The sequence below is a fragment of the Paenibacillus sp. UASWS1643 genome (genome assembly GCF_008693195.1).
GTDB classification, from domain to species: Bacteria; Bacillota; Bacilli; order Paenibacillales; family Paenibacillaceae; genus Paenibacillus; species Paenibacillus amylolyticus_B.
Genome location: NZ_VXKZ01000100.1, coordinates 57,672 through 168,778, shown reverse-complemented (window position 1 = coordinate 168,778; position 111,107 = coordinate 57,672). Strand labels below are relative to the sequence as shown.

Below are 111,107 nucleotides of genomic sequence, written 5' to 3'. Positions count from 1 at the left end.
CTTGTTTCAAACTTTCGCGTTCATTCTGCAAGCAGAATGTTTACTCACTCGTTGTTCAGTTTTCAAAGATCAAACTTGTTTTGTTACCGAGCGTTGTTCTCCTCAGCAACTTTTATATCATAACACTTCCGATCCAACTTAGCAAGCTCTTTTTTTAAGTTTCTTTCGAAGCTTATTTGTTTTGCCTGCAGCACTTTGTTTCTCGTGTTTTTTTGGCCGGAAATAGAATATATCATATACACAACACAATTACCACTTGTAAAATATCCCATAGGTAAACTAATTATATATTTGATTCAATATCTTCATAATCTCTTTTTCCAATGGCAATATCCTCTTACTATAACCTAAATACACTCACTGGTCTAATCTATCTCAATATAGGTTTTGAACAGACTCATTCAGCATCATTACATTCGTTATATAAAATATGAAACACAATAGCTGTATTCTATAACACTGCTATCTGTTATGTGGGTATCGAATCTAATAATTGAACTCCATAGGCTGTGGGCTAGATAGATTGTGTTTTCACTTTTTATACAATTACTCTCTTACTCTCTGAACCTGCCCATCACTATTGTGTCGTGATACTGTCCATCCGTGTGTCGCCGATCCTTTTTCAAAATACCTTCGATCTCGAAGCCACTCTTTTGGTATAACTCGATTGCCTTTTCATTGGATGCCAGCACGTTCAACGTTATCTTCTCTACACCAGTCTGGTCTGCCCATTCTATCGACTTCTCCAGCAAGTTCTTGCCAATCCCATGTCCCCAGAATTCTCGGGCCACACACACGCCGAACTCAATCTTATGGCAAAAGCGCTTCAACTCTGTACCTTCACATCGGGAGTATCCCACAATCGCGCCCGCCACTACAGCAACAAGGAATAGATTCCGTGACTTCTCAGTGTCCAAATGGATGATCCGCCTGAACCCGGCTTCGTCGATATACGCCTCGCCCTCTTCACGATCCATGTTCTCGGTTTCCCCATCGATTTGTACACGAAGTGAAGACAAGGCTTCAGCATCCTTTTCCTCTGCCGATCTAATGGAATAAGATAAGTCTTTAATGTAATATTCCTGCTGATCTATCATCATAAGAACCGTACCTCCTCTTCCGCTTTGTATAATTACTGTACCAGTATCGCTCTACCCCACCTCAGACGGACTCTTGCCCGTAAGCATTTTGAACACTTGGCTGAAATACGTCGCATTACGGAACCCCGTCATCTCGCTCACCTCATATACCATGTAATGTCCCGACTGCAACAGTTCCAACGCTCTCTGAATCCGGTACCCGTTCAAATAACTCACGAAATTCTCACCGGTCACCCTTTTGAAAAGTTGACTCAGATACTTCGGATGTACGAACAGCCCCTTGGCTATCGCTTCAAAACTAATCTCTTCGGCGTAATGAAGCTCTACATACTGTCTCACCTGCTCTATCAGTTTATTGCTTTTCTTCTCACCCATCTCTTTGCGTATCTGTTCCAGCCAGTCGCAGATAATACGATCCATCCAGCTTACCAGATCATGCAAAGCATATTTCGATTGAATTTCACGCAGAAAATCACTCATCGCCAGCGGCGGCGTTAACATAGGATGAAGTCGGTTCCAGCTATGCATCAACGTGTCGAACAGACTGACGGCCACAACCTGTACATCCTGTATCCCAACACATTTACCCTCTTTCAGCAAAAGGCAAATATGGTGCCATACCTCTTCCGCCAGGTCAGGTCGGATATCCGCCCAAGCCTCATTCCATTGACGAAGCAATAATGAATAATCGGTCACACTTGGTTCTGTTTCCTTCGATGTTTCATAGTGGTAGATACGACTTCCACCCTGAAACTCTGCTGTTTCAACCGCTTCCCTGCTCTCGAGATAAGAATCTATCGCCTCACATGGGTGACTTTTGGATCTTCCGATTCCAGCACTCACTTCAATTTTCAGATACGTAAAGATCTGATCGATCATCCGCTCTATGAGTGGCAGGCATTCCTCCAGATGATCTTTATCTCCTAATAGAAGCAACACAAATACCTGATCCGAATAATCAACAATCTCTACCTGACCATTCATGCGCGCTGCTTGCTCCTTCAGCGTCTCCTGAATAATATCAGCCGCCCCATATCGGAGAAGCTGCCAATCCCGTTCTTTCATTCGTGTCAAAAATACGGGGCGATTCAGTTGCAGACTAATGGCGCGTGTCTGTGAGGACATATGAATGCCTATATAGTCAATGCGTTCTTTGGGCAGCTCGTCTGCCCGATATCGCGTAGTCAGCAGTTCGTGAAGAAATTGTTTGCGCAAATACGGAAGTACCCGTCCGACCTCCTGCTTGTACGTCTGCTCCAGCCGCTCATGCCGCTCTCGCACATCTTGTTCCAGTAACACCTCCCGCAGCACAGACTCAATCTCCTCAACCTCTGCCGGCTTCAGCAAAAAGTGATTCACCCCCCAGCGCATGGCTGCCCGGGCGTTCTCAAATTCGTCATATCCACTAAGAATGATGATCGGCAAGTGGGGATGATCACGTCGCAACGTCTGTGTGATCTCAAGCCCGGTCATCCCCGGTAGGTAGACGTCAGTCATAACCACATCTGGAAGCATGCGGTGAAACAGTTCCAGCGCATCCAAGCCATTGGAAGCAGTGCCTGCAATGCTGAGGCCCAAAGAAGGCCAATCAATATGATCTGTTAATGCCTTTACAATATGAGGATCGTCATCAACAAGCATAATGGTCTTCATCATTTTTCACCGTCCAGCCATAGATTTAATTGCTCGTCGGTCTCAATACGCGGCAGCGTAATGGTCACTTCCACGCCACCTGACTCTCTATCGCTCAGTTGAACGCCATACCTCTTCCCACAATAAAGCTGAATGCGCTGATGTACATTCCGGACACCGATGCCACACGTCTCTTCGAGTTTCCACCCCTCCGGCAAACCCCGCCCATTATCCGTGATACGAATGACGATATCCTCATGCGGGTCAACCTCTTCGTGCATATGCACCTGAATTCGAAGTGTACCTTCTTCAGGGTGCCCGTGCATAACGGCATTTTCGATAAAGGGCTGCAAAATGATCTTGGGAATGTAACAACCGCGAATATGCGGATCGATCTGTTCCTGATATTGAATGGAGAACGGTAGCCGCTCTGACTGGATGTTAACGTAGCAACGGGCATGTTCCAACTCATCACGAACCCGTATAAACAATCTCCCTCCACTCAGTCCGATCCGTAACAGCTTACTGAGCTGCACAATCATACGACTGATATCCTTGGCTTCATAATCAAGTGCGCGCCAGTGGATCATGTCGAGGGTATTGTATAGAAAATGGGGTTTGATCTGGGCCTCAAGCAAGCCCGTCTGGGCTTCACGCTTGGCCCGGCTCTCATCCTTCACCTGTTCCATCAGCGTCGTGAGCTGTGAAGCCATGTGATTGAAGCCATAAGCCAAGTGGGCATATTCCTCCGTAAACGAAAGTTGGACCCGGGTATCGAAGTCCCCTTTCTCCAGTTGTCTCATTCGCTTGATCAATTGTCTCAGTGGGCGGATGATCTGCCTTACGAACAGGTACGCAAGCACAGCGGAGCATAATAGTCCCAGTATGGCGATGCCGAGAATCTGCCAGCCCGCATGCCTGACCGGAGATAACAGTGTGTACACCGGAATAGTCTGTACGAGGCGCCACTGAAGCATGGCTGGCCTGGAGTACAGCACCAATTGAGCACCTCCGGGTTGGCCGGAAACTACTTCGTATCCGTCTGCACCAGGTTGGACATGTTCCTGAATCCATGCACTATCTATAATAGAAGAAGATGCATTTACAGCTCCACCCGTTTCTTGAATGGCACTCGCTTCATTCCTTCTATCCGCTCGTTCATTTTCCCCTGCTGGATCAGCTTTCCCCATCTCCATTACGACATTACCAGCCGTATCTACCAACAGGACTTTTCCATCAAGCACCATGGGCACATCGGCAAACCTGCGTACAATGTCCGCTCTACTCAGTCGAATGAGCACATAGGCAACCGTTCCGCCATGACTATCGAAAATTCGTTGGGCATATCCCACGAGGGATTGGCCCGATTCGTTCTCACGCAGCGGAACCCATGCCGCATCAGCCTTTTCCAGCGTAGCAAACCAAGAGTCGTGTGCGATGGTGTCCACCGGAAATATGCGATCAGCCATAGTGACTGTCACTTCATTAAAGACATCCGTATACAGTTCAATGGAAGTGATGCCTTCACTCACGACCATGGTATGATCAAGGATTCGAGAGACTTCTCTCCGCTGGTGAATCTGTGCAAGCCTGCCCGTATCGGCCTTTTCGAGCAGATTGGACAGTTCCCGATTGCTTGCCAAACCATAGGCGGTTCCTGTTACCCCTGTGATGAAGTCAAATCCCCGACGTGTACTTTCGTTCAGAAGAGCCAGACGTGCTTTGCTAATCTCGGCAAATGTGACCGCAGAGAAAGACTGATATGCCAGCCAGACAACAACCGAGACAAGCAACAGGTTAAACGCAATAAAGCAAGTCACCATCAACGTGGAGAGCTTGCTTTGTTGCAGCTTTTGATTAATGAATGAAGACCATCTTCCTTTCCTCATGGAAAAATCAACTCGTTTCGTCTTGAATTACCCTTTGAGCCCAGAGGTCGCGATTCCTTCCACGAAGTACTTTTGACACACGATAAATACGATAAAACATGGCACCAGCGATAACACCGACATGGCAAACATCGGCCCCCAATCAGATTGAGAGCTGGAATCAAGGAACAAACGCAGACCCAGCGGCACGGTGTATTTGCTCACGTCACTCAAGTAGATCAACTGACTGAAGAAGTCATCCCATGTCCACAAAAACGTAAAGATCATCGTAGTGACCAGTGCTGGAAAAGCAAGTGGAATGATGATTTTGGTGTATATTTTCACAGGGCCACATCCATCAATGGTAGCCGCCTCATCCAGCTCTTTGGGCAATCCCCGGAAGAACTGCACCATGAGAAAAATGAAGAAGGCGTCGGTCGCGAGCCATTTTGGCACCACAAGCGGCAGATACGTATTCACCCACTCCAGGTGGTTGAAAAGGATATACTGCGGGATCAGCGTCACATGATGGGGCAGCATGATCGTCATGAGCATCAGGCCAAAGCAGATGGCTTTGAAACGAAAATTCAGTCGGGCGAAGGCATACGCCGCCATAGAACAGGAGATGACATTGCCCAGCACGGCGCCAAGCGACAGGACGATGGAGTTGGTCAAGAACCGGGAGAACGGGTTGCCCTGAATACCGGACCAGCCATTCATGTAATTTTGCCAATTCCATTCCTGCGGCCAAAACCAGGTCTCTGTAAAGATCATATGTCCCGGTTTGAACGAGCTGCCCAGCATCCAGAGGATCGGGTAGAGCATGACAAAGGCGATGCCTGAGATCAACACATGTTTGCTGACGACCCATGCTGTAGAGTTCCGTTGTCCAATCATGATTTCCCACCATCCTCATAGTGCACCCACAGCTTGCTGCTGCGGAATACGAGCAATGTAAATACGCCAATCAGGATGACCAGCACCCAGGCCATCGCAGAAGCATAGCCCATCTGAAAGAATGAAAATCCTTTTTTATACAGATACAGAGAGTACATTAAGGTTGAGTTCACTGGCCCTCCGCTACCATTACTGATTACGAAAGCCTGTGTGAACGATTGAAAGGACGTAATCAGCTGCATGACGAGATTGAAGAAGATAACGGGTGACAGAATCGGCAACGTTATATAGAAGAATCTCCGCAGAGGGCCTGCACCATCTACCGCTGAGGCTTCATCATATTCGGGTGGAATCTGTTTCAAACCTGCCAGGAAAATAATCATGGATGATCCAAACTGCCATACGGATAACAGCACGATGGAGTACAGGGCATACTTCGGATTAGCGACCCAATCGGGCGCCTTAATGCCCACCATGGCAAGCACACTATTGAGCAGCCCGTCCCCACCCAGCATTTTACGCCACAACATTGCAATCGCAACGCTACCTCCAAGCAATGTCGGAATGTAATACACCGTCCGGTAAATACCGAGCCCTCGAATCCCCTTATTTAGCAACATGGCTACCATCAGCGCAAAAATCAACTTGACCGGTACGGATACAGCGACATACGTGAAGGTGACTTTGAGCGACTGGGTGAACAGTTTATCCGATGTAAACATCGTCGTGTAGTTATCCAGACCGACCCAGGAAGGGGCGGCCAGGATACTATAATCGGTAAACGAAATGTACAAGGATACCAACATGGGACCAAGGGTTAGAAATAACAATCCGACAAGCCATGGGGCGAGGAACAAAAGCGCAGCTCCATTATGCGCATATCTCCGTTTGACCCGCCGGGTAGCTACACGCTCGATTCGGGCTTGACTGACCTGTGATGTGTTCATCTTCGCAACCTCCCCGCAGTATTAGAAGTCTGAGACAGTTCCAATCGTTATTGACTAGATCCAAGTGTAGCCTTGGCTCCTTCAATAAACTGGGCAATGACATCTGGCGTATCGCCTTGACCGAAGGCGATCTGCTCGCTTGCGCTCTTGAAACTTGTGTCCACTTCAGCAAATCCTTGCGGGTATGGTGGATCGATCTCACTCGAATGCTTCGATACGGTATCGATAAATTGGAAAATGACTTGCTCTGCTTCCGGCAGCGTTGGCTGCATCTGCTCACGAATGCTTGAGTTAACCGGCACACCACGTTCAGAACCAAGAATAGCGGTTGCTTCTGGATCATTGACCATGAAATCAATGAACATGGCAACTTCCTTCGGATGTTTGGTTTTGCCATAACCAGAGAGGAACTGGCCTGGTTTCAGATATTCACCGATTTGCTTTTCACCTACACCATGCGGAAGCACTTGTATGCCAAGCTTATGATCCTGGTTTTTGTTCACCTGCTGGAATGTCAGCAATTGATTGGACCATGCAAAGTCCATGGCAGCTGTGCCCAGTGAGATCGGGCGGGTCTCCAGTGCATTGGTTGTGGATGCCGTGATCTCCGCTGTGGTCACTCCACCATTCTCGCGCAGTGCGCCCCACATATCGAACCACTGCTGAAGCTCCTCGCTGGTAGCGGTCATTGTGCCACCGTCGAACAAACCTTTTCCGGATTGTCGGATAAATACTTCAAACATGTTGGTTGTACCGGAAATGTCTGCAGATCCATAGAACCCATCACCTTTGGCTGCGGCAATCTTGGTCGCAATATCCCCAAAATCCTTCCATGTCCAGCTCTCTTGTGGTTCTTCGATTCCTAATTCCTGAAATACGGTGGCATCGTAGATGACTCCTGGTGCGTTTACCCCGAGGGTAATCGCATATAATTTATCGTCAATGGATCCGGCTGTAATCATGCTCTGATCATGGTCCTCTGTCCGCAGCTCTTTGCTCTCTGCAAATGGGGTCAGGTCAAGCAAGGCCCCACGCCGGGCAAAGTCAGTCAGAAATGCGTAATCCATCTGGATAATATCTGGTGCATTTGAACCGGCTACCTGTGTAGTCAACTTGTCAAAATAACCGTCCCAACCGGAATATTCAGGTTTAATGGTGATTCCCGGATGTTTCTCTTCAAACAATTGGATGACTTTAGTCGTCAGATCATGTCTGGTCTGTGATCCCCACCAGGTCATGCGCAGTTCAATCTTGCCTGATGAATCTCCTTCACTTCCACTTGCTTCTCCAGAAGAAGATGGTGTATCGGATGCCCCTCCAGAACAGGCTGTAGCGAACAATAACAGGGACAGGCAGAACAGGGTTACCCACTTTTTTGTAATCATCATAAATGAATTTCCTCCCCTTCTTGCATTTATGGAATCGCTTACAAAACTTATTGTATCGGTCTATTACTGCACATGACATAAACAAAAGTAAGCTTTCCTGTCAAAAAAGTAAGGAGTTACAGGAATCAAAAACCACCAGGAATGATATTCCCGGCGGTTCCGTTCCCGTATCGGTATGATTACGGGTATACATGCATGATACATTGAGAAGAAGTTACTGGGCTGATATGGAACAAAAGTATGAACATCTAATCACGGCATTTCTTTCTACGAGCCATTGGAATGTCCGAGCTCGATGTTCAGCTATAAAAATGTGTTTCCTGCAAATCTGTCAGGAATGTGAGACTGCAGGTGAAGACACCCTGTGCTCAGCCAGATGTTTCTTCATTTTTGCCACTTCGGTTCCTGCCAGCATCATAATGCCTATTCCGTGATTGTCATTGGTGACGGTACGCAAGTCCTGATCATAATACTCTGCTGTAAATGCATATCGTGAGCCGCTGCACACGCCATGGACATTCCCTTGACGATCAATGGCTTTGCAGATGAGTCCCTTCCAAGCCCGTTCGGCAGCTGTGACGTAAACTTCAGGGTCTTTGAACCAGCCAAAACGTACACCTCTCGCAAAACCATAGGCAAACATCGCCGTGCAGGAGGCTTCTTCGTACGTCTGCGGAACATTCAACACCTGATGCCACAACCCGCTTTCCCCTTGAAGCGCTGCGTACCCTTCACACAGCTCATTAAAGAAATCTATTAAGGCTGGGCGCTCGGGATGCTCTGCCGGCAAAGCTTCCAGTACCTCCGTCAGGGAAAACAGTGTCCAGCCGTTCCCCCGTCCCCATGGAATCTGCGTTGCCTGTCCGTATTTGAAATCATACACATGGGACATGATCTTGAACTCAGGCATAAACAGATACTTCCGATAGAGTGAAAATTGTCTGGCGGCTTCATCCAATGCGGTTAAGTTGCCTGTCACCCGGGCATAACGAACGAGAAACGGCGTGCTCATATAGAGGTCATCTGCCCACATGGTATTCTCGGCATACTCCCCTACACATGTGCGATAAAATGCACCATCCTCCTGCCGTTCCAGGCGGGAAAGCATGAAATCTGCAATCCGTTCAGCAATCGGAAGAAACGTTGGTTCATGACATTCTGAATACGCTTCCAGCATGGCCGATCCAAAAGAACCGCAGTTATCCAGCATTTTCAGCATGACCAATTGTTGATTAACTGCCGGGAAACCATACTGCTCCCGATCCCATAAGGAGTACTCATACATCTGGGTACATGCCTGCACATGCTCAGCCGCATAACGTGTAATGTCCGGTCTCTGCAAATAACGCCCCGTCCGTAATAGACCATATACAGTGACACCCAATGGATAATCCCAGCGGCCATAATTGGTCACACTGCCCACGGTCCATTTGTTGCTTAACATGGCATTTTCATAATAGGGTCTGATCCAAGCATCCGGTCGGTCTAAGCGCCAATATGTCTGTTCTAGACCCGTTTGGTACACTCGGTCCGTTCGAGTCAGATCCTGCAAATCCGGTTCAACCTCCGACTCAAAAGGGCCGACATATAACCAAGACTCTCCGGAAGCACCGTGTACACGCTGAGGAAGTTCCAGTGAAAGTGGCTTACCCGAAGCGGTTGCGTTTAAATTAAAATGCCATGGTCCCGCCGTATCGTCATATTCACTTCGGACAAGCAGGTCAATCCGTCCAAAAGAAGCTGGTATATCCACCTCGAACGGCCCCGCTTCCTTCACTTGCGCCACAGGCTTGCCGCCAATCCAAATACTCAGAGAACCGGAGGATTGGCCTGACAATCGCACCGCATTCCCGGTTGAATCGTTATTGTTCAGATGGGTCCAAGCATAAGCATGTTTTCCAGGAAGATTTCCGAATATTCGTTCGAGGGCTGGCTTGGTTTTATCTGCATCAGACCAGCCTGTCTCAGGCAACCAGTTTAAGCTGTAGTCAGCTTCTTTACCAAGCAGGTCTGGTTGCTTACTCGCGGCCGGGTTCGGTTGAGAGAATATCCACCCCGCTTGCCCCTGTCTCTCCTGGAATGGCGCAAATACGTTCAAAATGCGCACTTTACCTTCATCTGATCCAAACTGGCAGCCAAAGCCGGCAGGAGTGTTTTTCATTTCGAGCCAAATGGTGTTCCAACCAGGCTTGATATCGATGCTGAGCTTCACCGTTGCGTCTGGACTAATCTCATCCATTACGGTAGAGCGATAGGCCAACTGCTCATTGAAATAGAAACGAACAGGCCCATAACAGCGGACCAGTACATCCAGGTTTCGGTCCTCGTCCCCCCAAACCAGTGCAGCTGCGTAGGATATATGGTCTTTAGGTGCATCAGGAAAGCGTTTACCTAAATTCAGATCATAAAGCCCTTTTTCATTTTGCAAAATACCAGACTTCTGGAATACCCGATATACAAAATCAGCCTGCGCATTGGCTCCAATATACCTCTCGGCTAGCACCTTCAGTACCTGATCCTGATCTTCTCCAAATCGGTAATACATGCTCTGTGGTTCACTGAAATAGGTCGTCATCGATGGCACACATCCTTCTCCCGTTGAAATAAAGTCTTATATCATAGCATTCATACCATCCACACTGGAGCACCAAACTAATAAGTAATAATAAAGTATAGCGCTTAACCTAGGTGGGTAATCCCCTTACCGGGAAATAGGTATGTCCCTTGGTTATCTTCTGAATAGCCGAATAATAATCCCAGTATAACTGACATGTTCTGTGGTGGCTACAGATTTTTGATTACGCTTACAATTATATTGGATTTAGTCACCTTTTCTCTCTAGGTTAACTTAAATTTAAACAATGGTTTAAAAACGGGAAAACGTTACCGATATAAATACTAGATTAAAAAATTCCACTTTTTGTATCGGGAAGGAAAGATGCACATTGAATACTCTTGAATCTCTGGTAAATGCTATGCCTTTTGTTAGCCAAATGTTCCGTGACGACATATCCATATCCATTAATGATCATGAGAAAGTATTGTATTTTTCCGAAGCAAAAAGTCTGGAGATTGGCGTGAAGGTTGGAGATGAGCTGCATGACGATTATAAAAACTTCAAAATGCTCACCAACAAGGAGACGCGTACTGTGGCACGTATGCCTGGTGATCTGCAAGGCAGACCTTTCGACTCCATCCTTATTCCCATTAAGGAAAACGATCAGGTCGTGGGTATATTGGGTGTGAACTACGCACTGGATAGTCACATGACACTGGAAACGCTGATCCGTGAAAATGAAACAACCATTAATGCGCTCGTCGGTGGCATTCAGCAGATTGCGGCACATTCCGAAGAACTCTCTGCGACCTCGGAAGAGATTCTGCGCAACTCCAAAAAAGCTTCAGAGAACTCGGTCAGTGTAAGTAAAGTAACAAACGTCATTCGTGAAGTATCGGAACAAACCAATCTGCTTGGACTAAACGCCATGATAGAGGCAGCCCGTGTGGGTGATCAGGGAGCCGGCTTTGGTGTGGTTGCCAGTGAAGTACGAAAGCTGTCAGATCATACGAAACAAGCAGCAGCTGATATCGAAACATCCCTCGGTAGTGTACAAGATTCCATGAAACATATGGAGCAGGAGATCGGTCAGATTACAACCGCCACAGTGGATCAGGCCAAGCTTGTTACCGAGTTCATGGAAAGTATCGAACAGCTTAGCGAGACAAGCGCGAATCTGAAAAAGTTCGTACATCAGATGCTGGCGCTCGAATAACAGTCCAGTTCCACAGCAGAAATAAAGAATGATATGAAATGTACATAGAAAAATGATTTAGAATGTGAAAAGCCTCCGGCCACTTCCCTTTGCAGGAAGTCAGCGGAGGCCTTATTTCGTGTTTGCGGTGATATCACCTTTATGGTTTATGGTTAAATGGCTGTTATATCTCTACAGCTACGCCAAAATGGTCGGACACGACCGGTCCATTTTTACCGTTCAAGACCACGGTAGAAGACTTGGCTTGGATTGGACGATTGGAGAAAATATAGTCGATCCGCAGATCGCGTTTGTTATCTGCCCAGCCGGCAATGGCCTTCACCACGGTTGCTCCTTCATCCTTTTGCAATGCTGTAGTGTACAGGTCATTCCAGCCTTTGCTCATCATATAATCATAGCCTTCTCCACGCACTTCCGCGACATTGTTGAAATCACCCATTATATATAACGGCTGCTCCATGTAGGGGGCAAGCTTGCTCTCCGTCAACTCCCACTGTCCCTTGAAAGGTTCCTGCGCATCATCCCACCAGTTATAGTGTCCGTTCACAAACCAGGTTGCTTCACCTTGGATGACCGTCTCGATCCCAACAATCTTGCGTGTACGGTAATTGTTATAATCCCTCATGTGAGACACGTATTCTCCAAAAGCCTGCTTCATCGGCGTCCGGCTAAGGATCGCCAGTCCTTCGTCATATTTTTGGAACCCGACATGCGCAGGAATCCACGTCCAGTAATATTGCTCTGTCAGCTGCTGAAGCAGGACGTAGGCATAGTTGTCTTTTTTAATCACAGCGTCGGATTCAGTAGCATAATACATCTTCAATTCTTCTTCAGAAAGCGCCGCTTCCTGCATGGATTGGTTGACCTCCTGCATGGAGATCACATCAAATTGATGTGTATTAATAAAATCAGCCAGTTGACTGATCTTGTTCAGTTGATCCTCTTCCGCCCAGGCGTGTGTGTTTAACGTAAGTATTTTCATATGCTCTCTCCTGTTGTGTGTAATATGGCCGTTTCCCCGGCCTGCATCGTTCCTGATAGGAATACATACCATAAGCATACACAATATGTTGCATTCTTGCATGTCGGCCGCCAGCAGAACCGACGTGTTCATCCTGATTCCAGTTGGTCTAAAATAACTTCAAATTCTTCATAACCCATGCACGGATTGGCTCATAACTGATATGATGGATACAACAAATTGACAACATCACGTCATAGACGTGGTGATTACTGAACCTATGTTTACCCCAGGAGATGGAATGATGAACATACCAAATAACATGAGGATGGATGATGCGCAGTGGCAACAGTTGATCAGGCAGGTTGCGGAGTATTTTAATAACCTGACGATCATGCGCGGATTCCAATATTATAAACAGAAACGTGTCGGACCATTAACCTATTCAGAACAACAAGGGATTTCGGCCGTTGTACAAGGATCGGAAGATTACGAAGTAACATTGAGCATGCAGTCCCTAACTACAAGTCATTGTACCTGCCCGGTGAGTTCCGTATGCAAACATATGACTGCTGTATTGATGAGTTATGCCGAGCAACTGGAGCGACCTGTGCATGCGATTGTTAATGCACACTCCAGTACTGCGCTCAAACAAACGACTAAACCTGTAGGGGCCTTGTCCGCAGGACGATCCAGCTATACAGATGCCGATGAACAGCAGGATACGGACATTCCGGACAACCAATACAGCCAGATCAAGGAACGTGCAACAGAGCTTGCTGATCTCGAAATCTCGGAATGGCATGAGCTATTCCACTCCTGTCTGAGACGGCTGGGTACAGGCACACCAAGCACATCCTACGTGCAGGAAGCAACGGACGAGTTATATGCCATTAAACCAAGGCTGACCGCTGCGATGGACCAGCTTTTTGAACTGCATGTGCAGCTGCACCTCATCCGATTCTGCGTACCGCTTGCTCGTAACTCCATTACGCATACCCCCGTGTACTTGAGCTACCCTGCCCAGCTCGCGGTGGATGCAATTCTGAAAGACATTGAACGGATCTTTAACCATCCACTAGACCTGTCAGGTCTAAAGGGAAACAAGCTTGAACAACTTTGGAACAGACTGTCTGAAACCTCAGCTTATTTACGTAAACAGATGATGCCTGAGACAGCCAGCATGATGTTCTTCACTCCGATCTATCGACAACTGTGGTTGAACTGGATCGTACCTGAGCTGCAAGGGTCGCGGGACATGTTAGTGTCGGAACAGGCCATATTAAATGATATAGAGCGCGGTATAATCGCCGCTTCTGCACCTACCCAGTCAGGCGAAAGTGTCTTGGGTGGCGCTCAAAGTAATGGAAGTAGTAGTGAGAGATCGAGCAAAGCCGTAACACTGCCCCTGCCGCTGGTACTCGCGCAGAGCTGGATGTACTTCCATGTAGGGCAAGATGATCAGGCATGGCAGCGACTCATCCATGGAAGCTCGGCCTACGGTTTCCCGCCAGAACATTTGTTGCATTTTCTCCATGTACTCGCAGATTCGGCTGAATGGAAAAGGCTTGGGGATTGGTTGGTACAACTTGGCCCCCTTCTGGCGAATCGGCGTAATACACCTTTGAATGATTACATGCATCTATGGGATACGGCCATTCAACATCTGTTCGATGCAGAGAACCGTATGTGGGACACGCTTGTCAGCATGCTTCCCCACTCCCGCCCCGCCTACGAGGATGCCATGCATTCGCGTGGACAGTGGCGCAGATGGATTGATTTTCAGCTGAGTACGGGAACGGAACCTCTCGAATTCCGCGTAGCGATGCTGCAACCAATCGAAAAAGATGCACCTGAACTGCTGCTCCCCTTCTATCATCAGGCGGTGGAGCGTTATATCGGACATAAGAACAGGGACGGATACAAGGCCGCGGTAAAGCTGCTGAAACGCCTGTCCAAAATCTATAAAAAGTTGAAGCAAGAAGCGCACTGGGAGCAGTTCATCACCACACTCGCCGTGCGTAACAGTCGGCTGCGTGCCCTGCAGGAAGAGCTTCGGAAAGGTAAACTGATCTCATGAGCTTAATTCATCCATACACTGAAACGATTGAGGTTCACGTCGCTTTAACCGGATACGGCGATGCTTTGTTTTACGGAGCACTCAACACACACCACTTTGTATCGGGACAGTCGCTTAAGCAGCGATTGTTCGCTTGGCATGCGCCTTCCTTCTACGGTACCGAATTGGAAGTTCGGCAGATTGAAGAGATTGAGCTGGTTGTTCTGCCCGCAGAAGAAGTCATTCCCTTCTTTGCCGAGATGCACACGCTGCTTCATATTGAATGGAAGTGGGACGAGCAAGCGGAACATCTGATTCGACTGGCTCCGGCATTCGCAGCATCTGTCGAGAAACGCAAATACGTACCCAGCTTTGAAGCCTATCGAGAAGGACAACTTCAGTGGACCTGGGACCCGGACAGCTTGAAAAAGCAGGATCGGGCATCGCTTACCAAAGCGATTCAACAGACGGACGAGAGCTACGCCGAAGGGCTTGGAGCAACATACTCTGCCTTCGTATTCCAACGATGGTACAGTTCCGAGGAAGCTGCGACCGATCTGCGGCGTGAATTCCCGCAGTTGTTCCCAGAGCGCGGTACTCTACCCAAGACAGCCGGAATGGACGCTCAGTCCTGGCTCGTATCCATTGGCTGGAAAGCGGATGCCGCACCATTCAGACCCATGCTGCAATTGCAGGAGCCGGACGAGGATGAGCCATCTTGGCGGCTGCGATTGGTGTTGCAGAACAAGCTGGATGCCGCCGTATTGGTGCCCGTCATGCTGGATTCACGCGGCAGACTTGAAGGCGAGTGGCCAGAAGTATGGACACCATTCATTCTGGATCGCTCCGCCGGATGGCTGGATCAGCTTCGCGCACATCTTCCACGTCTTGGAAGCTCCATTAGCGGCAGACGGGATGTGCTGAGTGACCCTTTGGGAGATCAGGAAGCCTGGCAGTTCCTGACGCAGGATAGCGGCAGGTTACTCGCAGCGGGCTGGCAAGTTCTGCTGCCTGGTTGGTGGGAAGCAGCCCGTAAGAAGAAACCAAAGCTGCGTGCTAAGGTGCAGCCGGAGGAAGGCAGTGAGCGGGGACAGTCGTTCTTTGGACTGGACTCGATTATTCATTTTGACTGGCGAATTGCGATTGGTGACACGGATCTCAGCGAAGATGAATTCGCTGATCTTGTGGCCCGTAATGAACGATTGGTTCGCTTCCGTGGAGAATGGGTTCCTCTCGACCCTGACCTGCTGGAACAGATACGACGTGCCATGGGCGGTGTAGATCGGGAACAGGGCCTCTCATTTCAGGATATTCTGCACCTGCATCTGTTGCATAATGAGCAACGAGAATATCGCAACCAGAAATGGAAGGAAGGACAACAAACCGAGGAAGAGCAGCAACCACAGGATGATCAGAACATTCGGCTGGAAGTAGAACTTAACGAACACCTCAACCGGGTCATCGCACAATTGGGAGGCGGACAAGGTGGCGCGCCTTCCCTGCCCATTCCGACAGGGCTTCATGCCGAGCTGCGATCCTATCAGAAGGAAGGTTTTGCATGGCTTGGTTTCCTGCGCAGATTCGGCCTTGGGGCATGTCTTGCCGATGATATGGGTCTCGGGAAAACCATTCAGTTCATCACGTATCTGTTACACATCAAGGATCATGAACCACGTAAGCCGGGACAAGCCCCGGTACTTCTGATCTGCCCAACTTCCGTACTGGGCAACTGGCAAAAGGAAATTAGCCGCTTTGCACCCTCCATTAATGTCAGTCTGCATTATGGCGCACGCCGATTAAGTGGAGAAGAATTCCGGGAGCAGACCGAGCAGGTGGATATTATTATCACGTCCTTTGCTACGGCTACACTGGATCAGGAGATGTTACAAACCTATACCTGGGCATGCATCTGTCTCGATGAGGCACAGAATATCAAAAACGCCCAGACCAAACAGTCGCTGGCTGTCCGCAGTTTCCCGGCGAAACACCGCATTGCCATGACAGGTACGCCGATCGAGAATCGGTTGTCCGAGCTGTGGTCGATCTATGACTTTATCAATCCAGGATATCTGGGCAACGCCCGGGCATTCCAGACTCGTTTCATCAGTGCCATAGAGAAAGACAAGGATGAGCAACGGATGCAGGATCTGCAGCAATTGGTGAAACCATTCATGCTGCGACGCAAGAAAAAAGATCCCAATATCCAGCTTGATCTGCCGGACAAAAACGAGATGAAAACCTATATTCACCTTACGGGCGAACAAAGTGCATTGTATGACCAGTCCGTACAGGCCCTGATGGATAAAATGAAAGAGTTGGAAGGCATCAAGCGCAAAGGAGCAATTCTATCGGCGTTAACCCAGCTTAAACAGTTGTGTGATCACCCTCTGCTGCTAACGAAAGAAGCTTTGCCGGAGGAACTTCCCGAAGACGGTGCACTGACATCTGCTTATGACGTGTACAGCCCGCAGGATATGGCGATGCTGATCAGCCGCTCCGCAAAGCTGGAACGACTGATGGAGCTTGTCCGGGAATTAAGGGACGAGGGCGAGCGATGCCTGATTTTCACCCAATATATCGGTATGGGACAGATGCTGCAACAGGTACTGCGTCAGGAGTTGCAGGAGCCTGTGCTATACCTGCACGGGGGCACATCCAAGACAGCAAGGGATCGTATGATTGAGGAATTCCAATCCCGTACATTGCCTGAGGATAAGCAACCATCCGTCTTTATTCTGTCCATCAAGGCTGGCGGTGTGGGATTGAATCTGACCGCAGCCAATCATGTCTTCCATTTTGACCGCTGGTGGAACCCTGCTGTTGAGAATCAAGCTACCGACCGTGCTTATCGGATGGGTCAGACCAAGGATGTTCAGGTGCATAAGTTCATCTCTCTTGGCACATTGGAGGAGCGGATCGACGAGATGTTGGAGAGCAAACAGCAGCTCAGCGATAACATCATCACAAGCTCCGAGAACTGGATTACGGAATTGTCGACGGATGAGTTGAAGGATCTGTTCACTCGGCGTCGTGACTGGTCGGGCTAACTTGGATTGAAGAGAAATACAAAAGAGCGAAGTTTCGGAATTAAAATTCCGGCTTCGCTCTTTTTGTATTGTTGCAGTTAATCATCCGTTCTTAACGCATGTTACCGATGATGGATGATCTTGAATCCTGCATTTTTTTGATAAAGTTCGTCATGACATCAAATGCTTCATTGCGCTTGTTGGACATGGACTGCAGACGAAGCATGTCCATCTGCCGGGAATTGCTCGCAGCATCAATTTGGCCTTTCAGCTTCTGAACAGCTTCTTCATCTCCGTTTTGCTGGGCTACCTGCAATTGAGAGTTCAATTCCGCGATTTGCTGATTGCGGTTCTGTACCTCTTGAATTTGCGTTTGCAGTTGAGCATCCAACAATTTGGTGCGTTCGCTCTGAACCATCATCAAAGCCGTTTCGATATCCATACTGCTGATGTCGATAGGTGTTACGCCAGAGAAGTTAGAGATGGGGCTTGCTGAGGCTGAAGAGACGATGGAGACTGCAGCAACAGCAGCAACTGCTGTTGAAGCGAAAAATTTACCTGAACGTTTCATTTGTGTTCCTCCGAGTCCCTATGTAATATGTACCAGTTTTTTGTTGGCATCTTCCGCCATTCTAAATCAAAAGAACTAGTTGTTCAATCAAATTAACATCAAATTTGAAATAATTTAGATATCCCTTACACACGCCTAGCTCCGCTTACAAATTGAGTAAATTAAACAGCGCATTATAAGTAAACGTGCATTCTTAAAGGGCATATTAACTAATACTAGATTGTTCTTTACTCCTACGCTTGAAAGTAACAATGGAGATCGCGAATACGTTCATGATTTTACTTTAGAACATGGTTATGTTATCTTTAATAATATGTTTTACACAATTTAATTTTGTAAAATTTAATATAAATGAATGTTATACACTTTACGGGAGGTTTTTATATGAAAAAGATACTGGTTGTTCTAACAAATGTAGATAAATACGCAACGAAGGACGAACCTACCGGCTTGTGGCTGAGCGAAGCAACTCACTTTATTGAAGAGTTTGACCATAATGACAATGTTCAGATCGATCTGGTTAGCCCTAAAGGCGGTAACGTACCTCTCGATCCAAAAAGTCTGGGTGACTCTCTGGATGAGAGCACCAAAGCCTATTTCGAGAACGAAACGTTCATGAACCAGTTGAAAAATACGTTAAAACCCAGCGAAGTGAATGCAAGTGACTACGATGCAATCTACTTCACAGGCGGTCACGGTACGATGTGGGATTTCCCGGACAATGCCGAACTTCAAGAGCTTTCTCGTGAAATCTATGAAAAAGGCGGCGTTGTATCCGGCGTGTGCCACGGGGTTACAGCTCTGTTGAACGTGAAGCTGTCCAACGGCCTGCTTTTAATCAACGACAAAACCGTTTCCGGCTTCACGAATGAAGAAGAAACATTGGCTCAACAAACCGAGTATGTTCCTTTCCTGTTGGAAGATGCGTTGAGAGAACGCGCTGCACAATACGATAAAGCGGCTGCCTTCAGCTCCTATGTCACAACAGATGGCCGTGTGGTCACAGGACAGAATCCGCAATCCAGCAAAGCTGTAGCTGAAAGTGTTAAACAATTGCTTGGTCTGTAAAATATAGATGTACAAAGCAAAACAGCACGTGATCCGTCATAATCTGACAGAACACGTGCTGTTTTTTCTAGTGATTTGTTGATGCAGAAGCTTCCGTCTCTGTTCCTCCAGCCAGACGCTTCACGATATAAGGCACGGTCACCGACGTCAGGATCACGGCAAACGCAATCTGAGCGATAGCTGTGTCCACATAAGGCGCATACGCTGGATTGAACCCGGCAGCCATCGATGGTACCACCATGGACAATCCAGCAACCGAACATGTCGCAGCCGCTGCGTAACCGGGCCGTCTTAATATCGTGCGATCGATTCCAATGAGCGGCAGCATGCAGATCAGTAAAAATAACACCGTGACCAATAAACCGGATAAACTAGACTGAAATGCAATACGCAGATCAATGTTGGACCCGAAACTGGTACCTAGAAAAGGAAGCAGAATCAGTGTTCCCGGAGCGAACATCTTCTGTATGTTACTATCCAGATTACCAAGAAGTATGCCGATGAAAAAAGGTACTAGCGTAGCAAGTACACTGAGATAATCAATACCAACCCCGCTAGCCGAATTCAATATCATAACCGGAATAACCGGTACGGCGATCAGATTCAGAATGCCAAACGCAGCACGATCCACATCATCTCCATATGTGTTCATCAGGGCCAGATATAATCCCGGATTACAACTGGTCAAAACGGCAATGAAGGCTACCGCAGAAACTCCCCCGACCCCACTTATGCCAAAAAAATGTACAAACGCCCATCCCAACAGGCAGCTGATGAGGATACGTGAAATACAGAGCACCCCTGCTCTCTTCAAAGTCACCAGAAGCTGTGACAAGTTAAGCTGTGTTCCTGATATCAGTAAAATCATACCGATCAGCACCATGGTACCTTTCGATGTGAACAGCGCTGTTGTTGGATCTCCGATCTGAAAAAAAGATGGAAACATCGTGTTGATAACCGCGGCGGCCAGCATAGGAACGATCAGCAAGCCGCCTGGGATTTTTTTGATACGACCCAGAATGTTCATGGTTCGTTACAGTTCTGCTCCGTTGGTGCGGATCACATTCTGATACCAGAAGAACGAATCCTTCCGATATCTTTTCAGCGTACCATTGCCATAGTCATCCTGATCCACGTAGATAAACCCGTACCGTTTGCTCATCTCGGAAGTCCCTGAACTAATCATGTCGATTGGCCCCCACATCGTGTATCCCAACACCTCGACCCCATCAGCAATGGCGAGTCCCATCTGTTCGATATGTTTGCTCAGGAAATCAATCCGGTAGGGATCGTTGATCGTTCCGTCCTCATTCAGCTTGTCGTAGAAGCCTGAGCTGTTCTCCAGAATGAAGACAGGTTTTTGATACCGATCATAGACGAGATTAAGCGTATAACGCAGGCCAATCGGATCAATCTGCCAACCCCACTCGTTAGCGGGCAGATGCGGGTTTTTATATACACTGTGTACATTGCCTGCCGTTAGTTCGAGCTGCTCCGTATCACTACTGGAAATCATCGAGTTGTAATATGACATTCCAACGAAATCAGCCGTATGTGCGCGAATGCTATCCAGATCTCCATCCTCGATGTTCAACTGGATCTCCTTGTTTTTGAAATACGTTTTACTATAGTAAGGGTACTCACCTTTATTAAGCACATCGAGATAAAATTGATTCTTCATCTGATCATCCTGTTGCATCTGAAGTGCGTCCTCTGGCTTGCATGTGTATGGATACGTTGTAAAATAAGCGACCATACTTCCGATCTGGTTATTCGGATCAATCTCATGGGCCATCTTGGTTGCTCTGGACGCAGCTACAAATTGGTGATGCAACCCCTGGAACAGCATTTCCTCATAATTCGGAGCATCATAATCAATGATTCCCAGCGTTTTGGCCGATGCTTTCACGCTCATGTTGATCTCGTTGAACGTCACCCAATATTTCACTTTGCCCTTGTAGCGATTAAACAACACATCACAATAGTTCACATACAGATCAATTAGCTTGCGGTTATACCATCCTCCGAACTTGTCCATCAGCACAATTGGCGTGTCAAAGTGACTGATGGTGATCAGGGGCTCCATACCCTGTTTAAGACATTCATCAATAACTTGATCATAGAACTCTAGTGCCTTTTCATTCGGAGCAGCATCGTCGCCACCTGGAAATACTCTGGCCCATGAAATGGAATAACGGAAGACTTTGAATCCCATCTCGGCAAACAAGGCGATATCCTCACGGAAGTTATGATAAAAATCGATCCCCCGGCGCTTCGGATATTTCACGGTATCCGGGTCATTCCTCGCCTCTTCAATCATCTCCCAATTAACCCTGATCTGCTTGGTCACCTTGCGGTCGTTCTTCTCGTTAAACTTCATCACTTCTGGAATGGTCAGGCTCTTGCCATCCACATTATAAGCACCTTCAGCCTGACAGGCAGAAAGCGCCCCGCCCCATAGAAAATCTTTTGGAAAATTGGAATGAGTCATTTTAGTTTCCTCCTGTTATTACGTGTTATTTAAATGGTCTTATTTAAGGTTTCAGGGGATTAGCTTGATCAAAGGTTCACTCTCCCGGATCGGGCCGCTGGTCGCTGTAGTCAGCACATCTCCGTACTGTTGCATGTTGGTAACCACAATGGATGTAATGGTGTTGTAGCCCGCTGACGTAATGCCTTCTGGATCAAAATCCACTAATAAATCGCCGGCCTTGATGGTCTGTCCCTGTTCGATATGGGCGTTAAAATATTTCCCTTTCAGACTGACGGTATCCACCCCGATATGAATCAAGATCTCGACACCATTCGCAGCTTTCAATCCGATAGCATGTTTGGTGCGATAAAGGGCCTCGACTACTCCGTCAAATGGAGCATATACCTTGCCATCTGTCGGAACAATTGCAATACCTTTACCCATTAACTCTTGGGCAAATGCCTGATCTTCCACCTCAGAGATCGGTTTGATCTCCCCTGTCATTGGGCTAACGATAAGCATGCCAGAAGAAGCGGATGGCTGTGATGATACGGACGCTGGAGTTGCCTCTGTGGCAACGGCTGTCTGATTAATATTTACCTTATCCGTAGCTTGCTGCTTCGATTTATTTCCATCTGTATCTTCCTTGATGCCAGCCAACAGCGTGAACACAAAGCCGAGTACAACGGCGGCAATACAACCAATAACGACATACATGTAACGATCAGAGGTATACGTGCCAATGGCCAATACACCTGGCAGTGAAATGGCATTCGCTGTGGTATGCACCAAGCTGTAGAATCCACCGACTAATCCGCCTGCCAGGCAACCTGCGAAAAAGGGACGTTTGTATTTTAGCGTTACACCATAAATCGCCGGCTCGGTAATCCCGAACAAAGCGGTGAATCCACTTGAAGCAGCCGCTGATTTCATCGTTTTACTCTTCGTCAGTACAAACACACCGAAGGCTGCTCCAGCCTGAGCCAAATTCGCTGCCAGTGCCGTTGGTAACAGCACGGTTGCACCCAGTGTAGCCACTTGTTGAACCTGAATAGGCATGATGGCATAGTGCATACCGAACATGACCATAATCGGTTTGAAAAATCCAAGAATCGCACCAGCAAGAACACCTGCGGTTGAGAACAATGAATTAATGCCATTGGTCAACCAGTCACCGATATATGAACCTACTGGACCAAGCACGATTAGTTCCACTGGAATCATAATGAACAAAACAATCATTGGGGTAAGCAGGACCTGTAGAAACTTGGGAATCACTCGATTGACGATTGGATACACATAACTCATGATCCATACCGCCAGAATGATAGGAATGACGGAAGAGGAATATTTCATCAACAGGATCGGCATGCCGAGAAAATCAATACTGTTTACACCCGTCTCAGCAATCTGAGCCGCAGCGTTCAAAATGGTTGGATGCATTAATCCCGCAGCAAGAGCTACCGCCAAGTAGGGATTGGTTTTGAAACGGTTTGCTGCACTGACAGCCAGGAAAAACGGCATGAAGTAGAAAATACAGTCCCCGATCATGTTTATGATCGTCAGGAAACCGGAGCCTTCCAGGTAACCCATGGCAGTTATAACGGTAGCCAAACACTTGATCATCCCGCAACCAACAAGTGCTGGCAGAACAGGCGTGAATATACCTGCGATGGTTTCAAGCACTACATTGACAGGGTTGCGTCTCTTTTTCGGTCCATTGTCTGTAGACTCTGTAAGCTCGCCAATATGGTCAGAAGTTAGATTCTTCACTTCACTGTATACCGCGTCTACTTTGGCACCGATAACAACCTGAACCTGTCCACCGGAATTTTGTGCCTTGAGCACGCCTTCAAGCCGATCCAACGCTTTGAGATCTGCTTTGTTATCATCCTTCAATACGAATCTCAAACGGGTTGCACAGTGTGTCAGACCCGATATATTTTGCTCGCCGCCAACGAGATCAAGTACGTTTTTAGCCAAGTCTTTGTTGTTCATGACCCTTCTCCTCTACATGAATAAAATGGATATATAAAAAATGACCAAGCCGGGGAATCGTCATTCCCTACGCTTGGTCATGCCTGATCGAATCAGTAACAGTCCAATATGGATTATTCGGTTAGTTCCTTCACTGGTTCATTCCGTTGGTTCATTTGAGATCAATCGTTGAATATGCAAGATCAAATATAATTTTTCATCATCCGAACAGGTCCAGCCATAATTATTTTTCAGGAAATCAGCAATCTTCTCCACACAAGCGAGTTCTTTCGGAAACTTCTCCTTCACCATCAGGAAAAGCGATCCATTCTCATCTTTGAGCGACTTACCGCTCATCTGCCTCAGAATGAAATACCGGATATGTGTGGCAAAGCGCATGAAATGAATGGAATCCTCCTGGAAATCAATTTTGAGCGCATATTTGATCACGGATAGGATCTCGCCCGTAACTGTGGTTACCTTGGTGGTATCCGTCATCTCACCAGAGCCCACCTGTGCATTAACAAAATGCAGAGCAATCAGTGTTGTTTCGGCTGTTGGCAGAGCGATATCCGTTTTTTCCTGAATCAGCTTCAGCGCAGCCTCCCCCACCCGGGTCTCGTCCGGATAGAGTGTCCGCAGCACTTCCCATTCCAGCGGATTTTTGATACGGATGCCTTCTCTGGTTCGGGTTAATGCAAAACTGATATGGTCAGACAGGGTGAGAAGCAGATTCGGGTTAAATGTTTTATTCAGGATCTGACTGCCCAGCTTGATGACTTCCTCGGCGAGATAAATATCCTCAATCGGAATGCTGTTCAGCAGGTCATACATACGGATGTTCTTTGGTGCTACAAATATTTTCTCCACCAAGTCCGTCTCCGTCAGCTCATAGGGCGTTTTTAGAAATCCCACACCCTTGCCTACGACAAAAACCTCTTCGTTATGTTCATTAATAGCGATGGCTACGTTATTGTTTACTTTCTTGATAACCTTCAATGTTCTCACCCCCCAACAAAAATAAAAAAAGACCGAAAGCGATTACAGTAAAGCAATCGAATTCGGTCATGCCTGGTTTCCCCAGTAACAGTCCGTGTTATGAATATAAGTTTATTATAGTGCTGTTTTAGAAAAAGTCAATCATCCAATCTTAGGGAAAAATCAGCCTCTCTTATCATTGAAGGGAACGCAGAGACCTGATACGTCATATATAACAACGCCCTTTTTTAAAACTACAAAAAGAAAATGTGACCATATGCCCTACTCGCCAGTCTAATTCATATAAAAACCAGCCAAGTGCTGGCTTAATCCCTCCAATACGAAAGGAGCTGTTATCCATGGGTTCAACCGATCTCGTTAACCAGGCCATCCAAGGAGATCGTGAAGCCTTTATCCGGCTTATTCGAGACATTGAAAACTCTTTGTACAATACGGCAAAATCCATGCTGCGAAAAGAGGAGGACGTGGCCGATGCCATTCAGGAGACAATCCTGAACGCATACAAATCGGTGCATACACTCCGGGAACCCCGGTATTTCAAAACCTGGCTGTTTCGCATCCTCATCAATGAATGTAACACGATGCTGTCCCGCCGCTCTCTATCCACTGCTTATGCGGAGGTACCTTCAGAAAAGCGGGAACATTCCAGTCCCTATGATGAGGTCGATATGCGAGAAGCGGTAGACCGTCTGGAGGAATCGAAACGAATTGTAGTCGTTTTGCATTATTTTGAAGACCTGTCTCTCCGTCAAGTCGCCGATGCCCTCAATATTTCCGAAAGTGCAGTGAAAATGAGACTTACCCGGGCAAGGCAGGAGTTATATCAGAAATTCAAAAATTTTCGGGAGGTAAACTTACATGTCAAACCCGTTTAATATCGATCAGGAATTAAAGAACCAAGCGAAGGAGCGTCCTCTGATGTCTGAACTTGTGCGTAACCGGATTGATGCCACACTGGATTCTCTGCCGGCGTCCCCAAACACATTGAAAACCGAACAAACTTTGCGCTCCAGTCGCCGGAACAAGCGATGGCACAAGGCTGCAGCTGCGACGATCGCAGCCGGAGTATTGGGCGTGACCGTATTTGCATCCGGCTTTGTATCACCGGCCATGGCCGCCTCCTTGCGCAACATCCCACTTGTAGGAAGCCTCTTCAGCTCGATAGAAGCCGATATGGGTCTGCGAACGGCGGGCAATGACGGCTTGACTACCCCTGTTAACAGCAAGGTCGCTTACCAGGATGTGAAGCTGGAAGTCCTTGAAACAGTTTATGATGGTACCCGTGCTGCATTTCTGGTTCATTTCACTGCGCCTAATCTGAATCAAGGCGAATATGACAATGGCAAGGACATCGTGAAACTGAGCAGCGGAATTGAGAATGTCTTTTTCAAAGTCGATGGGTCCCTTTCGAATAGCGGACTGTTCTATAGTTCGGTAGGAGAAACGCAGCCAAATACACTGCTCTTTGAGCAGGTCATTTCCTCCGATCAGGGAACGGCACATTGGCCGGATCAGTTTGATGCTCAAGTTCAATTGACGTTGCAGGGCATCGATCATGAGTTCGAGCTGACGGTTCCATTTGCCAAATCAACAGAAAACATTCATCAGGTTCTGCCTAACACAGCCATGACCAACGATGTGTATACAGCCGCTGTTGCGGAAGCTGTGGTTACCCCTGTCACTACTCGTCTAACTACTGTTATCAGTTTGAACGATAAGAGTACTCTTACGGCAAAAGAGCAGGAACAGCTGAGTCACATCGGATTTGCCGTCTATGATGATCAAGGGCGGCAACTGACCTCACTTAGCGGCGAGGGCATCTATGAGGGAAACCAAATAACATCCGAGCGCATGTATGCTACGACTTCCAAAGATGTGAAATACCTGATAGTGAAACCTTTCAAGATCAAGGATGATTTTACGGAAGAGGTTAAAGATACTCAATTCATCAAGGGAATGGAAATGAAGATTCAGCTTCAATAGCCGGATCTCATTTCCTTATGAAGGAGCCATTCCATGTCCATCCAATATTCAATCTCATCTCCCATCGTACTTGGCCCATTATTCGTTCTGGTCCTGCTCGCCCTGATGATCCACGCCAGGGTGAGTAAAACCAGGTATACGGTCAGACAGTATGTGTCGATGCTCGCATTTGCCATATATATGTTGGGCGTTATGCATTTTGTATTCTTCCCTATCGACGTGAACATCGGAATCTATGCCAATCAAACTCCATGGTATCAAAGCATTCAATGGATTCCGCTCCTGACCGCGGATGCACCAAGCTTTCTCCTAAACATTGTGCTGTTTATGCCACTGGGGTTCATGCTTCCTTTCATCAAGCCTTGGATTCATTCGTTGCAAACAGCAGCATTAGCGGGATTGGCTTTAAGTATCCTTATTGAAATAACACAGTTGCTGCTCCGAGTAACCTTGGGCAACGGTCGCAGTACCGATCTGAACGATATAATAGCCAATACAACGGGAAGTGTACTTGGTTTTGTCATCCTGAATCTGTTTACAAAAAGTTCCATCGGACAGCGCCTCATGACGCTGTGGGAGTCACCACAGGGAGTATCACCCAAAGATATACAGTAAAATGAATATGAGCATGCATAACGCCCCTTGAAGGCAAAACATGGTCCATACACCAAGATGAAAAAAGTCGCCTGCTATGGTACAATGAAAGAATTGTGTATTCAGAGACAGACATGTGGATAAAGGCCATGAACGAAGGATTTCTGATGCGCTTTTATCCATTCATCATGCTGCCATTTTAGGGAGGCTTATGGAACAACCATGCTCATTATTGGTATCGCCGGAGGAACCGGCTCCGGTAAAACGACGGTAGCTCGCTCCGTCATAGACCGTCTGGGATCAGCTAAAGTTACGTTTATATCCCAAGACAATTATTACAAAGACCAGTCGCAGCTCACACCTGAGCAACGCCGACTCACCAATTACGATCACCCGTTTGCATTCGATAATGATCTGTTGATTGAGCATCTCACCCTGTTGAAAAAAGGCCAAGCGGCGTATGCTCCCGTATATGACTTCACCATAGATAACCGTGCTGCCAATGAGACGGTTGAACTGGCACCGAACCATATTGTCATTGTAGAAGGATTGCATGTGCTGATTAATGAACATCTTCGCAGTCTGATGGACATCAAAGTATTTGTTGATACTGATTCCGATGTTCGGATTCTACGAAGAGTCCTGCGGGATATTGAAGAGCGCGGACGCACGATCCAATCCGTGTACAAACAATACCTCGAAACGGTAAAACCAATGCACGATGCTTTTATCGAGCCATCCAAAAAGTATGCTGATATCATTATTCCAGAAGGCGGACATAATGAAGTAGGTATTCAGATGTTATCCATCCTCACCGAGAAATACCTCACCGGGGAAAATTGGAACGGCGCTTAATTTGCTGCAATGCAACACAACAGAAATCCAGGTTACGATACAGCGTAATCTGGATTTTTTGTTGATTTTTCATTTATAATAGTCCCCAATAGTTGAAAGGAGATCTACCCCTATGGCTACTTTTGAAGAGTTCATGCAGCATGACATCCGGGTTGGTACCGTGGTGGAGGCCGAACCCTTCCCCAAGGCTCGCATACCCGCTATTAAAATGACGATCGACTTCGGACCACTTGGTCTTAAGCGCTCCAGTGCTCAGATTACTCAGCGATACACGCCTGACATGATCATCGGCAAACAGGTTGTTGCTGTAGTTAATTTTCCACCTCGGCGTATTGCCGGTTTTGTCTCTGAAGTACTTGTGCTTGGCGGCGTGCCTGGTGAAGGCGATGTTGTCTTGCTCTCACCGGATAGCCCATTGCCTAATGGAACACCGATAGCCTGACTTTATTTTGAGTAAAAAGAATATGGGCTTTTCAAATGTATGGAAATCGAGTATTCTTGATTTATTGATTATTGATGGAACTACATATGTTGGAGACCTTAAAGTATAAGGCTATGAATCTGCGGATTCGTGGCCTTTTTTTGTGTTTTTTGATGAGATATAGGTCTGGAGCATTAGTAAAAGTTGTGTGGAGAGGAGAAAACATATTGATAAATCATACCAACAGCCTAGTTTTACATGGTAGAATATTGATTATTATTACAAATTTAGTATCTAGTAGCCTGAAAAGTACATATCAAGGAGAGAAATTCACAATTGAGAGGAGCAAAATTCATGAGAAAAATGATGGTTTCCGGCGTAACGGCATTGGCTTTATTAACAGGGGGTATCGTAGGTTTTGGAGGCGTTGGGAGTTCTGTAGAAGCCGCACAAGCTACAACTAAATTCAAGGACGTTCCTTCTACACACTGGGCATCTTCAGCAATTAATTCGGCCGTGGAACAAGGTTATTTCAAGGGGTATGCCGACGGGACATTTAAACCAAGCTCACCGGTCACCAAAGCTGAAATGGCAAGTATTCTGGGACGTTTATCCGACCAGCCTAATGCATCAACACAAGAACAAAACAATTTCACGGACATACCTGAGTGGGCAAAAAGTGGTGTCTCTATTGCTATAGCAAAAGGTTTTATCAGCCCTTCTAATTATAAGGGGAAATTGGATGCACAAGGCGCTCTTCAACGAGGGGAGATGGCTACTTGGCTGACACAAGGGCTAACCGTGGTTGATCCTGAGTACAAACAAGCACTCTCTGATGTGACCAACACCGTTGTGCCTGCAAAGGAATATTTCACAGGTAAACTCGCAAGCGCTCAAAAAAATGCAGTCGCTGTTGCCCTGGGAACGGGACTGATGAGTGTGGCAAACGATAAAACATTTGGTGTTGATCGTACGACAACACGAGCTGAAGTAGCTGTATTGATCGCACGTTATGCAGCAGTTGCCAAGACAAAACCTGCCGATTTTCAGGGGCTGAATGAGCTGCGAGCGGTGGGTTTGACGGGGACAAATTTGAGTATTATTGCGCCTAAGTATCAAAAGACTCCAAAAAATAAATTCTTTGATTCATATGATTACAGTAAAGTCACTGATCAATTCTCTCAAGTCAGAAATAAAGAATTAGTTACAGTTACTAGTTATGCAGATGTCAAATTAAAAAATTGGATTATCATAAATCCGTATGTTACAGGATTAAAACGTAGTATCTATTATCCAGTTTTTGTTGATGAGAAAGACACCTTACTGCGTGGATCGTATTATTCTTTTGCTGAATTTGATTTAAATATTAAAAATTCCATGACTCAACTTCAGGCTGGTAGCCTTTTACAATCTCCAAGTATCAATGCTTTAAAATCACCAAATTCTGAATCTTTCTCTAAATACTCAGTACCGCATATTAATGATTCCCTTGGTAGTAAAGGGTTGTTTCAGGTTAAGAATCCTACTTACTGGTCGATGGGATTGTTACACTTTGATAAAGAATTAACCACTCAAGTGAAACTTATTACCAAAGAGGGAATCGACTTCAATATCACATCAAATTAATTTCAAAAGGGTGATCCACATTGCGTTTCGATTCCGTACTTAAAAAATCATTCATTGCTTTACTCATAATAAGTATATTATCACCTATCCCTTCTATTCTTGCTGGAGGTGGCCCGGGGGTAAAACCCCCTTTGGAGGCTCCACATTTTGAGCCTTCCACCCCAGCAAAATCTCAAAAGAAAGTTAGTCCTGTCGAGGGTAAAGGTACAAGTAATATCGGCATTTACATATATCAACTAGATAATATGAAGTGGCAAGTAGACGGAGAATGTAATGGACAAGAATTATCAAATAATTCTACTACAAATAAACCCAATTCATCCTTGGTGTGTATCAATCTTCCGCTAGACAAACCAGTCTACAAGCCAACTGTATATACAGATAAGCTTGGTGAACCACATCATAGCTCTGAATTCAATTCTGCTTCACTAAAACCAATGTATATGGACAATAAAGATTACTATACTTCGGGTGAACCTATTTTGGTGAGCGTAGATAGTTTCACAGGTGATGCAGTAAAATTTACGATGCAAATCGGAGGTGCGATTGAACCAACAGCTCACAGACCTTACAATCCACCTAAATACTCTGCTGACTACGTATTTAATACCGATTTATATTGGCGGGCCGTTGCCGAAATAACCAAAGAGATTAACCTAACCTCTGGCGGGCAACTTAGCTTGAACCAGTCCAAACAATTGAATGCAACGGTCAAAACGAAAAATGGTGATGGGAACTTTGGAGCGGAGACCAACGTAAACACTGGCAGCGGGGGTACAACGACATGGGAATCATCCAATCCTGGTGTCGCTACCGTGAGTAACTCCGGAGTGGTCCAAGCCGTCAGCAGAGGAACCACAACCATCAAAGTACTGTGGGAAAAGGATGATTTTGAGCTAACTACCACAACAAACATTGGCGTTGAAGAAAATCCGGGTCCTGGTGGTGAGGACGGTAACGGAGGCGGTGGAGGTTGCACACCAACGATTGGACCACCTTCTGCTGGAACCATCATGAGCATGAGTGATCTCGATCCAAATGCCAACGGTGTTATTAAGTCAGATAACAGAGATAATGAGACATTCAATGTGTTAAAAGGAATCCCTACTTCCGAGTCACTCTACACAAATGCCTTTGCTGACAATTACCTATTTAAACAAGCTTGGGCGAAAATGAGCGGTAAAATTACATACAACTGTAATGTCACAATCTCGTACGACAGAGAGTGGACAGTACCTGGACCGGAGGTATGTGATGATGATGGTTGTACATCAGGGACACCTGTACCTGCGAACGACACGGTACCCAAACTATACAACTTCCAAATCACAAGAGACTACTCCTACTGGAAAATTAATAACCTGGAAGTATATAAGATCGCTAAAGCAACCATGAACAATTACGCTTTGTCCGGAGAGACCGTTACGATGAATCCATCAGGATACACACCACCAACACTGGAGTCTAAAAATGATGAATCCGTAGAAAGCCATGTACGACCAGGGCAAACCACTTCTATCTCATATACTCCACCCAAATTAACAGGTGGTTTGAACCAACCTCCCAGTGTGCCTGATGATACATCACGGTTAAAAGAGATGGCTGAATCCAACACACCTCAAAGTAAAGTGAATAATGATTTAGTGAAATTCAACAACACAACCATTATGAATGATGTAGAAGCAACCAAAGATGGCCCAACACCATCCAACATCCCTAATCCAACAACGATCGGTCGCGATGTGTTGCACAAACCGGGTAATATGATCAGCAATTCCCTGCTGAATAAAGCAAATACCACAAGCTCTGGTGAGATCTATTATGATCTGCTACCAGGTAACGTGAACGGAGGTGCCAATAAAATATTACCGATTAACGGCATCAACACCGTCACCGTACATACCCCTGTCATTAACTACGCCTGGGTATCGGATGATCAGCCGCATAATCAGAAAACCGTACCGGACCCAACCAGCGCTGCACTCATTCTGGAACGTCCGTTCATTGTGCGAATTCCCACATCTGGGCAGCACTTGGACGCAGCAAGTTATCCTGGATATGGGAATCGGGACTACGCCAAATATTTTCGAATCAAACAGGTACAATTCCCGTTTGATGTCTACAACGCAGACCGGAGTCAGTTTATCCCTGCCAAGACATGGGTCGATATTTCGGTCAATCAACTGGATACCACATTCTACCTCCCTGTATGGGTAGACGAGGGAAAATACCATATTACATTCCGCAATATTGCAGAGAATGCACCTGCAAACTTTACCGAGCAACAGGATGCCAATACCAATCTGGCGCATCATGTTGCAGCAGACACCGTACCGGTAGATGTCATCGGAAGGTTATATGATTTTCACGTCACGGATATCTCTGATTACAACTGGGAAAATGTATTTCGCAAGCGATTGGGTAGTCCCGAACCAACGGGCTATAGCTACTGGACCGGGATGAATAGCATTGATGGTGATCCGCGAGGTAACCTAGCTCCATTTGTATTGCCCATTCGACCGGGAAGCCACCCGGTACAGGGATTTGCTAACGCAACTGTGAAGACAGGGTACCATTTCAAGTTCGATCTGAAGACCAAGGGCAATATGTTTGGCAATCAGGATGGTATTCGAATTACACCCACTTTTCTTTTGTGAGTAAAGACGGGTCCTCGCGGCAAGAAGTGGATCTGTACTACCATCGAGGCCAGGAACGCCTAATCCGTATCGGATCGGCTCAGGATCTGGAGAAACGCTCTGTTGTCCTTAACTCACGTCTTCGAAATGTACCCGGTACAGAGTTAGGCGATACAGCGCGTTATCAGTATACTTATGAACTGACAGCGGAAGAACGCAGCCAGCGTACGTTGGCAGAACATATGGTTCGCCTAGTCGATCAGACATCTCATCAAAAAACATGGGTAGGTCGCTATGACTGGATGATCCTGTCCGCTCCGATTCGGACACTCATTGGACCCAAAACGGATATTCCTTCCGGGGTCAACGTGGACCGGGCCAATGCAGCAATCCAGCGTTGGTACGGGGAGTACAGCTTGCCGGCCGATGTATATGCCGTACCAAAAGGTACGGATCTTGAACCCCTCGCCCGACAAAATCAGCTGGATGAGAAATCGAATGTTTTTCTGAAAAATGGTTATATCGTGGTCAACTTCAACATGGAGAGCCTGCGAAAAGGAAATACAGAAGTACCCCATTTGCAATACATTCATGCACCGCTGATGAATCAATGGCAGATGGACGGTTTCAACAAAACGCCAACAGACAGTCACGGCAGAACCTGGCCTCTGAAGGATGGGGATATTGTCTTTTACCATGCTGATCAGTCCAGCCGGAACGACTTCCAATCCCAAGTACCACACTAGTTTGAATCTCTCATGTCAGTACGACTTGCTAAGCAGATGTAGCCAACCACATATGGGCAGAAGAGTCTATATGCGGAGTACCTCTCCAAAATAAGACTGACTGTCCTTATAGTGATAATCACCTAATGAAGCAATCAATAATTATATGATAAAATAGCCATGAAGTGTCAGACTAAGTACTATACAGCCTACGCAAAACTATGGTGTGCTTAATAACATAGGTGTACTGAACCAAATACGATAAAGCTTTCACAAGTTATTCCAGTGTCACATCCCAGCTACACACAACATGCCTGTTATACAACAAAAGGGTTATCCTGAAAGTCATCTATGGACTTCTGGGGTAACCCTTCTTGCATCATTCTCTTTTTATAACCTTACTTAGACTATAAAGAAAACCCGCACATTAGTATTATCCTGACAGACTTTCTTCAGGAGAAAGGTAGGTTAGCAGGAACGTGATGCCGAACAATACGACTACGAGTTGTAATAATCGTTTAACGATATATCTGCTCAAGTGCTCTAACGTCCTTCCCCACAACTTTATGTATGTGCCATGATGTTCTTCGTCCACAGCTCCGCTGAAAACTTATAAATTCTATCAAAAAAGGCGTCCCTCTCCGTGTTACTGGATGAGGACGCCTTAAATAAGCAGATTTTCAGAAAAAATCATGCTCTCTAAACACCTTCCTATCTCCCGTAGGGTACTACTGTGTTTGTTAAACGGCAGGTCTCCTGGCTCCAGACTCATCGTCACTTGCAGCTCCTTCCCGGCTTAAACCAGTGGATTATCACTACCTGACTCCTCTGTTACAGTGGCGGGACCGCGCCGGTATTACACCGGATTTCCCTATTAAGCTTCCACCCTGACGGGCAAAGCACCAAGTTCCACATATTCAATTACATACCTCTAACTGCCAATTCTCGAACCCTTTGGAGATACACCCGTCACTCGCTTGAACATCTTGGAAAACAGTAATGGGTCCGTATAACCAACAGAATGGGCCACTTCACTGACCGACAGCCCTGGATTCTGAAGAAGTTCGGCAGCCCTATTCATGCGGTACTCCAGAAAAAAGGACTGTAGCGACATGCCATATCGCTCTTTGAACAATCCTGATAGATACGTGCGATCCAGCCCCACAGCTTGGGCAATATCCAGAATGGAAGTTCGCTGACTGTACCTGTTCTCCATAAACTGCACCGCCTGCCGGATGTACGTTTCTTTGTTCGAAAGGAGCTGCCCTATCTCTTCCTCCACAGGTGAAGAAGAGATTAATTCTGCCATCAAGCGGTACAAGAGACTCTGATTCATCACATCGCCTCCCGGACGCGTAGAAGCCTGGACCAACTCCGTATACAATTGTTCCATCGTATTTGTATCCTGGGCATCATACACCGGTCGCTCCGGGCTCAATTGGGCACGTTGCATGAATGCTTTGGCTTGTACGCCTTTAAAACCAAACCACGAATACGTCCAGGGCTCCTGCGGATCTGCCTCATAATGAATAAGCGTGTCCGGGAAAATGATAAAACCCTGTCCCTCGCTAAGCTTGTACTCCTGATCCCCCATGTACACGGTGCCCCGTCCTTCATGGATGTAGTGCACAATGTAAGAATCACGTACACCCGGTCCCCAATAATGCGCAGGGTCACATGCCTCCCACCCAAAAAACAACAACATCAGCTCCATCTGTGTCCAGCCTGCGGGAACCACATTCATCTCTATTTTTCTCATTTTATGCCCTCCCTCCTTGTTTCCTTCCCAGGTTCACCATCTGTATGTCTAATTAAATTATAACAGCTAAAGCACAACATTATTAGTTGAAAACGGAAACAAAAATGGGATTATGCCATGTTTGAGAGGGGTTGAGCCATAGTTATATATGCCGAATCGGCCTATAGTTGGGGTACAACATTTTTCAGGGAGGCTGAACTTAAGATGAACAAAATTACGTTTCTCGGTGCGGGAAGCACCGTCTTTGTCAAAAATGTATTGGGTGATGTCATGATGACCGAAGCACTGCAGGATTTTGAGTTGGCATTGTTTGATATCGATGCTGAACGTCTGAGCGATTCAGAGCGTTTGCTGACCAGTCTGGCCCGTTCACTCGGAAGCCGTTGCGTTGTGAACGTATATCATGACCGCAAAGAAGCGCTGCGCGGGGCCAAATATGTCATCAACGCTATCCAGGTCGGTGGATATGATCCATGTACCATTACAGACTTCGAGATTCCGAAGAAATACGGATTGCGTCAAACAATTGCAGATACACTCGGCATCGGCGGAATTTTCCGTAATCTGCGTACGATTCCTGTTATGCTGGATTTCGCCCGAGATATGCAGGAAGTATGTCCGGATGCGTGGTTCCTGAACTACACCAACCCGATGGCTGTGCTTACCAACGTCATGAATGTACATGGTGGGATCAAAACCGTAGGATTGTGTCATAGTGTACAGGTATGTGTACCGCATCTGTTTGATGCACTGGGGATCGATCAGACAGGTGTCGTGGCGAAGATTGCAGGGATCAACCACATGGCGTGGCTGCTCGAAGTAACAAAAGACGGGCAGGATCTGTACCCCGAGATTAAACGTCTGGCGAAGGAAAAACAGAAGGAACAGCATGACGACATGGTTCGTTTTGAGCTGATGCAGCGTTTTGGCTATTATGTAACGGAATCCTCCGAGCACAATGCCGAGTACCATCCTTACTTCATCAAACGGAATTACCCGGAGCTGATTGAACGCTTCAATATTCCACTGGATGAGTATCCACGCCGCTGTGTGAACCAGATTGAAGGCTGGAAAGAAATGCGTACCAAGCTGTTTGCCAGCGAAAATATTGAACATACCCGCAGCCGTGAATACGCATCGCATATTATTGAAGCGATGGAGACGAATACCCCTTACAAGATTGGCGGCAACGTCATGAACAACGGACTGATTACAAACCTGCCGCGTGAGGCATGTGTCGAGGTACCTTGTCTGGTCGATGGATCAGGGATCAGCCCTACGTACATTGGGGATCTGCCTCCACAACTCGCGGCATTGAACCGGACAAACATCAACACGCAACTGCTGACAATTGAAGCGGCAATCACTGGCAAAAAAGAACATATCTATCATGCCGCCATGCTTGATCCACACACGGCTGCCGAGCTGTCTATCGATGACATCGTAGCGATGTGTGATGAGTTGATTGAGGCTCACGGCGACTGGTTGCCAAAATACACGTCATAATACAAAAGCACCGTTTCCTTTGCTGTTAAAGGGGACGGTGCTTTGTTCGTTCCATAGTGCTCACCCGCTGAATGGTGAATCACATCATGGTTAAGGAATGTCTTGCTCCCTTAAACTTCATTCGGCAGGGAGCAAAAAGCGATAACCAATGCCAGGCTCCGTCTGAATATATCGCGGATTCGTTGGATCTTCATTTAATTTTTTACGCAGATGTCCCACATATACCCGAAGATAATGGCTGTCGGACTCATGATGATGCCCTCCCCATACTTGCTGCAAAAGCTGACGCTGGGTGATGATCTTCCCCGCATTCGAGGCGAGCACCTTCAGCATCTCATATTCCGTTGGGGTTAATTTGACCAAAGTCCCCTCCAGTTCCACCTGCCTTTGGGCCAGATCAATCGTGAGTGATCCGAAGCGTAGTATTGGCTCATCCGTCGTTTTGGCTACATGACGAAGCGCCACTCGAATACGGGCGACCAACTCACCCATTCCGAATGGTTTGGTCACATAATCATCTGCACCACCATCCAACGCGGCAATTTTGTCTCCCTCCTGATCCTTCGCTGTCAGCACAATAATTGGCACCTGTGACCATTCACGAATCCGGCGAAGCACCTCCATGCCAGACATGCCTGGCAAACCAAGATCAAGGATGATCAGATCCGGATGTACAATACTGGCCTGAATAACGCCCTCTTCGCCATCCCCACACTCGAGGAGTTCGAATTGGTGTGCCTGAAGGGTGACCTTGAGCAATTTGCGAATCTGCGGCTCATCATCGATCACCAGTATGCGAGCCCCTAGTGTTGCGTTCATGTTATCCTTCAACCTCTCCTTGTTCTGAATAGGGAAACCGCGGTCCGTGAGCCTCCATGGGGATATCTATGCGCATTCTCGTTCCCCCGCCCGAATTCGGCTCTGCTAATATGGTACCTCCGTGGACCTCCACAATTCCTTTGCAGATTGCCAGACCAAGCCCCGTTCCTGTGACATGCTGAGTAGACTCCGAGCGATAGAACTTATCAAATATACGTATTCTTTCTGCCTCCGGTATACCGATGCCTTGATCAGCTACCCAGATCGTCAATTGACTTGAACTCTTATCACTCGCCACAGTGATAACAATCTGGCTCTCATCAGGCGAATATTTGATGGCGTTGCTGACGATATTGACCAGTACCTGCTCCAGCAATACTTCATCTCCGTAGATGAAGGCCGGATCATCAGGCAGTTCAACTTGAATGTTACGATGCGGACTGAATTCCCGAACCTGTGTCAATACAACGCTGATCATGTCCCCCACGTCACACCATTTCCGGTTCAGTTGCAACATGCCGCTCTCCAGCCGAACCATACCCAGCAGATTCGTGACGAGACGATTCATGCGCAAGGCTCCATCCCGAATGTTGCCAGTTAATTCTCTCCGATCCTCGGATGTAAAAAGAGTATCATTCTCCAACAATCCCGTAGCCGAGCCGATAATGGCAGTTAGGGGCGTACGCAATTCATGAGAGACAGAGTCCAGCAGCGCTGTGCGTATGCGCTCCGATTCGGCAGTGATCTGCGCCAATCGGGCCTCTTCAGCCAGCTTCACTCGGGCAATGGCACCTGCGGCCAGTCCTCCGCATGCTTCTAGCAAACGAAGCTGTTCTTGCTGCTCATGAACCTCATCAGCGTCCATGCTCACAGCAAGCACGCCATGAATCTGCTCCTCTGTGCGTAGCGGCACGTAAAGTCCGGGAGATTCCCGCAGAGTAGATGATCCTTTACCAGCGAGCTGTCCGTGATGATATACCCATTTGGCAATGGCAATCTCCGACTCTCCATCTCCCCAGCCACCCTTTTCCCCTTCTGATTCGGGTGCAGAAGAGCTTGTAACCAGCAGATCCCCCTGCCCATCCGGAAGATACACTGCCGCGGGCTTACCCAGGGTAAGCGATACTTGGGTTGCAATGTTAAACAGCAACGTATTCAGATCCGTAATAGCTGTCATCTGACGACTCAATGCGTACAGGGAGTTAGTTGTGGCCTCACGTGCTTTTACCATCTCCAGTTGTTGTCTCAATCGACCGGCAAGACTCGCCGTCAGAATCGCCACCGCAAGATATACAACAAAGGAGATGAGATATCTCAAGTCTTCAACCGTAAAGCTCAAATATGGCGGTACAAAAAAGAAGTCAAACATAATGACGCTAAAACTCGCGGCATATACAGCTGGCCCCATTCCCCAATACACAGCACTCACAAGTACGGGAAACAGGTATATAAGCGCTACATTCACCAGATCACCACTCATGCCGATGGCATGAAGCAGCAAAGTTAGCAGCGTCACCGCGAGGGTCACCCATACATATGCAGGAACCCGTTTCCCATGGGATGCCTGCGTTTCTTTTTTATTCGTTCAGACAATATCCATTCACATCCCGCTCAGTTCATAATCGTAATCTGCAACGATTAATACATCCAGATGCCGCGACAACCGTACAAGTCGGTTGACCACCGAACCTGAGCCGCGGTAGCCATTCAGCCACCACACCCGTCTTGCCTGCCCGACAACCAACTGGGTTGCTCTCGCCTCCGATGCCTTTATTGCCAAAATCTCAGGTACATTGCGCAGTCTTGGACTGTGATGAATATGAAATTGACCACCAAGCCGAATCGTCAGCTGCTCCAACGCTTCCAGATGGCACTTCACTTCGTCACTCATGGACTCGCCGATGTGGATATGATGTACATGCCAGATGGCTTTTAGACGATAAGCCATGCGGAATCCGCGCCGGATCAGCCGCTCGGCATGACGATCACTGCTTACACATACAAAGACCGCTTCCTGTCTGCGCCAAGGTCCTCGAAGTGTAATTTTAGCCTGCTGTGTTTCAAGCCGTTCATCGACATCGTCCGCCAGTTCGCGCAGGGCAAGTTCTCGCAAGGCAATCAAATTACCGATTTTGAAGAAATTCACAAGGGCTTGCTCGACCTTGGCAGTTGCATAGATTTTACCCTCCCTCATGCGCTGCCGCAAGGCCTGGGGTGCCACATCAATCAGCTGCACCTCATCCGCCATCTGAATGATCCGATCGGGTACGGTCTCGCGGACACGAACACCTGTAATATGTTCAACGGCATCATTTAGACTTTCGAGATGCTGTACGTTCATTGTGGTAATCACCGAGATGCCTGCATTCAGCAGGAGCAGGACATCTTCATAACGCTTTTGCCGGACACTCCCGGGTACATTCGTATGTGCCAGTTCATCCACAAGCACCACTTCTGGGCAAAGATGCAGAATGGCCTCTGTGTCCATCTCTTCCAGACGAGTTTCCTGATAAACGCGCTTCGCGCGAGGGATCACAGACAGGTTGCCCATCTGCTCCACGGTTTCTGCCCGTCCATGTGTCTCCAGCAAGCCGATCTGCACATCGATGCCCTTGCGGAGCAAATCATTGCCTTCCCGAAGCATCATGTAGGTTTTACCTACACCGGGCGCGGCTCCGATATATATTTTGAATGTGCCGCGCTGAATCTGGCCAATCTGTTCCTTCATTTCCTGCTCGCTTAGTCTGCGGTATGTCAGCGACTCCACATCGTTAACTTTAGCCGGAACCACACGTTCACCCTCCCGGGCCGCTCGATCAGCAACCAGAAACAGATCAACACCATGTAATCTGCGCAGCAGTGAGTTAACAACGGACCCCTGCCACAGTTCCTGCCAGCGCGTACGCCGGGAGTGTCCCATCACAATCCGGGTAATCTGGTGCTCCATTGCGTAACGCGCCAGCGTAGACGGGATATTGCGACGGTGTAATATAGATAACTCCTCCATATGGCCGCCAAACTTCTCCACCAGCTTGATCATATTGCGCCGAAATACGATTGCCTCCTTTGTTAATGACTGCTTCCTATTCCGGAAAACCACGGCGCACAAATCACCATTCAGCCGTTTGGCAATCTGTTGCCCACGCCGGATATAGATGGAGCCGTTCCAATGATATTGCGTGGACACCAGAATCCGCTCCATGATGCCTGTTGTGACGGTAATTCCCATCTCCTCCCGATGCTCACGCAAGGATTCATTCACCCCTTCTGCCACCAACCTCAGGGCCAGTTCGCGCAGAATACCCAGATTACCTTGACGAAATACAGCTTCTCCCTCATGCCCCTTCAGATGACCTTCTGCCAGACGGCTCAGTATCGTTTCCGGCGTGACGTCAATCAGCTTGACTTCATCCGCAAGTTCCAGTGTATCCGCGGGTACCGTATGTTCTGCTGCGATCCCTGTAAGTTGTCGTGCCAGCTCGGTATAGCCTTCCAGCTCATACACATTCACCGTTGTCATGACACTGATGTTGTTTCGGAGCAAAAACTGAATGTCCTCCAGTCGGGTAGCATAGCGAGCGCCTTCTCTGTTGCGATGTGCCAAACCATCCACCAGCACAACTTCCGGATTACGCGCCATTAGTGCATCCAAGTTCAGATCCTTCATCTCTACATCATCACTCTGGCGCACCCAGTGAATGCTTGGAATCCTTTCGAGTGCGCCAAGTTGCTCCACCGTTTCCGGTCTGCGCATCGTGGACACGGCACAGATGACCACATCAATGCCCTGCTGGCGTAACGTGTTCCCTTCCCGCAGCATGTGATACGTTTTGCCCGATCCACTGACTGGGCCGATGTAGATTTTGAGCGTACCCTGCTGCAGCTTCGTAATCATCTTCAGCATCTCTTCCGGTGACTTGCGCTTGAAGCTGTCTTCCATCCGTCCTCTCCCCCTTTCCTTTAAAAATAGGATGAAAAAAATGGAGAAAGCCCCTCCCTATATATCGTGAGCAGGCTAATATGTTCGTTAGTTCATTTCTGCTGTCAGCGCCAGATTCAGAGCCGTTACATTCACAAGCGGTTCTCCGAATATACCCATCTGACGACCTTCCGTATGCTCATCTACAAGTTGCACAAGTTGCTGTTCACTAAGCCCCGTAGCTTCGCTAATACGTGGGATCTGTGCCTCAGCGGCTTCGGGAGAGAGATCCGGATCAAGTCCAGAGCCTGAACCCGTCACGAGATCAGCAGGGATCCGCTTCAATCCCGGGTTTTCCTGCTGGAGCTGAGCAATCTTTTCTTTTATCTCGCTGATATACTCCTCCGAAGCTACGGCGCGATTCGAACCGGCTGAAGCCGTTGGGTCATAACCAGCATTTGATGCCCGGGGCTGGAACAGCCCTGGCGATTGAATTTCCTGCGCCAGCAGTGACGAGCCGATGATTTTCTCATCTTGCGTAATCAGACTGCCGTTCGCCTGCCCAGGGAAGAGAAGTTGGGCTACGCCAGTTGTTACAAGCGGGTAGATTAGACCGCAGATCAACATGAGCACGACGGATAGCCGTACGGCGGGTAAGAACATGTTCATACAGATCACTTCCTGAATTCTTATTAGGATAAAAGGAGAATTTCGCTAAACATTGCGGTGTATCATGCTTTAGTTCAAAGTTTCGAGATCACATCGTTTTCTCAAAGAATCCCCGACAGAACCATATCAATGAGCTTAATGCCGATAAAAGGTACAATCACACCACCTACGCCATAGATGAACACATTGCGACCAAGCAGCCTCTCGGCTGACATCGCCCGATACTTGACACCTTTCATCGCAATGGGAATAAGCAGCGGAATAATAATCGCGTTGAAGATCAGCGCCGACAGGATTGCAGACTGCGGTGAAGCCAGATTCATAATATTCAGTGCCTGAAGCTGCGGCATGGCGAGAATGAACATGGCTGGGATGATGGCAAAATATTTCGCAATATCATTGGATATCGAAAAGGTTGTGAGCGCACCGCGTGTAATCAGCAGCTGCTTGCCAATGGAGACGACCGACAATAGCTTGGTCGGGTCGGAATCCAAGTCAATCATATTCGCCGCTTCTTTGGCCGCCATGGTGCCCGAATTCATCGCCAGGCCCACATCGGCCTGCGCAAGAGCAGGAGCATCGTTGGTACCGTCGCCCGTCATGGCGACGAGTTTGCCCTCCTGCTGCTCTTTTTTGATCGCCGCAATCTTGTCCTCGGGCTTCGCTTCGGCAATAAAATCATCCACGCCCGCTTCCAGCGCTATGGTCGCTGCGGTTAACGGATTGTCGCCTGTACACATAATGGTCTTGATCCCCATGGCGCGCATCTCGGCGAACTTCTCTTTCAGCCCTGGCTTCACAGTGTCTTTCAGATAGATCACACCGTAGATGCGTTCATCGATAGCTACAGCAAGCGGCGTACCCCCAGCCTTTGCAATTCGATTTGCGATCTCATCCAGATCCCCCGGTATACGGCCTCCTTCGGAAGTGATATATCTTTTGATCGCATCTACCGCACCTTTGCGGATCTTCATTCCGCTACTCAGATTGAGACCGGACATCCGGGTCTCTGCCGTGAATTCCACATTTTCCGTATGTGCATACTCCGTCTCAGGCCAGCTCTGGCCTTGTTTGCCTGCCAGTTCTACAACAGAACGCCCTTCCGGGGTCTCGTCTCGCACAGAAGCCTGTAAAGCAGCTTGCGTCATCTCTGACGAAGTAATGCCCAGAACAGGAATAAACTCAGATGCCAAGCGGTTTCCGTATGTGATCGTTCCTGTTTTGTCCAGAATCAACGTGTCGATATCCCCGGCTGCTTCCACCGCTTTACCTGACATGGCGAGCACATTGAACTGCGTAACACGGTCCATCCCGGCAATACCAATGGCGGACAATAGCCCACCAATTGTTGTTGGGATCAGGCAGACGAGCAGTGCAATCAGGGTCGCCAGATCCAGTCGAATACCCAGGTAATTCGCCATCGGAACCATTGTGAGTATGACGATCAGGAAGATCAGCGTTAATACGGCGAGCAGGGTTGTCAGCGCAATTTCATTGGGTGTTTTCTGGCGCTGTGCACCCTCAACCAGAGAGATCATCCGGTCAAGGAATGACTCACCCGGATCGGTCTGAACACGCATGACGATGTAATCGGACACGACACGTGTGCCTCCGGTAACCGACGAAAAATCGCCTCCCGCTTCCTTGATGACCGGGGCAGATTCTCCCGTAATGGCCGATTCATCAATAGAGGCCAAGCCCTCCATAATCTCACCGTCCGTCGGGATCAGTTCACCGACTTCCACACGTACCATATCGCCTTTTTTCAACTGGGTCGAAGACACTTGTCTAACCGTTCCATCCTTCTGCACAAGATTGGCCATAGTGTCCGACTTCGTCTTGCGTAACGTATCCGCCTGCGCCTTACCTCTTCCTTCTGCAAGTGCCTCCGCGAAGTTAGCGAACAGCAGCGTGAACAGCAAAATGAAAAATACGGCGATATTGTACCCGCGCCCAGCCTCGGATGCGGTGAAGAGATCGGGATTAATGCATAATAAGAGCGTAATGAATGTACCCACCTCGACAATAAACATGACCGGATTTTTGATCATGACCACCGGATTTAGCTTTTTGAACGCATCGAGTGAAGCCTGAAGTATCATATCCTTGCTTAACGACCGTTTCGATCCGGGATCACGTTGAATATTACCGCGGTTGTTATCCGGCTCATTGCCCTTCGTTCTAAACATTTCTGTATCCATGTGTTGCATCGTCTGCTCCTTCTTTCGTTCGACTGCATTCATCGTGCACTGCCACCTCCATACGTTACGTCGATACACCAATTTCTCTGTAGAGCCCCTGTCGTATCCCTCATAGAATCATTGCCAAGTGTTCTGCGATCGGTCCAAGGGCAAGTGAAGGGAAGAATGTGAGTGCGCCGACAACAACAATCATCATGACCAGAATGCCAGCAAAGAGAGGTGTATGTGTCCGCAATGTACCTGTAGTTACAGGTACAACCCGTTTCGTAGCAAGTGAACCCGCGATAGCGAGCATGGCGATCATGGAAACGTACCTTCCGAGCAGCATAACGATACCAATCGCGATGTTGTAAAAGTCTGTATTGGCATTCAGTCCGGCAAAGGCCGATCCATTATTGGCTGCACCCGAGGCAAAAGCATAGAGAACTTCGGTCAGGCCATGCATACCCCCGTTCGAGATGGACGCAACAGCTTCAGGCCGCATAAGTGCGAGTGCCGTTGGCGCAAGAATAATCAAAGGATGAATGAGCAAGGCGATGGATGCGAGCTTCACTTCTCTGCCCTCGATTTTTTTGCCCAGAAACTCAGGTGTGCGTCCTACCATCAATCCACAGATAAACACAGCCAGAATCACATACAACAGTCCGTTGATCAGCCCTACCCCTTTGCCGCCAAACACATTGTTGAGCATCATCTGAGCCAGTGATACCATGCCTCCAAGTGGAGTGAGCGACTCGTGCATATTGTTGACCGAACCTGTTGTGGCCGCCGTCGTGACTGCTGTGAATAAAGCCGATTCGGGTATGCCGAACCTGACCTCTTTCCCCTCCATATTGCCCTGCAGACCTGCTGCATCCAACGCGGGTACACCGCGATATTCGGAGACAAATACGGTGGTCAACATCACAAGGAAAAGAAAACTCATCGCTGCGAACAATGCCCAACCCTGCTTCCGGTTATTGACCATCAAGCCGAAGGCGTATACCAGTGCAGTAGGCAACAGCATCATGCAAACGATATGCACCAGATTGCTCAGGGCCGTCGGATTCTCGAATGGATGTGCAGCATTGGTTCCAAACCAGCCACCACCGTTGGTGCCAATGTGTTTGATCGACTCCAGTGAGGCGACCAATCCACGTGTAATGGTCTGCTGCGCGCCTTCGAGCGTCGTTGCGTTCACCGCTCCCGCGAGCGTCTGAGGCACACCCTGGAACACCAGAAACAAGGCCACGATGAAGCTCAGCGGTAAAAAAATCCTCGTAATCGACCGTACAAGGTCGACGTAAAAGTTCCCCAGTTCATCCCGGCGGCCTACCAGCCCACGAATGAACGCAATGGCTACCGCGAAACCCGTCGCTGCCGACGTAAACATCGGGAACGTCACCGCCAGCATCTGTGACAGGTACGACAGGGCGTTCTCGCCCGTATACGACTGCCAGTTCGTGTTGGTCATGAACGAAACGGCCGTATTAAATGCTTGCGCCGCTGGCATATTGCCGATCCCATCCGGATTGAGGGGTAAATATTTTTGCAGTCGCAGCACCAGAAACATCAATATCAACATTACAAAGTTGGAGAGGAGAACGGCCATGAGGTACTTTTTCCACCCCATGGACTCGTTCTCCCGTACCCCCATCACTCGATAGAGCAGTCGCTCCGGCCCGCCAAAAACCCGATCCAGCCCCGTTCGCTGTCCGTCGAACACGTTCACTACATATTTTCCCACCGGTTTCACCAGCAGCAGGATGATCAGCAGCGTCACTGCTACTTGCACTACACCGATACCCATATCCGCATTTCCTCCCTATTCAACGTTCCCTTGTTCCGCATTACGCACATCGTCAGCATCAGAATTCCTCTGGCTTCACCAGCACATAACCGAGATAGATCACCAGTGCGAGTACAATCATGCCGATGACAATCATTCCGCTCCCCCTCTCTACCCTCAAGCCTTTTCGCAAAATTTCACAAATCCCCAAAACACCGCAAACAGCAGCACAACCAATCCTATCATCGTGGCATCATTCACCATGCGCCCTTCCTCCCTCTCTCTACCGTTCTCTGCACCTGCTACATGTAAAATCGTAATACGAAACGCTGTAAAAAAGGGGTAAAGAAATGCCTCCACAGGTGTAAAAAAAGCGTAAAAAAGACCCGCTCTCCTCAGCAATAGGCTGAAAAGAACGGGTTTATAAGGTTTACCATTTATCCAAATGGATTCTGTACCCACTGCAATAATCTCTTTTTTGTAATTTTGCCATGTGAGGTATGTTTGACGACTTGTCCCTGATCGAGCAGAAGTACCTGGGGTGACTCATGGTGAACCTCTGTCTCTTCCGCAATATGGCGGGACAACGAGCGATTTTCAATCACTTTGACGATGCGGTAGTCCATAGGTTGTTTGGGATCTGATGCATTGGTGCCTACAAACGCCATAAACTCTCTGTACGCTCTCGCACTGGTCGGACAAGTTGTGCTGTGTTTCAGGATAAGCACCGGATGATCCTGCGAGCGATGCAGCGCGTCTTCCCAGTCATCTGGTTTATGCAATTCACGGACATGTTCGCTGAGCATATGTTCCGAGTCTGACCCTGCACGTTTGCTAGCCACCGAACCAATCACAATGCCAAGTGCCAAGCCAAAAGCAATCCCGAGTCCAAGCTGCTGTGTAGCCGTACCAATGCTGACTCCCATGGCAACACCTATAGCAAGCCATACGGCTTGATGATTCACCTTTTTATCCATACAGATCTTCCCTTCACGAAATATGTATATCATGGCTATATCTTCTCACCTTACATTCTGATCAAATTATAGCATAGGCCTCTGTGGGCAGGCTTTGATAATCTTCATCTCCGAGTATAGATTTCAGCGTTTCGATTTATGCAAAATGCTCATTTGTGATACACTGGTTGTAATTTGGAAACGATGAACATGAAGAATGGATTGGAAGGGCGGAAATTCCATATGACATACGCGTTTATGATTGAACCACAGGATTTTATTGCGCTGGATAACGAAGATGAGCTGATTGAGAAATGTCAGGAGTGGGGCCTGCTTTCTGGTAAAGCGACCAAACTCAAAACGTTCTATTATAAAGGAAACGGATTAAACATGCCGTGCACCATCATTGGATATGTCGATCACATGGCAGCCGTTATTCAACTGGATAATGGACAAAAACATTGCATTCACCCGTCGTATCTGAAGGAAATGCAAGCGTCCAGTTACAGCGCCAGAAGCATAAGTAATGCCGGGTCAGATCGAAGCACAGAATCGACAACTTCGGATACAGTCGCACCAGTCTCTGCTGATGTTACGTCAACTCCAGATGCCCTGGTTAATCCGGATGAAATTCCGGCGGATCTGGATGATTCGGACGACACGGACACAGATGAATTCTCCTCGGGGCTGAAGGGTGATCCGGATGGACTAGTAGAAGAGTATGTTGGACCTCAGTCCGGGGCAGCCAGTGAAGCCAAACCTAAAGCCAAAACAGCGAGCAAAGCTAAGAGCGTTAAGATTGATCTGCCCGAAGGTAAAGTGAAGATGAGTGCCGTTGTCAAAGAATTCACCACCGTACCGAATCACTTCTCTGACAATGACGATGAAGTCATCATCTATGAAGCAGTTACCATCACGGAGCCAGATGTCATCGACGTTGGGGAAGCCTGGTCGAGCCACAGTGCTACTGTTAAGAAACAAGAACTGGAAGTGGGAGACGTTATCACGTTTGAAGCCAAAATCATCAAGAAGAAGCTGACACGTAACCCGGTTCCTTATAAAATCAACAACCCTTCCAAAATTCAGAAGGAAGGGTAATCCCACGCCGTATAGGGAAAAACAAAAAACCTCCAGAACTGCTCAAAGCAGATCGCGGAGGTTTTGCCGTTTGTAGGCTATATTAGCGAAGAGTACGCTCTTAAGCTTGTCCCGGTTTAGCACTGATCTGAAAATGTACGCCGAATTTGTCGACAACCGTGCCGTAGGCTGGACTCCAGAACGTCTCTTGTATCGCCATTTCCACTACGCCGCCATCTTCCAGTTGGCTGAAAATAGCTTTGGCTTCATCCACAGTATCCGTGTTCACAGTAATACTAACATGATTACCTATGGTGTACGGCATGCCTGGAAATGTGTCGGACAACATTAATACCGAGCTGCCAATCTGCAAAGAAGCATGCATAATACGGTCTTTCGCTTCTGGCGGGATGGGATGATTCGGGTCAGATGGACCGTCACCAAATGTTTGAAGCGCGAGCACTTCCGCTCCAAATGCCTTTTGATAAAAATCTACCGCTTCACGTCCATTACCGTCTGTTATCAGATACACATTCAAGCTGATCGACATGCGTTCTTCATCTCCTTGGGCTCATGTAATTATACGATTCACGCCACTTGCGACATGAGTATATATGAACAGGTTGTCCTTTGACAAGCATATATTTCTGCACTCATCTCTGCGGACTTTTACACGATTAGGGTTACCATCATATTCTTAATCCATCCCTCTCTCCACTAGTTCTTTCGCTTGCGTATATAGTAGAGAATACTGATCAGAACACCCGGAACCAGTGCTGCAAAACTGGCATAGATCAGACACCATTTCAACAAGGTAAATATCGGAGTGAGTTCAGCAAGCACAGGCGTACGTTCAGGATAACGATACATGATCAGAGACGCACCTATATTTTCAAGCATATCCATAACCCAACCTAAGACTGGAATAAGATTCGCCCAGCGCCAGCGACTCTTCACCGGAAGCACGCGATAGAGTACTGATAACAGAACGACCAGTAACAACAGATAGGCCAACGGCCATATGAGGTCAAATGTGAACCGTGCATAGATATAGGCGCTCCGCCCTGCTTCTCCATACTGCTCAGCCATCTGATAAAGATCATCCGCAGTGTACAAAAAAGAGGAATCCGGGGACTGACCACCACCTGTGGCCTCCTCCGACTTTGCCGCCTGCCAGGGCAGAATGAATGTAATAAAACAAGCAAATACAACAACCGAAGCTGCAACCCATTTCCAATTCACCCGCTGATAGAACCAATTTGACACTTTATTCAGCACGTTCCGTCTCCTTTCCGATAAAAAAAAGACCACTCTCCCGAATCCTATCGGTAAAATGGTTGTGTTCAATCCTATGAAGTTATCGAGCTTGAACGATGTTATCTATTTCACTTTTCAATAAGAGGTATCGGTGAACACTTCTCATGATCGGGACCTTCGTTAGTTTGTTCTTGTCCACGTACAGTTTCATCTGGTCTTTGGTCAAACCAAGCAAACTTCCAGCTTCCGATACCGTCAACACTACCTCGGGGTTCGTAGCATTAAACGTCCTCTTTACTTTCTGATTCCAGTCCTCGAATACCTGCATAGATCAGTGACATCTCCTATCCATAGCCAGTTATTATCAGGCTGAATATATCCAGTATACCACACTTGTGCTGCTCGTAACTTAATCCTTGCGCAGAACCATATTCTGATAGGCATATTTCCTGCTTGACCCTGACGCTAACTCGAGGGTTTATACTGGCTTCAGGAGGGGATTAGCATGAGTATGTCACCTGAACATGTAACCAAGAAACGACGCAGCAGTGGAATAGCCATTATCGGATTGAGTTGGTTGACGATGACATTGGGTCTGTTTTTTGCTACACTCGCAGGGGAGTTTGTCAGCACTATTGGTGCTGCTGATTGGATGGTTCATCTCACCCAAGCTGTTGTCATTATTAGTATCGTCTTGCCCTTACTATTCGTCATTCGAAGACACTTCCATATGAAGTCCGTTCTTCTTCCTCTGACAGGAAAAAGCATAATTCACTTGCTCTCTGGCGCATTTTTTGCCACTTCTCTGGCCTTCATTGGGTTAGCGATAGCTAGTATGAACAACTGGATTACGATTACGGAGTGGCACTTTTCAGCCGAGTTCTTGCTTGCTGTCGTACTTAATAGTTGTATTGCTTTCTTGTATGAAGCTTTGCCAGAGGAACTATCTATGCGAGGCATGGTCTATGATGGATTACGCTTCAGACTGCGACTTCCTGTGTTTTTCGCTTATGTAACTCAAATCATACTCTTTCTGCTGGTTCCGATGAGTGTCAGCCTATTGCAAGAGCTCGTCGGTATGGATGCCGGAAACCGGATAACCCTGGATTATATGATCCTGCTCTTGACCTATGGTATTACATTACAGCTCCTGCGCAGTTTGACCAGATCTTTATGGGCCTCCATCGGATTTCATATCGCTTACCTGGAAGTAGCCCGATTCGTTGTTGTGCCAGGTGATAGACCGGCATTGTTAAGTTATACTGCGCAAGATAATGGGTTGGCCGAAATATTTATTTTGTATATGATGATAATCTTCGTCGGTGGAATCATTCTGGCGGTGCTCAATGCATGGCGCTGGTGGAGAATACATAAATCATGAGGGAGGGCTCTGCCTGTTGTATACCGTTGGACAACTATCCAAACATACTGGAGTATCCATCCGAACACTGCATTATTATGAGAAGCTGGGTTTACTGCGACCGGCCCGTAACGAGATCAATCAGTATCGTTTATATGGTGAAAAGGATATTTTACGGCTTCAGCAGATTACCATTCTGAAGAAAATGCATTTTAAATTGAATGAGATTGGAGAATTCCTCGATCAGGATGCTGCTCGCTCCGAACCAGAGAGTACCCTCACTTTATGGAATAATACGTTGGAACAACAACTGGCCGTCGTAAAGGAACAGCAGGAGAGATTAAGCAAGGTCGAGCATCTTCTTTTTTCAACCCTATATGCCATCAGAGCCTCCGGTACAATCAGTCTGGATGAGATGTTGGGTTTCATCCGTGAACTGGATCAGCCTCCGAGCAGGTTCCGTCAAGATGTTTTTACACCTGAAGAAATGGAATCGTTACCTCTGAATAATCAGAACAATTCACTATCCATGGAATGGGCCGATATTCTTAAAGATATTCATACATGCAAGATGGAACCTCCGGATTCCGAAGCCTCACGATTACTGGCCATCCGAATCTCTGATTATGCTGAAAGGACTTTTCAAGGGAATGCAGAATTGGCAGAAAAATATTGGGATTATATTACCCCAGAGGATGATCAGTCAGCTCGTGTATATGGTATGACAATGGAAACCATGCGTTACATCGAAATGATCCTGGATCGATGGGCAGTCCAGAATCCTGATGATCAACAATAAGAGCCACTTCGAAAAGTGGCCCTTGATCCATTCCCTCTTTATGCTTCGTTACGCCTCTTCCCAGAAGCGTCGCAGGTTGTCCATGGCGATTTTGGATGCGGATTTGCATTCCTCCATACCTTCGAACTCCACCGTAATGTTGCCATCATAGCCGGAGTCTTTGATCAACTTAACAATTTTACGAATCGGAATGTCCCCTTGTCCAACGATCGCTCCTCGCAGGAAGTTACCGTAGGCTGTGGTGAACCACTCACCCTCACCAGGATGCTCATCATAAGGACGGAAGTAGAAATCTTTGAAGTGGACCAGAGAAGCGTACGGCAGATTTTTCATGACACCGATGATCGGATTCTCATCCACGCACATGAAGTTGCCAATATCGAGTGTTGTTTTGAAGTTCGGACGATCTACAGCATGCAGAACACGCTGCACCCGATCACTCGCCTGCACACTGAAGCCGTGATTCTCAATAGTTGTGGTGATGCCAAACTGTGCGGCATAGTCCGCAATGATCTGGCTTCCCCGTACCATCAGAGGCAGATGTTCCTCGAACCAGGCGATGGTCATCTTCTCCTTTGGCAGGGTAAACGCCGTGACGTCGTGACGCATATGTTTTACACCCATCCGGTGTACGACATCCACATGCCTTTTGACCCGGGTCATCTCTTCTGCAAACGCCTCTTCCGTCTCCTGCACGAAATTGGCTGGCATCGAATAGTTGGACAGTTCAATACCCGCAGACGCTGCCCGTTCCCGAATCGCATCCGCCAGATCGTGATTATCCTCCACGGTATAACCGTAAGGAACCATCTCCATATGCTCGCCGCCGTTCGCCGCAATCCAGTCGATCACATCCAGCACCGTCATCTCACCCGAATTCAAATCGTTCAACAAACTATACGTACTCAGGCCCACTTTCATCTGCTCAGCTCCCTATCGATATTGTTGAATGAATCGAACCGCCTTGCGAATATCCTCCTCCGGCTGATGACCAACCTCGCGTTCAATCGTCAGATAACCGGTGTAACCAATCTCCTGAAGCGCTGCAAAGTATCCGTCAAAATCAACACCACCTTCGCCCAGTGGCACCTCACGAAAGAACGTTCCGGACGAGACCATCTCGGCAATTTTTTCGTGATCCATAGGCGCATAACCGACCGCTCCGTATACGTCTCGTGGGTCGACTTCCTTCAACCGCACACCATCCTTCACATGGGTATGTACGATGTAATCCTTAAGCAGACGAACGCCCTGCGCCGGATCATCTCCAGTCACCATCACCATATTTGCCGGGTCAAAATTCACCGATACCCCGTTGGTCGACAGTGTATCCAGGAATCCTTTCAAGTCAGCAGCCGTTTCCGGCCCTGTCTCAATGGCAAAGTATGCGCCAACACTTTTGGCGTATTGGCCCAGTTCCTCACAAGAAGCATGCAGCGTGGCATAAACCTCCGATGAAGGGTCATGCGGAACAATTCCGATATGTGTTGTGACGATGTTGGTACCCAGATCGAGGGCAAGATCCACGATCCGCTTCGATTTCTCCACTTTCCACGGATTATCTTCCTTGACCTGAAAACCATGTCCGCCAAGGTCACCAACCAGTGCTGAAATTTCGAGACCGAGCGAATCGATGTAACTCTTCAGCTCCTTGCGCGCCGCAGGTGACAAATTTTCAGGGTCCATCTCTCCCTTGACGGCGTATATCTGCACACCTTCTGCACCTACATCCTTCGCCTTGTTTAACCCTTCCCGCACACCTACGCCAAAGCTATCCACGATGACACCGATCTTATTCGTTAATTTCATGTCATACCTCCTGAAGATTACGTATTTGGATTCACTGGAACAAGTTTCACTGACTTAATTTCATACGGTTTGAATGTCAGTTCGAATGTGCCGTTCGGACAAGCCAACGGATGGATCTCATCCTCCAGCAGATTAATGACAGACGCCTTAATTTCTCTTTTAACCCATTCGACCTGTACCGTTTCTCTACCTCCTGATGACTCGTAGAAACGCAGAACCGTTCCCGAGCCATCTTCCGCGGGTTTGATTGCATCCAGAATGACATGCTCACTGTGAAACTGAACCCAAGCGTGTTCAGCTGGCAAGTGACCCGAAGATGGACTCACTGCAACAACCTCCACCGGATGATTAAGCTCCATCCCGCGGCGAACGACAGCAGCTTGTCGCCAATCTCCCTGATGTGGCAGGAACGAATATGTGAATTCATGGTCGCCCTGATCGGCATGTTCATCTGGCCATTTGGGTGCACGAAGCAGGGACAGGCGGATCGTCCGATCCTTGATGTCGTATCCGTATTTGCAATCATTCAGCAAACTCACACCACTGTTACCCTCTGAGATATTCGCCCAGCGATGACCGCAGACCTCGAACTGCGCGTGCTCCCAACTGGTGTTGTTATGGGTTGGACGCTCCAACGCTCCAAACGGGATTTCATAGGCTGCTTTGGCTGCCACCAGATCCACCGGAAATGCCACCTTGAGTAGCTTATGGCTCTCATTCCAGTTCACTTTCGTATGGAAATCAACACGCCGCTGGTGGTGATGCAAAATGATATCCTGGCTGATCTCCGATTGATTCAGCTTCCACACATAACGCAACACATCTCGCGTAGCTCCGCGCTGTACAACCTCTCTGGAGATCAACTGCACCGCACCTGCCCGCTGGGATTCAAACCGTGGATCGATATCCCAGGCATCCCAGTACGTCGGTTTGTCATGGAAAAACTGCCACTCATTCGCCCGATCACCAGGCTTCAGCCAGTCGCGTCCTACCGTTTTGTCATACCATCGGGTGATCTCTCCCAAGTCATTGAACTCAAGCGTGTAAAATTCAGTTTCCCATGTGGAAGGGAAGGGTTCTTCTTCCCTTACTGGAAGGATAACATCCGGTGCCTCGCGCAGCCATATGGTTGTATACCCAAAAGCAGGAATCGATGGAACATGCACAAGCAACGTATACTTGTCTCCCTTTTGTTCGAGATCACTGGCTAGACGGTTTCCTTGACGATCGAATGCAGCCATGCCGGCGAGGTGTTCATCGCCTGTAATGGTGATATTTTCTCCACGTTCCCAACCGAGGCTGTTAAATATAATGTAGGGAAGACCATCAACTTCATCGGTTGCAATGTTCTCCGCAAGGGTATCCAGCGTTTCCCGCAGTGCGGATGTACCTAATGCAAATACCTTCGTGTACTCCTCAGTGGACGTTACGTAAACTTCAGGAATCGACGTTCCCGGAATAATGTCATGGAATTGGTTGAGCATGATCAGCTTCCAGCCTTCATCCAGATCATTCTTCGTGTGTGCGGCGCAAGCTCCGGAAAATTGCCCCCAGATCTCCGCTTCCCGGTTCAATACCTCTGCCTTACGGTTGCTGCGTTTGTTCCTTGCATGGGTCGTATAGGTTCCGCGATGCAGCTCCAGGTACAAGTCCCCGTGCCACTTTGGCAACGTCGGGTTATTTAACGATATATCTTCAAAAAAAGCCCCTGCCGTGCTGAATTTGCTGATTGGCTGCCCGACCATCAAGTGGGATCGCTCTGCAAACTCCACCATCTCATTCGTCACACCGCCGCCACCATCGCCATGTCCGTAGAGCAACATCTGCTCAGGGTGCACATCCTTTTGTTTAAATGATTGCCAATGTTCATCCACATCTTTGGGCCGCGTATGCTCATTCACCCCATGATTCAGATAGGCCAGCACTGAAGTACCGTCAATGCCTACCCAGTCGAAGAGGTCATAAGGAAACGCGTTGGTGTCATTCCAATTCAGCTTGGTGGTCATAAAATAAGGAATATTCGCAAGCTTCAGCATCTGCGGCAAGGAAGCACAGTAGCCAAAAGTATCGGGCAGCCACTCAATGTTGGAGCGTCTGCCAAACTCCGCCTGGTAGAAGTTCTGTCCATACAGAATCTGCCGGACCAACGACTCGCCACTCGGAATGTTCAGATCCGGCTCCACCCACATGCCTCCGACCAACTCCCAGCGGCCTTCAGCAATGCGTGCTTTAACTCGCTCATACAACTCCGGGTAATGCTCTTTCACGAAGGCATACAGCTGCGGCTGGCTCTGGGAATACACAAAGTCCGGATACGTATCCATCAAGGTACACATGGTCGAGAACGTGCGACTGGACTTGCGAACCGTCTCTCGCACAGGCCACAGCCAGGCAATATCAATGTGGGATTGTCCAACCAGATGCATGAAGCCACTTCGATATTCCTCCGGGTCTTCCTGCTGCACTGACTGTACCAGTCCGTGTTCAAAATTCTGTATCCATGCTGCATCAGTCCAGCGGTCCGGATTATTGTACATCTCATCCATCACCTGGTGAATGGCCTGAATAAGCGCCATCCGTTTGGGCTCCTTCTCGTTATATGCCCGGAGCGACTCGGCGAGTACCGTCACGCTATACATCAGGCTCTGCAATGGCTGATTGATATGAACCAATGCTGTACGAATGCCCTGAATAGGCGGCTGAATAACAGCTTGTCGATTGAGTGGATCATGTGGCTCCGGGATCGGATCGTAGAGTTCAATCTCCAACTGCGGCGTATTCCCTACTCGACTTCTCGGAAGAGATACGAATCCGTGATTCCGATCCAGTCCGTGATAAGGCAAGCCATTCACCTTCAGCAGCCCTTCTCCTCCGGCCTCAAAAATCAACCCACTGGCTTGATCCTGCCAACTGTCCGGAATCTCTACACATTTACTCAGAAAATACGTTGTTCCGTGTACGCTGTTCAGCGGATTCAAGCTTTGCATTGCCTTGTCTGCCTGCTCGTACTCGTATTCCCCTGGCCGAATGTATCTGGCCCTCTGCATCTCCCAAGCTGGAAGTTCGATCTTATCAAGCCATTGCCGCTGTTTCAGATCCTCGATGAATCGCTGAATTCGAATCATACCTCCACCCCCACCTTCTGAATGTGCAGACTGCAAGCTGTCCAGTCAGCCGAATTACGGCCAACCATGAGCCTGAATTCACCCGGTTCTACGACAGACTGGAGACGAGAGTCGATCAGTGCGAGGTGTTCTTTTTGCACAGAGAATGTAACGGTCTGGGTCTGTCCTGGCTCCAGATGAATTTTGCGGAACCCTTTCAGTGACATTTCAGCCCGCGTAACCGAAGCCGACACATCCGTGATGTACAACTGCACAACCTCGCTTCCCGATACCGCTCCGGTATTCGTGACTTCAACCATCACCTGTGCTTCATCGTCCGGGCCGATGATTTCTGGTATTACTCTTACATTCTCGTATTTGAATTCGGTGTAGCTCAGTCCATAGCCGAACGGATACTGCGGCGCAAGGTCCATCTCCAGATACCGCTTGCCACGCGTGCGTTTGGCATGATAGTAGACCGGAAGTTGCCCAACATGCTTGGGAATGGAGACGGTAAGGCGGCCAGATGGATTCACATCGCCAAACAGAATATCTGCAATTGCGTTACCACCTTCCTGCCCGGGGTACCACGCTTCCACAATGGCATGAACATTCTCATCAATCCAAGGTTCAGCAATGGGGCGGCCGTTAATATACACCACGATAACGGGTTTCCCGAGCTTATGTATCTCCTGCACCAGCTCCAATTGAACACCCATGAGATTCAGGGAAGCCCGGTCAATGCCTTCGCCGCACTCCATATCATTCCATGGGTCATCGGTTACCACAGACGCTCCTGTCCGCAAGTCGATCGTGCCTTCACCAAAATCGCGGGCGCTGGAACCACCCATCACCATCACGATGACATCCGCCTGTTCCGCACAGGCGAGCGCTTGCGCAAAACCTTCTCTGGAATCGCCTTTAATCCGGCAGCCAGGTGCGTACAGCACCTGACCCGAATCCGCGCCAAGCTTGCGCGTAATGCCATCCAGTACGGTGACGATCTGTTCTCTTGGCTGTGGCGAGGTATAGTCCCCAAGTTGGTTATAGATATGGTTCGCATTCGGACCAATGACAGCTAACTTCGTACCTGTTTTGGCAAGCGGAAGAGTATTTCCCTCATTTTTCAGTAAAACAATCCCCTCTTGTGCAACTTCCCTCGCCAGCTGAGTATGGTCTTCACATCCGATGATCTGCTCTGCAAAGTCAGGATCTACGAAAGGCTGTTCAAATAACCCGAGTCTGAATTTCATCTCCAACACCCGCCACACAGCCAAGTCCAGATCCTTCTCTTCGATCAATCCCTGCTCAAGCGCCTGAGCGAGATGTTTGCGATACATGTACCCGGACATCTCCATGTCTACTCCTGCCTGAAGGGACTGTGCCACGGCCTGCTCCCCGTTCTCAGCGGTGTTATGTCCATGGACGAGCATCTGAATGGCACCAAAATCAGTAATGACAAATCCGTCAAACCCCCACTGCTCGCGCAGAAGGTCATTCAGCAGATACGTACTGGACGTGCAAGGCACGCCATCAATCTCGTTATACGCGGTCATCACGGAACAAGCCCCGGCTTCCACTGCCTTTTTGAACGGCAACAGATCTATTTCATGCAATTCACGTAATCCCATATGTACAGGTGCTGCATTACGCCCACCCTCCGAGCTGCCATAAGCCGCAAAATGCTTGAGTGTCGCCACAATCGTCTGGTTGGAATCTAGTCGGTCACCCTGTAATCCCTTCATGGCTTCTACAGCAAATTCACCGATCAGGTATGGATCTTCGGCAAAACATTCCTCCGTCCGTCCCCATCTCGGGTCACGCACCACATCAAGCACCGGGGAATACGTTGCTGCTCCTCCCTGGCTCCGGGTCTCCACAGCGATGGCTTCACACATCTTGCGGTATAATTCCATGTTCCATGTACTGCCTACTGTTAACGGTACGGGAAACACAGTTGCCCCGATCGCCATATGCCCGTGGGAACATTCTTCTCCGAACAAAATGGGAATGCCCAGCCGGGAATGCTCCATGGCATACTGTTGAATGACATTTGTGGCAACGGCTCCCTGCCGTGGAGTAAGCCCCGTCTCAAATGTCACTTCAGTCCATGGATCGGCCCGAAGCACACCATACAGAGAACCGACACCGCCCTGTTCCATGTCCGCTTTGAACTCTTCCGTCACCTGTACTGTACCATCAGCTGCTTTATCATACGTCTTCCATCCCATCGGCTGTATGAGTTGTCCAATCTTCTCTGCCGTTGTCATCCGTCCGATCAGATTCTGAACCCGCTCCTGAATGGGAAGCGAAGCATCTTTATAGTCCATATGCACATTCTCCTTATGCTTTCGGAATTAGTTAGGCTCGTGTACTTACATCACATAGCTTTGCGGTAGTCACTTGGTGCCACACCCACCACGTTCTTGAAGGCCCGGTTGAAGGAATTATAATTCGTGTAACCCACTTCCTCACTGATCTCCTGAATAGCCTTATCGGTCTCCTGCATGAGTAGCTTGGCTTTTTCGATGCGATGACTAATGAGCAGATCCACAAACTTCTCCCCAATCTCATCCTTGAAAAGCTTGCTCAGATACTTCGGATTAATATCGAATAGATCACTAAGGTAGTTCAGTGACAGATCAGGATTGTTGTAATGCTCTTCGATGTATTTGCGAATCTCCAAAATATTCGATCTGTGTTTTCGGGAACAATGCAGCGTCTGCATCTGCAGCGCCAGTTCTCTGAACCCTTCCCAGCACAGTTCACGCAGGTCATCTAACGTCTCCCAGCCCTCAAGCCTTGGGAGAAGCGGGGTGAATATAGCGGCCCACGAATCCTGATACTCCCGTGGAAGTTCGGCGAATTCCCGATTGTAATGTTGAAATAACAATTGGATTGTATTCATAATCTCCTGACGGGACAGAACGGACTCACTGATTTGTTCAAAGAGTCTTTCAAAATGCTTTTCCCAGACATCGTCCGATAAACGCATCGCCTGTACCAGCAGTGAGATGGTTTTCAGGAACTCATACACATCATTGGTCGAATTCGGCACATCGCTACACGGAATGATGCGATTTATGCCCAGTACAGCCTTGTACTCCAGCGCGTGTACAGCTTCTTTCAATGAAGCTCTCACCCCCCGAATATCGACAGCAACCCGACCAACACCAATGGTGACGGTGAAGTTCAGATACTGATCGATTCTGTCCAGATAACCAGCGAGTAATCGATGCTCAGTCTCCTCGGCCTGTTCCATTTCCGGAATCCAGAGGATGGCGTACAGACGCTGATCGGAGATCCATTCAGCCCATACTTCCGTTCCTTCATGACGTGCACTCTCCTGCAGAATACTGGATAACACAAATTTCAGGAGGGATTGGTCCTGATGATGATACTCCGTCACAAATGCATCATACTGATCCATCTCGACCACCATGACGGCCCAACGATGCTCCAGCTCAGGCAGTTTGAACTTCTTCATCTCTGCTGTCAGATCCGTGCTCGTAAAGTCTCGTGTGCCTTCCAGCAACTCCTGAAAGAACATCCTTTTCTGCAAAATCAGATTCTCTTCATGCTCCTCCTGATATTGTCTCGTCTGATCAATCATGTGTTCCAGCGTGGTATGGATGAATCGGAATTCATTCTCTTTGCCATAGTTCAGTCCGGATTGCTTCTGTGAAGAGACGGTCTGAATTAACGTGACAATCTGCTGAATCGGCTTGTAATTTCTACGAGTCACGTAGATCACCCACACTACCCCGATCAACACAACCACTACAGCAAAGGCAAACCAGATATTATAAAATTGCAGAGTCCATTTGACGATTTTTCCATTATTGAGACCTGTCTGCACTTTCCAACCGCTATAACTCGACGTAAATTCGGAGAAGACTTCTCCCGACGTGGTTTTAGTAGAAGCTGCAACCCCTCCTGGCATGCTGCTATCCCACAGATTGTCGCCCGAACGGTTGAAGATGTTCACAAACGTAAATTCCGGATCATACATCTGCATAATGGATTTTCTCAGGGTACTCAGGTCCACGTTTGTCACCACAAGTCCTTTGCCGTTTCCTACACTTCGCACAATCGTAATCACCTGCTCAGTCGCTTGCGAAGGAAAAGCTCGGAACGCTCGTGATCCTGCCCACTTCTGTTCATCCCTTGACCGGCTATCTGCAATAAAGTCTGCATCCGGGAACTCTTCAATCGGAACAGCCTTCCCGTTACTGAAGACCGTGCCATCCCCGTATCGAACGAGATAAATAGAATCAATCAGCGGATACTCTATTTTCAATTCATCAACCACCTGGACGGCCTGAATGCCGGCATACACATCATCGCTGCCAGATACCGAGAAATAATTCTTCAAGTTAGGGTTGGTCAAAATCTCACGCAATACCTTGAAGTCGATGGAACGCAGGGAGTTGTCCAGATATTGCGTGACCTGAGAGGCCAGAAATTCATTGGCCTTGAGCGCTTCTCTACGGTTCTGTTCATTGAATACTTGAAAGAAAATAAAGAATAGAATGGTCGTCACAATAAAAAAAACAGGCAGATACGATAACAGCAAACGTCTAAACCAATTGTTGTTCATCTCCGAGATCCCCCCACCATTACTGTTCATGCTGAATGACGACAAACATCTGTGCTGATCGCTAATTTTCCATAAATATTCAGTACATTATATCGGATGACGTGGGGTTGTCATAGGAGAAGACCATCCCGGTCACGGGTGACAGACGGGACAGCCTCTATATTCAATCCTTCAATTATTGATTCTTCTCAATGGCACGCTGGTAGATCTCAAGGTAATTACTCAGTCCGAGACCATCGAAGCCTTTGACATACGAATCCCATTCCTTATCAATGCTCTTGCTGCCAATAATGAACTGTGCCATATTCGTCTGCACATAATCCTTGATGGCCGTAGTCAGTTGTGCAGCTGATTCCGTATCCTCTGGACGAATAAATACGTTCGCAGGGTATACTTCTTTGGGTGCATAAGGTTCATACACATTGGTTGCTTGAGCCAAACGTGTACCATAACCCTCTGCTTCTAAAGGGTTCTGTCCTTCGGCAAACAGATTACGGAATGTGTTGGACAAGTCATGCGCTCCGATCTGTGACCAGCTCTCGTTCACAACAACGTTCGGATCACGCTCAGGCAGGTTGTAGTAGCTGTATTTGGCAGGCTCGCCATTGATGTTTTTCTCATCGGCATCTGCCTTCTTCCAGCCCTTGCCTTCAGTTGGTCCATACTCTGCGTACAGTGCCCCTTCTTCACTGAACATGTAGTCTACGATTTTGATGGCGGCAATCTGCTGTGCTTCTGTCGCTTTGTTCGTGATGGCAAACTCAAACTCACCTACGCTCTGTGTGGCGCCTGTTGTTTGCACTCCATCTGGTCCTTTCAATGGAGGCACGATCTCCCAGTGCTGGTGACGGGTGATGTCTTTGTCATAGGTATTCACGAGATAACTGACCAGCGCCGTTGTAATGGAACCTACGACTTCATCGCCTTCCTTGTTACCCAGCTGTCCAATCGCCTGATCATTTTGCGTGAAGGAAGCCGGATCAATCAGGCCATCTGCATAGAGCTTGTTCATGTACTCCAGCCCTTTCTTCCAGCCTTCCTGATTGGCGGCAAAACTCACCTTGCCATCGTTCACGATCAGGTATTTGTCGTTGTCATTGTATATAAAACTATTCATCAGATAGGCATCAATGTTGCCATTCCATACATACTTGTTTGGTGCGCCCGTAAGTGGAATCTCGTCCGCTTTCCCGTTACCGTTTGGATCTTGTGTCTTAAACGCCTTCAGAACGGTATACAGTTCATCGGTTGTCGTTGGCATTGTCAGACCCAGATTATCGAGCCACTCTGTGTTGATCCAGTATTTCTGTGCATACGTGCAGTGGTAACATTCATTGAAGATCGGCAAAGCATAGATGTTGCCATCCGGTGCCGTGATGGCTTCTTTGAAGTATGGCTTCTCTTCCATAATCTTGGTCAGGTTCGGACCATACTCCTTAATCAGATCTTGTAGCGGAAGGAACACGCCCTGTTTTCCATAGGTTTGAAGGTCTGAGGTGGTGAACTTGCCGTGAAGAAACACTTCGGGATAATCACCACTAGCCAGCAGCAATTGTCTGCGATCCTGCAAGGCGTCCGTTGGGGCCAGATCCCATTTTAGGGTAACGTCAAACTTGTCTTCGATAAATTGGGTGAATTCATTCTCTTCCATGGACGCTTTGCCTTGCGGAGCAAAGAGGGTCATAGTTACAGGACCGCCGCTCTCCCCGCTACCGTCGCTACTTCCACCCGACTCCTCGGATGAACTGCATGCGGACAACAAAGCCATCGAAGCAAAGACCAGAAACAACATCGAAATCCAAGATTTTCTCAATCTGACTCCTCCTTTTTGTTCATAACGGCAAATTATTGACTTGTACTGCACGTGTATAAAATCGATCCCGGAAGCCGGCGTGTTCCTTCCACCTCCTTTCAAGAGGCAACCGGGCTTAACTCACAAGGATTAACCTTTCAGGGAACCAACCATGACCCCTTTAACAAAATGCTTCTGTACAAATGGATACATGATCAGAATTGGAATACTCGCCACAACGATCAGTGCATATTTCAACACCTGCTCGAACCCTTGGTCCCGCATCTGTTGGCTGGTATTGGCGAGCATCGCCGGATCAGCCGCATTCAGGATGAGCAGATTGCGAAGCACGTATTGCAGAGGGAACAATTTCTCGGAACGCAGGTAGATCAGTGCATCAAAGTACGCATTCCAGTGACCTACGGCATACATGAGTGTCATGACTGCCAGAATGGGCTTTGATAAGGGAAGAACTACGCTGATCAGATACCGGATATCCCGGCAACCGTCCATTTCAGCGGCCTCCCCGAGTTCTTCCGGGATGGAAGATTGGAAGAAAGTCCTTGCCACGATGACCTGGAATACTGCGAGCGCCCCGGGCAGCCACATCGCCCAGCGTGTATCCAGCAGGTGCAAATCCTTCATCAAGAGGTAGGTGGGGATCAGACCACCATCAAAGAACATCGTGATCATCATAAAAATAATGATGGCCCCTCGTCCATAGAACGATTTTCGTGACAAGGGATACGCCAGCATGACGGTCAGCACCACGTTAATGAACGTGCCCACCACGGTATAGATGATCGTGTTATAGAAACCGAGCATAAGCTGTTGGCTTTTGAAAATGGAGATGTACGCCTTAATGTTAAAGTCTACCGGGAACAGCCACACCTGGCCGGACGTCACGGCTCGTGAAGAGCTGAACGAAGAACTGATGATATACAAGAGCGGGTAAAACACCGTTAGCAGTATGGCAAACAGAAAGATGTAGTTAAGTGCCATGAAAATGCGGTCACCAAGCGGGTCCGTGATCCGGTTACGATTAATCAGGTTGAACATGGATAAGCTCCTCCTTTACCACAAACTGTTCTGGGATACTTTGCGCGATATGCCGTTGACGATAACCAGCAGGATCAGGTTGATAATGGAGTTGAAGAACCCTACTGCCGAGGAGAAGCTGAAATTCGCTCCGATCAGACCCACCTTGTACACATACGTGGAGATGACCTCCGAAGCGCTTGTATTGAGCGGATTCTGCATCAGGTATATTTTCTCGAAGCCCACGCCCATAATGCTGCCCAGACTCAAAATCAACATAATAACAGTGACTGGAACGAGCGATGGGAGGTCGATGTGCCATATTTTCCGAAGCCTTGATGCGCCATCCATCTTTGCTGCTTCATAGAGAGATGGATCAACGCCAGCAAGAGCTGCGATATATATAATTGATGAATATCCCATGCCCTGCCACACACCTGACCAGACATAGATCGATTTGAAGTATTCCGGGATGCCCATGAAGTTGGTCATCGGGAAGCCGAGCAGTGTGAACAGCTTGTCTACCACACCGACATGCGGGGAGAGCATCAGAATGATAATGGATACCATGACAACGGTGGAGATAAAATGCGGAGCGTAGGTAACCATCTGTACGGTCTTCTTGAAGTAACCCGTTCGAATCTCATTCAGCGCTAGCGCCAGCAGGATGGGAATAGGGAAACCCGCAATTAAGGAATAGAAGCTGATGCCTATCGTGTTTTTGATTAACAACCAGAAGTTTGGAGATTGGAAGAAGGCTTCAAAATGTTTGAATCCAACCCACGGGCTTCCCCAGATTCCTTTGACCACACTGAAGTCCTTGAAGGCAATCTGGACACCCACCATAGGGATGTACTTGAAGATCAACAGATACAACACCGGGGGCAGCACGAGCAGGTAGAGCTCCCAGTGTTTCTTGAGGCTTTTGATGAATGGATGCTGCCGCTTGGGCTCCACATGTTTCCTCTGCTGGAGTTCCATCTTGGCGGGTATGCTTTCCGTAGCTCGACTCATTTGCGTCACTCCTTCTACACCTCAAGTGTAATAATACATTACATTTACATCCCTTAAACATCCTTTTTTCTGTTCTTGTTTCCTTGTTAAACATAAATGATGTAAACATTCATACCAGGTAGCGCTTTCTTGATTTGATAGTACATCGCCCGGTAAACTTTTATCAATTTGCAATTTTCTCCGACTTCTCTTTATTCCACAAACCCTTGTGTGACAAGCAATTGCGAGCCTTTTCTATTGGGAATCGTGTCCCTTATGTATGAATAAAAAAATCCCGGAGGTGGTTATATCTCCCCCGGATTTGACATGGCATTCTATGCGCTTGTAACCAGCCTGAACGTATGTGTGATCGGCGCTTCATTGGTTGTAGCGGATTGTGGCAGTTCCACGAGAAGTCCGTCTTCCGTCTGCTGATACGAAAGTACGTCATCGCTACCGACGAGTTCGATCCGCTCTACCTTTTCCAGATAAGGAATGATTAATTGTGGTTGTACGGTCTCATTCTCGTTTCGGTACAAACGGAAGGCATATACGGTGTTGATCTCTTCTTTCTGTGTGAAAGCCCAATCTTTCGTAAAATATGGCCCGCAGATCCGGGTTCCATAGACACCTTCTCCATGAGTACCTAACCATTCACCGAGGCCCTTGATGCCTCGAATTGCCCCTTTTGGCAGACGCCCATCGGGTTGTGGTCCTACATTCAGCGCCAGGTTACCGCCCTTGGACACGACTTCAAGCAGAATATGTGCCAGCTGTCTTCCCGTTTTATATTGATCATCGAATCCGAAGGCAAAGGAGTTCCCCACGGTAATACAGCTCTCCCATGGAATATTCATCGGATGTTCCGGTATGGTCTGCTCAGGGGTAACGATATTCTCATACGGCCCACCAACGGTGCGATCTGCAGACAGAAGCCAAGGTTGTGTGGTCTGACGCGCCCGTTCCACGACTTCTCCAAGCCTGATATCCTGACCGTGACGACCTTCGCGCACCCAGCCGGCATCCAGCCATAGACATTCGATCCGCCCGTAATTCGTCAGCAGCTCCATGATCTGCTCATGTGTGAACTCCACGAATTTCTCCCACAGCCACGGATACTTATGGGGATCGTACGAAGGGCCACGCCACATATGACGTCCACGCTCCATGCCCGGTGCCCAGTAATAAGGGGTATGCCAGTCCGCTTTGGAGAAATACGCTGAGATACCCAGTCCTTTGGCCCGGAAAGCGTCAAATAATACTCGACAGATGTCCGCATACTTATGGGTATGAAAAGGCGTGTCCTTGCCCGTGATCCGGTAATCCGTCGTTTTGGTATCCCACATGCAGAAACCGTCATGGTGCTTGGTGGTGAACAGGAAGTATTTGAACCCGTTATCTGCCGCCATCTGTGCCCATTCCTCAGGCTGGAAACGAATCGGATTGAAGGTTTTGTTGAGGTCGAAATATTCCCGTTTGAAGTCTTCCATGTCATCCGTCCAGTCGATATCATCACGCGACCAATCGCCATCCTCGTCGCTCAGCGCCCAGGACTCCACGAGGCCAAGCTGAGAGTACGGCCCCCAGTGCATCATCAGCCCCAGCTTCTGGTCCTTGAACCACTCCAGCCGCTCAATCAGCAGTGGGTCCTCCGGTTTGATCCACTCTTCCTCTTTGCTAAAATTGTGCACCCCGGCTTCAACAATCTGCTCTTCCTGCTCCAGTACGGTTTCTTTGGTTTCGCTCATCCTGTTTCATCTCCTTTGGATTAGATAAAAGATAAACCATGCATGTTACGTCTGGTCACTCCGATTGCAGTACCATCTTTCGATCGCTGTTATCCCCGGATTTCTTTTATTTCACTTTATAATTGTTGGAAATCCGGTGATAAAGGCGAGCACTTTGCTTCTTCAGATTGGTTCTGCACTCTCCGTTTTGGCGTAAACGCTTAGTTTAACTATTAAGGGGCGTAGTAACTTTGTTATCTCGATTGTGGTGGCATCTTCAATCACTATGAACCCCTTATTCCCCTCATTTCTATAGGGAAATCCAAGGACAGAGAGTGCGCGCTTCGCTGCTTCGGATTGGTTTTTTTTATTCTCCGTTTTGGCTTAAATGGTAAGTTTAAAAGTTCAACACATAAAGGGCGTAGTTGCTTCATCGATCCGATTGTGGTGCCTTCCCAATTACTATGCCCCCCAGATTCTCCTCTTGCCTCTAAGGGAATGTAAACTGGCTGATCTTGGCGAATGAAGTGCTCATAACTTTTAATGCCATGGGAGCAGTAAAGTAACAACGTAGCGTAACAACGCCATACCATTCTATCTTTACAGTGTGATTTCGCGGCCTTGGCGTGCCGATTCGTAGATGGCGCAGAGCATTTTCATCACTTCGACGCCGTCCTCGACGGGGCTAAGTGTTTCTTTGCGGCCCTGTGTGCTGTCGATAAAATGGTTGATTTCATTGCGAAATGAGCCCATAAAGTCGAAAGATTTGAAATCTACCTGTGGAGTCATGTTCAAAATGGTGTTGAATTTCTCACCAATAATTGAAATTTCCGGCTCCAGCTCGGCACCGCCTTTGTCGCCATATAGTTTGACCGAAGTCTCATCTGCTTTGGCATGGAGCGTGAAGCTGACATCCACGAGCAGGCTCGCACCATTCTCGAAACGAATCAGGGCATTTGCCATATCCTCAACAGTGTTCTGTTCCGCGTCGTAGTCTGCCGCTTTGTAGAACGACAGATTGTTAATGTTCGAGCGGTTCCCCAATCGGTTGGACACGTTAGCGGAGACGGATTTCACCTTCGGTCTGCCCATCAGATACCAGCAAATATCGATTACATGCACCCCGATATCGATTAGTGGGCCGCCGCCGGAGCGGTTGATATCCGAGAACCAGCCACCTGGATTGCCCAGACGACGCAGACTGGAGGCTTTGGCATAGTAGATCTCGCCCAGTTCACCCTCATCGATGAACTTCTTCAGAATCTGTGCATTGTCGCTATAGCGGCGAACAAAACCAACTTGCAGCAGCTTTCCGCTGCGGTGAACTGCCTTCTCTACTTCGAGCGCATCCTCCACCGTCTGGCAGAGTGGTTTTTCACATAACACGTTTTTGCCCGCGTCCAGAGCAGCAATGCTAATCTCGGCATGGGAATCGTTCCATGTACAGATGCTGACGGAATGGATCTCGGGCATTGCCAGTAGTTCTTTATACTCGGTAAACACATGAGGTGCATTATATTGCTTCGCGACTTCTGCGGCACGTTCTGCATTCAGGTCGCAGATCGCGTATATTTCAACGTCCGGGTTACTGGCGTAGGCTTGCAAATGGCAATCGGATATGGATCCGGCACCGATGACGGCGACTTTTAATTTGGACATAGTACTGATTCCTCCATAAATAAAATAATTAAAGTTCTGCAGAGTAGACGTTCCGGTTGCGAATCGTTCTTCCGATCGCTCTTATCCCCAGATTTCTTCACTTACCTTTTTGCAAAGGGGAAATCCGGGGATAAAGGCGCACGCTTCGCTTCTTCAGAATCGATTTCGCCCCCTCCACTACTTTTTCTGACTGAATTAACTTTCTGTTTGAGCCATACATAACAAGTCCTATTTCATTTAAAACAAGTACTCAGCCCTATGCCTCTTCCCATAGGCGGCGGACGTTATCCATGGCAATGCGTGAGGCCGTTTTGCATTCTTCCATGCCTTCAAATTCAACCGAGATATATCCGTCATATCCGGATTGTTTCAACACACGGAAAACTTCAGGCATGTTGATATCGCCATGGCCCACAATGGCGCCGCGCAGGTAATTGCCATGCGAGGTTTGGAACCAGCCTTCACCGGGGTTCCGGTAGGAAGGTCTCCAGTAGAAGTCTTTGGCGTGCACGATCGACGCGTATGGAATGTTATTTTTCACGGCACTCACCGGATCTTCATCCACGCAGAGGAAATTGCCAACATCCAGTGTGGTTTTGAAGTTGCTCCGCGCCGTTTCGTGTAACAAACGCTGAATTCGCTCACTCGACTGCACATAGTACCCATGGTTCTCCACGCTTGTTGTGATTCCAAAACCCGCTGCATAATCGGCTATCCGCTGACAGGCTTTCACCAGTACCGGTAGGTCGATCTCGAACTGTGCTACAGTTCCCTCTGGTGCAGGGCGGAAAGCCACGTCATGACGCATCAGCTTTACACCCAACGCAGCAGCCACATCCACATGTCGCATCACATTCTGTATCTCTTGCTCCAACGCTTCGGCGTCCTCCTGCACAACAAAGTTAGCGCCGATGGCATAATTGGAAATGTCGATCCCTACCTCTTTTGCCACAGCTTTGATCTCATCAATTAATTCCGGATTATTGATCAGACTGAATCCCATTGGAACAATCTCCACATGTTCCCCGCCCTGATCAGCAATCCAGCGAATGGCATCAGGCACGGTTAATTCTTTGCGATCCAGTGCTTGTTGCAGACTGTAGGTGCTGAGTCCAACTTTCATTTTCCCTCATCCTCTCCTGTAGTCGATGTCCATACCCAACGTATACCTTTTTCCGGCGGACACGACAATTCTCAATAATCGTTTGGCTCCCCTATTTTCCTTTTTCTAACCCAAATCCGGTGTATCCACAAACGTTACGGCCAGTTCAGACGTCTGATGAAGCTCGAGTACGATGATTTCATTCTCACCTTCACGAAGGAGCGGGACTGGTACATACAGTGTTTTTTGCGGTCCTTTATTCCAGTAGCGACCCAGATTGAATCCGTTTACAAATATAACCCCTTTGGTCCAGTTATCCAGTCGCAGAAAAGTATCTCTTACATCCGTGATATGAAACTTTCCTTGATAAAATGCCGGTCCCTGGACTTCGTTAATTGCTTCGCTAATCACATCGCTGAAATGCAAGCCAGACAGATCAGTTAAAGGCAGACAATGAATCGTCCAATCATATAGAAATTGAAAGCCATGTCGCACCCCCTCCGTAATCCCCTTCGGATCTCTCAGGTATGGACCATAGTTGATTCGCCCCATATTTTCGACAAAGATTAATAGTTCTGCGCCCTCTGGCGGTACTTCAAAGGATACCGATAATTCCGTATTCCCCCGTTCGAGCACACCTTGAAATTGCCCATCAACAAACACAAGCGCACGGTCATGCACCTCCTGAACCACCAGTTCCTGTCGCTCCCTGGGCCCGGATATTCGGGTTTGATAACAAATAAATCCATAATCCTGACCCAGCTTCTCCATCGGTTCCGGATTCGTACGTTGCACCGGGGCCGATATCTGGTCCAATTGTGTAAGTAATGACGCCTGCTGATTCAACTCCACTCGCCCATAGGCGATGGTTCCCTTTGATTCTGGCAGCACAAGCTCACCCATATCTTTGTTGTCATACCGAGCAATAAGATCACGTACGGCATGAAATTTTGCTGTCGGCTCCCCGGATTCACTGAGCAGTGAATCATAGTCGTAACTTGTAATCGTTGGTTCGTATTGATCCTTCTGCTGACAGTTCGCCCCGTTGTAAAATCCGAAGTTTGTTCCGCCGTGGAACATATAAAAGTTAACCGAAGCACCTGCCCGGAGCATCTCCTCAAACACACCAGCCACATCTGCAGCTTCTCGGGTGTGATGCGACTCGCCCCAGTGGTCAAACCAGCCGTTCCAGTACTCCATGCACATTAAAGGTCCGTCCGTCTGATATTCACGCAGCTTGGCGAACGCTTCTTCCGTTCCTGATCCAAAATTAACTGTAGCCAGATGCCCCGGGATTGATCCCGCTTGCAGCATATGGTCCGTCGGTCCGTCCGAGGTAAATAACAACACATCCATACCGCGTGCTACCATGCCATCACGTAAATATTGCAGGTAACTCGCGTCGTTCCCGAAGCTGCCGTACTCATTTTCAATTTGCATTGCAATGATCGGCCCGCCATGGGTGCTCAGAAGAGGTTTCAATTTGGGCAAAAGCACATCATAATAACGATCCACATGCTTCAGAAATTTTGCATTATTACACCGCAGACGAATTTCATCATCGGCAAGCAGCCAGGCGGGTAATCCGCCAAACTCCCACTCGGCACATATATAAGGACTTGGACGAACAATCACATGCAGACCCACATCTCCCGCAATGCGAATAAATCGTTCCAGATCAGCCAAACCTTCAAAACAATACTGCCCCGGTTGCGGCTCATGAACATTCCATGGCACATACGTTTCCACTGTGTTGAAGCCGCAGGCTTTCAACTTGAGTAGCCGATCCTCCCAATATTCGGGGACCACTCTGAAATAATGGATGGCACCCGACAGAATCCGAATGGGCTCGCCATCATACATGAATTGTGAACCTTTATACGTTAGCAACGCCATTTTACAACCCTCCCCACTCGCTCAGATATATGCCTAACCCGGACAACGTAGGATACCATCTGGATTCATGAATGCTTAATCGCATCTTTCTCGATGTGACCTGTGGGAAACAACAAATTCGCTTATGCCCCACCACCGTCCCCTTGTAAAACTCTTCCCAACCACCATCTGCCCTCTGCGACTCCAGTGTAAAACGCTCAATCCGTTGGCCTGTCTGGATATGTTCCATCAGCACCACCCGGTCAAACGATCGTTCCTCCTGCAAATCCAGCTCGATCCAAGCCTGCTCCGTTCCTTCGTGAGGACACCAATACGTTTCCCGGCGTTCCGTCAGCACTTCCGATACGGCATGTTGTTCATCCATCGTCTCCGATGCTTTTACTAGCGCCTGCAAGGCGAAATTTTCCTGAAAAATAGTGCGCAGTGAATCTCCCAATTCCTGTAGTCGCTCCACATCCCGTTCATGAATGAGACCACGCGTATCCGGTGGCAGATTGAGCAAAAAGGTGGCGTTGCCCCCCACTGCGCCGTAATAAACGGCGAGCAGTTCTTCCAGTGTTTTGACCTGGTCATCTTCACTGGCATGATAGAACCATCCTGGGCGAATTGAGGTATTCACCTCGGCAGGGTACCAGATCAGTTGGTCACCTTGGGAACGAATGGCCTCTCGGCTTCCCAAATCACTGTCCTGTGTATTGACTCTTGTTACAAACTCACCATCATCCACCTGCTGCGATTGCTCCTGAATCTTCTCATTATCCTGCATATGCGCTGGCACAACGCTCCATTCCGATTCCCGTGTGTGTCCCGCTTCATTGCCACACCAACGTACATCCGGGCCGCATACCGAGATGACAGCTTCGGGCTGAAGTTCACGAATAAGCGCATAATAGGCGTCCCAGTCATAGACCTGCCTTTTGCCATTTGGACCCTCACCACATGCACCATCAAACCATACACAGAAGATGTCGCCATAATTCGTGAGCAGCTCGCGCAACTGATGGAGGAAAAACTCGTTATACCTCTCGGCATCTCCATAAGTGGCTTCATGCCGATCCCAAGGAGACAGGTACACGCCAAACTTTAATCCACCCTCACGGCAGGCATCGGCGACTTCCTGAACCAAATCCCCCGCACCGTTCCTCCATGGACTGGCCGCGACCGTGTGGGCTGTAAACTGACTTGGCCACAAACAAAATCCATCATGATGCTTACACGTCAAAATCAGCCCCTTCATCCCGGCAGCCTTGCATGCCTGCACCCATTGCGCTGCGCTCAGTTCAGAAGGATTGAAGATCAACGGGTCTTCCTCCCCAGTGCCCCATTCCTGATCCGTAAATGTATTTACCGTAAAATGAATAAACGCGTAGAACTCCATCTCCTGCCATCTCAGCTGGCGTTCGGATGGGATGACCTGTGCTGCGGACTTAATCCATTCGGCTGGTTGCAGTTCATAATTCATGGCGTATCACTCCTTTTATTTAGCGCATCCCTATGTCACTAGACCACCCTTGCTTGGACCACTACTCATTGCACTACTGTCCATGAATGGCTGTGATGCAAGCAATAACTGCTGCTGGGCTTCTGCGACCATTTGTGGATCAATGGGATGTTCGAAGCTGCCTTCGTACCTCACGCCTGATCCCATATGGATTTCCGTGATACCCGTTTGTTGGACGAGGGTCTGAATCCCGTCTACGGTTACCCCAGAGCCAGCCATGACAGCGATATTCAGGGTTTGCCCCAATTGCTGAAGTTGTTTCAGTTCTAGCATCGCTTCAGGCGCTGTCTGTTTCCCTCCCGATGTAAGCACACGCTCCACGTTGCCCAATGTGTTAATGGTCTTGAGCGCCTCATTCAGGCTTGTGCTCACATCAATTGCACGATGAAACGTAACGCCCAGACCCTGAGCTTCGGCCATACATGATTGCAAGGATATGAGGTCGACTTCACCAGCTCCTGTAAGAGCGCCGATCACGATGCCAGCGGCTCCAAGTTCCCTCGCCACGCGTACATCCCGGGTCATGGCGTGGATGTCATCTGCGCTATAGCGGAACGAGCGGCTATGGGGACGGATCATGATATACACCGGAATGGAGAGTTGGGACAGCACTTGCTCCATGACACCATAACTGGGGGTAAGTCCCCCTTCAGACATCGCAGACACCAGCTCAATCCGATCGGCTCCTCCCTCCTCAGCTGCCTTGGCATCTTCTACATCCACAGCGATGACTTCCAATACAGGCTGTCTTTTCATAAGGATTGCTCCCCTCAATTCATCGTAGATTATTCCAGCACCGGTAACCCGTACCGATACCCATCACTCGCACTGCACACAGCCTAATCCATGACATAAAGGACCGAATGAACACTTCATCAGCGCTCCTGCGGTCCTTCTTCATCATTGTGGGCAACGGTCAGCTTCCAGAACGCAATCCGAAAAGGCTGACCTTCCTGAACGATATATGGTTTGTCGGCAATGATCTTCATGAATGGATTCTCCTTTGGGTACCGGATTGGGCTAGCAAATAGAGAGTGCAACGTATTTTATGTGCTTTGTTGAATCATTTTGTTATTTTTGTTATTTTTGTTATTTATAATGTTATTATTTATTAGCAATAGTCTAAAACGTTAGGATCAGTACGTCAATACAAAAAAGACACCCGGAGGGTGTCTTCATGTCTTGGATAACCTTCTGGTTATCTGAGCTTTTTCTATTTTTTACGCCGAGCCTTCGTCATTCGATTAAACATAATCAGAGCAGCAATAATCATGGCTATCATGGCAATATTACTCGCTACTTCTTGTGATAATCCGAAAAGAACTCCCAGGTTAGTCACTAGGCCTCTTACAATCAGCGCCACCACAACCAGCAGGATTGGACTCAAAAAATTATAATTTCTCATTCCTAGCAACACCCCTGACCCCATTGTTCAGAACTACGAATTTCATAACACTATCATAACAGTAGCTATTCTGTGTTACAACAAAGGACACCCGCGTACAGTGTCCTTTGTCATATACCAACGTATTCTGCTTTGGATGACAGAACAACCTTTCGATTGCTCTTATCACCTGATATTTCGATTATCTTCTACACCTGCTTGAATTCGATCCAATCAATCTGGAGGCCTGGTTTGGTGAAGTCCAGTTTCAATTCATACAGTCCTGCTTCAAGGTCTACTTTGACAAGTTTCTGTCTGATCCATTTACCTTCCGTACCATTTGTTTGAATGGTGGTTACCAACTGGTCATTCAGGAGCAGGTTACATGCACTTTGAGCAAGTTCCGGCTCAGGGGACATGATCTGTACGATAATCCGATAATGGCCGGCCTCGCTCACTTTCATATGGACGGGTTCAGCTACCGCAGGTTTCACCTGTGCGTTCTCAACCAGATCCTGAGCTTTTGCAGCAGATAGGGATGCATTCGCTTGGAACGAAGCGACGTTCTCCACGATTTCATGTTTTCTGCCGGACACCGGTGCATTCATGATGAACTTGCAGATGTTGATCGCCGAGCGTTGCAGCTCTCCGCGAGTCAATGTTCCATTTTCCAAGGATTCAATCGTGTTGTCGTCCCAGCCATTGATCTCTGCGCCGTAGTTCGGTACAACCATGTAGAGATCATTCTGCGCACGGATCATCCAGTTGGTGTATTTGCGATCCGCTTCTCCACCTTCGGTCACATCGTTCATAATCGCCCACCAGTCGGTCATTACGATTCCTTCAAAATTCCATTCGCCGCGCAGAATTGTGGTGTTCAGGTCATAGTTAGATGCTGCCCAGTGTCCGTTAACCGGGTTGTAGGAAGTCATGATGGAGTTCGCTCCGCCTTCTTTTACAGCGATTTCGAACCCTTTCAGGTAAATTTCACGCAGTGCGCGCTCAGAGACAACAGCATCTACTTTACTGCGGTGTTTCTCCTGATTGTTGCAGGCAAAGTGTTTCAGTGTGGCATTGGAACCACCCTTCATGATACCTTTTGTACATGCTGCGGCAAATACACCCGAGATCAGTGGATCTTCGGAGAAGTACTCAAAGTTCCGGCCATTGAGCGGGCTCCGGCGGATATTGAGTCCAGGTCCGAGCAGGGTATCCACCTGATTTCTCAGCAATTCCTGTCCTTCCATCACATACAACTCTTCAACAAGATCCTTGTTCCATGTCGCCGCAAGCAACGTACCAATGGATACCTGTGTTGCCTTCTCGCCACTATCCATACGAATACCGGATGGGCCATCTGCCGTACATGCTACCGGAATACCGTAGTTAAACAGGCTGTCGCTGACACCACCAAATGCAGATGCCGTCCCCGAAGTAACGAGCGGACTGCTCATGCCTTCTCCACGGACAATCGCCGCCAGATCATGATCACTCAGTTGAGCGATGAAGGTTTCCAGACTCACTTTGCCAGCCTTAACGTCACTCAGCTTGTGGCCCTGATTACCCGTCTGCTCCAGCGTTTGCGGGAGATTCTGCTCAATCCGGTTCGCCATGGATATCTTACGTTTCGGTACTTCTGCATAAGTCAGTTCATAAGATCCATCTTCCTTGCGCGAACCTGGTTTCATCCGTGTAAAATCTTCCGTTGGGGCCATCGCTTCTTGCAGTTGCTCCACCAATTGAAGAGATTCAATACTATAGCCATCCTGGCCATCAACGCTGACGTGCTGCACTTGTTTCACACTGGTTCCTACATGCAATCGGTATGTGCCTTCTTCCAGAACGTATGCGGAAGCATGACCCGTAACACCCGCATCATCGTAAGATGCCATGGCATGGATCGGGAAACTGATCGTCAGAAGTTCTGACTCGCCCGGCTGCAACAATCCTGTTTTGCCAAAAGCCACCAAAGCTTTTACCGGTTGTCCCAGTTTGCCTTGCGGGGCTTCATAATAGACTTGCACAACCTCTTTGCCCGCGTATGTAGTGCCTGAGTTAGTCACATTTACACGAACTTCAATGTAGGTTTCGCCGTCTTTGGACACGGATTTTGCTTCTTCGTGCTGGGCCAAAAACGTCGTATAAGACAGGCCGTAACCGAATTCAAACTGAACGCGCTCAGGTCGAAACGTTTCGAAATAACGATAACCTACATAGATATCTTCCTGATACAGGTTCTTGAACTCATTGCCGTAGTTGCTTGTCGAAGGGTAATCTTCAATGGAATAAGCAATTGTATCTGTCAGTTTACCGCTTGGTGTAACGTCCCCCGCCAGCACATCGGCAATCGCATTACCACCCTCCATACCGCCATGCCAGGAGTAAATTACGCCTTGGATCGGATGTAGATACGTTTCGTTTAACCAGCTCATGTCGATGATATTTGAGACATTCAACACAACGATTGTGTGTTCAAACTGCGAAGTAACTTGCTTCAACATCGCTTTCTCATCTTCTGTCAGTTGGTAACTTCCTGGCGCATCCGCATTATCCTGGTCTTCTCCTGCTGTACGTCCAATCACGATAATGGCTTTGCTGGATTTGCTTCTAGCCTGTGCAACCAGTTCATCCGTCAAAGGCATTTCTTTCTGATTCCATGGCTCGGCCGCCCATACTTTTCCGCCATCATCAAATGGATTTTCCTCAATCCACTTCTCATAGACAGCTGCCAGCTCTTCATTGACCGTTATATTCTTTTTGCTGCGCAGACCATCCAATAGATTCGTTGTGTAGGCCACATGAACACTACCGCCTGAACCCGTGCCGCTCCGATAATAATTGACTTGAATCCGTCCAAAAACTGAAACGTTTTCGTTTTCACGAAGTGGAAGCACTTGGCCTTCATTTCTGAGTAAAACGGCTCCTTCTGCGGCAACCGTACGACTAAACTCTGCAAACCCTTCCAATGGAACTCCGATTTGATGTGTGCTCAATGATTTCCCTCCTGATTGTCATCCCCAAATCTACGAATCGCTATATATAAAATGAACTATATAAATTGAACTAAAGAATATTTACACTGGACACTCCGATGACAGAATAACCTTCCGATCGCTGTTATCCCCAGATTTTATGAATCCCCCTTATATGGGGAAAATCCGGGGATAAAGGCGAACGCTTTCGCTTCTTCAGGTTTTTTCTGTCCTCTCCGTTTCGTGTAAATGTTTAGTTCAATTTATATAACAAAACGTACACTCATTTTATATAAAAGATATTCTATGATCTGGTAGATTCACTTGTACATAGTCTCATATTAACAGATTCTATCGGAGAAATTAAATTAGATTTGTGCTTTATTGATATAATTAAGACTTGTTCACAATTAGTGGCATAATAAAAAGCCACGGACACCTGTTGTCCGTGACTTTTCTTCATTTTATATTACTTATATCAAGTCGTAAGTTTCGCATACACCAGGAAGAATAACATGTCTTCGCCCATGATGACATAACCCGGAACCCGGTAGACCAGATCAACAAGGACAAATGCTACCAGTAACCCCACCATGACTGCCAGATGACGTGGCCGGAGTCGTAGATGTGCGTGTCTGTAACGATGGAACACAAGTGAGGTCGACAAGAAATATAGTAGCGCTGATCCAAATACAAATCCTATCATGAACACATAGTTTAGCTGATTTTGATATAACAGCTGAATTGAGGCAGCGATCATACTCATGGAGATGTAGATGAACAGATGACCGTATATGATCGCTTGCCCGGCAGTCTGAATCTCTTTGCTGACTTTTTTCTCCACATTGTCGAAGTATTGCCACCATATCGCAATGACAAATATGGATGTAAAGGCGGCAAACAGAATGGATTTCATATCCCAATGATCGGCTTGCAACACAGCGATAATGCTTACCACCGATTCACCCAGCAGGATAAGTGTAAAGAGCGCAAAACGTTCCAACAAGTGATGGGTCTGAACCGGTACTTTCACCAGATTTTTGCGTCCAATCAACGGAAGTACGATGTCCACAGCAATCCCCGCATACAAAATCACGTAGCGTAACCAGGAATCGAAGAACAATGAACCTGATGAGATCAATATGCCAATAAGGAAACAGATACCCAAGTAACGAGCCGCTTGCTGCTGATGCTCGCCTTTTGACTTGTGAGCCGTCAGATACTGAATCGCCGTAAATGCCCGTGAGCCGATATATCCGATGAAGAAGGACAGGTAGTACTGGTCAAAATGGGTAGAGAGGCTCGCCGTCATGACCATAACGGACAGAAGCTGAAGGATGAGGAATATTCGATGGATCAGAATATCTTGACCATAGCGGTTAATAAACAAGGTCTGACCGACCCATGCCCACCAAACAGGGATAAAAATAAGCACAAACTTCATTAAATATTCAAACGTAATTACTCCATGTTCGGCATGTAACAAGACATGACCCGCTTTGGAGACCGCTGCTACAAAGAGCAGATCGTAAAACAGCTCCAGCCAGGTAACCTTTTTCTCCATCATCCTTCGTTGCTCCTTTAGGTTTTTCTCATAATACAACGCCTGTTGCTAACTCAGTTACCTTCCCGCTGACCTGGTGACGCGCCCAGAGGAAAAACTCTGAGCGCCATCTACCTTACTTCATTGTACTGTAGCAGGTACGAGCGTTCTGACTTCGATCGGTTGCAGATTGTCCTCAATTTGAGGGCGGTATTTCTCAAACCACTCTGGCAGCATCAATTTTTGTCCAAGCGAATCAGCAGGTTCATCTTTGGCAAAGCCCGGAGGATCTGTAGCAATTTCAAACAGAATGCCGCCAGCTTCTCTGAAGTAAATTGCATTAAAGTACTGACGATCCCGAACTGGAGTCGGTTGGTACCCGTAATCACGTACAGCTTCACTCCACTGTGCATGCTCTTCATCGTCTTTGGCGCGCCATGCAATATGGTGCACGGTTCCTGCGCCGCCCATACCCAGAGCCATACGGGTCACTGGAACATCTACGACATTACCGATATCCCCGCTGGACCGGAAACGGGCATACTCTTCATTTTCACTCACTCTGACAAATCCCAAAATTTTCTCAAGAGCATCCATCGTTCTCTGCGGGTTTACACTGAACAGGACAGCACCACCAAAGCCTTTGATTGCTTTATCTGTTGGAATGCCTTCGTGTGCCCAAGTGCTGGTTGCTCCCTCTTCCCGTTCAACAAGCTCAAGCCGCAGGCCTTCGCCATCTTCGAATTGAAGCAGGTTTTCATTAAAGCGACTTGTTTTGGTTACCTCAATGTTATACTGTTCCAGCCGATTCTGCCAGAAGCCAATCGACCCAGGAGGAATGACATAGGAAGTGATGCCGACCTGACCTCCGCCAATTTTCCCCCGTGGTGATCCAGCGGATGGGAAGAAGGTAATGATGGTACCTGGGCTTCCGTGCTCATCGCCAAAATACAGATGATATACATCAGGTGCATCGAAGTTGATTGTTTTTTTCACCAGACGAAGTCCCAGAACTCCGGCATAAAAATCAACGTTGGCCTGTGGATCTCCTGCGAAAGCTGTAATATGGTGAATACCTGCTGTTTGAATAGTCATGATTAATTCCTCCTTGGTTTGTTAAGCATGTTTTAAATTTAGTAGGTGTTATAGATATTTGAGTTGGTTAAATGAGTTAGTTTATTGGTTTATAGTAAGTTTGCATTATCTTTAAATTAAGATATATGAGCTAGCGAATTGTATTCTAGTTGTTATTTTGATTGGCCTGTTCTTGTTTCAATTTATCAGGAGTAACGTCATCGCCGTTCGGATCATAGATGGTTGCATTCAAGAGAATGTCGTTGACCGAACCGCGAAAAGTTTGCAGATATTCCTGGCGAAGATTAACCCGTTCCTCTTTCTCCATCTCCGTCAATCCGCCCTCTTTGGCTTTTCTTGCAAGTTCATTAATTCTGGTCAATGTTGGGATCATCATCTTGATCTCTCCTTGTGTAATGGATTAAAGATATTTGTTTTGGTTGTTATTTATATTTAAATTAAATATCTTAAGTTAAAGATAAATGATTTGTGATCAGTTGTCAACTCTTTTATCAAAATTAAAATAAATGGACCTGCTCTCCACCTTACGTCATGTCGCTTTGAGATAAGAATCCAAACAAAAAGGGCTAGCCCCGTGATATCTAAACCAGTGGACTAGCCCTCATGTATTTATTTTATTAGCCTAGCTTTTGACCACAGTTCGGACAGAAGTTGGCTCCTTCATTTTTGGCTCCACAGTTCGGGCAGAAGTTTGGCTTCTTGTTGCCTTCTGTTGATGAAGATGAAGTTGAATCACCGTTGCTATTGCCCGCTGGCTTCTGGTCGGCATTCTGATTCTGAGACGAATTGGCATTGTTGTTGTTGTTCTGGTTTTGGCCTTGGTTCTGGTTCATGTTTTTCATCATTTCATTGGCCATGTTCATACCCATCATCATGCCCGCCATATCCGAAGCTGCGCCGCCGCCCTGTACTTTACCGGATGAGATGCCGTCTGTCATGCTGACCTGTTGATACTTTTGCAGATTACCAATCATCTCGTGCGAAGCGGTCTTTGTAATCATATCCTGAATCTCTTTTGGATAGTTGAAACTCATCACTTGGAAACCGGTAATCCCAATGCCGATGTCCATCATCTGCATATCCAGATCTTCCTGAATCCCTTTGGCAATATCCGATGCATTGGCCTGCAGGTTGAACATATCCTTCCCTTCGCGGCTAATCCACTTCATTAGAAGCTGATCCAGCACGGAAGTGATTCGGATTTTGACATCCTCCACCAGATAACTTTGTTTGATGCCTGCAATCTTATCGATCAGGGTCACATAGTCACTTACTTTAAAATTAAATGTGCCGTTGGCCCGAATCGGCATCCCGCCCGGGAGTTGTGGTGTTGGAATCAACACCGGACTTTGTGTGCCCCAGCGCACGGTGAACTCTTTTGTGTTTACAAACAAGACTTCGACCCGCATGCCGCTGTTGAATCCAAATTTGAATCCTTTTAATGTAGAAAGGAATGGAATGATCTCGGAATCGATATTAAATGATCCTTCGTCCTCGAAAATCCCTTCCACTTTACCGTTATTCAGGAAAATGGCGTCCTGACCCGAACGGATAATGAGTTTACTCCCCTTCTTGATCTCCCGGTTGCTCCATTTCCAAAATATCATGTCATCTCTGAACTCTTCCCACTCCACCACATTCGAAAACTGATTTCTGAAAAATCCCATACTCGTTCCCATCCCTTCTATTAGAAAATCCGTATACTCAGTAGTTATTAAAATGATCCTCTACTTCCACTATGTGAGTGACCGCCTCGCGATGTACCTCCACCGCCGCCTCCGCCGCCGTTGTTATTGTTCTTCTCGATTTTGCGCTTGGTTACGGTTGTACGGATATAACGATCCTGACGATCTATTACACTGGAATTGCTTGAATCCTCATAAGTCGCACGATTGACCGTGACACGCCCTCCGGAACGATAGGTCATCATGCCAACAACAATACCGCCCAGTACTACCGATACTCCCAACTGAAACCAGCCGTTGAACAAAATGTTGTTCGGATTCACACCCGGTTCGTACCCCATATATTTGTAAGAGAGCTCAATATATTTCTCAAATGCGAGTTTATAGTCCCCACTGGATAACTCAGAGGTAATCCGGTTACGGATAGAATCCAGTCGCTGATCACTCAGGTATTCTTTTGCCTTATAAAATCCCGCCAGATACACTTCGCGATTATTCATATCCATCGTTAAAATGACAGCATTGCCAAATTTCTTGTCGTACCCTAGCTCCTGCTTATCATAAAAATCTTCAGTTAAGAGCACGATATCCTGATTCTCAGCATTATTTGTTGTCAAAATAACAAAGTCCGTCTGCCGTTCCGCGCCATACTGATTCGCAAGTGCATTCAGCTCAACCTTATCCTGCTCACTCAGCAGGTTGGCCTCATCGTAGATGAGATTTTTGCTCTCCGCTGCGGATGCCGATGACATGGGAATCAACGGAGCAACAAGGGTGATCATAAGTAAAATGAGCGTAGCCATCACGACGACCAGAGGAGTTCTTTTTCTCATAAGAATCCACCTCCCATCATCCAGGAGACCAGCTTCAGTGACAGCAATGAGACGGCAGATACTCCTGCGAACCATCCGGCCACTTTGGCTTTGCTGATCGGCGGTTTGCCGACCACTTTCCCTGTCTGACCATTCATGGCAAAGGTATACTGTGCCCGATTGTAGTCATAGTTGACCATCCACACCGGGAGCAGCACATAGTCTGCATTTTTGAGCGTGGTATCAATCTGTTTGTCCGTGTAGCTCACGCTGGTATATCCGGATACAGTTGATGCAATATAAGAATCAATGTAAGACCTCGTTTTATCCTTGGCCCGTGGAAAAAGTTCCTCGTCTGTATAACTGTATTTTTCCGCAATGTACCCCGCCAGATACGGGGTCTTGAACAATTTCAGCTGGTTATATGGGAAAGGCTCCAGCTTATCCATCAGTTCATCCTTCATTTTCTCCGATGCATCAATGGGCAGGTTCACGTAATTCAGCCGAATCCGTCGGTATATATCGAAATGCTGTGTTTCCGTGTAATGGTAGTCGCCCTGGGTGTAGGATCTGACCTTGGTGCCACGACCATGCACTTCGATTTTGTTATGTAACTCGAACAACCAGAACGGGACGTACATGCCCGTAATGCTCTGAATACGATCGGCGGACATGAAGCCACTTGGCGTCAAGAGGCCGTTTTTGCACCACTTTTTGAAAGCCTGTTTGGCTTGATCCTTGTTGATCGAAAAGGGAATCACCATCGCGGGGGCCAGATTGCCCGTCAGCCGATCACTGAGTACAACCGCTGCACCGCAGAAACTGCATGTCGTCGCACTGGTCTCCGGTTCTGTCACAATGTCAGCTCCGCAGCTGTTACAGTGGTATTCTTTGACCTCATTTTCGGTGAATACTTGTCTCTTCAAGGGATCGGGGATCTGCTCTATGTTGTCTTGGCGGCCGCAGCTGGGACAGGATAATGCACCTGACACACTGTCAAAGATCATACCACTGCCGCAGTTTGGACATTTATATTCAATAACCGGCATCTGCTCACCTCAATGTTAACGAAATGGTATAACGTATTACTTATTCTTCAACTTCTCCTGAATTGCTGCGAGTTCTTCCTCCGCACTTGGCGACGCATTCTCATTATTACCCGCATCTGCGTTCATGTCCCTCTCGAGCTGGGCAATTAATTCGTCCAAATCATCTTCCTGTGCCCCAGCTCGAAGTTCTGCCAAAGCCTCTGCTTCGTTCAGTGCCTGATTCGCCCTGTCTTCCATGGCCTTCAATGCAGCATCAGCTCTGCCCGCAGATGCATTCCGTTCGTTGGCCTGTTGCTGCGCTTTCGCATCTGCCATGCGACCTTTTAGTTCTGCATGCCGCGCCTCCAATTGCCCCAGATCTGCAACCAATTTATCGTTCATATGCTTCATCATCTTGGCTTTGGCGGAAGCACGTTCATAGGCGGCTTGTAATTCGTTCAATTTGTCAGCCAACTTCACTTTCTTCTCCAGAAAACCACGTGCCTTGTCTTCATCTCCCGACTCCGCTGATTTCTCTGCATACCGCTGTAATTTCTTAACCTCGGCGCTGCACTCATCCAATGCTCGCTTTGCCCGGCTCTCATCCGACAACACCGCCGTTGTCTCCGCTTTTACCTGACCCAGATCACTGCTCAGACTTCGCATATACTCATTCACACTCTTCTCCGGATCTTCCGCCCGAGACAACATGTGGTTCACATTCGCCTTCATCACGTCTCTAAACCTCGATAAGATTCCCATTACTTGTTCCTCCTCCGAAAAGTTCATATGTATACTATAATACATGAATACGCCCACATACGTTTCACATTTCACGATTGCAAGTGGAGTCCATACGATCCAAAGTCGAGTAATGATGGAGTAATAAAAGAAAAGACGAACACCTATAGTTTCGCCTTATGATCGTGTATAAACACACAAAACTTAAGTATTAATCCTTTCCTCGCACTCCACAAATCCCTACCTAACTATGGTTCCATCGGAAGGCTCTCCACCGCTGTGAAGAACACATCCAACAGCTCAACATTGTACACTGTACGGATGTATTCATCGATCTGGGCTAAATCCTCTTCCCTTTGATACTCCAGACATGGACGGCCCTCACTCCACAGCACCCTGCAAGGGAACTTTGCGACAACATCCTTAATGATGTGATCGGGCTCAGCCACTTTATGAATGTCTCCCATATGAAATCTCCTCACTTCTCCTCACTTATCGTGTGCAATTATGCATTAATTTTGAAATACATAACGGTTCGATTCAGTGCACTTCATCACATTCTACTCGGAGAGTTATGGCAGATATCACACAGGCATTCTGCACACATAACAGTGACCTGTCCACCCAGGGTGCCATTCCTTCGCAAGTTGGCTATAATAAGGGGATCAAAGTTTTCGATAAAGGCAGGAAAATTATGCGTACACGAGTTCACTTTATTGCTCCCTACGAATCGATGATTCCTATTATACAAGAGTGTATTCCCCGTTTTCCCCAGTTAGCCATTCAGACAGACGTGGGCGACTTGGCAAACGGTGTGGAATTAGCAACTCAAGCTGAGAAAAACGGGGCAGAGATTATCATCAGCCGCGGCGGTACCGCCCAATTGATTAAAAAAGCAGTGACCATTCCCGTCATTGATGTGCAGTTATCGGGTTATGATATGATTCGTTCACTTACCCTGGCAAGCCAGTTTAACGGCCAAACAGCGATTGTTGGTTTCTCCAACATCACCTCTGGTGCACAATCGATTATTGATCTGATGGATCTGCCTCTCAAGGTCTATACCATACATAGCTCGGAAGATGTGGCACGATTGCTCCTGGAGTTGAAAGCTTCCGGGTACCGCCAGATTGTCGGGGATGTGATCACCGTCAACACCGCGAAGACTTATGGTCTGGAGGGATTGTTAATCCAATCCGGTCAGGAATCCATCCTTAGAGCGATGGAAGATGCGCAGTTGGTCTACCGTTATTTGAGCAAAAACCATGCGATATCGGTCATACTGAATGACCTGGTTACACGGGAACATCCGAATTTGCTTATTTTAAATGAACGGAATGAAGTCGTATTCGAGAACCTGACTGATTTTGAGAACAATCCGCTGACCGATAATCACATGTATCTCACCAATACCAGTCTGGAATTCCATCAATCCCAGATCCAGAATGTGTTCATGGTGGACGATTACCAGCTCACGGTTAACGCCTATGAAACGACCCTGGACAACAAGAACTACAAGGTATACATGCTGGAAAAAGGACAACCCTATGCCTTTGCACAATTCGGCATAACCACGTTCACGGACGCATCAATGGAGCCCATCGTTGCCGAATCCCCTGCCATGCAGATGGTATTAAGGAACATTCGAGCACTTTACGAAAATCATGAACCGATCTATCTGCTGGGTGAAGCGGATTCCGGTAAATCTTTTTTGGTCAAACATATTCATCAGATGTACTCCGGTGGCGGACTGTTATTACAGATCGATCTCTCGCAAGTTCCGCCCGGCCATTTGCACAAGATACCACTCGTAAAGGTTCGAAATGTAGAGATTAACCACATGGAGACACGTATGGAAGATCCGGAGTTGCTCTCCTTTATCCAGAGCTGCCTTCAAAGCCAGATTGGGGTTTTTATACTCGGGGAGCAGGCGTTGAACCCACATTGGTCACTCGATCTGGAGCTTAATACGATCATGATGCCAAATCTTGCGGATAGACCAGAAGATCTGGCTCCACTGATGCAGCATTTCCTTACAGGTTACTACCAGAAGTACGGAACTACTGCGGTGAGAATAAAAGAAGATGCACTGCAGCTGATCCAAGAACAGATCACACATATGAATGTCAACCAACTGAAACATCTGATCAAGCAGGCTGCACTTAATGAACAGGAATATGTAATTACCACGGCTACCTTATCCCGCTTGCTCGATCAGCAACCTTCTTCAAGCCCAATGAAGTTGAATGGCACGCTGAAGGAGATCGAAAAAGAAGTTATTCAGATTGTGCTTCAGGAGGAAAATAACAATCAATCGAAGGCGGCGGAGCGTCTGGGGATTAACCGGGCCACATTATGGCGTAAACTTAAAGATTAACTTTAAGTTTGCGTCTTTTTATCGCCTTGTTGTGTTGCATTTTTAAACACTATAATACTTATTTAAAATTTACAATAATTTATTGTTGCTATATTAAACGATATGGGATAATATAATCCCTGCAAGCGCTTCATAAAAACGATTACTTCATAAGGAGCTAACTACTATGAACATTAAAGCAACTTTAGATCGCATCCCTGGCGGTATGATGGTTGTCCCCCTGCTGCTTGGTGCAACGATCAATACATTCTTCCCGAATGCTCTGCGCATTGGCGGATTCACGGAAGCTCTCTTCGTTAACAGTGCCAGTACGCTGATTGCGCTGTTCCTGTTAATTGCCGGTACACAGATTACGTTCAAAACGGCAGGTTCATCTGTCGGCAAAGGTTTAACCCTGCTTACGTTCAAATGGGTGATTGGTGCAGGCCTTGGTTTTATCGCTATTTTGTTTGCGGATTCAAGCGGTTTATTCCTGGGTCTGGCCCCACTTGCCATTATCGCTGCGATGACCAACTCTAACGGTGGCCTGTACATCGCACTCGCTGGTCAATACGGTAAAGAAGATGACAAGGCAGCTTACCCGTTCCTCGCGCTTAGCGATGGTCCGTTCCTGACCATGGTAGCGCTCTCGATCTTTGGTGCAATGGGCTTTGCGAACGGCATGTTCTCCCCGATGGCATTCGTTGCTGTATTGCTTCCGCTCATCGTTGGTGTCATTATTGGTAATCTGGACCGTAATCTGGGGGATTGGCTGTACAAAGGCAGTGACAAACTCGTTCCGTTCTTTGCATTCTCCCTGGGTATGGGAATCAATTTCTCATCCATCATTCAAGGCGGACTAGGTGGCATTCTGCTAGGTGTTCTGACCGTGCTTCTCACAGGCGGAATCGGATATCTGGTGTTCAAAGCCATTGGCTGGAACCCTATCGTTGGTGCTTCCGAAGGTTCAACAGCCGGGAATGCGGTAGGTACACCTGCTGCCATCGTGGCTGCCAATGCTTCATTTGGCCCGATTGCGGAGATTGCCACTGTGCAAATTGCGGCGAGCGTTGTAACGACAGCTATCCTGTTACCCATCTTCATCGGGTTCCTCTCCAAACGACTGGAGAAATCAGGTGGCGTCGAGAAATACAATCAACGACCAACCACATAAACGGTTATCACCTGATCCGATATGTTTAATCTGTGCCAATTGATGATCTGACGGACTTCTTATGAAATTTTGCTTACAAGGAGGGATGACTGCATGAAATTAGCCATTATTGCAGATGATTTGACCGGTGCCAATGACAGCGGGGTGCAGCTTGCCCGCCATGGCTTGAAGACCAGTGTTCTTTTTAATATGAATGAAGAACCTCTTACACAATACGATGCTGTCGTCTTTGATACAGATAGTCGTTCCATATCCCCGCAGGATGCGTATGATCGTGTATATCGGGCTGCTGAATTGCTAACGAATAATGGATTTGAGACCATTTTCAAAAAGATGGACTCCACCATGCGCGGTAATATCGGCATCGAGATTGATGCTGTATATGATGTTGTGAAGCCGGACTTTATGATGATTGCCCCAGGTTATCCCAAAAATAACAGGACGATACTGGAAGGAATTCATTACCTGAACGGCGTTCCGCTGGCAGATACTGAAATTGCTCATGACCCGAAGACACCTGTTACGATTTCCTACCTTCCGGACTTGTTGAAACAACAAACCAAGTACGAAGTTGGCGAGATCACCGTTACCGATCTGGAAGCCGGGCAGCAGCATCTTTGTGCCAAGCTGGAGCAGTTGAAGGAAAACAATATTCCTTACGTGCTGGTGGACTCCACCGAGGAAAGCCATCTGGAGCTGGTACTACAGATGACTCGCGAGTTGGATTATACCTTTGCCTGGGCAGGCTCAGCGGGTATTGCCAACTACCTCCCTGCTCACTTTGCACTTGGATCCAAGTCTACCGTGCTAACCATACCCGAGAATCCGGGTCCAATCCTGACGGTGGTGGGCAGTGTAAACAAAAATTCGCGCGAGCAATTGAGTCGCTTGCTGCGCAAATCCCGTGTAGCTTCTGTCTCCTTCCATTCCTTCAAAGCGGTATCCGCAACCGCAGACCGCGCGGAAGAGATGGAACGCGTCTATAACGAGGTCCGAGACAAAGCGCTGGAAGGACAAGATGTTGTCCTCTACTCCACCGCTGAACAGATTGATATCGAATTGGCTCGTGCCACGGGCGAAGTTCGGGGGCTTAATCACACCGAAGTTAGCAATGAAATTGTACTCGCGATGGGTGAGATCTGCGCCAGACTGCTGGAGGAGGGACTGTTCAAGGGTGTCTCCATGACCGGTGGCGATACGGCAAAACAAATCTGTCTGAAATGGAATATTAGCGGCTTCGAGCTGCTGGATGAGCTTGAAATCGGCGTGCCGATCTCCAAGTTTATAGGCATTGATGATCTGCATGTGATTACCAAAGCAGGCGGATTCGGCAAACCTGATGTCTTTATCCATGCGATTCAAAAATTAAAAGGGGGTATTCTTGTATGAAACCTACAATTGGAATTACGATGGGCGACGCAGCAGGCATTGGACCGGAGATTATTATGAAAGCACTGGGTCATCAGGAGATGTACGATCAGTGCAATCCACTCGTTATCGGTGATGCGAAGATTCTGGAGCGCGTGCTGCCGGTCATCGGCTCAAGTCTGAACGTTAACGCGATTCAAGAGCCTTCCGAAGCCAAGTATGAATTCGGTACTGTAGATGTAATCGATTTGAACCTTGTCCCTGCGGACTTGGAATACGGCAAAGTATCTGCCGTGGCTGGGGATGCAGCATTCCAGTTTCTCGCCAAAGCCATTGATCTCGCCAAAAAACACCAGATTCACTCCATCTGCACAGCACCTTTGAACAAAGAAGCTCTGCATCAAGGGGGGCACCTGTATCCAGGGCACACCGAAATTCTGGCTGACCTGACGGATACGCAGGACTTCTCGATGATGCTGACGACGCCTAATCTGAGAGTCATTCACCTGACGACACACATGGGTCTGATTGATGCCATCGCGAGTATCAACCCGGAAAGAACCTACACCGTTGTGAAGCTTGCCCATGATACGCTGAAAAAAGCAGGCTTTGAGAATCCGCGCGTAGCCGTATGCGGAATCAATCCTCATGCCGGAGAGAACGGACTGTTCGGCAACGGGGAAGAAGAAGAAAAACTGCAGCCCGGCATTGAGCGTGCGCAGCAGGAAGGCATTAACGTCGTTGGTCCACTCCCGGCGGACACACTCTTCTTCCGCGCTGGCCGCGGAGACTTCGATATTGTGGTAGCCTGCTACCACGACCAAGGCCATGCACCAATTAAGGTAATGGGCATCGAGGAAGGCGTGAACATCACCGTTGGTCTGAAGGGCGGCATCATTCGTACGTCGGTTGACCACGGTACAGCCTTCGACATCGCAGGTAAGAACATCGCCGATGACAAAAGCATGCTGGCAGCCATCCGCTCCGCCATTGAGCTGGCACCGAAGGATCAGGGATAACACCAAGATTCATCCGGTACATGCGTAAGTCTGATCGTAAGATCAATTGTACACGTATCGGTGTATCGTCAGTATTCGATGAATAGAAAGAAAAAGGCAAACCCTTGTAAGTTCAAGGGTTTGCCTTTTTGTATATCGTCCACCCATTTATTCAGACCAATCATCTTGGTTGGTATTATGGCCATCAAACATATGCTAAACTGATCATAATAAACAAAGGAAGTGCAGAACTCCTTCAGACTTGCAGTACACATCGATTACGTGAAAGTTCACACCGACTTTAAATGAGAAAAAGGAAGAGATTCAATGGGAAGAAAACAATCTTTTACTGAAACAGAGCTACTGGATACGACCAAAAAATTAATTCTGGAGCATGGCTACGACGGTTTTCATCTCAAGCTGCTCTCACAGCATCTGTCCGGAGCACGGAGCACGATATATCAATATTACGCCAATAAAGAAGAGATTGTTGCTGCTTGTATGAAGCGTGTAATAGCAGCCGTGTTGGAGAATTCATTAGCCGTTGATGAGACTGATCCCATGGATGCTCTTGAGCAACTGCTTCTGATCTACGCAGAAGAATCGACGCTCCATCAACTTCTGGGAGATGCCAGTAAAATTAATACGACTAATTCTGCTGCGGCAGCGAGAGATCTTGAATTTATTGAGGAAGCACATAAGACCCTCAAAATTCAATTATCACGCTTATTTGAACGCGCACAGCAGGATCAGGCCCTCCGGCAAGATATCCCTCTACCTGTACTTGTTGGTGTATTCTTCAACTTAATTAATACGCCTAACATGATGAATATCCCTACGCCTGATTGGGGAAAGCTGCTGTTCCAAATGTGGATCGGAGGAGCCAAGAGCTAACTTTGTTCTTGGATTTAATTTGACACAAGTGTCATTTATGTCGTTTAATGATGAAGACCGTGTGGCCGCGCATCTAATTTGACACATGTGTCAAAAAAAGAGAGAAGGAGTTGAACAGATCATGTTTTTAGCGATGAAGGAGTTAATGCATAGTAAAATGAAGTTTTTGATGATTATCATTATCTTCGTACTCATGGCTTGGTTGGTATTTATTTTATCCGGTCTGGGGAATGGATTGTCCACGCTAGCCGCATCAACATTCAAGACCATGAAGGCTGATTATGTCATCTTTGAAGAAGGGGCTCAGTCTTCCATGAGCAAGTCACTGCTGTCAGATCAACTGGTGGCGAAGGCGGAACAACTTCCTAATGTGGATGCTGCATCACCTATGGGAAGTACGATGGCAACAGCAATGAAAGAGACGAGTACCAAGAATGAAGATAAAGTCGATATAGCGATTATAGGAATTAACCCAGGAAGCTTCCTGGAACCAGCTATTGTAGAAGGTGAAAACCTGTCTTCCGAGAATCCCACCGGGGTGGTTGTGAATTCGACCCTAAAAGATGAGGGCTATAATATCGGGGACACCTTTCAACTGGATGGCACGACGGAATCATTGACCATTATCGGATTTGTGGAGAATCAGACCTATAACCACGTTGCATCCGTATTTACCCCAATGGCTGAATGGCGGAAGATTGCCTTTGCGGCTCCAGGTTCAGATAAAGGAATTGCCGGAACGGTTAATGCGATCATGTTACAAGGCGAGAATATTGATCCAGAAACTATAAATAAAGAGTTATCCAGTACGGATACAGTTACCCGGTCGGAAGCTGTGCAAGGCATGCCAGGATACAAAGAAGAGAACGGAACGATCCTGATGATGCTTGCATTTCTGCTCGCGATCTCTGCATTTGTACTCGGGGTATTCTTCTATGTCATTACGATGCAAAAAACCAACCAGTTTGGCATTATGAAAGCGATAGGCGCTAGTAACCGTTTCTTGGGAAAAGCCATTATCTCGCAAGTGTTTGTCCTTTCGCTGACTAGCATTGTTGTTGGAATCTTGCTGACTTATGGGACAGCAGCAATTATGCCAAAAGGAATGCCATTTAAGCTGGAAACCAGTCTTGTCTTCAATTATTCTATTATCCTGCTGGTTATCGCTATGTTAAGTTCACTGGTATCTGTTCGCAAAATTACAAAGATTGATCCGCTTAAGGCGCTCGGGAGGGTTGAATAATGAGTAAGGGATTGCACATGCGGGAAGTCACCATGTATTATGCCGAAGGAAACAATCGGATCACCGCGCTCGATCATGTATCCATATCCGTGGAACCGGGGGAGTTTGTTGCTGTGGTTGGACCTTCTGGTTCTGGTAAAAGTACATTCTTATCTATTGCTGGGGCAATGCTGAAGGCCTCCGAAGGAGATATTCAACTAAACGGAAATCATATTTCGAAGCTTACGGAGAAAGAGCTATCTAATATACGGCTGCAAGAAGTTGGATTTATTATGCAATCTTCAAATCTAGTTCCCTATCTAAATGTCCTGGATCAACTGCTAGTTGTAAAAAGAATGGCGGGAACGGTTAAAAAAGAGGATAAGGCATTTGCCACCAAGCTGCTGGAAGAACTGGGGCTCGGTTTGAAGTTAAAAAGTTTCCCCGAAGAGTTATCCGGTGGTGAGAAACAACGGACAGCCATTGCGCGTTCTTTAATGAATAATCCCAACATCATCTTGGCCGATGAACCAACCGCCAGTTTGGACACCAAACGAGCCCATGAAGTGGTTAGTCTAATCGCGCAAGAAGTGAAATCACGCCAAAAAGCGGCCATTATGGTTACCCATGATGAACGCATGCTTGAATATTGTGATAAGGTATATCGGATGTATGATGGCGGTTTGTCCCTAGCTAAATCATAAATATATGGACCCAACCCTATACCATGTCCTTAGCTATTATTTTCATGAAAATCTCCTGTCCAGAAAAATAGCCCGTTAACTAGCAATTTAAGCCTGTCCATCACTCCGCTTGTTATCTCACCTAGGCGCTAAAGTCACTGGGGTCTTTCACCCACAAGCATCATTTCATGTTTGCTCTGCGATGGTCTGCTCCGTCGATAGGCACTTGGTGACATACCGCTCTGTTTGTTGAAGATGCGATTGAACTGGGAAAAGCTGGCGAACCCGCACTGTGCAGCAATGTCCGTAATTTTTTCACTCGAATTCAGCAGCAATTGCTGGGCATTTCGAATACGGGTCATCTGCACATACTCCGTGAAGGTGAAACCAGTGACCCTGTTGAATTGGCGGGACAAGTGGTGGGCACTTACATAAAACCGCCGGGACACCTCGTCCAAAGATAAATCCTGCTGATAGTGGCTGTGAATATAGGATGCAATGGCATACATGCGCCGGGACATCGATGATCCTGTCTCTTCTCGCACATACCCGTTCTCTGCCGCGTAACGATGAATGGCACACAGAAATTCTACAAATTTATGATGGATCACAACCGGTTGAAGCGTAGAGCACTGCTGGGATATGGCAAAAATATCATTGATGGGCGCGAGGATTTCTTTGCGCCGTTCTTCCGGGAAGCGGAAAATCGGAACCTCTTCATCAAAAATGGAGAATAGTTCATTGTAACCGCTCTCAAGTCCTGGCATATGGCGAGGCATCGCAAAATTAATCATCAACCGTTTTGGCGGTGTACCTTTCGGATACTGCGTCTTATGCAGCAAAGAAGGTCGCAGCAGCACGATATCCAATGGCTGAATCTCATATAAACTGCCTTCAATAATATGCGCAGCCGTACGATCCAGAAGAATACAGACTTCATAGAAATCATGAAAGTGCTGAAACTCCATATTCAGGTCATGAGAACGCTCGTCATAGTCCAGATGATAAAAGAGTTCGTCTCCAGGCTGATTGACATGGATTACATATCCCTGCTCGTATGTCAAAACGGATGTTGTCATGGACATGCCTCCTATCCCGATACTAATGATTTTATTTTAGCATGAAATGCAATAAAAAGACGTCTTTTTCAGCATACATTACGTAGTTTGCTCCCTTTCCCCTTTGTTATGATAGAGTTGATATGTTAGCGCTTGCAGTATGCTTGCTCCAACGACGACTACAGCCTGTACTTACTACAAACCAAGGTGGGAAACCAACATGAAAATGAATTCCTTGTATACTCGGATCCATACCATAGTTAAACACTTGGAACGTGCACGACTGACCTCAAAGACATATATACCGGAGCTTTATCATAAAGAAAGTGGTTACCACTCCTGGGAACTGGTGCATGAAGACCCTTCCTCCTGGAACGTATTTCGTAAAGGTGATGGCTGGGGCGGTAAAGATGTACACAGCTGCTTCAAAAGCCGGATTCGCATCCCGGATCATATGGAAGGAAAAAAAGTCGTATGTACCATTGTCACCGGCGCGGATGATATCTGGAACTATGATAATCCGCAATTCCTGGCATTCCTCAATGGGGAATTGATCTGTGGTCTGGATGTGAACCATACGGAAATTGACCTGACACCTGCCGCGGCAAAAGGGGAAGAATTCGAACTGGCTTTATATGCATACTGTAGTACTTCGGCGGCCGATGTCTTTCTCAATGTCTATGTAGCTGAGCATCATCAGCCTGTCACCGATCTATATTACGATCTCAAGGCTGCGCTGGATGCTGCGGATCTGCTGCGTGAGGATGACCTGGAGCGGCTGAATTTGGTCGAACATCTGAATAAAGCCGTGAATCTGCTGGATTTGCGTCAGGAGAACAGCGCAGAATTCCATGCGTCGGTGCTGGAAGCGCGCCGATATTTGCAAGATCATCTCTATGGTGATGTCCGCCCTGCTGGTGATCACATCCCAACCGTTCACTGTATCGGACACACGCATATCGATGTGGCATGGCTATGGACATTGGATCAGACCCGGGAGAAGGTCATTCGCAGCTTCGCGAGTGTATTGTATCTGATGGACAAGTTTCCAGAATACACGTTCATGTCCTCGCAACCCCAGTTATATGCGTACCTGAAAGCAGACTACCCGTCTCTCTATGAAAAAATCAAGGAAAAGGTAGCCGAAGGCCGCTGGGAAGCCGAAGGTTCGATGTGGCTGGAAGCTGATTGTAACTTGATCTCCGGCGAATCCATGATCCGTCAAATTATATACGGGAAGCGTTTCTTCAAGGAAGAGTTCGGCGTGGAGAACCGTGTTCTCTGGCTGCCGGATGTATTTGGTTATAGTGCAGCGATGCCGCAGATTATGCGCAAGAGTGGCATTGATTATTTTATGACAACCAAAATTGCCTGGAATGATACAAACCAGATTCCGAACGACACAATGTACTGGAGAGGAATCGACGGATCAGAGGTCCTGACCCACTTCATCACAGCAACAGACTATGACAAACATCCCGATTTCAGGCAGCGTCGCTTCGAAACGACTTATAATGGACGGTTTAATGCTTCGCAAGTGAAAGGCACGTGGCAGCGATACCAGAACAAAAACATCAATGCAGATGTCCTGCAATGTTTCGGTTTCGGGGACGGCGGCGGTGGGCCAACCGAGGAGATGCTGGAGCATGGCAGACGACTTGATGTCGGATTGCCGGGTGTACCCGCGGTGAAACGTACCTTTGTACGCGAGTTTTTCGAGAAGCTGGAGCAAAATCTGGCGGATGTTCCTTCCGTTCCCCGCTGGTCGGGTGAGCTGTATCTGGAGTATCACCGGGGTACCTACACGTCCATGGCGCGCAACAAACGGTACAACCGTCATAGCGAATTTGCACTGGCCGATGCCGAACTGTATGCCATGATTCATCGTCAGGCAAATGCACAGGCGGCCTATCCAACCGATGCACTGGAGCATGCATGGAAGCTGACGATGCTGAATCAGTTCCATGATATTCTGCCGGGCAGCTCCATTGAGCAGGTATATGTGGATTCCAAAGAGCAATATGAAGAAGTTCTGCGTGTCACGGATGAGCTGAAAGACAGCGCACTGAACGGCATTGCGAGCCAAATTACATCTGATGACGAAGCCATTGTCGTATTCAACACCACCGGATTTGTACGGACGGATGTGGTTGAACTGCCTGCTTTTGCGAGAAAAGTGACCGTCTATGATGGAGATCGCCCTGTACCAAGCCAGCGTACTCCCGAAGGCGGACTCGCGTTTCTTGCAGAGAACGTGCCTGCATCCGGGTATAAATCCTTCCGAATCACACCGGATCTGACAGGCGAGCTTGTCGCGGGCGTTTCGGTTGCACAGTGGGAAACAGATCAGCGCCACATCCATACACCTTGGTACGATATTCACCTGAATGAAAGTGCCGAATTCACATCCGTATGGGACAAGCTGGAGGGCCGTGAGCTGCTTCAGTCTGGTAAGCGTGGTAACGTGCTGCAAGTGTTCGAGGATCGACCTGCGGAATACGAGGCATGGAACATTGACGATTATTACGAACAGCATATGTGGGAGATTAATGACCTGCAGTCGCTGGATTGGGTTGAAAGTGGGCCAGTGCGTTCCGTGCTTCAAGTGAAGCGACAGTTCCTGGACTCTGTCATTGAGCAAACGATCATCTTCTACGCGCATACACGCCGGATTGATTTCCGTACGTTTGTGGACTGGAAGCAGGAGCATTTGCTGCTGAAAGCCGCCTTCCCGCTCGATATCTGGAGTGAGAAAGCAGTCTACGAAATCCAGTACGGCAACGTTGAGCGTGCTACCCACCGTAATACGAGCTGGGATCAAGCCAGGTTCGAAGTGTGCGGACAGAAGTGGGCCGATCTGGCGGAGAACGGGTACGGCGCTGCTCTGCTGAACGACTGCAAATATGGATATGATATTCATAACTCCGTGATGCGATTGTCGCTGATCAAGAGCGCAACGTACCCGAATGAAAATGCCGACAAAGAGCAGCACGTATTCACCTACGCGCTCTATCCGCATCAGGGCGACTTCCGTGAAGGACGTGTCATCCAAGCCGCTTATGATCTCAACCGTCCTCTGGTTGCCCGTGAGATTGTATCGCAAACCGGTGCATTGCCGGGAATATGGTCACTGGCATCGGTAGATCAGGATAATGTCGTGCTGGAGGTTATCAAAAAAGCCGAGAACAATGATGATATAATCATCCGTCTCTATGAAGCACACGGCCGCCGCAGCCGTGCTTCCCTGCAATTGCCTGAGGGAGCAGGTGCTACGGCGTATGTGTGTGATTTGCTCGAGAACAACGAAGCAGAATGCGCCGTGGAAAATGGTCGAATTACTTTTGATATCAAACCGTATGAGATTCTGACCTTCCGTATCCCTGCCGGACACTAAACAGAACTTACGTAACATGGAAAACTGCAACAATGCTTAATATGCTTCAACAATAAAGGGCTGCCTCCTGTCATATCTGACATGGGAGCAGCCCTTTATTTGTCGTTCTTTAAAATTCTTCGTACTCGCTTGGGTCCTGATCCCACAACCGTCCATCTGGACGATTAAATGCAGAGATCAGCTGCATCTCTTCTGTGCTCAACTCAAAATCGAATATATTAATATTTTCTTGCTGATGCTGCAAGGAGCCCGCTTTCGGAATTGGAATGGAACCCAGCTGAACATGCCACCGCAGAATGATCTGGGTTGGTGTTTTCCCATGCGTTTCCGCGATTCGAAGAATGTTCTCATCCTTCAGAATATCCTGTACCGCATCATTGCCACGTCCAATCGGACTCCAGGACTCGTTCACAATGCCATGCTTCGCGTCCTGTTCCCGCTGATCAGCTTGGTCAAAGAACGGATGCAGCTCAATCTGATTCAGACTCGGTGCTACCCCCGTCTCCTTAATCAGGCGTTCATTGTGCTCAGGCAGGAAGTTGCTGACGCCGATGGATCGGATATATCCACGCTTTTTGGCTTCGATCAGTGCTTGCCATGCCTCGACATACATGTCCTTCTTCGGATTGGGCCAGTGAATCAGATACAGGTCGTAATAATCCAGATCCGCTCTGTACAGGGATTCCTGGATCGCCACGAGTGCTTTATCCTGAGCGTGATAACGCCCCGGCAGCTTCGAGGAAATGAGCAGTTCTTCTCTGGCGATGGAGCTTTGCTTAATTGCTCTGCCCACGGTTGCCTCATTCTCATAGTTATACGCCGTATCAATTAATCGATAACCCGCATCCATGGCGGACGCAATCGATTTAACGCCTTCTTCACCTTTCAAACTATAGGTACCAAATCCAATTGCAGGTACTTTCAAGCCATCGTTCAATGTATATTCCGGAATCTGACGGTTCATGTGAGACCTCTCCTTTGCCAAAAGGTTAGATTTTCGTTCCGAGATTAGATTGTTAGAAAATATACGTCCTCTCGTTATTCTACCCCTTCACGCCGGCTTGAATCAATGCGAACTCCTCTACATCTAAGCCATCCAATACCACTTCAACTCGGTAGACCTATCACAGACATATACATCTATTTGCCATCTCCTACAATTATATCTGTGATGATGTCTAACTGCTTCTCTACCGCAATAGGGTCACTCGGAAGGAACTGATCAAAGCTAATGGAGTACACGTGACCCGCTTTCCCGGCTGGTGAGGCATCAATCAACTTTTGCACATCCTTGAGCTTGTCCTCAGCTCCCTCATTGACGGCCAGGAACAGACGGTCACCGATAAATTCGGGAATGACCTCGGTGGAAATCTCCCACGTTTCTCCGTGAATGACGTCCGACTCTACCTTGGCCGTTGGCTTCAACCCAAGATATTTATAAATAATGTTGCCCCCCATATTGGTATCTCCGTATACAAAAAGAGCATCTGGACGCACGTTTAATATAGAATACGTTTCATCCGCACGAACATAAGGGCTAATTTTCGCTTTGTACGCTGCGATTTTGGCTTTGAATTGCTCATTCCATAACCGCGCTTCCTCTTGTTTCCCGAGAATATCCCCAAACATCTCCACATCTTTAATCGGGTCATTATACTGCTCGGCAACAATGGTTGGAGCGATCTGACTCAGTGCATCATACCCGCCTTCCACAGCTTCTGCGAATGCTGCCGTTGTCACAATCAGATCTGGCTCCAGTGACAGGATTTTCTCGGCATCTGGCGGAACGCCCACATCTGAAATACCGGAAGTATCATCTATAAGTGGGTTATCTAAGATATATGTCGTTGTGCCAACCGGCTTCACCCCCAGCGCCATCAACTCACCCAAGTGATAGAAGCTGACGACTCGCTGTGGGTTCACAGGAATCTCGGTTGCGCCTTTCAGATGTTTATATATTCGCGTTTCCACAGCTGTGCTGTCTGTAGCTACAGCAGTGTTCGTATCTGATGAAGCTGGCTGGGAAGCCGTTGCTCCTGGAGTACTACTGGTCTGGCATGCACTTAGAAGCAAGGATGTGCATAATAACATCATGGCCCCAAAGGCTGGTCTTAAAAATCTAAACATGGATGTGTCCCCTTCCCCAATCCGTTGATAATAAGTCTCATTCTCATTATGAGAACCGGAGTTAGGGGTTACAATAGACGATTCTAACCCACGTAATGGATTATACTGAACTTGAACCCGTTTCCGATATTGTGTACGAAATTGTATTGGCGATAAGCCGGTATGCTTTTTGAACAAGCGACTGAAATAATACATATCCGCATAACCTACGTTGCTTGCTATTTCCTGGATACGGGCTTCGGATCTTAGAAGGTACTGCTTGGATCTGTGAATCCGCACATGAATGAGATATTCAATCGGTCCTAGTCCAATCTGGTTTTTGAACAAACGGGATAAATAGCTGGCACTGCAATGGTATCTCTTGGCCAGTTCCTCGGCTGTAATCAGCTCGCTATAGTGATCGTGAATATAGTGGATTGCGTCAGTGACGATATTGGGTTTGCTGTTTTCCTTTTTAGCCCATGTCTGAATCTGTTGCCGCATGATCTCGTACACCAACGGAAGAAAGACCGACTGTGCCTGTAGCTTGTCTATGGAGGCGGGTTCTTGCCACAGACGGTTCATGGCTTCACACTTTTCCTGAACAGGGAGTAATGCATACGGTGCAAACCCATACGTCATCTGGAAACCCTTTCGATCTTCCGGCGATTCACACTTGGCTGTATATAAAATCAGATAACAGGCAAAGTCCTGTTCCAACGGTGTAATACTTAGCCCAGCATCTGCTCCCCCGTGCAATATGTATGCTGAATGAGTCTGGTAGACCTCGCCTGATATCCTTATCCTAGCCTCTCCATGAGTAGTGATTAAGAAGAAGCTGTTATGTGCCACATCGTGATCAGGAACCGCTCCATGCTGCGCACGATAATACCGAATATCCAGTAATCTAACGGCAGTTCGGCTCCACTGTTCGATATGAGCTTCCCAATCCATACACGTTCCCCCTACTTCTTCGTTCTTAAAATATGCCTATTATATCACAGACAAAAAGCCATCAACCCAGATGGGTTAATAGCTTATGAATGAGTAGTATATTGGAAAAGGATAGAGCTGTTATGAGCCCCTAGTACTCTCGCACCAATTGTTTATCCTCTTTCAGTTGCACAATGTCATGTCCGGTTGGATTCTGGAAGGCCCGCAGTCCAAATGTTGACGCCACCGCGAAGATATGGTCAAAGATATCTGCCTGAACGTTCTCATATACACCCCAGTTGATATCATTGCTGAATGCATAGATTTCCAGAGGCAACCCGCGATCTTCCGGTGCCAATTGACGCACAATCATCGTCATATCTTTATTGATTTTTGGATGATTCCTCAAATATTGATGGATATATTCCCGGAATACACCGACATTTGTCAGCTGTCTGCCGTTCACGTTGCTTTCAGTATTCACCTGGTGCTCCATGTTGTACGCTTGAATTTCTTTAAGTTTGGAAGTGACATAATCCGTCAGGTAATGAATCTTCTCAAATTCCGCCACCATCTCTTCCGTACAAAAACGAATACTGCTGATGTCAATATAGATACTCCGCTTAATCCTTCTGCCACCGGACACCTGCATGCCTCTCCAGTTCCGGAACGAGTCCGAAATAAGGGCATAGCTTGGAATCATCGTAATCGTTTTATCGAAATTCATCACTTTCACTGTGTTCAATGTAATGTCGATGACATCGCCGTCCGCATTATACTTGGGCATCTCGATCCAGTCTCCGACGCGCACCATATCATTCGACGATAGCTGTACGCCAGCCACGAGGCCCAGGATCGAGTCTTTGAACACGAGCATTAATACCGCCGATAACGCCCCAAGTCCACTGAGGATAATGAGCGGATTCTGTCCGATCAGGCTGGAGATGACGATAATGCCCCCGATAATGAACAGAACGATCTTGGCTACCTGAATGTAACTCTTGATTGGACGAATCTTCGACACCTCATAGGTACGATAGATATCATCGAATACATTAAGCAAAGCATTCAGTACCGTTATCATGATGACAATCATGTAGGTCATTGCTGCTTTTTCAATTATGGCCTGATAGGGCGAGAACATATAAGCCGAATAATAGATTATAATGGCTGGCACAAGATGCGAAAGTTTCTGAAATAAATTTTTTTGAACCACAATATGGCCCCACTTGAAACGGTTGTTACTTACGATACGATGAACCGTCTTCAGTACCACTCGCTTGGCAATCACATTCGCCAATATCGAGATCAGTGCGATAAAAATAATCATAATGATGTTTGAAAGATAACCAATGGAGGGTCCACTCATGCCGAGTTCTTCTAGTTGATTTTTAATAAAGTCCATTGTTTCCTCCTGACATAATCTAGTTTAGCCTATTATTATAAAGTAGTTTGAGAGGGCAAGCAAAGTTTGTGCTCCCGCTCCGTTCTTCCTATGTATTATATATATTAAAAAAAGACCCTGTCATTCAAAGAATGATGGGTCCACCTGATTATGTTATCTTTTCATCCTGCTCACGTGAAATGTCCAACAGCTCAGTTACCGTCACCAATCGGTACCCTTCTGCGACCAGTTCCTCCACCAGCATACGAACCGCCTCCACCGTCTGGGAACGGTCTCCGTACCCGTCATGGAATATCAGCACGCTGCCAGGTTTTACCGCAGACCGGGTATGCTCCACGATATGCTCAACGCCGGGATTATCCCAATCTTTCGCATCACCGTTGACCGCACCAATCGTGCGATATCCACGCTCCGCTGCCAGAGACAGTATATCATCGTTTACGCCAAAATACGGCGGTCGGAAGCTGCGGGCAGGTTGCCCCGTAACTTCTTGAACAAGATGTTCTGCGCGTTGCAACTCTTCCCCGGCTTCCTCCAGAGTCAGTTTGGTCAGGTCCGGATGCGTGTATGTATGGTTTGCGATCTCATGCCCTTCACGGTGTACCTCCGCCGCAATCTCCGGATGAGCCTCTATCTCTTTACCAATCATGAAAAACGTTGCCTGCCCACCGGCACGACGGAATATCTCAAGAACTTGAGGTGTATACACCGGATGCGGCCCATCATCAAACGTAAACGCCACAACCTTTTCCCGAACAGACTCCTGCTCTACCATCGCGATATTGACCATTAATAATGACCCCTCTCTGCAACTGACTGGCTACATACCCCTTATTATTCCATGTCCACAGGCTCCGGTCTAGTCCAGAGATCACACCTTGCGAACTCCCAGCTCAAGCTGATATCTACCAGAAAGTGAATACAGCGAACGAGCAAGCAAGTAGCAAGACCTTTTACCTCACGCCCTCCAGTCCAGCCTGCATCTAACCTTTAATCGCGCCTGCAATCATGCTCTTCTGCACCTGTTTGTTCAACAGCAGATAGATGATCACCGTTGGCACCGTCGTAATCATCAGTCCCGCACCAATGATGCCCCATTGCGTAATGTACGTTCCCACCATCGACATCATGCCCACCGTCAATGTCTGATAAGCCGTGTTATTGATAAACGTGACCGCAAACATCAGCTCATTCCAACACGACAAAAACGTGAAGATGGCTACCGTTGATATAGCCGGGGTTACCAGAGGCAGAATGATAGAGAAAAACGTCCGGTAGATGCCGCAGCCGTCGATCACCGCCGACTCCTCCATCTCTCGCGGGATACCTTTGAAAAAGCTGCCCAGAATGAATACCGCCATCGGAATGCCAAACGCCACATAGGGAATGATCAGTGACCAATAGCTGTTGAGCAGGCTCAGATTCTTCAAAATAATAAACAATGGCAGCAGTGCCGCATGGATCGGCACCATCATGCCCAGCAAAATAATCGTCATCGTGAACCCGCTGAGCCTCCAGTTCATTCTTGTGATTGCGTATCCCGTCATCGAAGATAAGATCAGTACCAAGACAATGGAGGCCGCAGTAACCAGCACGCTATTCATAAAATAGGTTAGCACATGGCCGTCGGACATGGCTTTGGTATAGTTGCTCCACAGAAACGCCTTCGGCAATCCGGCAACATCGCCGCTGAAGATTTCACTGTTATCCTTCAAGGAAAACAGCGCCAGCCAGATGAGTGGGTAGATCTGCACAATTGCGACGAGGATCAGAAACGCTTGCAGGAACACCTTCCCGATTGGTCCGGAGATGGACCTTGGCTTGGGCTTTTTTTGCAACATGACTTCTACGGTACTCATGCCTCAGGCCTCCTTCTATTCCGTTTTGAACAATGAATTAATGAGGATCGTACATACCAGACACTCCACAATGATAAATACCGAGATTGCACTGCCATATCCGTACCGGAACGTATCAAAAATGGTGGCGTACATCAGTGTGCTCGGCACTTCAGTGGTGTAGAACGGCCCGCCGCCCGTTAGCACATAGATCAGGTCAAACACCTTGAATGCACCGATGACCGAAAATACAAGGCTTACCTTCAGGATGGGCTTCATTAAAGGGATCATAATGGACCACGCCGTGCGAAGACGTGAAGCACCATCCATTCTTGCAGCTTCAAGCACATCCTGTGAGACGGATTTCGCTCCTGCGTACATCAGCAGCATGTGATACCCCACGTACTGCCAGAGGGTTGGGATAAAAGAAGCCGCAAGTGCCGTGTCCTTCTGCCCCAGCCAATCCTGTGCCAGGCTGGATAAGCCGATATTTTGTAGCAGCACGTTCAGCAGACCGTAATCGGCATTGTAGATTTTTGACCACAACTGGGCAATAACCACCGTTGAGATCAATACCGGGATGAAAAACACGGTCCGGTAGAACCCTTCCCCCTTGACGTTGGACGCCAGAATCAGCGCGAGCACCAGCGAGATCGGCAGTTGAATGAACACCGAAGCTCCCGCGAATAACAGGGAGTTTTTGATCGAATTTAGCACCCGGGTATCCTTAAACATCTCTACATAGTTGTCCAGGCCGATAAATGTCCCCCTGCCTACGCCGTTCCAGTCCAGCAGACTGTAATAACTGGAGACAAAGATTGGAATAAGCACAATGCCGCAGAACAGAATCAGTGTGGGCAGTACGAAAACAGCTATGGTGCCTTTATTGGAAAATACAGAGTTCATTGTTGTTCTCCTCTCAAAGGCGTGACCGGGATATACCGGACCACGCCTTGTTTGGGTTCATCTTCATGGTTAGAGGCGGTAGCCGTGCAAGCTCACAAGGTCTATGCGTAAGATATTCACAGGGAATTGGCACAGACATGTAGTGTAAGGACCTTCCAGGACCTGTAAGCATTTAAATTGTAAGCTTGCACACGCATACCGCATTCGCTGGATTTGTTTTCTCATAGTGGCGCTCGTGGAAGATATGCCCGCCTACTTGTTTCCTATAAACTTAGCTCTGTTGGTTTGAGCTGTGCCATCTGTTTGCAGAACTCCTCCGGTGTTACATCGCCAGCCAGCAACTGGGCAATCAGGTTTTTGTGCGCTTCGGCAGACTCTGCTGGCAGAATGTTATCCCACCACGCGATGAATGAGGTCGCCGTTTTCATAATATCTGCCGCAGACAGATCCAGGGAGGACAGACTGGACGTGTCGAGAGCATCGGTTTTCCAGCTTGGCAGACCGGCTCCGGCCAGGAAACCTTGCGTACCCAGCTGCTCGCTCAGATACTTGAGGAATTCCACCGCTTCTTTCGGATGCTTGGTATTCTGGTTAATGTAGAAACCATCCACGGCTCCGCCGAAGATTTCGGTATTTGTGCCTTGCCCATCCTCAAACACCGGGAACGGAATCACTTTCACTTTGCCTTTGACTACGGAGGACGGATCCTCAATTCCTGCATTCACCCAGTTGGCCTGGAACATCATCGCCCCGTTGCCTGCATTGAATGCCCCAAGCATCTCGTCATAGCTCATGCTGAACATGCTGCTGTTGAAAGCCCCTGCTTGCGCAAGCTGCTGCATCTTGGTTGCGGCGGCAACAAAGTCGGGCGAATCCCACTTTGACGGATCTTTAAAGGCTTCCATTACCGCAGCATTGCCTGCCTGGCGCATCGCAATAATGTCGTACCAGTACATGCCTGGCCAACGGTCTTTTTCCCCAATCACAGCCGGAGTAATTCCTGCCGCTTTCAGCTTCTCGATTGCATCCAACAGTTCGTTATAGGTGGTCGGAATCTTGGCACCCGCCTGCTCGAACAATTCCGTATTCACGTAAAGGTTGGCGATATGAGTGTACACGGGCAACGTGTAGATTTTGCCGTCCATATTGATCGCTTCAGCCATACCCGGGCCCATCCGTTCTTTGATACCGTCCGTCAGGTAACTTGAGATTTCCAGCACATTACCGGATTTGATGTAAGGCTGCATGAAGCTACCGCCGCCCATGCCATAGAACAGGTCTGGCGCTTCACCAGCTGCAATCGATGTTTTGACTTTGGTTTTGTACTGTTCTCCTGTTGTGCCCGTACGTTCAACCTGAATGTCTGGATGCTCGCTGTTCCACTTCTCCACAATCTCGGGTAGCAGCTTGGCCGAAGGATCGGTATTGCCGACCGATTGATCCCACAGCGTCAGCTTGATCTTGCCATTACTTTCCCCCTGTGCACCGCCGGACGAATCGGTTGAACATGCCACCAGACTGCTTACAATGCCCAGCGTCAGAATTAGACTTGCCGATTTTTTTAATAGCGCTTTCATATCTACGGACCTCCCTATGTGTTTTCGTTGGTTCTAGCTCATATTTTAGGCAAACTGTGCTTTGTTCTCCATTTAGAATACAGGCATCGATTTGTAATTTTCGAACATATGTGGAATTGGAACCGGAAGCGGGTTTATGCTCAGACCTTCGCCGCACTCCCCCAACACTCCAGACTACATTCTCGTTTTTCATGTTTTTACATTTCGATATTCATTCATGGATCGGCCGATATGCTTTTTGAACAAGACGCTGAAATAGTGTGGGTCCGGGATACCTACCTGTTCCCCAATCTCATAACCTTTCATATCCGTCTGTTTCAGCAGCAGTTCAGCATTCTTCATGCGGAGTTGGGTCAGATATTCCACAAATGTCTGCCCGGTTTCTTTTTTCATCAGCCGCCCCAGATGGCCCGAACTTACGTAAAAAGCAGCCGCGGTACTGGAAAGCCCCACTTCGGCATTGCCCATATTCTCATCAAGATAAGCCATCACCCGATCGATCAGGTTGCCTTCCTTGGCCTGTCGCTTGGCTTGTATGACATCTGATACGTTGCGGACATGCTGATCCAACATACTTTTTAGTTCGGGCAGATGATCTGCTGTAAAAATGGCCGCAACGGCCTCTTTGTTCAATGCATGCTCTCCATCAATCTGCTGCTCTATGGCAGCACGCTGGCACTCCGTAACCACATCCATGGCTGCCATCCGAAACTGTGAAACGTCCGAGAACGGCACAGACAGCATTCGCTCCAGCAACAATACGGCTTCTTCCCCCGCACCAACACTGACGTAAAATTGCAGTTGTTGGAGCAGCTGAGCATCCGAGTGGTAGGGCCTTTTCCCGCCTTCGATGACCAGATCTTCGAAGCAAATGACCTGATTTTTTCCCACAAACGCCTGATAATCCAGTGCACGACATGCTTCCCGGTAGCCCACACAAGCCTTTCCCCATCTTGATTGCCATTGCCCAATCCCTACGGTCACATCAACTTCACACCCTTCGAGCTTAAGCGTATGTTGAAGTTCTTCCTGAAGCTGCTGTACCTGATTGGCAAATTCCGTATCCGCACCAAACGAGAGTACAACGATCCGGTTATGCGGGTCCATAACGATAAGGGTGTGTGAATCCTGCGGATAAAAAGCCTGCACCTGCTTCATGCCTACCATTCGCAGCAGAATATGTATTTCCTCAGCGGGTTGTGGATGGGCTTCTGTCTGATGCCGGCTTATATGGGTTTGATCGTGTTGAGGCTCTCGTTGAACTTGACTGAATTGGTGGGGTTGACGGGCTTGATAAGCTTCATGAACTTGATGAGATATGTCGGGTAGATGTGGATATACCTCTGGTGCAGCTATCTTCACTTTCGGTACAGCAACCTCCACCTCTATTACTGCGATGCGTAATCCCGGTTCACCAGACGAGATAGGAATGCCGAAGAATTGCGCCTTCTCGTGTAGTTCATCCTCAGGCACCACATGACTTAACCATTGATTCACAAACCTCTCCCTGAGATAAGGCAAGCTCTGCTTCATTTCCTCCCGCAACTTCATCAGCTCGTACTCACGTCCGACCTCCTGTTCGATCGCCGCTCGCAGCTTCGCCGTAACCTGTAATAACTCAGAAGCACGAATGGGTTTCAAAATAAAATCGGATATGCCCAGCTTCACGCTCTGACGAGCATACTCAAATTCATCATGTCCCGTCACAACCACGATTTTCAGGCTCGGGTAACGCTCCATGAGGAGACGGCTCAGTTCAATGCCGTCCATCTTTGGCATGTATATGTCCGTGAATACGATGTTTGGACGCAACAGCTCCACCTGATCCAAAGCCTCAGCGGCATCGGAGGCCTCGCCAACGATGACCATGCCTTGCTGCTCCCAATCGATACGCATACGCAGCAGATTTCGGATGAGATATTCGTCGTCCACAATCAATACCTTTAACGGTTCCACAGTTATTTCCATGATTCATCGGCTCCCTTCGGGATCGTTATGATAATGGTTGTTCCTTTTCCAACCTCGCTCTCCAGCTTGAGTCCATCTTCTCTGTCATAGAAAATACGAAGTCGCTCCATCGTGCCCCACAAGCCAAAGCTTGGATTGTGTTTAGAGTTATAGGTAATCTTAGAAAGATTAGAAAGATCGGAAGGATTGGAAGGATTAGTTGAATTAGATGAGTTGGTTGAGTTAGTTGAGTCAAAACGGTTAGAACGGTTTATTTCTTTGCGTTGAACCTGCTGTATCTCTTCCTCGGACATGCCGACTCCGTCGTCAGTGATCGTTAGAATTACCCCTTCCTTGGATCGATGTGCTTGAATGCGTATCGTGCCTGGGCTGCCTTTGGGACGAATGCCATGATACAGTGAATTTTCCACCAGCGGCTGGAGCACGAGCTTGGGAATCATCACCCGCTCACAATCTGAAGCAATATCGTACCGCACCTCAAACACACCGGGGTAGCGCACCTGCTGGATCGTCAGATAATTGCGTACAATCTCAACCTCCTCGTGCAGTGTAACCAGTTCACGACCTTTGCTGACACTCAGTCGATAGTAACTTCCGAGCGCTTCTAACAGCTCACATACCTTATCTTTCATGCCCGACATGGCCAGGGAGGTGATGGAATCCAGTGTGTTGTATAAAAAATGCGGCTTGATCTGCGCCTGAAGTGTATTCAACTCTGCGCGGCGGATTGTCTGCTGCTCCTGAATGATTCGTTTCAGCATCTGGTCGATCTGCTCAATCATCTGGTTGTATCCTCCATATAACTGTGCGAACTCGTAGCTGTTCAGCTCAACCGTCACTTTGCGGAAGTTGCCACTTGGCGCTTTCTGCATGGCACGGAGCAGCTTGTGAATCGGCTTGATGACACTGCGCGAGATGATGAATGAACTCACAAAAAAGACAGTCCCATTCACCGCCAGCAGGATCAACGCGAGCAGCACCATGGATTTATTACGGGTATCGGTAGCCCGGTATGGACTCATGCTGATGAATTTCCACTGATCATCACCAGCCGAACGATAGGTCACTGCATATTCCTGACCACCCGATTGCAAGGTGATGAAGCCGGAGGACTGCTCTTGAAATGTTTGTTTTAACTTGGCCTGATTGGCCTCTAACATCTCGTACATCCCTTCCTGTCCAGAAGCCGCAGACATGGATGCGTCGGATACCGCAGGCACGTCTTTCTTCCCATCGGTTGCGTTGGTTGCGATCACCCGCTGATGCTCATCCAGAATGGCTACCTGAAATGAATCCGGTGCAGAAAGGTTGGCGTAGGCTTGCGCGATGGATGCTCCCTTGATGTTCATAACCAGAAATCCAAGCGGAGACGTATCATCCAGATCCCGAATGAGGCGAATAAACGAGACCACCTCTTGTCCTTCATTCTCCCCCATGGCCGAGACTCCGCTATCGTTGCTGCCACCATTCAACCTGAGCAGATATCGTCCGTTGTGCTTCAAAGCCTGTTCGTACCACGGTGCTTCCTTCACACTCGCTTCCATAAATGTGGGCCATTCCTGGGTACCGACCGAGAATCGGTGACCCGAATTATCGTAAATATAGACTGAATCGATTATTGGAACCGCTTGCATAAGATTGGTCAAATACGCGCTGACCTTGGACTGTGTCTGTAAATTGGAGTACACATTACCCTGCCGCAGCAGGTTCTGCAAGTTGGGATCGGAGAAAATCATCTTCGAATAATTGTTCACGTTCCCGATCATCAGATTAACATTGGTCTCAATGGATGTGATTGTCTGTAGTGATGCTTCATTAATCTTTCGCTGCGCGTCATTTTCCGAGATTCGATTCAACACCAACGCACTGAACGCCACCGTTAGCAGAATAATGACAAAGTAGGCAAACGGGATTTTAAAAGCCAGCGTCCTGGGTTTGCGTTGAATAAACTCTTTGAAACGGGGAGTCCAATTCTTCTTCCTTGCACTGGAGGTTGCTCTCGTGTTTGCTTTCATATTTTCGTTTGTTTCTGCATTGGTCTCGACATCTGATGCTGATGCTGTTGCTGTCGCTTTCGCTTCAATCGTTGCATCTTCTTCTATTGTTGTTCCTGCATCTGTTGTTGCATCCTTTGCTCTGTTTTTCACTCTGACCCTCCTTTGGTTCCGAAGTGTGATGGGTTTAACGGTTTGGATCGGATGACCTGTTGTGTTATCCACCACTCTCTTGGATTGTATACAATTGTATATTATAGGACGGTGTATGGAGGAGGCTCAATTCTTTTTATCGCTTGGGGATGACATGACTGAGTAAAGTAGAAATGAGGATGTGGGAAGACGGATGTTGTGAAACACTTCGGGTATGAGGCCCCCTGACTTGAAACCAAAGGAGCACTACTTTATAAAACTTTGGAGGTAGAGATAAAAAGTCGTGGTTTGTGCCGGATGGAGAGTGATGCGGGGAACGCGGAAGATCTTAATATTAAGAGACTGATGAATATCTATTTTGAAATGCGCATACTTTTGAGCAGAATTACGATATGTACGAGCATATTTCTTGCAACTGACAGTGTGTTGATCGAGTGGTTAAGTTTGGGGAGTCCAATCATCATTTTCTCGTATAATGAAATTAAGTGGGGAAATTTTCGGAGGCAAACCGCCCTCGGGCAGGATAAGTATAGAGTCCGTTATGGTAAGAAACAGCGAATCGTGATCAAAGCGAGAATTCGGTAACGCCTTTTTTGGAGGCATATTTCAGCGTGTAGCTTCCTTCTGTGCCATATGGCATCGTAGCGATTTGGATGCGGGTGTAATCGAGCCGACTCTCCCTCAGCACTTTTTTAATTAGCGCTATGCTCCGATCCTCGTCCGTTACCACACAGAAAATGTTCATTACATATTCCTTTGGATCAGCCACACGGCTACCCAGATCACATCCATCCACCTCTCCCAACTCCGCCTGGGTCAGAACAGTTTCCATATATTCCATTACCTTTTCCTTCAACCAATGATCTCGTTTGCCACCCTGCGCGCTCTTCAGCGGATATTGCACCACAAGCCAGTATTTTTCACTCATTT

85 protein-coding genes and 1 riboswitch are annotated in these 111,107 nt (G+C 47.8%); of the genes, 24 read left to right on the top strand and 61 right to left on the bottom strand.

The annotated features are described in order from the left end of the window. Nucleotides 1-554 precede the first annotated feature (554 nt). The 7 genes from FE296_RS08385 to FE296_RS08355 all read right to left on the bottom strand — a co-directional run bounded on the left by FE296_RS08385 (nucleotide 555) and on the right by FE296_RS08355 (nucleotide 10,407). Entirely contained in the window at nucleotides 555-1,100 is a 546-nt protein-coding gene (locus FE296_RS08385; protein WP_150364721.1) for a GNAT family N-acetyltransferase, read from the bottom strand. Nucleotides 1,101-1,151: 51 nt separating this feature from the next. Further along, nucleotides 1,152-2,756: a response regulator gene (locus FE296_RS08380; RefSeq protein ID WP_150364720.1), complete on the bottom strand. Its 1,605-nt coding sequence runs from the start codon at nucleotides 2,754-2,756 to the stop codon at nucleotides 1,152-1,154. Then, the gene (locus tag FE296_RS08375) at nucleotides 2,753-4,621 is read right to left on the bottom strand and encodes a cache domain-containing sensor histidine kinase (protein ID WP_150364719.1); all 1,869 of its coding nucleotides are present in this window, start codon (nucleotides 4,619-4,621) and stop codon (nucleotides 2,753-2,755) included. Before FE296_RS08375 ends, FE296_RS08380 begins: the two co-directional genes overlap by 4 nt. A gap of 27 nt (nucleotides 4,622-4,648) precedes the next feature. Continuing rightward, a complete protein-coding gene (locus tag FE296_RS08370) occupies nucleotides 4,649-5,497 on the bottom strand; it encodes a carbohydrate ABC transporter permease (protein WP_124118244.1) in 849 nt (282 codons plus the stop codon). After that, on the bottom strand, nucleotides 5,494-6,444 hold the full coding sequence (locus FE296_RS08365; RefSeq protein ID WP_150364718.1) for a carbohydrate ABC transporter permease: 951 nt from the start codon (nucleotides 6,442-6,444) through the stop codon (nucleotides 5,494-5,496). The genes FE296_RS08370 and FE296_RS08365 overlap by 4 nt, the downstream gene beginning before the upstream one ends. 47 nt (nucleotides 6,445-6,491) lie before the next feature. Continuing rightward, a complete protein-coding gene (locus tag FE296_RS08360; RefSeq protein ID WP_150364717.1) occupies nucleotides 6,492-7,832 on the bottom strand; it encodes an ABC transporter substrate-binding protein in 1,341 nt (446 codons plus the stop codon). A gap of 331 nt (nucleotides 7,833-8,163) precedes the next feature. Continuing rightward, nucleotides 8,164-10,407, bottom strand: coding sequence for a glycoside hydrolase family 88/105 protein (locus FE296_RS08355; protein ID WP_150364729.1), 2,244 nt, complete (start codon nucleotides 10,405-10,407; stop codon nucleotides 8,164-8,166). A gap of 370 nt (nucleotides 10,408-10,777) precedes the next feature. Here FE296_RS08355 and FE296_RS08350 point away from each other — a divergent pair, with 370 nt between their 5' ends. Next, the gene (locus tag FE296_RS08350) at nucleotides 10,778-11,605 is read left to right on the top strand and encodes a methyl-accepting chemotaxis protein (RefSeq protein WP_124118247.1); all 828 of its coding nucleotides are present in this window, start codon (nucleotides 10,778-10,780) and stop codon (nucleotides 11,603-11,605) included. A 163-nt stretch (nucleotides 11,606-11,768) separates the two neighbouring features. On the opposite strand, the gene FE296_RS08345 is transcribed toward FE296_RS08350, so the two are convergent. Beyond that, nucleotides 11,769-12,587, bottom strand: coding sequence for an endonuclease/exonuclease/phosphatase family protein (locus FE296_RS08345; protein WP_150364716.1), 819 nt, complete (start codon nucleotides 12,585-12,587; stop codon nucleotides 11,769-11,771). A gap of 283 nt (nucleotides 12,588-12,870) precedes the next feature. On the opposite strand from FE296_RS08345, the gene FE296_RS08340 reads away from it, so the two are divergent. Together FE296_RS08340 and FE296_RS08335 are read left to right on the top strand one after the other, a co-directional pair. Further along, the gene (locus FE296_RS08340) at nucleotides 12,871-14,646 is read left to right on the top strand and encodes an SWIM zinc finger family protein (protein ID WP_190945089.1); all 1,776 of its coding nucleotides are present in this window, start codon (nucleotides 12,871-12,873) and stop codon (nucleotides 14,644-14,646) included. Between the two features lie 5 nt (nucleotides 14,647-14,651). Next, on the top strand, nucleotides 14,652-17,672 hold the full coding sequence (locus FE296_RS08335; protein WP_150364728.1) for a DEAD/DEAH box helicase: 3,021 nt from the start codon (nucleotides 14,652-14,654) through the stop codon (nucleotides 17,670-17,672). A 91-nt stretch (nucleotides 17,673-17,763) separates the two neighbouring features. On the opposite strand, the gene FE296_RS08330 is transcribed toward FE296_RS08335, so the two are convergent. Then, the gene (locus FE296_RS08330; RefSeq protein ID WP_124118250.1) at nucleotides 17,764-18,222 is read right to left on the bottom strand and encodes a hypothetical protein; all 459 of its coding nucleotides are present in this window, start codon (nucleotides 18,220-18,222) and stop codon (nucleotides 17,764-17,766) included. A gap of 384 nt (nucleotides 18,223-18,606) precedes the next feature. Here FE296_RS08330 and FE296_RS08325 point away from each other — a divergent pair, with 384 nt between their 5' ends. Further along, nucleotides 18,607-19,290, top strand: coding sequence for a type 1 glutamine amidotransferase domain-containing protein (locus FE296_RS08325; protein ID WP_076329657.1), 684 nt, complete (start codon nucleotides 18,607-18,609; stop codon nucleotides 19,288-19,290). A 67-nt stretch (nucleotides 19,291-19,357) separates the two neighbouring features. On the opposite strand, the gene FE296_RS08320 is transcribed toward FE296_RS08325, so the two are convergent. The 4 genes from FE296_RS08320 to FE296_RS08305 all read right to left on the bottom strand — a co-directional run bounded on the left by FE296_RS08320 (nucleotide 19,358) and on the right by FE296_RS08305 (nucleotide 24,748). Beyond that, nucleotides 19,358-20,317, bottom strand: coding sequence for a 2-keto-3-deoxygluconate permease (locus FE296_RS08320; RefSeq protein ID WP_150364714.1), 960 nt, complete (start codon nucleotides 20,315-20,317; stop codon nucleotides 19,358-19,360). 6 nt (nucleotides 20,318-20,323) lie between these two features. After that, nucleotides 20,324-21,781 carry a glycoside hydrolase family 1 protein gene (locus FE296_RS08315; RefSeq protein ID WP_150364713.1) on the bottom strand — a complete coding sequence of 486 codons (1,458 nt, stop codon included), beginning with the start codon at nucleotides 21,779-21,781 and terminating at the stop codon, nucleotides 20,324-20,326. Nucleotides 21,782-21,832: 51 nt separating this feature from the next. Beyond that, complete coding sequence (locus FE296_RS08310) at nucleotides 21,833-23,761, bottom strand: beta-glucoside-specific PTS transporter subunit IIABC (protein WP_150364712.1); 1,929 nt, start codon at nucleotides 23,759-23,761, stop codon at nucleotides 21,833-21,835. 138 nt (nucleotides 23,762-23,899) lie between these two features. After that, complete coding sequence (locus FE296_RS08305; RefSeq protein ID WP_223868814.1) at nucleotides 23,900-24,748, bottom strand: PRD domain-containing protein; 849 nt, start codon at nucleotides 24,746-24,748, stop codon at nucleotides 23,900-23,902. A gap of 329 nt (nucleotides 24,749-25,077) precedes the next feature. Here FE296_RS08305 and FE296_RS08300 point away from each other — a divergent pair, with 329 nt between their 5' ends. The 8 genes from FE296_RS08300 to FE296_RS33225 all read left to right on the top strand — a co-directional run bounded on the left by FE296_RS08300 (nucleotide 25,078) and on the right by FE296_RS33225 (nucleotide 33,600). Next, entirely contained in the window at nucleotides 25,078-25,614 is a 537-nt protein-coding gene (locus tag FE296_RS08300; protein WP_124118256.1) for a sigma-70 family RNA polymerase sigma factor, read from the top strand. Next, nucleotides 25,598-26,722, top strand: coding sequence for a DUF4179 domain-containing protein (locus tag FE296_RS08295; RefSeq protein WP_124118257.1), 1,125 nt, complete (start codon nucleotides 25,598-25,600; stop codon nucleotides 26,720-26,722). The genes FE296_RS08300 and FE296_RS08295 overlap by 17 nt, the downstream gene beginning before the upstream one ends. Before the next feature lie 33 nt (nucleotides 26,723-26,755). Then, nucleotides 26,756-27,337, top strand: coding sequence for a VanZ family protein (locus FE296_RS08290; RefSeq protein WP_150364710.1), 582 nt, complete (start codon nucleotides 26,756-26,758; stop codon nucleotides 27,335-27,337). Nucleotides 27,338-27,538: 201 nt separating this feature from the next. Next, the gene (udk, locus tag FE296_RS08285) at nucleotides 27,539-28,171 is read left to right on the top strand and encodes a uridine kinase (RefSeq protein WP_150364709.1); all 633 of its coding nucleotides are present in this window, start codon (nucleotides 27,539-27,541) and stop codon (nucleotides 28,169-28,171) included. Between the two features lie 112 nt (nucleotides 28,172-28,283). Then, nucleotides 28,284-28,613, top strand: a complete 330-nt coding sequence (csaA, locus tag FE296_RS08280; RefSeq protein WP_047841512.1) for a chaperone CsaA — start codon at nucleotides 28,284-28,286, stop codon at nucleotides 28,611-28,613. A 333-nt stretch (nucleotides 28,614-28,946) separates the two neighbouring features. Continuing rightward, complete coding sequence (locus FE296_RS08275) at nucleotides 28,947-30,218, top strand: S-layer homology domain-containing protein (protein ID WP_150364708.1); 1,272 nt, start codon at nucleotides 28,947-28,949, stop codon at nucleotides 30,216-30,218. Nucleotides 30,219-30,703: 485 nt separating this feature from the next. After that, entirely contained in the window at nucleotides 30,704-32,875 is a 2,172-nt protein-coding gene (locus tag FE296_RS08270; protein ID WP_223868813.1) for a DUF5704 domain-containing protein, read from the top strand. Continuing rightward, complete coding sequence (locus FE296_RS33225; RefSeq protein WP_223868812.1) at nucleotides 32,872-33,600, top strand: hypothetical protein; 729 nt, start codon at nucleotides 32,872-32,874, stop codon at nucleotides 33,598-33,600. Before FE296_RS08270 ends, FE296_RS33225 begins: the two co-directional genes overlap by 4 nt. A 708-nt stretch (nucleotides 33,601-34,308) precedes the next feature. Then, nucleotides 34,309-34,501: riboswitch (cobalamin riboswitch) on the bottom strand. Nucleotides 34,502-34,510: 9 nt separating this feature from the next. Here FE296_RS33225 and FE296_RS08265 read toward each other — a convergent pair. Beyond that, nucleotides 34,511-35,338 carry an AraC family transcriptional regulator gene (locus tag FE296_RS08265; protein WP_150364707.1) on the bottom strand — a complete coding sequence of 276 codons (828 nt, stop codon included), beginning with the start codon at nucleotides 35,336-35,338 and terminating at the stop codon, nucleotides 34,511-34,513. A 204-nt stretch (nucleotides 35,339-35,542) separates the two neighbouring features. Between FE296_RS08265 and melA the strand changes: the two genes are divergently transcribed. Beyond that, nucleotides 35,543-36,844: an alpha-glucosidase/alpha-galactosidase gene (gene melA / locus FE296_RS08260; RefSeq protein WP_124118260.1), complete on the top strand. Its 1,302-nt coding sequence runs from the start codon at nucleotides 35,543-35,545 to the stop codon at nucleotides 36,842-36,844. Nucleotides 36,845-36,961: 117 nt separating this feature from the next. Here melA and FE296_RS08255 read toward each other — a convergent pair whose 3' ends face one another. The 9 genes from FE296_RS08255 to ytxJ all read right to left on the bottom strand — a co-directional run bounded on the left by FE296_RS08255 (nucleotide 36,962) and on the right by ytxJ (nucleotide 47,197). Continuing rightward, nucleotides 36,962-37,663, bottom strand: coding sequence for a response regulator (locus FE296_RS08255; RefSeq protein WP_150364706.1), 702 nt, complete (start codon nucleotides 37,661-37,663; stop codon nucleotides 36,962-36,964). Between the two features lies 1 nt (nucleotide 37,664). After that, entirely contained in the window at nucleotides 37,665-39,179 is a 1,515-nt protein-coding gene (locus FE296_RS08250) for an ATP-binding protein (RefSeq protein WP_150364705.1), read from the bottom strand. A gap of 84 nt (nucleotides 39,180-39,263) precedes the next feature. After that, nucleotides 39,264-41,603: a histidine kinase gene (locus tag FE296_RS08245; RefSeq protein WP_150364704.1), complete on the bottom strand. Its 2,340-nt coding sequence runs from the start codon at nucleotides 41,601-41,603 to the stop codon at nucleotides 39,264-39,266. An 87-nt stretch (nucleotides 41,604-41,690) separates the two neighbouring features. After that, complete coding sequence (gene kdpC, locus FE296_RS08240) at nucleotides 41,691-42,251, bottom strand: potassium-transporting ATPase subunit KdpC (protein ID WP_150364703.1); 561 nt, start codon at nucleotides 42,249-42,251, stop codon at nucleotides 41,691-41,693. Between the two features lie 101 nt (nucleotides 42,252-42,352). Continuing rightward, nucleotides 42,353-44,353, bottom strand: a complete 2,001-nt coding sequence (gene kdpB / locus FE296_RS08235; protein WP_223868817.1) for a potassium-transporting ATPase subunit KdpB — start codon at nucleotides 44,351-44,353, stop codon at nucleotides 42,353-42,355. 208 nt (nucleotides 44,354-44,561) lie between these two features. Next, nucleotides 44,562-46,241, bottom strand: coding sequence for a potassium-transporting ATPase subunit KdpA (kdpA, locus tag FE296_RS08230; RefSeq protein ID WP_411860567.1), 1,680 nt, complete (start codon nucleotides 46,239-46,241; stop codon nucleotides 44,562-44,564). A gap of 58 nt (nucleotides 46,242-46,299) precedes the next feature. Next, a complete protein-coding gene (locus FE296_RS08225) occupies nucleotides 46,300-46,401 on the bottom strand; it encodes a potassium-transporting ATPase subunit F (RefSeq protein ID WP_190945087.1) in 102 nt (33 codons plus the stop codon). Next, entirely contained in the window at nucleotides 46,398-46,682 is a 285-nt protein-coding gene (locus FE296_RS08220; RefSeq protein WP_150364700.1) for a hypothetical protein, read from the bottom strand. Before FE296_RS08220 ends, FE296_RS08225 begins: the two co-directional genes overlap by 4 nt. Further along, the gene (gene ytxJ / locus FE296_RS08215; RefSeq protein ID WP_223868810.1) at nucleotides 46,658-47,197 is read right to left on the bottom strand and encodes a bacillithiol system redox-active protein YtxJ; all 540 of its coding nucleotides are present in this window, start codon (nucleotides 47,195-47,197) and stop codon (nucleotides 46,658-46,660) included. The genes FE296_RS08220 and ytxJ overlap by 25 nt, the downstream gene beginning before the upstream one ends. 189 nt (nucleotides 47,198-47,386) lie before the next feature. Between ytxJ and FE296_RS08210 the strand changes: the two genes are divergently transcribed. Then, a complete protein-coding gene (locus FE296_RS08210) occupies nucleotides 47,387-48,274 on the top strand; it encodes a hypothetical protein (RefSeq protein WP_223868816.1) in 888 nt (295 codons plus the stop codon). A 100-nt stretch (nucleotides 48,275-48,374) separates the two neighbouring features. Here the strand turns inward: FE296_RS08210 and FE296_RS08205 are convergent, their stop codons facing one another. From FE296_RS08205 to FE296_RS08195, 3 genes are all read right to left on the bottom strand, one after another. Continuing rightward, on the bottom strand, nucleotides 48,375-48,803 hold the full coding sequence (locus tag FE296_RS08205; protein WP_124118268.1) for a VOC family protein: 429 nt from the start codon (nucleotides 48,801-48,803) through the stop codon (nucleotides 48,375-48,377). Between the two features lie 167 nt (nucleotides 48,804-48,970). Continuing rightward, nucleotides 48,971-49,531, bottom strand: coding sequence for a hypothetical protein (locus FE296_RS08200; RefSeq protein ID WP_150364698.1), 561 nt, complete (start codon nucleotides 49,529-49,531; stop codon nucleotides 48,971-48,973). Between the two features lie 79 nt (nucleotides 49,532-49,610). Next, on the bottom strand, nucleotides 49,611-49,838 hold the full coding sequence (locus FE296_RS08195; protein WP_017691180.1) for a hypothetical protein: 228 nt from the start codon (nucleotides 49,836-49,838) through the stop codon (nucleotides 49,611-49,613). Nucleotides 49,839-50,015: 177 nt separating this feature from the next. Here FE296_RS08195 and FE296_RS08190 point away from each other — a divergent pair, with 177 nt between their 5' ends. Together FE296_RS08190 and FE296_RS08185 are read left to right on the top strand one after the other, a co-directional pair. Beyond that, the gene (locus FE296_RS08190; protein ID WP_150364697.1) at nucleotides 50,016-50,891 is read left to right on the top strand and encodes a CPBP family glutamic-type intramembrane protease; all 876 of its coding nucleotides are present in this window, start codon (nucleotides 50,016-50,018) and stop codon (nucleotides 50,889-50,891) included. A gap of 16 nt (nucleotides 50,892-50,907) precedes the next feature. Beyond that, complete coding sequence (locus FE296_RS08185) at nucleotides 50,908-51,669, top strand: MerR family transcriptional regulator (RefSeq protein WP_150364696.1); 762 nt, start codon at nucleotides 50,908-50,910, stop codon at nucleotides 51,667-51,669. 48 nt (nucleotides 51,670-51,717) lie between these two features. On the opposite strand, the gene FE296_RS08180 is transcribed toward FE296_RS08185, so the two are convergent. The 24 genes from FE296_RS08180 to FE296_RS08065 all read right to left on the bottom strand — a co-directional run bounded on the left by FE296_RS08180 (nucleotide 51,718) and on the right by FE296_RS08065 (nucleotide 84,617). Beyond that, entirely contained in the window at nucleotides 51,718-52,590 is an 873-nt protein-coding gene (locus FE296_RS08180; protein ID WP_150364695.1) for a sugar phosphate isomerase/epimerase family protein, read from the bottom strand. A 12-nt stretch (nucleotides 52,591-52,602) separates the two neighbouring features. Further along, nucleotides 52,603-53,478 carry a sugar phosphate isomerase/epimerase family protein gene (locus tag FE296_RS08175; RefSeq protein WP_124118273.1) on the bottom strand — a complete coding sequence of 292 codons (876 nt, stop codon included), beginning with the start codon at nucleotides 53,476-53,478 and terminating at the stop codon, nucleotides 52,603-52,605. 17 nt (nucleotides 53,479-53,495) lie between these two features. Continuing rightward, nucleotides 53,496-56,603 (bottom strand): alpha-mannosidase, encoded by a 3,108-nt coding sequence (locus FE296_RS08170; RefSeq protein WP_150364694.1) that lies wholly within the window; start codon nucleotides 56,601-56,603, stop codon nucleotides 53,496-53,498. Further along, the gene (locus FE296_RS08165; RefSeq protein ID WP_150364693.1) at nucleotides 56,600-58,912 is read right to left on the bottom strand and encodes a glycoside hydrolase family 3 N-terminal domain-containing protein; all 2,313 of its coding nucleotides are present in this window, start codon (nucleotides 58,910-58,912) and stop codon (nucleotides 56,600-56,602) included. The genes FE296_RS08170 and FE296_RS08165 overlap by 4 nt, the downstream gene beginning before the upstream one ends. 50 nt (nucleotides 58,913-58,962) lie before the next feature. Next, the gene (locus FE296_RS08160; protein WP_190945085.1) at nucleotides 58,963-61,182 is read right to left on the bottom strand and encodes a helix-turn-helix domain-containing protein; all 2,220 of its coding nucleotides are present in this window, start codon (nucleotides 61,180-61,182) and stop codon (nucleotides 58,963-58,965) included. Nucleotides 61,183-61,357: 175 nt separating this feature from the next. Continuing rightward, nucleotides 61,358-62,995, bottom strand: a complete 1,638-nt coding sequence (locus FE296_RS08155) for a type 2 periplasmic-binding domain-containing protein (protein ID WP_150364691.1) — start codon at nucleotides 62,993-62,995, stop codon at nucleotides 61,358-61,360. A 129-nt stretch (nucleotides 62,996-63,124) separates the two neighbouring features. Continuing rightward, a complete protein-coding gene (locus tag FE296_RS08150) occupies nucleotides 63,125-64,033 on the bottom strand; it encodes a carbohydrate ABC transporter permease (RefSeq protein ID WP_150364690.1) in 909 nt (302 codons plus the stop codon). A gap of 15 nt (nucleotides 64,034-64,048) precedes the next feature. Beyond that, nucleotides 64,049-65,026, bottom strand: coding sequence for an ABC transporter permease (locus FE296_RS08145; RefSeq protein WP_074093076.1), 978 nt, complete (start codon nucleotides 65,024-65,026; stop codon nucleotides 64,049-64,051). 314 nt (nucleotides 65,027-65,340) lie between these two features. Further along, a complete protein-coding gene (locus tag FE296_RS08140; RefSeq protein ID WP_124118279.1) occupies nucleotides 65,341-66,753 on the bottom strand; it encodes an alpha-L-fucosidase in 1,413 nt (470 codons plus the stop codon). 579 nt (nucleotides 66,754-67,332) lie between these two features. Then, on the bottom strand, nucleotides 67,333-68,391 hold the full coding sequence (locus tag FE296_RS08135; protein WP_150364689.1) for a Gfo/Idh/MocA family protein: 1,059 nt from the start codon (nucleotides 68,389-68,391) through the stop codon (nucleotides 67,333-67,335). 256 nt (nucleotides 68,392-68,647) lie between these two features. Then, a complete protein-coding gene (locus tag FE296_RS08130) occupies nucleotides 68,648-69,514 on the bottom strand; it encodes a sugar phosphate isomerase/epimerase family protein (RefSeq protein ID WP_150364688.1) in 867 nt (288 codons plus the stop codon). Nucleotides 69,515-69,619: 105 nt separating this feature from the next. Further along, nucleotides 69,620-71,389, bottom strand: a complete 1,770-nt coding sequence (locus FE296_RS08125) for a glycoside hydrolase family 35 protein (RefSeq protein WP_150364687.1) — start codon at nucleotides 71,387-71,389, stop codon at nucleotides 69,620-69,622. A 1-nt stretch (nucleotide 71,390) separates the two neighbouring features. Then, the gene (locus tag FE296_RS08120) at nucleotides 71,391-72,851 is read right to left on the bottom strand and encodes an alpha-L-fucosidase (protein ID WP_150364686.1); all 1,461 of its coding nucleotides are present in this window, start codon (nucleotides 72,849-72,851) and stop codon (nucleotides 71,391-71,393) included. Nucleotides 72,852-72,881: 30 nt separating this feature from the next. Next, nucleotides 72,882-73,646, bottom strand: coding sequence for a copper homeostasis protein CutC (locus FE296_RS08115; protein WP_150364685.1), 765 nt, complete (start codon nucleotides 73,644-73,646; stop codon nucleotides 72,882-72,884). A 457-nt stretch (nucleotides 73,647-74,103) separates the two neighbouring features. Then, the gene (locus FE296_RS08110) at nucleotides 74,104-74,277 is read right to left on the bottom strand and encodes a hypothetical protein (protein WP_223868809.1); all 174 of its coding nucleotides are present in this window, start codon (nucleotides 74,275-74,277) and stop codon (nucleotides 74,104-74,106) included. A 206-nt stretch (nucleotides 74,278-74,483) separates the two neighbouring features. Beyond that, nucleotides 74,484-77,267 carry a glycoside hydrolase family 3 C-terminal domain-containing protein gene (locus FE296_RS08105; RefSeq protein ID WP_150364684.1) on the bottom strand — a complete coding sequence of 928 codons (2,784 nt, stop codon included), beginning with the start codon at nucleotides 77,265-77,267 and terminating at the stop codon, nucleotides 74,484-74,486. 457 nt (nucleotides 77,268-77,724) lie between these two features. After that, nucleotides 77,725-78,813, bottom strand: a complete 1,089-nt coding sequence (locus FE296_RS08100) for a low temperature requirement protein A (RefSeq protein WP_150364683.1) — start codon at nucleotides 78,811-78,813, stop codon at nucleotides 77,725-77,727. Between the two features lie 117 nt (nucleotides 78,814-78,930). After that, nucleotides 78,931-79,884: a ring-cleaving dioxygenase gene (locus tag FE296_RS08095; protein WP_124118287.1), complete on the bottom strand. Its 954-nt coding sequence runs from the start codon at nucleotides 79,882-79,884 to the stop codon at nucleotides 78,931-78,933. A 145-nt stretch (nucleotides 79,885-80,029) separates the two neighbouring features. After that, nucleotides 80,030-80,257: a DUF896 domain-containing protein gene (locus FE296_RS08090; protein ID WP_091012171.1), complete on the bottom strand. Its 228-nt coding sequence runs from the start codon at nucleotides 80,255-80,257 to the stop codon at nucleotides 80,030-80,032. A 244-nt stretch (nucleotides 80,258-80,501) separates the two neighbouring features. Then, a complete protein-coding gene (locus FE296_RS08085; RefSeq protein ID WP_150364682.1) occupies nucleotides 80,502-81,551 on the bottom strand; it encodes an SPFH domain-containing protein in 1,050 nt (349 codons plus the stop codon). 47 nt (nucleotides 81,552-81,598) lie between these two features. Continuing rightward, nucleotides 81,599-82,402 (bottom strand): TPM domain-containing protein, encoded by an 804-nt coding sequence (locus FE296_RS08080; protein WP_150364681.1) that lies wholly within the window; start codon nucleotides 82,400-82,402, stop codon nucleotides 81,599-81,601. After that, on the bottom strand, nucleotides 82,399-83,430 hold the full coding sequence (locus FE296_RS08075) for a TFIIB-type zinc ribbon-containing protein (RefSeq protein WP_150364680.1): 1,032 nt from the start codon (nucleotides 83,428-83,430) through the stop codon (nucleotides 82,399-82,401). Before FE296_RS08075 ends, FE296_RS08080 begins: the two co-directional genes overlap by 4 nt. Before the next feature lie 36 nt (nucleotides 83,431-83,466). Beyond that, nucleotides 83,467-84,171, bottom strand: a complete 705-nt coding sequence (locus FE296_RS08070; RefSeq protein ID WP_150364679.1) for a PspA/IM30 family protein — start codon at nucleotides 84,169-84,171, stop codon at nucleotides 83,467-83,469. A 227-nt stretch (nucleotides 84,172-84,398) separates the two neighbouring features. After that, nucleotides 84,399-84,617 carry a hypothetical protein gene (locus FE296_RS08065; protein WP_150364678.1) on the bottom strand — a complete coding sequence of 73 codons (219 nt, stop codon included), beginning with the start codon at nucleotides 84,615-84,617 and terminating at the stop codon, nucleotides 84,399-84,401. Between the two features lie 107 nt (nucleotides 84,618-84,724). On the opposite strand from FE296_RS08065, the gene FE296_RS08060 reads away from it, so the two are divergent. From FE296_RS08060 to FE296_RS08030, 7 genes are all read left to right on the top strand, one after another. Then, entirely contained in the window at nucleotides 84,725-86,527 is a 1,803-nt protein-coding gene (locus FE296_RS08060) for a sigma-54-dependent transcriptional regulator (protein ID WP_223868808.1), read from the top strand. Nucleotides 86,528-86,693: 166 nt separating this feature from the next. Further along, nucleotides 86,694-87,680: a 2-keto-3-deoxygluconate permease gene (locus FE296_RS08055; protein ID WP_105602261.1), complete on the top strand. Its 987-nt coding sequence runs from the start codon at nucleotides 86,694-86,696 to the stop codon at nucleotides 87,678-87,680. A gap of 93 nt (nucleotides 87,681-87,773) precedes the next feature. Then, the gene (locus tag FE296_RS08050) at nucleotides 87,774-89,069 is read left to right on the top strand and encodes a four-carbon acid sugar kinase family protein (protein ID WP_150364677.1); all 1,296 of its coding nucleotides are present in this window, start codon (nucleotides 87,774-87,776) and stop codon (nucleotides 89,067-89,069) included. Next, nucleotides 89,066-90,067, top strand: coding sequence for a 4-hydroxythreonine-4-phosphate dehydrogenase PdxA (gene pdxA, locus FE296_RS08045; RefSeq protein WP_124118295.1), 1,002 nt, complete (start codon nucleotides 89,066-89,068; stop codon nucleotides 90,065-90,067). The genes FE296_RS08050 and pdxA overlap by 4 nt, the downstream gene beginning before the upstream one ends. 306 nt (nucleotides 90,068-90,373) lie before the next feature. Further along, nucleotides 90,374-90,940 carry a TetR/AcrR family transcriptional regulator gene (locus tag FE296_RS08040; protein WP_150364676.1) on the top strand — a complete coding sequence of 189 codons (567 nt, stop codon included), beginning with the start codon at nucleotides 90,374-90,376 and terminating at the stop codon, nucleotides 90,938-90,940. A gap of 121 nt (nucleotides 90,941-91,061) precedes the next feature. Next, a complete protein-coding gene (locus tag FE296_RS08035) occupies nucleotides 91,062-92,183 on the top strand; it encodes an ABC transporter permease (protein ID WP_150364675.1) in 1,122 nt (373 codons plus the stop codon). Next, the gene (locus FE296_RS08030) at nucleotides 92,183-92,866 is read left to right on the top strand and encodes an ABC transporter ATP-binding protein (protein WP_124118298.1); all 684 of its coding nucleotides are present in this window, start codon (nucleotides 92,183-92,185) and stop codon (nucleotides 92,864-92,866) included. Before FE296_RS08035 ends, FE296_RS08030 begins: the two co-directional genes overlap by 1 nt. A 134-nt stretch (nucleotides 92,867-93,000) precedes the next feature. Here the strand turns inward: FE296_RS08030 and FE296_RS08025 are convergent, their stop codons facing one another. Next, nucleotides 93,001-93,924 (bottom strand): helix-turn-helix transcriptional regulator, encoded by a 924-nt coding sequence (locus FE296_RS08025; protein WP_150364674.1) that lies wholly within the window; start codon nucleotides 93,922-93,924, stop codon nucleotides 93,001-93,003. A gap of 199 nt (nucleotides 93,925-94,123) precedes the next feature. On the opposite strand from FE296_RS08025, the gene FE296_RS08020 reads away from it, so the two are divergent. After that, complete coding sequence (locus FE296_RS08020; RefSeq protein WP_150364673.1) at nucleotides 94,124-97,297, top strand: alpha-mannosidase; 3,174 nt, start codon at nucleotides 94,124-94,126, stop codon at nucleotides 97,295-97,297. Nucleotides 97,298-97,406: 109 nt separating this feature from the next. Here FE296_RS08020 and FE296_RS08015 read toward each other — a convergent pair whose 3' ends face one another. The 10 genes from FE296_RS08015 to FE296_RS07970 form a co-directional block, all read right to left on the bottom strand. Next, complete coding sequence (locus FE296_RS08015) at nucleotides 97,407-98,261, bottom strand: aldo/keto reductase (protein ID WP_150364672.1); 855 nt, start codon at nucleotides 98,259-98,261, stop codon at nucleotides 97,407-97,409. A gap of 176 nt (nucleotides 98,262-98,437) precedes the next feature. Beyond that, entirely contained in the window at nucleotides 98,438-100,357 is a 1,920-nt protein-coding gene (locus FE296_RS08010) for an AraC family transcriptional regulator (RefSeq protein WP_150364671.1), read from the bottom strand. A 130-nt stretch (nucleotides 100,358-100,487) separates the two neighbouring features. Then, entirely contained in the window at nucleotides 100,488-101,741 is a 1,254-nt protein-coding gene (locus FE296_RS08005) for a mechanosensitive ion channel family protein (RefSeq protein WP_150364670.1), read from the bottom strand. A gap of 148 nt (nucleotides 101,742-101,889) precedes the next feature. After that, nucleotides 101,890-102,531, bottom strand: coding sequence for a polysaccharide deacetylase family protein (locus FE296_RS08000; protein WP_150364669.1), 642 nt, complete (start codon nucleotides 102,529-102,531; stop codon nucleotides 101,890-101,892). A 193-nt stretch (nucleotides 102,532-102,724) separates the two neighbouring features. Then, the gene (locus FE296_RS07995; protein WP_190945082.1) at nucleotides 102,725-103,600 is read right to left on the bottom strand and encodes a carbohydrate ABC transporter permease; all 876 of its coding nucleotides are present in this window, start codon (nucleotides 103,598-103,600) and stop codon (nucleotides 102,725-102,727) included. A gap of 15 nt (nucleotides 103,601-103,615) precedes the next feature. Then, nucleotides 103,616-104,485 carry a carbohydrate ABC transporter permease gene (locus FE296_RS07990; RefSeq protein WP_124118305.1) on the bottom strand — a complete coding sequence of 290 codons (870 nt, stop codon included), beginning with the start codon at nucleotides 104,483-104,485 and terminating at the stop codon, nucleotides 103,616-103,618. Between the two features lie 263 nt (nucleotides 104,486-104,748). Further along, nucleotides 104,749-106,062, bottom strand: a complete 1,314-nt coding sequence (locus tag FE296_RS07985; RefSeq protein ID WP_124118306.1) for an extracellular solute-binding protein — start codon at nucleotides 106,060-106,062, stop codon at nucleotides 104,749-104,751. 189 nt (nucleotides 106,063-106,251) lie between these two features. Further along, nucleotides 106,252-108,030: a response regulator transcription factor gene (locus FE296_RS07980; protein WP_150364668.1), complete on the bottom strand. Its 1,779-nt coding sequence runs from the start codon at nucleotides 108,028-108,030 to the stop codon at nucleotides 106,252-106,254. Beyond that, nucleotides 108,021-110,177: a cache domain-containing sensor histidine kinase gene (locus tag FE296_RS07975; protein ID WP_223868807.1), complete on the bottom strand. Its 2,157-nt coding sequence runs from the start codon at nucleotides 110,175-110,177 to the stop codon at nucleotides 108,021-108,023. Before FE296_RS07975 ends, FE296_RS07980 begins: the two co-directional genes overlap by 10 nt. Before the next feature lie 565 nt (nucleotides 110,178-110,742). Beyond that, on the bottom strand, nucleotides 110,743-111,105 hold the full coding sequence (locus tag FE296_RS07970) for a hypothetical protein (protein ID WP_150364667.1): 363 nt from the start codon (nucleotides 111,103-111,105) through the stop codon (nucleotides 110,743-110,745). Nucleotides 111,106-111,107: the final 2 nt, after the last annotated feature.

Coding starts and splice junctions, on each gene's coding strand:
- FE296_RS08385 (WP_150364721.1), bottom strand. CDS start 1,100: ATGATGATAGATCAGCAGGAATATTACATTAAAGACTTATCTTATTCC.
- FE296_RS08380 (WP_150364720.1), bottom strand. CDS start 2,756: ATGATGAAGACCATTATGCTTGTTGATGACGATCCTCATATTGTAAAG.
- FE296_RS08375 (WP_150364719.1), bottom strand. CDS start 4,621: ATGAGGAAAGGAAGATGGTCTTCATTCATTAATCAAAAGCTGCAACAA.
- FE296_RS08370 (WP_124118244.1), bottom strand. CDS start 5,497: ATGATTGGACAACGGAACTCTACAGCATGGGTCGTCAGCAAACATGTG.
- FE296_RS08365 (WP_150364718.1), bottom strand. CDS start 6,444: ATGAACACATCACAGGTCAGTCAAGCCCGAATCGAGCGTGTAGCTACC.
- FE296_RS08360 (WP_150364717.1), bottom strand. CDS start 7,832: ATGATGATTACAAAAAAGTGGGTAACCCTGTTCTGCCTGTCCCTGTTA.
- FE296_RS08355 (WP_150364729.1), bottom strand. CDS start 10,407: ATGACGACCTATTTCAGTGAACCACAGAGCATGTATTACCGATTTGGA.
- FE296_RS08345 (WP_150364716.1), bottom strand. CDS start 12,587: ATGAAAATACTTACGTTAAACACACACGCCTGGGCGGAAGAGGATCAA.
- FE296_RS08340 (WP_190945089.1), top strand. CDS start 12,871: ATGAACATACCAAATAACATGAGGATGGATGATGCGCAGTGGCAACAG.
- FE296_RS08330 (WP_124118250.1), bottom strand. CDS start 18,222: ATGAAACGTTCAGGTAAATTTTTCGCTTCAACAGCAGTTGCTGCTGTT.
- FE296_RS08325 (WP_076329657.1), top strand. CDS start 18,607: ATGAAAAAGATACTGGTTGTTCTAACAAATGTAGATAAATACGCAACG.
- FE296_RS08320 (WP_150364714.1), bottom strand. CDS start 20,317: ATGAACATTCTGGGTCGTATCAAAAAAATCCCAGGCGGCTTGCTGATC.
- FE296_RS08315 (WP_150364713.1), bottom strand. CDS start 21,781: ATGACTCATTCCAATTTTCCAAAAGATTTTCTATGGGGCGGGGCGCTT.
- FE296_RS08310 (WP_150364712.1), bottom strand. CDS start 23,761: ATGAACAACAAAGACTTGGCTAAAAACGTACTTGATCTCGTTGGCGGC.
- FE296_RS08300 (WP_124118256.1), top strand. CDS start 25,078: ATGGGTTCAACCGATCTCGTTAACCAGGCCATCCAAGGAGATCGTGAA.
- FE296_RS08295 (WP_124118257.1), top strand. CDS start 25,598: ATGTCAAACCCGTTTAATATCGATCAGGAATTAAAGAACCAAGCGAAG.
- FE296_RS08290 (WP_150364710.1), top strand. CDS start 26,756: ATGTCCATCCAATATTCAATCTCATCTCCCATCGTACTTGGCCCATTA.
- udk (WP_150364709.1), top strand. CDS start 27,539: ATGCTCATTATTGGTATCGCCGGAGGAACCGGCTCCGGTAAAACGACG.
- csaA (WP_047841512.1), top strand. CDS start 28,284: ATGGCTACTTTTGAAGAGTTCATGCAGCATGACATCCGGGTTGGTACC.
- FE296_RS08275 (WP_150364708.1), top strand. CDS start 28,947: ATGAGAAAAATGATGGTTTCCGGCGTAACGGCATTGGCTTTATTAACA.
- FE296_RS08265 (WP_150364707.1), bottom strand. CDS start 35,338: ATGAGAAAAATAGAGATGAATGTGGTTCCCGCAGGCTGGACACAGATG.
- melA (WP_124118260.1), top strand. CDS start 35,543: ATGAACAAAATTACGTTTCTCGGTGCGGGAAGCACCGTCTTTGTCAAA.
- FE296_RS08255 (WP_150364706.1), bottom strand. CDS start 37,663: ATGAACGCAACACTAGGGGCTCGCATACTGGTGATCGATGATGAGCCG.
- FE296_RS08245 (WP_150364704.1), bottom strand. CDS start 41,603: ATGGAAGACAGCTTCAAGCGCAAGTCACCGGAAGAGATGCTGAAGATG.
- kdpC (WP_150364703.1), bottom strand. CDS start 42,251: ATGAACATGTTCTTACCCGCCGTACGGCTATCCGTCGTGCTCATGTTG.
- kdpB (WP_223868817.1), bottom strand. CDS start 44,353: ATGATACTTCAGGCTTCACTCGATGCGTTCAAAAAGCTAAATCCGGTG.
- kdpA (WP_411860567.1), bottom strand. CDS start 46,241: ATGGGTATCGGTGTAGTGCAAGTAGCAGTGACGCTGCTGATCATCCTG.
- ytxJ (WP_223868810.1), bottom strand. CDS start 47,197: ATGGATAAAAAGGTGAATCATCAAGCCGTATGGCTTGCTATAGGTGTT.
- FE296_RS08210 (WP_223868816.1), top strand. CDS start 47,387: ATGAAGAATGGATTGGAAGGGCGGAAATTCCATATGACATACGCGTTT.
- FE296_RS08205 (WP_124118268.1), bottom strand. CDS start 48,803: ATGTCGATCAGCTTGAATGTGTATCTGATAACAGACGGTAATGGACGT.
- FE296_RS08195 (WP_017691180.1), bottom strand. CDS start 49,838: ATGCAGGTATTCGAGGACTGGAATCAGAAAGTAAAGAGGACGTTTAAT.
- FE296_RS08190 (WP_150364697.1), top strand. CDS start 50,016: ATGAGTATGTCACCTGAACATGTAACCAAGAAACGACGCAGCAGTGGA.
- FE296_RS08180 (WP_150364695.1), bottom strand. CDS start 52,590: ATGAAAGTGGGCCTGAGTACGTATAGTTTGTTGAACGATTTGAATTCG.
- FE296_RS08175 (WP_124118273.1), bottom strand. CDS start 53,478: ATGAAATTAACGAATAAGATCGGTGTCATCGTGGATAGCTTTGGCGTA.
- FE296_RS08170 (WP_150364694.1), bottom strand. CDS start 56,603: ATGATTCGAATTCAGCGATTCATCGAGGATCTGAAACAGCGGCAATGG.
- FE296_RS08165 (WP_150364693.1), bottom strand. CDS start 58,912: ATGGACTATAAAGATGCTTCGCTTCCCATTCAGGAGCGGGTTCAGAAT.
- FE296_RS08160 (WP_190945085.1), bottom strand. CDS start 61,182: ATGAACAACAATTGGTTTAGACGTTTGCTGTTATCGTATCTGCCTGTT.
- FE296_RS08150 (WP_150364690.1), bottom strand. CDS start 64,033: ATGTTCAACCTGATTAATCGTAACCGGATCACGGACCCGCTTGGTGAC.
- FE296_RS08145 (WP_074093076.1), bottom strand. CDS start 65,026: ATGAGTCGAGCTACGGAAAGCATACCCGCCAAGATGGAACTCCAGCAG.
- FE296_RS08140 (WP_124118279.1), bottom strand. CDS start 66,753: ATGAGCGAAACCAAAGAAACCGTACTGGAGCAGGAAGAGCAGATTGTT.
- FE296_RS08135 (WP_150364689.1), bottom strand. CDS start 68,391: ATGTCCAAATTAAAAGTCGCCGTCATCGGTGCCGGATCCATATCCGAT.
- FE296_RS08130 (WP_150364688.1), bottom strand. CDS start 69,514: ATGAAAGTTGGACTCAGCACCTACAGTCTGCAACAAGCACTGGATCGC.
- FE296_RS08125 (WP_150364687.1), bottom strand. CDS start 71,389: ATGGCGTTGCTAACGTATAAAGGTTCACAATTCATGTATGATGGCGAG.
- FE296_RS08120 (WP_150364686.1), bottom strand. CDS start 72,851: ATGAATTATGAACTGCAACCAGCCGAATGGATTAAGTCCGCAGCACAG.
- FE296_RS08115 (WP_150364685.1), bottom strand. CDS start 73,646: ATGAAAAGACAGCCTGTATTGGAAGTCATCGCTGTGGATGTAGAAGAT.
- FE296_RS08100 (WP_150364683.1), bottom strand. CDS start 78,813: ATGATGGAGAAAAAGGTTACCTGGCTGGAGCTGTTTTACGATCTGCTC.
- FE296_RS08095 (WP_124118287.1), bottom strand. CDS start 79,884: ATGACTATTCAAACAGCAGGTATTCACCATATTACAGCTTTCGCAGGA.
- FE296_RS08090 (WP_091012171.1), bottom strand. CDS start 80,257: ATGATCCCAACATTGACCAGAATTAATGAACTTGCAAGAAAAGCCAAA.
- FE296_RS08085 (WP_150364682.1), bottom strand. CDS start 81,551: ATGGGATTTTTCAGAAATCAGTTTTCGAATGTGGTGGAGTGGGAAGAG.
- FE296_RS08080 (WP_150364681.1), bottom strand. CDS start 82,402: ATGAGAAAAAGAACTCCTCTGGTCGTCGTGATGGCTACGCTCATTTTA.
- FE296_RS08075 (WP_150364680.1), bottom strand. CDS start 83,430: ATGCCGGTTATTGAATATAAATGTCCAAACTGCGGCAGTGGTATGATC.
- FE296_RS08070 (WP_150364679.1), bottom strand. CDS start 84,171: ATGGGAATCTTATCGAGGTTTAGAGACGTGATGAAGGCGAATGTGAAC.
- FE296_RS08065 (WP_150364678.1), bottom strand. CDS start 84,617: ATGGGAGACATTCATAAAGTGGCTGAGCCCGATCACATCATTAAGGAT.
- FE296_RS08060 (WP_223868808.1), top strand. CDS start 84,725: ATGGCAGATATCACACAGGCATTCTGCACACATAACAGTGACCTGTCC.
- FE296_RS08055 (WP_105602261.1), top strand. CDS start 86,694: ATGAACATTAAAGCAACTTTAGATCGCATCCCTGGCGGTATGATGGTT.
- FE296_RS08050 (WP_150364677.1), top strand. CDS start 87,774: ATGAAATTAGCCATTATTGCAGATGATTTGACCGGTGCCAATGACAGC.
- pdxA (WP_124118295.1), top strand. CDS start 89,066: ATGAAACCTACAATTGGAATTACGATGGGCGACGCAGCAGGCATTGGA.
- FE296_RS08040 (WP_150364676.1), top strand. CDS start 90,374: ATGGGAAGAAAACAATCTTTTACTGAAACAGAGCTACTGGATACGACC.
- FE296_RS08035 (WP_150364675.1), top strand. CDS start 91,062: ATGTTTTTAGCGATGAAGGAGTTAATGCATAGTAAAATGAAGTTTTTG.
- FE296_RS08030 (WP_124118298.1), top strand. CDS start 92,183: ATGAGTAAGGGATTGCACATGCGGGAAGTCACCATGTATTATGCCGAA.
- FE296_RS08025 (WP_150364674.1), bottom strand. CDS start 93,924: ATGACAACATCCGTTTTGACATACGAGCAGGGATATGTAATCCATGTC.
- FE296_RS08020 (WP_150364673.1), top strand. CDS start 94,124: ATGAAAATGAATTCCTTGTATACTCGGATCCATACCATAGTTAAACAC.
- FE296_RS08015 (WP_150364672.1), bottom strand. CDS start 98,261: ATGAACCGTCAGATTCCGGAATATACATTGAACGATGGCTTGAAAGTA.
- FE296_RS08010 (WP_150364671.1), bottom strand. CDS start 100,357: ATGGATTGGGAAGCTCATATCGAACAGTGGAGCCGAACTGCCGTTAGA.
- FE296_RS08005 (WP_150364670.1), bottom strand. CDS start 101,741: ATGGACTTTATTAAAAATCAACTAGAAGAACTCGGCATGAGTGGACCC.
- FE296_RS08000 (WP_150364669.1), bottom strand. CDS start 102,531: ATGGTCAATATCGCGATGGTAGAGCAGGAGTCTGTTCGGGAAAAGGTT.
- FE296_RS07995 (WP_190945082.1), bottom strand. CDS start 103,600: ATGAGTACCGTAGAAGTCATGTTGCAAAAAAAGCCCAAGCCAAGGTCC.
- FE296_RS07990 (WP_124118305.1), bottom strand. CDS start 104,485: ATGAACTCTGTATTTTCCAATAAAGGCACCATAGCTGTTTTCGTACTG.
- FE296_RS07985 (WP_124118306.1), bottom strand. CDS start 106,062: ATGAAAGCGCTATTAAAAAAATCGGCAAGTCTAATTCTGACGCTGGGC.
- FE296_RS07980 (WP_150364668.1), bottom strand. CDS start 108,030: ATGGAAATAACTGTGGAACCGTTAAAGGTATTGATTGTGGACGACGAA.
- FE296_RS07970 (WP_150364667.1), bottom strand. CDS start 111,105: ATGAGTGAAAAATACTGGCTTGTGGTGCAATATCCGCTGAAGAGCGCG.